Annotated in this window: 103 protein-coding genes and 3 pseudogenes (2 of these 106 running past the window's edge); 36 read left to right on the top strand and 70 right to left on the bottom strand. The window is 52.9% G+C overall.

Going from position 1 to position 115343, the window contains the following annotated elements:
- The 4 genes and pseudogenes from alkB to GFB57_RS12165 all read right to left on the bottom strand — a co-directional run.
- Window positions 1-612: pseudogene (gene alkB, locus GFB57_RS12180) on the bottom strand (DNA oxidative demethylase AlkB); it reaches 79 nt to the left of the window's first position.
- The gene (gene ada, locus GFB57_RS12175) at window positions 612-1676 is read right to left on the bottom strand and encodes a bifunctional DNA-binding transcriptional regulator/O6-methylguanine-DNA methyltransferase Ada (RefSeq protein WP_003027584.1); all 1065 of its coding nucleotides are present in this window, start codon (window positions 1674-1676) and stop codon (window positions 612-614) included. The pseudogene alkB and the gene ada overlap by 1 nt, the downstream one beginning before the upstream one ends.
- Before the next feature lie 79 nt (window positions 1677-1755).
- The gene (gene apbE / locus GFB57_RS12170) at window positions 1756-2808 is read right to left on the bottom strand and encodes an FAD:protein FMN transferase ApbE (protein WP_003027586.1); all 1053 of its coding nucleotides are present in this window, start codon (window positions 2806-2808) and stop codon (window positions 1756-1758) included.
- Window positions 2809-2923: 115 nt separating this feature from the next.
- A complete protein-coding gene (locus tag GFB57_RS12165; RefSeq protein ID WP_003027588.1) occupies window positions 2924-4039 on the bottom strand; it encodes a porin OmpC in 1116 nt (371 codons plus the stop codon).
- Between the two features lie 738 nt (window positions 4040-4777).
- Between GFB57_RS12165 and rcsD the strand changes: the two genes are divergently transcribed.
- Entirely contained in the window at window positions 4778-7447 is a 2670-nt protein-coding gene (gene rcsD, locus GFB57_RS12160) for a phosphotransferase RcsD (RefSeq protein WP_003027590.1), read from the top strand.
- 16 nt (window positions 7448-7463) lie between these two features.
- Window positions 7464-8114 (top strand): response regulator transcription factor RcsB, encoded by a 651-nt coding sequence (gene rcsB / locus GFB57_RS12155; RefSeq protein ID WP_003027592.1) that lies wholly within the window; start codon window positions 7464-7466, stop codon window positions 8112-8114.
- Window positions 8115-8226: 112 nt separating this feature from the next.
- Here the strand turns inward: rcsB and rcsC are convergent, their stop codons facing one another.
- Both rcsC and gyrA read right to left on the bottom strand, forming a co-directional pair.
- The gene (gene rcsC / locus GFB57_RS12150; RefSeq protein ID WP_003027595.1) at window positions 8227-11073 is read right to left on the bottom strand and encodes a two-component system sensor histidine kinase RcsC; all 2847 of its coding nucleotides are present in this window, start codon (window positions 11071-11073) and stop codon (window positions 8227-8229) included.
- Window positions 11074-11194: 121 nt separating this feature from the next.
- The gene (gene gyrA, locus GFB57_RS12145; protein WP_003027598.1) at window positions 11195-13831 is read right to left on the bottom strand and encodes a DNA topoisomerase (ATP-hydrolyzing) subunit A; all 2637 of its coding nucleotides are present in this window, start codon (window positions 13829-13831) and stop codon (window positions 11195-11197) included.
- 158 nt (window positions 13832-13989) lie between these two features.
- On the opposite strand from gyrA, the gene ubiG reads away from it, so the two are divergent.
- From ubiG to GFB57_RS12120, 5 genes and pseudogenes are all read left to right on the top strand, one after another.
- Window positions 13990-14718: a bifunctional 2-polyprenyl-6-hydroxyphenol methylase/3-demethylubiquinol 3-O-methyltransferase UbiG gene (gene ubiG / locus GFB57_RS12140; RefSeq protein ID WP_003027601.1), complete on the top strand. Its 729-nt coding sequence runs from the start codon at window positions 13990-13992 to the stop codon at window positions 14716-14718.
- 488 nt (window positions 14719-15206) lie between these two features.
- Window positions 15207-17492, top strand: a complete 2286-nt coding sequence (gene nrdA / locus GFB57_RS12135; RefSeq protein WP_003027604.1) for a class 1a ribonucleoside-diphosphate reductase subunit alpha — start codon at window positions 15207-15209, stop codon at window positions 17490-17492.
- Between the two features lie 110 nt (window positions 17493-17602).
- Window positions 17603-18733, top strand: coding sequence for a class Ia ribonucleoside-diphosphate reductase subunit beta (gene nrdB, locus GFB57_RS12130; RefSeq protein ID WP_003027605.1), 1131 nt, complete (start codon window positions 17603-17605; stop codon window positions 18731-18733).
- On the top strand, window positions 18733-18987 hold the full coding sequence (yfaE, locus tag GFB57_RS12125; protein WP_003027609.1) for a ferredoxin-like diferric-tyrosyl radical cofactor maintenance protein YfaE: 255 nt from the start codon (window positions 18733-18735) through the stop codon (window positions 18985-18987). The genes nrdB and yfaE overlap by 1 nt, the downstream gene beginning before the upstream one ends.
- Window positions 18988-19008: 21 nt before the next feature.
- Window positions 19009-19098 (top strand): annotated as a pseudogene (locus GFB57_RS12120) (hypothetical protein); the annotation flags it as partial.
- Between the two features lie 62 nt (window positions 19099-19160).
- On the opposite strand, the gene glpQ reads toward GFB57_RS12120, so the two are convergent.
- Both glpQ and glpT read right to left on the bottom strand, forming a co-directional pair.
- Window positions 19161-20228, bottom strand: coding sequence for a glycerophosphodiester phosphodiesterase (gene glpQ, locus GFB57_RS12115; protein ID WP_003027612.1), 1068 nt, complete (start codon window positions 20226-20228; stop codon window positions 19161-19163).
- A gap of 3 nt (window positions 20229-20231) precedes the next feature.
- Window positions 20232-21595, bottom strand: a pseudogene (gene glpT, locus GFB57_RS12110) (glycerol-3-phosphate transporter).
- A 270-nt stretch (window positions 21596-21865) separates the two neighbouring features.
- Between glpT and glpA the strand changes: the two are divergent.
- From glpA to GFB57_RS12090, 4 genes are all read left to right on the top strand, one after another.
- Window positions 21866-23494 (top strand): anaerobic glycerol-3-phosphate dehydrogenase subunit A, encoded by a 1629-nt coding sequence (gene glpA / locus GFB57_RS12105; protein ID WP_003027617.1) that lies wholly within the window; start codon window positions 21866-21868, stop codon window positions 23492-23494.
- On the top strand, window positions 23484-24743 hold the full coding sequence (glpB, locus tag GFB57_RS12100) for a glycerol-3-phosphate dehydrogenase subunit GlpB (protein WP_290366796.1): 1260 nt from the start codon (window positions 23484-23486) through the stop codon (window positions 24741-24743). The genes glpA and glpB overlap by 11 nt, the downstream gene beginning before the upstream one ends.
- Entirely contained in the window at window positions 24740-25930 is a 1191-nt protein-coding gene (gene glpC, locus GFB57_RS12095; protein ID WP_003027620.1) for an anaerobic glycerol-3-phosphate dehydrogenase subunit GlpC, read from the top strand. The genes glpB and glpC overlap by 4 nt, the downstream gene beginning before the upstream one ends.
- 183 nt (window positions 25931-26113) lie before the next feature.
- Entirely contained in the window at window positions 26114-27064 is a 951-nt protein-coding gene (locus tag GFB57_RS12090) for an Rpn family recombination-promoting nuclease/putative transposase (protein WP_003027622.1), read from the top strand.
- Between the two features lie 43 nt (window positions 27065-27107).
- On the opposite strand, the gene yfaU is transcribed toward GFB57_RS12090, so the two are convergent.
- From yfaU to GFB57_RS12060, 6 genes are all read right to left on the bottom strand, one after another.
- Complete coding sequence (gene yfaU, locus GFB57_RS12085) at window positions 27108-27911, bottom strand: 2-keto-3-deoxy-L-rhamnonate aldolase (RefSeq protein WP_003027625.1); 804 nt, start codon at window positions 27909-27911, stop codon at window positions 27108-27110.
- 14 nt (window positions 27912-27925) lie between these two features.
- Window positions 27926-29215 carry an MFS transporter gene (locus tag GFB57_RS12080; RefSeq protein ID WP_003027628.1) on the bottom strand — a complete coding sequence of 430 codons (1290 nt, stop codon included), beginning with the start codon at window positions 29213-29215 and terminating at the stop codon, window positions 27926-27928.
- Window positions 29216-29271: 56 nt separating this feature from the next.
- Window positions 29272-30477 (bottom strand): L-rhamnonate dehydratase, encoded by a 1206-nt coding sequence (rhmD, locus tag GFB57_RS12075; protein WP_003027631.1) that lies wholly within the window; start codon window positions 30475-30477, stop codon window positions 29272-29274.
- A 13-nt stretch (window positions 30478-30490) separates the two neighbouring features.
- Entirely contained in the window at window positions 30491-31273 is a 783-nt protein-coding gene (locus tag GFB57_RS12070) for an IclR family transcriptional regulator (protein WP_003027633.1), read from the bottom strand.
- Between the two features lie 218 nt (window positions 31274-31491).
- Complete coding sequence (locus GFB57_RS12065) at window positions 31492-32694, bottom strand: nicotinamide mononucleotide deamidase-related protein YfaY (RefSeq protein WP_003027637.1); 1203 nt, start codon at window positions 32692-32694, stop codon at window positions 31492-31494.
- A 79-nt stretch (window positions 32695-32773) separates the two neighbouring features.
- Window positions 32774-33316 carry a YfaZ family protein gene (locus GFB57_RS12060; RefSeq protein WP_003027640.1) on the bottom strand — a complete coding sequence of 181 codons (543 nt, stop codon included), beginning with the start codon at window positions 33314-33316 and terminating at the stop codon, window positions 32774-32776.
- A gap of 316 nt (window positions 33317-33632) precedes the next feature.
- Here GFB57_RS12060 and nudI point away from each other — a divergent pair, with 316 nt between their 5' ends.
- From nudI to arnF, 8 genes are all read left to right on the top strand, one after another.
- Window positions 33633-34058, top strand: coding sequence for a nucleoside triphosphatase NudI (gene nudI / locus GFB57_RS12055; RefSeq protein ID WP_003027643.1), 426 nt, complete (start codon window positions 33633-33635; stop codon window positions 34056-34058).
- A gap of 284 nt (window positions 34059-34342) precedes the next feature.
- On the top strand, window positions 34343-35482 hold the full coding sequence (arnB, locus tag GFB57_RS12050) for a UDP-4-amino-4-deoxy-L-arabinose aminotransferase (RefSeq protein ID WP_003027645.1): 1140 nt from the start codon (window positions 34343-34345) through the stop codon (window positions 35480-35482).
- Window positions 35483-35484: 2 nt separating this feature from the next.
- A complete protein-coding gene (gene arnC / locus GFB57_RS12045; RefSeq protein WP_003027648.1) occupies window positions 35485-36468 on the top strand; it encodes an undecaprenyl-phosphate 4-deoxy-4-formamido-L-arabinose transferase in 984 nt (327 codons plus the stop codon).
- A complete protein-coding gene (arnA, locus tag GFB57_RS12040) occupies window positions 36465-38447 on the top strand; it encodes a bifunctional UDP-4-amino-4-deoxy-L-arabinose formyltransferase/UDP-glucuronic acid oxidase ArnA (RefSeq protein ID WP_003027650.1) in 1983 nt (660 codons plus the stop codon). Before arnC ends, arnA begins: the two co-directional genes overlap by 4 nt.
- A complete protein-coding gene (gene arnD / locus GFB57_RS12035) occupies window positions 38444-39346 on the top strand; it encodes a 4-deoxy-4-formamido-L-arabinose-phosphoundecaprenol deformylase (protein WP_003027653.1) in 903 nt (300 codons plus the stop codon). The genes arnA and arnD overlap by 4 nt, the downstream gene beginning before the upstream one ends.
- Window positions 39343-41001: a lipid IV(A) 4-amino-4-deoxy-L-arabinosyltransferase gene (gene arnT, locus GFB57_RS12030; protein ID WP_003027656.1), complete on the top strand. Its 1659-nt coding sequence runs from the start codon at window positions 39343-39345 to the stop codon at window positions 40999-41001. The genes arnD and arnT overlap by 4 nt, the downstream gene beginning before the upstream one ends.
- On the top strand, window positions 40998-41333 hold the full coding sequence (gene arnE / locus GFB57_RS12025) for a 4-amino-4-deoxy-L-arabinose-phosphoundecaprenol flippase subunit ArnE (protein WP_003027661.1): 336 nt from the start codon (window positions 40998-41000) through the stop codon (window positions 41331-41333). The genes arnT and arnE overlap by 4 nt, the downstream gene beginning before the upstream one ends.
- On the top strand, window positions 41333-41719 hold the full coding sequence (gene arnF, locus GFB57_RS12020; RefSeq protein ID WP_003027663.1) for a 4-amino-4-deoxy-L-arabinose-phosphoundecaprenol flippase subunit ArnF: 387 nt from the start codon (window positions 41333-41335) through the stop codon (window positions 41717-41719). The genes arnE and arnF overlap by 1 nt, the downstream gene beginning before the upstream one ends.
- A gap of 2 nt (window positions 41720-41721) precedes the next feature.
- Here the strand turns inward: arnF and pmrD are convergent, their stop codons facing one another.
- The 9 genes from pmrD to GFB57_RS11975 all read right to left on the bottom strand — a co-directional run bounded on the left by pmrD (window position 41722) and on the right by GFB57_RS11975 (window position 50079).
- Entirely contained in the window at window positions 41722-41985 is a 264-nt protein-coding gene (gene pmrD, locus GFB57_RS12015; RefSeq protein ID WP_003027665.1) for a signal transduction protein PmrD, read from the bottom strand.
- A 95-nt stretch (window positions 41986-42080) separates the two neighbouring features.
- Entirely contained in the window at window positions 42081-43505 is a 1425-nt protein-coding gene (gene menE / locus GFB57_RS12010) for an o-succinylbenzoate--CoA ligase (protein WP_003027667.1), read from the bottom strand.
- Window positions 43502-44464: an o-succinylbenzoate synthase gene (gene menC / locus GFB57_RS12005; RefSeq protein WP_003027669.1), complete on the bottom strand. Its 963-nt coding sequence runs from the start codon at window positions 44462-44464 to the stop codon at window positions 43502-43504. The genes menE and menC overlap by 4 nt, the downstream gene beginning before the upstream one ends.
- Window positions 44464-45321, bottom strand: coding sequence for a 1,4-dihydroxy-2-naphthoyl-CoA synthase (gene menB / locus GFB57_RS12000; protein WP_003027671.1), 858 nt, complete (start codon window positions 45319-45321; stop codon window positions 44464-44466). The genes menC and menB overlap by 1 nt, the downstream gene beginning before the upstream one ends.
- A gap of 14 nt (window positions 45322-45335) precedes the next feature.
- Window positions 45336-46094: a 2-succinyl-6-hydroxy-2,4-cyclohexadiene-1-carboxylate synthase gene (menH, locus tag GFB57_RS11995; protein WP_003027673.1), complete on the bottom strand. Its 759-nt coding sequence runs from the start codon at window positions 46092-46094 to the stop codon at window positions 45336-45338.
- Window positions 46091-47761 (bottom strand): 2-succinyl-5-enolpyruvyl-6-hydroxy-3-cyclohexene-1-carboxylic-acid synthase, encoded by a 1671-nt coding sequence (gene menD / locus GFB57_RS11990; RefSeq protein WP_003027675.1) that lies wholly within the window; start codon window positions 47759-47761, stop codon window positions 46091-46093. Before menD ends, menH begins: the two co-directional genes overlap by 4 nt.
- 84 nt (window positions 47762-47845) lie before the next feature.
- A complete protein-coding gene (gene menF / locus GFB57_RS11985; protein ID WP_003027680.1) occupies window positions 47846-49144 on the bottom strand; it encodes an isochorismate synthase MenF in 1299 nt (432 codons plus the stop codon).
- Between the two features lie 104 nt (window positions 49145-49248).
- Window positions 49249-49554 carry a stress response protein ElaB gene (gene elaB, locus GFB57_RS11980; RefSeq protein ID WP_003027683.1) on the bottom strand — a complete coding sequence of 102 codons (306 nt, stop codon included), beginning with the start codon at window positions 49552-49554 and terminating at the stop codon, window positions 49249-49251.
- Window positions 49555-49617: 63 nt separating this feature from the next.
- The gene (locus GFB57_RS11975; RefSeq protein ID WP_003027684.1) at window positions 49618-50079 is read right to left on the bottom strand and encodes a GNAT family N-acetyltransferase; all 462 of its coding nucleotides are present in this window, start codon (window positions 50077-50079) and stop codon (window positions 49618-49620) included.
- 67 nt (window positions 50080-50146) lie between these two features.
- Here GFB57_RS11975 and rbn point away from each other — a divergent pair, with 67 nt between their 5' ends.
- Entirely contained in the window at window positions 50147-51064 is a 918-nt protein-coding gene (gene rbn, locus GFB57_RS11970; protein ID WP_003027686.1) for a ribonuclease BN, read from the top strand.
- Window positions 51065-51128: 64 nt separating this feature from the next.
- Window positions 51129-52133, top strand: coding sequence for a chemotaxis protein (locus tag GFB57_RS11965; RefSeq protein WP_003027687.1), 1005 nt, complete (start codon window positions 51129-51131; stop codon window positions 52131-52133).
- 59 nt (window positions 52134-52192) lie between these two features.
- Here GFB57_RS11965 and nuoN read toward each other — a convergent pair whose 3' ends face one another.
- From nuoN to lrhA, 14 genes are all read right to left on the bottom strand, one after another.
- On the bottom strand, window positions 52193-53650 hold the full coding sequence (gene nuoN, locus GFB57_RS11960; protein ID WP_003027689.1) for an NADH-quinone oxidoreductase subunit NuoN: 1458 nt from the start codon (window positions 53648-53650) through the stop codon (window positions 52193-52195).
- 6 nt (window positions 53651-53656) lie between these two features.
- A complete protein-coding gene (gene nuoM, locus GFB57_RS11955; protein ID WP_003027692.1) occupies window positions 53657-55186 on the bottom strand; it encodes an NADH-quinone oxidoreductase subunit M in 1530 nt (509 codons plus the stop codon).
- Between the two features lie 183 nt (window positions 55187-55369).
- On the bottom strand, window positions 55370-57211 hold the full coding sequence (gene nuoL, locus GFB57_RS11950) for an NADH-quinone oxidoreductase subunit L (protein WP_003027695.1): 1842 nt from the start codon (window positions 57209-57211) through the stop codon (window positions 55370-55372).
- On the bottom strand, window positions 57208-57510 hold the full coding sequence (nuoK, locus tag GFB57_RS11945) for an NADH-quinone oxidoreductase subunit NuoK (RefSeq protein WP_000612644.1): 303 nt from the start codon (window positions 57508-57510) through the stop codon (window positions 57208-57210). Before nuoK ends, nuoL begins: the two co-directional genes overlap by 4 nt.
- Window positions 57507-58061 (bottom strand): NADH-quinone oxidoreductase subunit J, encoded by a 555-nt coding sequence (nuoJ, locus tag GFB57_RS11940; protein WP_003028059.1) that lies wholly within the window; start codon window positions 58059-58061, stop codon window positions 57507-57509. The genes nuoK and nuoJ overlap by 4 nt, the downstream gene beginning before the upstream one ends.
- Before the next feature lie 11 nt (window positions 58062-58072).
- On the bottom strand, window positions 58073-58615 hold the full coding sequence (gene nuoI / locus GFB57_RS11935; RefSeq protein ID WP_003028062.1) for an NADH-quinone oxidoreductase subunit NuoI: 543 nt from the start codon (window positions 58613-58615) through the stop codon (window positions 58073-58075).
- A 14-nt stretch (window positions 58616-58629) separates the two neighbouring features.
- Window positions 58630-59607 (bottom strand): NADH-quinone oxidoreductase subunit NuoH, encoded by a 978-nt coding sequence (gene nuoH, locus GFB57_RS11930; protein WP_003028063.1) that lies wholly within the window; start codon window positions 59605-59607, stop codon window positions 58630-58632.
- A complete protein-coding gene (gene nuoG, locus GFB57_RS11925; protein ID WP_003028064.1) occupies window positions 59604-62330 on the bottom strand; it encodes an NADH-quinone oxidoreductase subunit NuoG in 2727 nt (908 codons plus the stop codon). The genes nuoH and nuoG overlap by 4 nt, the downstream gene beginning before the upstream one ends.
- A gap of 80 nt (window positions 62331-62410) precedes the next feature.
- Window positions 62411-63748 (bottom strand): NADH-quinone oxidoreductase subunit NuoF, encoded by a 1338-nt coding sequence (gene nuoF / locus GFB57_RS11920; RefSeq protein WP_003028067.1) that lies wholly within the window; start codon window positions 63746-63748, stop codon window positions 62411-62413.
- Window positions 63745-64245 carry an NADH-quinone oxidoreductase subunit NuoE gene (gene nuoE / locus GFB57_RS11915; protein WP_003028069.1) on the bottom strand — a complete coding sequence of 167 codons (501 nt, stop codon included), beginning with the start codon at window positions 64243-64245 and terminating at the stop codon, window positions 63745-63747. Before nuoE ends, nuoF begins: the two co-directional genes overlap by 4 nt.
- 2 nt (window positions 64246-64247) lie before the next feature.
- Window positions 64248-66050, bottom strand: a complete 1803-nt coding sequence (gene nuoC, locus GFB57_RS11910; protein WP_003028072.1) for an NADH-quinone oxidoreductase subunit C/D — start codon at window positions 66048-66050, stop codon at window positions 64248-64250.
- Between the two features lie 85 nt (window positions 66051-66135).
- Entirely contained in the window at window positions 66136-66798 is a 663-nt protein-coding gene (gene nuoB, locus GFB57_RS11905) for an NADH-quinone oxidoreductase subunit NuoB (RefSeq protein WP_003028075.1), read from the bottom strand.
- A 15-nt stretch (window positions 66799-66813) separates the two neighbouring features.
- Entirely contained in the window at window positions 66814-67257 is a 444-nt protein-coding gene (gene nuoA, locus GFB57_RS11900; protein WP_003028077.1) for an NADH-quinone oxidoreductase subunit NuoA, read from the bottom strand.
- A gap of 627 nt (window positions 67258-67884) precedes the next feature.
- Window positions 67885-68823 (bottom strand): transcriptional regulator LrhA, encoded by a 939-nt coding sequence (gene lrhA / locus GFB57_RS11895; RefSeq protein WP_290366795.1) that lies wholly within the window; start codon window positions 68821-68823, stop codon window positions 67885-67887.
- Between the two features lie 927 nt (window positions 68824-69750).
- Between lrhA and alaA the strand changes: the two genes are divergently transcribed.
- Both alaA and yfbR read left to right on the top strand, forming a co-directional pair.
- A complete protein-coding gene (gene alaA, locus GFB57_RS11890; protein ID WP_003028082.1) occupies window positions 69751-70968 on the top strand; it encodes an alanine transaminase AlaA in 1218 nt (405 codons plus the stop codon).
- Window positions 70969-71051: 83 nt separating this feature from the next.
- Window positions 71052-71651, top strand: coding sequence for a 5'-deoxynucleotidase (gene yfbR / locus GFB57_RS11885; protein ID WP_003028083.1), 600 nt, complete (start codon window positions 71052-71054; stop codon window positions 71649-71651).
- 100 nt (window positions 71652-71751) lie between these two features.
- Here the strand turns inward: yfbR and GFB57_RS11880 are convergent, their stop codons facing one another.
- The 4 genes from GFB57_RS11880 to yfbV form a co-directional block, all read right to left on the bottom strand.
- Window positions 71752-73584, bottom strand: a complete 1833-nt coding sequence (locus GFB57_RS11880; protein ID WP_003028084.1) for an SLC13 family permease — start codon at window positions 73582-73584, stop codon at window positions 71752-71754.
- 77 nt (window positions 73585-73661) lie between these two features.
- Entirely contained in the window at window positions 73662-74339 is a 678-nt protein-coding gene (locus GFB57_RS11875; RefSeq protein WP_085952518.1) for a sugar phosphatase, read from the bottom strand.
- Window positions 74332-74826, bottom strand: a complete 495-nt coding sequence (locus GFB57_RS11870) for a YfbU family protein (protein ID WP_003028086.1) — start codon at window positions 74824-74826, stop codon at window positions 74332-74334. Before GFB57_RS11870 ends, GFB57_RS11875 begins: the two co-directional genes overlap by 8 nt.
- Window positions 74827-74909: 83 nt before the next feature.
- A complete protein-coding gene (gene yfbV, locus GFB57_RS11865) occupies window positions 74910-75365 on the bottom strand; it encodes a terminus macrodomain insulation protein YfbV (RefSeq protein ID WP_003028087.1) in 456 nt (151 codons plus the stop codon).
- Window positions 75366-75704: 339 nt separating this feature from the next.
- On the opposite strand from yfbV, the gene ackA reads away from it, so the two are divergent.
- The 3 genes from ackA to yfcC all read left to right on the top strand — a co-directional run bounded on the left by ackA (window position 75705) and on the right by yfcC (window position 80847).
- Window positions 75705-76907: an acetate kinase gene (gene ackA, locus GFB57_RS11860; protein WP_003028092.1), complete on the top strand. Its 1203-nt coding sequence runs from the start codon at window positions 75705-75707 to the stop codon at window positions 76905-76907.
- Window positions 76908-76983: 76 nt separating this feature from the next.
- On the top strand, window positions 76984-79128 hold the full coding sequence (pta, locus tag GFB57_RS11855) for a phosphate acetyltransferase (protein ID WP_003028094.1): 2145 nt from the start codon (window positions 76984-76986) through the stop codon (window positions 79126-79128).
- A gap of 198 nt (window positions 79129-79326) precedes the next feature.
- A complete protein-coding gene (gene yfcC / locus GFB57_RS11850) occupies window positions 79327-80847 on the top strand; it encodes a putative basic amino acid antiporter YfcC (protein ID WP_003028096.1) in 1521 nt (506 codons plus the stop codon).
- 56 nt (window positions 80848-80903) lie between these two features.
- On the opposite strand, the gene yfcD is transcribed toward yfcC, so the two are convergent.
- The 3 genes from yfcD to yfcF are packed head-to-tail and all read right to left on the bottom strand — an operon-like array spanning window position 80904 to window position 82766.
- A complete protein-coding gene (gene yfcD, locus GFB57_RS11845) occupies window positions 80904-81458 on the bottom strand; it encodes an NUDIX hydrolase YfcD (RefSeq protein ID WP_086550217.1) in 555 nt (184 codons plus the stop codon).
- A gap of 56 nt (window positions 81459-81514) precedes the next feature.
- Window positions 81515-82066 carry a phosphodiesterase gene (yfcE, locus tag GFB57_RS11840; RefSeq protein ID WP_003028100.1) on the bottom strand — a complete coding sequence of 184 codons (552 nt, stop codon included), beginning with the start codon at window positions 82064-82066 and terminating at the stop codon, window positions 81515-81517.
- 55 nt (window positions 82067-82121) lie between these two features.
- Window positions 82122-82766, bottom strand: a complete 645-nt coding sequence (gene yfcF / locus GFB57_RS11835) for a glutathione transferase (protein WP_003028103.1) — start codon at window positions 82764-82766, stop codon at window positions 82122-82124.
- A 134-nt stretch (window positions 82767-82900) separates the two neighbouring features.
- Here yfcF and yfcG point away from each other — a divergent pair, with 134 nt between their 5' ends.
- The 4 genes from yfcG (at window position 82901) to GFB57_RS11815 (ending at window position 85454) form a co-directional block, all read left to right on the top strand.
- The gene (gene yfcG / locus GFB57_RS11830) at window positions 82901-83536 is read left to right on the top strand and encodes a GSH-dependent disulfide bond oxidoreductase (protein ID WP_003028104.1); all 636 of its coding nucleotides are present in this window, start codon (window positions 82901-82903) and stop codon (window positions 83534-83536) included.
- Window positions 83537-83590: 54 nt separating this feature from the next.
- Window positions 83591-83953, top strand: a complete 363-nt coding sequence (folX, locus tag GFB57_RS11825) for a dihydroneopterin triphosphate 2'-epimerase (RefSeq protein ID WP_003028107.1) — start codon at window positions 83591-83593, stop codon at window positions 83951-83953.
- A gap of 20 nt (window positions 83954-83973) precedes the next feature.
- Window positions 83974-84867 (top strand): TIGR01777 family oxidoreductase, encoded by an 894-nt coding sequence (locus GFB57_RS11820; RefSeq protein WP_003028110.1) that lies wholly within the window; start codon window positions 83974-83976, stop codon window positions 84865-84867.
- 71 nt (window positions 84868-84938) lie between these two features.
- On the top strand, window positions 84939-85454 hold the full coding sequence (locus GFB57_RS11815; RefSeq protein ID WP_071524476.1) for a GNAT family N-acetyltransferase: 516 nt from the start codon (window positions 84939-84941) through the stop codon (window positions 85452-85454).
- A gap of 33 nt (window positions 85455-85487) precedes the next feature.
- Here the strand turns inward: GFB57_RS11815 and hisP are convergent, their stop codons facing one another.
- The 15 genes from hisP to pdxB all read right to left on the bottom strand — a co-directional run bounded on the left by hisP (window position 85488) and on the right by pdxB (window position 99769).
- Complete coding sequence (hisP, locus tag GFB57_RS11810) at window positions 85488-86261, bottom strand: histidine ABC transporter ATP-binding protein HisP (protein ID WP_003028114.1); 774 nt, start codon at window positions 86259-86261, stop codon at window positions 85488-85490.
- A 13-nt stretch (window positions 86262-86274) separates the two neighbouring features.
- Window positions 86275-86982: a histidine ABC transporter permease HisM gene (gene hisM, locus GFB57_RS11805; protein WP_003028116.1), complete on the bottom strand. Its 708-nt coding sequence runs from the start codon at window positions 86980-86982 to the stop codon at window positions 86275-86277.
- A complete protein-coding gene (locus tag GFB57_RS11800; protein WP_003028118.1) occupies window positions 86979-87665 on the bottom strand; it encodes a histidine ABC transporter permease HisQ in 687 nt (228 codons plus the stop codon). The genes hisM and GFB57_RS11800 overlap by 4 nt, the downstream gene beginning before the upstream one ends.
- A gap of 186 nt (window positions 87666-87851) precedes the next feature.
- The gene (hisJ, locus tag GFB57_RS11795; protein WP_003028120.1) at window positions 87852-88634 is read right to left on the bottom strand and encodes a histidine ABC transporter substrate-binding protein HisJ; all 783 of its coding nucleotides are present in this window, start codon (window positions 88632-88634) and stop codon (window positions 87852-87854) included.
- A gap of 247 nt (window positions 88635-88881) precedes the next feature.
- Window positions 88882-89664: a lysine/arginine/ornithine ABC transporter substrate-binding protein ArgT gene (argT, locus tag GFB57_RS11790; RefSeq protein WP_003028123.1), complete on the bottom strand. Its 783-nt coding sequence runs from the start codon at window positions 89662-89664 to the stop codon at window positions 88882-88884.
- A gap of 287 nt (window positions 89665-89951) precedes the next feature.
- Window positions 89952-90521, bottom strand: a complete 570-nt coding sequence (locus GFB57_RS11785) for a UbiX family flavin prenyltransferase (protein WP_003028125.1) — start codon at window positions 90519-90521, stop codon at window positions 89952-89954.
- A gap of 96 nt (window positions 90522-90617) precedes the next feature.
- Complete coding sequence (purF, locus tag GFB57_RS11780; RefSeq protein ID WP_003028127.1) at window positions 90618-92135, bottom strand: amidophosphoribosyltransferase; 1518 nt, start codon at window positions 92133-92135, stop codon at window positions 90618-90620.
- Between the two features lie 33 nt (window positions 92136-92168).
- Complete coding sequence (gene cvpA, locus GFB57_RS11775) at window positions 92169-92657, bottom strand: colicin V production protein (RefSeq protein WP_003028129.1); 489 nt, start codon at window positions 92655-92657, stop codon at window positions 92169-92171.
- Window positions 92658-92877: 220 nt separating this feature from the next.
- Entirely contained in the window at window positions 92878-93540 is a 663-nt protein-coding gene (dedD, locus tag GFB57_RS11770; RefSeq protein WP_003028133.1) for a cell division protein DedD, read from the bottom strand.
- Window positions 93530-94798 (bottom strand): bifunctional tetrahydrofolate synthase/dihydrofolate synthase, encoded by a 1269-nt coding sequence (folC, locus tag GFB57_RS11765; protein WP_003028135.1) that lies wholly within the window; start codon window positions 94796-94798, stop codon window positions 93530-93532. Before folC ends, dedD begins: the two co-directional genes overlap by 11 nt.
- Before the next feature lie 192 nt (window positions 94799-94990).
- Window positions 94991-95905, bottom strand: coding sequence for an acetyl-CoA carboxylase, carboxyltransferase subunit beta (gene accD / locus GFB57_RS11760; RefSeq protein ID WP_219372040.1), 915 nt, complete (start codon window positions 95903-95905; stop codon window positions 94991-94993).
- Between the two features lie 149 nt (window positions 95906-96054).
- Complete coding sequence (locus GFB57_RS11755) at window positions 96055-96714, bottom strand: DedA family protein (protein WP_003028140.1); 660 nt, start codon at window positions 96712-96714, stop codon at window positions 96055-96057.
- Between the two features lie 24 nt (window positions 96715-96738).
- Window positions 96739-97551, bottom strand: coding sequence for a tRNA pseudouridine(38-40) synthase TruA (truA, locus tag GFB57_RS11750; protein WP_003028142.1), 813 nt, complete (start codon window positions 97549-97551; stop codon window positions 96739-96741).
- A complete protein-coding gene (locus tag GFB57_RS11745; RefSeq protein ID WP_003028144.1) occupies window positions 97551-98564 on the bottom strand; it encodes an aspartate-semialdehyde dehydrogenase in 1014 nt (337 codons plus the stop codon). Before GFB57_RS11745 ends, truA begins: the two co-directional genes overlap by 1 nt.
- A gap of 68 nt (window positions 98565-98632) precedes the next feature.
- A complete protein-coding gene (gene pdxB, locus GFB57_RS11740; RefSeq protein WP_003028146.1) occupies window positions 98633-99769 on the bottom strand; it encodes a 4-phosphoerythronate dehydrogenase PdxB in 1137 nt (378 codons plus the stop codon).
- A gap of 108 nt (window positions 99770-99877) precedes the next feature.
- Here pdxB and flk point away from each other — a divergent pair, with 108 nt between their 5' ends.
- The gene (flk, locus tag GFB57_RS11735) at window positions 99878-100879 is read left to right on the top strand and encodes a flagella biosynthesis regulator Flk (protein ID WP_003028147.1); all 1002 of its coding nucleotides are present in this window, start codon (window positions 99878-99880) and stop codon (window positions 100877-100879) included.
- Here flk and GFB57_RS11730 read toward each other — a convergent pair.
- On the bottom strand, window positions 100876-102054 hold the full coding sequence (locus GFB57_RS11730) for an MFS transporter (RefSeq protein WP_003028149.1): 1179 nt from the start codon (window positions 102052-102054) through the stop codon (window positions 100876-100878). The genes flk and GFB57_RS11730 overlap by 4 nt on opposite strands.
- 179 nt (window positions 102055-102233) lie before the next feature.
- Window positions 102234-102608, bottom strand: coding sequence for a hypothetical protein (locus GFB57_RS11725; protein WP_003028151.1), 375 nt, complete (start codon window positions 102606-102608; stop codon window positions 102234-102236).
- A gap of 171 nt (window positions 102609-102779) precedes the next feature.
- Between GFB57_RS11725 and GFB57_RS11720 the strand changes: the two genes are divergently transcribed.
- The 3 genes from GFB57_RS11720 to GFB57_RS11710 all read left to right on the top strand — a co-directional run bounded on the left by GFB57_RS11720 (window position 102780) and on the right by GFB57_RS11710 (window position 104074).
- Window positions 102780-103037: a helix-turn-helix domain-containing protein gene (locus GFB57_RS11720; RefSeq protein WP_003028153.1), complete on the top strand. Its 258-nt coding sequence runs from the start codon at window positions 102780-102782 to the stop codon at window positions 103035-103037.
- Between the two features lie 150 nt (window positions 103038-103187).
- Window positions 103188-103556: an NlpC/P60 family protein gene (locus GFB57_RS11715; RefSeq protein WP_003028155.1), complete on the top strand. Its 369-nt coding sequence runs from the start codon at window positions 103188-103190 to the stop codon at window positions 103554-103556.
- The gene (locus tag GFB57_RS11710) at window positions 103556-104074 is read left to right on the top strand and encodes a YbjP/YqhG family protein (RefSeq protein WP_003028158.1); all 519 of its coding nucleotides are present in this window, start codon (window positions 103556-103558) and stop codon (window positions 104072-104074) included. Before GFB57_RS11715 ends, GFB57_RS11710 begins: the two co-directional genes overlap by 1 nt.
- A 50-nt stretch (window positions 104075-104124) precedes the next feature.
- Here GFB57_RS11710 and fabB read toward each other — a convergent pair whose 3' ends face one another.
- Window positions 104125-105339, bottom strand: coding sequence for a beta-ketoacyl-ACP synthase I (gene fabB, locus GFB57_RS11705; protein WP_003028160.1), 1215 nt, complete (start codon window positions 105337-105339; stop codon window positions 104125-104127).
- Between the two features lie 159 nt (window positions 105340-105498).
- Here fabB and mnmC point away from each other — a divergent pair, with 159 nt between their 5' ends.
- Complete coding sequence (mnmC, locus tag GFB57_RS11700; RefSeq protein ID WP_048231550.1) at window positions 105499-107499, top strand: bifunctional tRNA (5-methylaminomethyl-2-thiouridine)(34)-methyltransferase MnmD/FAD-dependent 5-carboxymethylaminomethyl-2-thiouridine(34) oxidoreductase MnmC; 2001 nt, start codon at window positions 105499-105501, stop codon at window positions 107497-107499.
- A 114-nt stretch (window positions 107500-107613) separates the two neighbouring features.
- Here mnmC and GFB57_RS11695 read toward each other — a convergent pair whose 3' ends face one another.
- Genes GFB57_RS11695 through prmB form a run of 6 tightly spaced genes read right to left on the bottom strand, consistent with a single transcriptional unit; the run spans window position 107614 to window position 112164 of the window.
- Entirely contained in the window at window positions 107614-107889 is a 276-nt protein-coding gene (locus GFB57_RS11695) for a YfcL family protein (RefSeq protein WP_003028163.1), read from the bottom strand.
- 32 nt (window positions 107890-107921) lie between these two features.
- A complete protein-coding gene (locus GFB57_RS11690; protein WP_003028165.1) occupies window positions 107922-108470 on the bottom strand; it encodes an elongation factor P hydroxylase in 549 nt (182 codons plus the stop codon).
- On the bottom strand, window positions 108470-109279 hold the full coding sequence (locus GFB57_RS11685; protein ID WP_003028167.1) for a sulfite exporter TauE/SafE family protein: 810 nt from the start codon (window positions 109277-109279) through the stop codon (window positions 108470-108472). The genes GFB57_RS11690 and GFB57_RS11685 overlap by 1 nt, the downstream gene beginning before the upstream one ends.
- Complete coding sequence (mepA, locus tag GFB57_RS11680) at window positions 109279-110103, bottom strand: penicillin-insensitive murein endopeptidase (protein WP_003028168.1); 825 nt, start codon at window positions 110101-110103, stop codon at window positions 109279-109281. Before mepA ends, GFB57_RS11685 begins: the two co-directional genes overlap by 1 nt.
- 3 nt (window positions 110104-110106) lie before the next feature.
- Window positions 110107-111192, bottom strand: coding sequence for a chorismate synthase (aroC, locus tag GFB57_RS11675; protein ID WP_003028170.1), 1086 nt, complete (start codon window positions 111190-111192; stop codon window positions 110107-110109).
- A gap of 39 nt (window positions 111193-111231) precedes the next feature.
- Window positions 111232-112164 (bottom strand): 50S ribosomal protein L3 N(5)-glutamine methyltransferase, encoded by a 933-nt coding sequence (prmB, locus tag GFB57_RS11670; protein WP_003028173.1) that lies wholly within the window; start codon window positions 112162-112164, stop codon window positions 111232-111234.
- A 166-nt stretch (window positions 112165-112330) separates the two neighbouring features.
- Here prmB and smrB point away from each other — a divergent pair, with 166 nt between their 5' ends.
- On the top strand, window positions 112331-112882 hold the full coding sequence (gene smrB, locus GFB57_RS11665; protein ID WP_003028176.1) for an endonuclease SmrB: 552 nt from the start codon (window positions 112331-112333) through the stop codon (window positions 112880-112882).
- Between the two features lie 80 nt (window positions 112883-112962).
- On the opposite strand, the gene sixA is transcribed toward smrB, so the two are convergent.
- A complete protein-coding gene (gene sixA, locus GFB57_RS11660) occupies window positions 112963-113448 on the bottom strand; it encodes a phosphohistidine phosphatase SixA (RefSeq protein ID WP_003028179.1) in 486 nt (161 codons plus the stop codon).
- Between the two features lie 208 nt (window positions 113449-113656).
- On the bottom strand, window positions 113657-115343 hold the 3' portion of the coding sequence (fadJ, locus tag GFB57_RS11655) for a fatty acid oxidation complex subunit alpha FadJ (RefSeq protein WP_003028181.1). It continues 461 nt past the right edge of the window; the window shows 1687 of its 2148 coding nt (coding positions 462-2148); its start codon lies off the right edge, out of view — the gene reads right to left on this strand; its stop codon occupies window positions 113657-113659.

Genomic DNA, 115343 nt, shown 5'->3' with positions numbered 1-115343 from the left:
ACGACAGTCTCCGGTCAACGGATGATACCCCGTTTTAAGCGGCTGGATCCCATGATAAAACAGCCGCGAATTACCGCCCCACACCACGACATCGCCATGCTCCAGCAGCAAACGCTTTAAAGGGTCATTACGGCGCAATCCGCCAAATTGAAAGATGGCCGGTAGCCCCAGCGATACAGAGACAATCGGCGCCCGCAGGTCGGGCTCGTCTTTATCCTGATGTAAGGACAGTTTTGCCCCTGGCGTGTAGCGGTTAATCAGGCAGGCATCGGGTTGAAAATCAGCATAGCCCGCCACCGTCGCCGCCTGTTGACACAGGTCAGCAAATGCATCCGGCAGCGGCGGCCAGTGCACGCCGGTGAGTGGATCAAACGGAGAATAAAGATAGCCATGCTGATCCGTCGTCCAGCCCAGATGGCCGCAGTTGGTCATTGCCACCGACATCGTATAGCCGCCGGGCGTTACCATCTGACGAAACGGCGACTGTCTGGCGACAGCCGCTATCGCCTGCAGTAAAGTGGGTGCAGAGTCAAAAGCGAAACGTCGCAGAATAACCGCACCTGAAGCCAGCGGCTCCTGCCAGGGTTTAGCATCCGCAAAAAGATCGAGCATTATGTTTCCTCACCAGTAGTTTCCCGTTGCAGTAACTGCGTCTTGCGCGCAATACCCCATCGGTAGCCCGAAAGTGCGCCATCACCACGGATCACCCGGTGACACGGTATAACAATCGCCAGTTTGTTGGCCCCACAGGCACTGGCCACCGCGCGTACCGCCTTCGGTTTGCCGATGGCGCTGGCCAGCTGTTGGTAGCTCATTGTTTCGCCGCACGGAATTGCGCGCAGCGCCTGCCACACCTGCTGCTGAAATGCGGTGCCCCGGATATCCAGGGGTAGCGATAGCGACGCGTCACGCGAGTTGATCGCGGCGATCACTTCGCGCACGCGCTGCTGAAAATCGGCATCTGCAGGAACATCCTGCGCGGCGGGAAACAGCTCATGCAGATCCGCAACTAACGTGGCGTCATCATCACCAAGTAAGATCGCACAGATACCCCGCTCGCTTTCTGCCACCAGACAACGACCCAGAGCGCAATCTGCGAGGGTATAGCGTACAAAAACGTTGTCGCCACCTTTACGAAATTGCTTTGCGGTCATGCCTAATGTCTGATCCGCTTTGCGGTAATAGCTGCTGCTGTCGGGGAATCCGGCGTTGAGAATCGCCTGCGTAACCGGAACACCTTTCGCCAGAGCATCGCGCAGACGGCGGGCACGCCAGGACTGCTGCCACGCTTTCGGGGTCATGCCTGTCGTAGCTTTGAACAAGCGATGTAAGTGATACGGGCTCATTGCCACCTGTTGTGCCAGCTCGTCCAGCGTAAGAGGTGACTCTTGCTCCAACAACTGGCAGGCGCGGGCAATTTTGTCCAGTCGATGCTGTTGCGCGCTGTCTTTATCCGGCTGGCAGCGCTTACAGGGGCGAAACCCGGCAGCCTGCGCCTGCTGAGCATCAGAGAAAAAGCGGACATTTTTGCGCAGCGCATGTTTTGCCCGACAGGACGGACGGCAGAAAATACCGGTGGTCTGGACGGCAAAAACAAAATGACCGTCGGCGTCGGCGTCACGGGCCAAAACGGACTGCCAACGGTCATCGTCAGTGATGCGTAAACGATTTTTCATTTCGGACTCCTTTGTTAAGCATAGCGCTTAGCGTCAGTGTGTCCCCACAGGCGGATACAAAAACCTGCAATCTTGCTTTTTAATTTTTTTCGCTGACCAGAAAGCTTTTGAACTGCGGCGACATCCAGGTTTTAAACCCCTCGCCCTCTTTCATAATCATATAGACCGCAAGCCCTTCACGACGCACAACTTCTTTGGCCTTTTCCGGGCCGAGCACCATCAATCCTGTATCCCAGCCATCGGCCTCCAGCGCCGTTGGGGCAATCACCGTTACGGACACCAGGTTGTGTTCAATCGGACGACCGGTTTGCGGATCGATAACATGGGAAAGACGCTTGCCATCCAGCTCATAATAGTTACGGTAGCTGCCGGAGGTGCTAATGCCATGCCCGTTAATGTCTACAATCGCCTGCACCGCGTTTTCACGATCGGTCGGTTTCTGAATTGCGACTCGCCACGGATGCCCTTCAGCATTCATACCGCGGCTGTTTAGCGCACCACCAACGGAAACCAGATAACGGGCGATCCCTTCCTGCTCCATTAATCGAGCCAAATGATCGGCGGCGTACCCTTCGCCAACGGTAGAGAGATCCACATACAGATCCGGCAAGTCTTTTTGCAGGTAGTTCTGATGCGCTTCATTCACGACCTTCAGATGTGAAAGTCCGGTTTGCGCTTTTGCAGCGTCAATTTGCCCTTGGGTGGGAATATGCAACGGTTGCTGATCCGGGCCAAAGCCCCACAGGTTGACTAACGGCCCCACGGTGATATCCATAGCCCCATCGGTTTTTGCACCAATGCGTAGCGCCGAGGTCACGATATCCGCCATGGCGTCGCTAACCGGCCATGGTGACAAACTATTCGATAAGTTAAAGCGCATCAATGCAGAGTCATTTTTATAGGTGGAGAGCAGTTGATCATCGGCATCAAGCTGAGTCTGGATCTTCACCTGTAGTTCTGCGGCGCGTTTTGCATCGACGCCCACGACACTGACCCGCCAGAAAGTGCCCATGGTTTTACCTTCCAGAACGGTGGCTGGCGTTGTGGTCTGAGCAGGTTTCGGGGCTTCATCGCACCCGACAAAAAAAATCGTCACCGCCAGCAGCGCTGCGCGATAAAATTTCATTTCCATACGTAATTATCCTCATGCGAACGCGCGCAAGAGTACACCAAAAATCGTTGTTTGTACGGCGGAAAAACAGCATTAAAAAAGGCCCCGCAGGGCCTTTGATAACAATAAATGTAGATTAGAACTGGTAAACCAGACCCAGCGCTACGATATCATCGGTACCGATACCTGCGTCACGGGTGAACTGATTGTCATCCAGCAGGTTGATTTTGTAATCAACATAGGTGGACATGTTTTTGTTGAAGTAGTAAGTCGCGCCAACATCAACATATTTCACGATGTCTTCGTCGCCATAGCCACGGCCCAGGTCTTTACCTTTAGACTGCAGGTAAGCCACGGACGGACGCAGACCGAAGTCGAACTGGTACTGAGCAACCGCTTCGAAGTTCTGTGCTTTGTTAGCCCAACCCAGGGAGCCTGCACGCGTTGCGTTGTAGGTCTGAGTGTACTGAGTTGCAAAGTAGAAATTGTTCGCGTCGTATTTAATACCACCGGTATAGGTTTCAGCACGGTCGCCGGTACCGAAGTTCAAACGGTTCTGTTCGTCGGTACGTTTGGAACTGGTGACTGCAGTACCCAGAGAGAAGCCTTCGCCGATATCATAAGTGATAGATCCGCCAACGCCGTCGCCATTCTGACGCAGTGCTTCACGACCGTTGTTGGTCACGCCAGTGAAAGTTCTGCCGGTATCGTCTTCGCCACTCACGCTACCGTTTTTACCCTGGTACTGAATGGCAAAGTTCAGGCCATCAACCAAACCGAAGAAGTCGGTGTTACGGTAGGTCGCGAAGCCGTTACCACGCTGCTGCATGAAGTTGTCAGAACCGTAGGTGTCGCCGCCGAATTCCGGCAGAACGTCGGTCCAGGACGTTACATCGTAAACTACGCCGTAGTTACGACCGTAGTCGAATGAACCCACGTCTGCGAATTTCAGACCCGCAAACGCCACACGGGTCCAGGCGTTGTTTTCATTTTCTGCGGAGTTACCCTGAATCTGGTATTCCCACTGGCCGTAACCGGTCAGTTGGTCATTAACCTGAGTTTCGCCTTTGAAGCCGATACGCATATAGGTTTGGTCACCGTCAGCGCTTTTGTCATCGGAGAAATAGTGCAGACCGTCGACTTTGCCGTACAGGTCTAATTTGTTGCCGTCTTTGTTATAAATTTCAGCCGCATTCGCTGCGCCTGCTACCAGCAGTGCTGGTACCAGGAGGGACAGTACTTTAACTTTCATGTTATTAACCCTCTGTTATATGCCTTTATTGCTTTTTTATGCCACTGCATACTGATTAAGGTCATTAACCAGTCGGCAACTTCATTCTCCGCAAAAACACAGAATAATCCAACACGAATATGATACTAAAACTTTTAAGGTGTTTCATTTATCCGCATAGATGTTTCAAAATATTAATACAAGGGAACTTTTTTAAAATCAAAAAATAGGCAAAATAAGCACAAATAATCAAGAATCATATTAATAATATTTAAAATCAACAAATTACACGAAAAAATCTTATAGCACTGAATGACAAAAAAAAATCTTCACTCGCAACTAAAATAGACCCGCTATCATCATTAACTTTATTTATTACCGTCATTCATTTATGAATGTCTGTTTACCCCTATTTCAACCGAATGCTCAGCGTTCGGTTTTTTTTTACCCTTCTTTACACAAAACTTACCGTTCTGTGCTACCGATGCAAAACTATAACGACTATTAATTATCTCATAGCACTGCGCTCAGATATAAGCCTGACAAATAATTGATTGTTATTTAATGCTAAATGTATACTTTCCGTACGAATATTTGTACCCGCCGTTATCCACTGTACACCTTTGCACCGTCACAGGTGCAACCAAATGAGGCGTAAAAAATGCAACCTCTGCCGCGCGGTGTAAGTGTGGTAATTCATACATTACCCTTTATACTGCCCCTTCATCTTTCGCGTCGTTTAACAGGTCATAAACACGAATGAGTCAGTCTGACACAACGGTTTCCACCCGATTCTCCCTGTTGCCAGGAAGTATTACCCGTTTCTTCTTATTACTGATCGTTGTGCTGTTGGTGATGATGGGTGTTATGGTCCAGAGCGCCGTCAACACCTGGTTAAAAGATAAGAGCTATCAGATCGTCGATATTACCCATGCCATTCATAAAAGGGTCGATACCTGGCGATACGTGACCTGGCAAATCTATGACAATATTGCCGCCTCAACCAGTTCGCCGGGTGCAGAAGGGCTGCAGGAAACACGTCTGAAACAAGATGTCTATTATCTTGAGAAGCCACGCAGAAAGACCGAGGCGCTGATTTTCGGCTCGCATGACAGTTCTACATTGGAAATGACCCAGCGCATTTCAACATATCTGGATACGTTGTGGGGCGCAGAGAATGTCCCATGGTCAATGTATTACCTGAATGGTCAGGACAACAGCCTGATCCTAATCTCGACGTTACCGCTGAAAGATCTTACCTCCGGTTTTAAAGAATCGACGATTGGGAATATTGTCGATTCCCGGCGCGCTGAGATGCTGCAACAGGCTAATGCGCTAGATGAACGTGAAAGCTTCTCTTCACTGCGCCGTCTGGCCTGGCAGAACGGGCATTACTTCACGCTACGCACGACCTTTAATCAGCCAGGACATCTGGCAACGGTTGTCGCCTTTGACCTGCCGATTAATGACTTGATCCCGCCCGGTATGCCGCTGGACAGTTTCTATCTGGAACCTGATGCCACCTCAACGACCGAGCACCTGAATGAAAAAGAGTCGCCTGACAGCGTCAGCATTAATTTCAACAACAGTAAAATTGAGATCTCTTCGGCGCTAAACTCAACGGATATGCGGCTGGTATGGCAGGTTCCGTTTGGCTCATTGCTGCTCGACACATTGCAAAGCATTCTGCTACCGCTTTTGCTGAACATTGCGTTGCTGGCCCTGGCGCTATTTGGCTATACCACTTTTCGCCACCTCCCAGTCCGTTCCACCCAAGTGGCGCCAAACCTTGCGGCAAATAATGAACTGCGCGTTCTTCGCGCAATCAACGAAGAGATTGTTTCCCTTCTGCCGCTGGGATTACTGGTACACGATCAGGAAGCAAATCGTACGGTTATCAGCAACAAAATTGCCGATCACCTGCTGCCGCATTTAAATCTGCAAAACATTACCAACATGGCAGAGCAGCATCAGGGAATCATTCAAGCCACCATCAATAATGAACTGTATGAAATCAGACTGTTTCGCAGCCAGATCTCCCCGAGAACGCAGATCTTTATCATTCGTGACCAGGACCGCGAAGTGCTGGTCAATAAGAAGCTGAAACAAGCGCAGCGGCTGTATGAGAAAAATCAGCAGGCCCGCGCGGCCTTTATGCAGAATATTGGCAGCGCGCTGAAAGACCCCGCGAAAACGTTGGCTGCCAATGCCGCCGCGCTCAATACACCGGACAGCCAGAAACTGGCAAATCAGGCCGACGTTCTGGTGCGAATGGTGGACGAAATCCAGCTAGCCAACCTGCTGGAGAACGATGCCTGGAAAGGTGAATCCACACTGTTTTCCGTGCAGGCATTAATTGACGACGTAGTTCCGGAGGTTCTGCCAGCCATTAAGCGTAAGGGGCTGCAGCTACTGATTAAAAATCATCTTAGCGTCCATGATGAACGCCGTGGCGATCGCGATGCCTTGCGCCGTATTTTGCTGCTGTTGATCCAATATGCGGTAACCACCACGCAGATTGGTAAAATCACGCTGGAAGTAGACCAGGATGAGTCAGAGGCTGAACGCCTGACCTTCCGCATTCTGGATACCGGGCAAGGCGTCACATTGAATGAAGTTGATAATCTCCATTTCCCGTTCATCAATGACACGCAGGGCGATCGGTATGGCAAAGCCAACCCTCTGACGTTCTGGTTGTGCGATCAGTTAGCCCGTAAGCTTGGCGGACACCTGAATATCAAAGCGCGGGAAGAACTTGGAACACGTTATATCGTCCATGTTAAAATGCCGCTGCACGATCAACATGCTGATAGTGAAGAACGCCTGTTGGATGACGTCTGCGTAATGGTTGATGTCACCTCAAATGACGTACGTAGCATTGTATTACGTCAGCTGGAAAACTGGGGGGCAACCTGTATCACGCCCGATGAACGGTTGAATAGTCAAGAATATGATCTCTTTTTAACGGATAATCCGTCTAATCTTACTGCTTCAGGCCTACTTTTAAGCGATGATGAGTCTGGCGTGCGGAAAATTGGCCCTGGCCAACTGCGCGTCAACTTTAATATGAGCAATGCTATGCAGGAAGCAGTCCTTGAGCTGATTGAAGAGCAACTGGCGCAAGAAGGGTTCCAGGAACTCCCCCTCGGCGGAGATGAAAACGCCGAACTTCATGCCAGTGGTTACTACGCTCTCTTTGTAGACACAGTACCGGATGATGTTAAGAGGTTGTATACTGAGGCGGCTATCAGCGATTTCGCTGCGTTAGCCCAAACGGCCCATCGCCTGAAAGGCGTGTTTGCCATGCTTAATCTGGTACCCGGCAAGCAGTTATGTGAAGCGCTGGAACATCTTATTCAAGAGAAAGATGCTCCAGGTATAGAAAAATACATCAGCGACATTGACGTTTACGTCAAGAGCTTGCTGTAGCAAGGTAGCCCAATACATGAACACTATGAACGTAATTATTGCCGATGACCACCCGATTGTACTGTTCGGTATTCGTAAATCACTTGAGCAAATCGAGTGGGTAAATGTTGTCGGCGAATTTGAAGACTCCACTGCACTGATCAACAATTTGCCTAAGTTGGATGCGCATGTGTTGATTACCGACCTCTCCATGCCGGGAGATAAATACGGTGATGGGATCACGTTAATTAAATATATCAAGCGTCATTTCCCGAGCCTGTCGATTATCGTTCTGACCATGAACAACAATCCGGCTATTCTGAGCGCGGTACTGGATCTCGATATTGAAGGGATCGTACTGAAGCAAGGTGCGCCAACCGATCTGCCGAAAGCGCTTGCCGCACTGCAGAAAGGTAAGAAATTCACCCCGGAAAGCGTGTCTCGTCTGCTGGAAAAAATCAGCGCCAGCGGCTATGGCGACAAACGTCTGTCACCGAAAGAGAGTGAAGTTCTGCGTCTGTTTGCCGAAGGTTTTCTGGTTACTGAAATCGCGAAAAAACTCAACCGTAGTATTAAAACCATCAGCAGCCAGAAAAAGTCGGCAATGATGAAACTCGGTGTGGAAAACGATATCGCCCTGTTGAATTACCTCTCTTCCGTAACGCTGAGTCCCTCAGACAAAGAGTAATTCTTTTAACACCAAAGTGCCTGATGGCACGCCGTTTATCAGGCCTACGAATGACACTGGGTGGTGCGTGTTCCGTAGGCCGGATAAGGCAAGCGCCGCCATCCGGCATCTGTTATTCCCGCGCCTTCCTCACCCTTTCCGCATAGACCGTCAGCGTTTGCTTCAATACATCCAACGTCACTGGCTTAGACAGACAGCTATCCATACCTGATTCCAGGCAACGCTGCTTCTCTTCGGCCAGCGCGTTGGCCGTCACGCCGACAACCGGCAGCGTTAACCCTAACTGGCGGATACGCTGGGTCAGGCGATAACCATCCATGTTTGGCATGTTGACGTCACTCAGCACAATGTCGATATGATTTTTGCTGAGCACATTGAGCGCATCCACACCGTCATTCGCGGTTTTACACTGATATCCCAACGATCCCAATTGATCGGCCAGTAAGCGCCGGTTTATAGGGTGATCGTCAACAACCAGGATCATCATGTCATCGTTCGTCGCACCGGCTTTATCCGGGGTTGGCAACGCCGTGGAGAGCTCTTCACTCCCCAACTCTACACTGTAGATATGTGCCAACAGCGCAGGCAGTTCGTGCGGTGACGCCACGCTGTGTACCCATTCTCCAGGCTCTCTTTCCAGCGGAATGCCAATATGTCGGCGGCAGAAAATCACCGCTGCTCGCCCCTGCCAGGCCTGTTCCAGCACATCGTCGGCCACCAACAGGTCATCCGCATCGGGCTGTTGTCCCTCATATCGCAGCACCGTCATCCCATTGCGCGTCAGGCTGGATTCGAGAAAATGGTACAGTGACGCATTACGTACTGCCAGCCAGCAACGCGTGCCAGCCAATCCTTCAACACCCTTTTTCAGCGGATACTGTGCGCCATAAAGCGGAATACGCAGCGTAAACTGGCTCCCCATTCCCGGCTCGGAATCGACGGAAATATCCCCATCCATCATGCTGATCAGTTTTTCACAGATCGCCAAACCAAGTCCCGTTCCCTGGAAATTACGCTGTACGCCAGTCCCCACCTGGAAGAAAGGATCGAACAACCGAACCACCTCTTTGGCAGGGATCCCTACACCGGTATCACGCACTCGAATGCTCAGGTAGTCGCCGCTGCACTGCACGTGCAACACAATACAACCGGTATCGGTAAACTTGATTGCGTTACTCAGTAGATTAGAAATCACCTGTTGTAAACGCATCGGATCGCCATTCAGCGCCACAGGCACATCCGGATCGATAAAGCAGTACAACCCCAACTGCTTGCGGACCACCAGCGGCAAATAGTTAGCCGTAATATGGTTCATGACTTCACGCGGTGAAAACTCTCGCGGTTCAATCTTCAGCTGTTCAGATTCAATCTTTGAGAAGTCGAGAATATCGCTGATAATTTTCAGCAGCAGGCTGGAAGAGTTATTCATCGCCGTTACCAGACGATCCACCCCACTCGGTAACTCTTTGGTTTGCAACAAATCAAGGTTACCGATAATGCCATACAGCGGTGTACGTAGCTCATGGCTCACCGTCGCAAGGAACATCGATTTTGACTGGCTAGCCTGTTCCGCCGCCTGTGCCATCTCCTGCAACGACTCTTCCATTTTAACGCGCGCACTGACATCAACAAGGACACAAATTGCCACGTTTTCATTACGATAGCGCGAGTGCACAAAGCTGATTTGCAGATTGGTATTGTTGCTGGTCAGCACATCAACAAAATTGACCTGTTGGCCGCAAATAATTTGCGTTAACCGCTGACGGTCTTCATGCGTCAGCATGTTCAGATAGGTGTGCGCCAGTTCGTTACTCAGGATATTAATGCCATCCATGGTGCGCAGAATACAAATACCTACCGGCGCAGAAGCCACGATTTTACGGTTAAACTGCTCATGTTCTTCCAGCCGCTGAGCATCACTTTCCGCTGGAATAAAAATACGCCGTTCATACATGCGCGTGAGCATAAACAATGCCGCCCCGACCAGCACGTTCAGCAATATAGCGTTCAGGATCATCATGCGGATCCGCTCCAGCACCAGGTCGACAGGAACGGAGTACACGATGCTCAGGGAGGACGGAGGCAGATTTTTCTTCAATACCAGCTCGCGGAAACCCGGCGTGTAACCAAACCAGGAGCGCTCCTGCATCCAGTGGGGCTCAGCCTTAATATTCCCTTCAGGGCCGGTGAGAGAAATTAGCGCATGGCCATTTTCGTCGAGGATGGTCACGCCCATCGGTAAACTGCCCGGCGTGAAGAAATTCTCCATGCGAATAGGCTGCTCTACGCCCAACAGCGCCTGGAGACGATTGGCGAGGTAAACCGGCGTCAGTGCATAGAAATACCCTACTCCCGGACGCGGCCCCTGGCTAATCCAGAACAAGTTGTTGCCGTTTTCTTCTTGCGTTGCATTGCGATACTTAATAATGCGCTCATGCAGAGCCTTCAGGGCCTCGTCTCGTTCGACGGGCATATCACGCAAACCGAAATTGGCCATACAGAGGTTGTCGCTGCCGATCAGGAACACTCGATTTAAATCATAAGCGGCGGAAAAGTTGTCGCGCCAGTAGCGCATAAACCATGCCAGTGATTCCAGAGAACCTCGCCAGGCGTTGCCCATTACGGAACAGTCGGAGTCGGCAAACAGCGGCTCAAAATTAGGCACGACGGTTTTATCATCTCGCGCCCGCAGCGACATCACGCCGTTTTCCGCCGTTAAGCGATTTTCGGCAATATATTTCAGCTCTTTAATCACATCAGAGGTGCGCTGAATGTAACGTTGGGCCTGATCGGAGCTGAGATTAAGCTCCTGATGGATTTCAGACTCTCGCTGGTGCAGCGCATTCACAATGTAGAACACGGAGGCAAACGCAATCAGACACCAGATAACGAGCGCCAACGCTCTGAACAGGTAGCGTGAGACTTTTAGGGTTGAATGAACGGAAGCAAGGTATTTCAAAGGGGCGAAGCTCCGCCTCAGGGCATTAATAGAGTGTGGTTAAGGTAGCGATAAATGTCTTTTGTCGCAATGCCATTAAAAAAAGGGCCGGAGTTCTCCGGCCCTTCTTATTACGTTTTAATTACTCTTCAGCGTCATCCGCTGCATCATCATCGCTTTCCGCTTCAGGCGCGATATCCTCGTCACCTTCAGCTGCACTTCCGTCGATGGAGTCGAGCTCTTCATCATCAACCGGTTCAGCAACGCGTTGCAGACCCACAACGTTTTCGTCTTCCGCAGTACGGATAAGGATAACACCCTGGGTATTACGCCCTACCACGCTGATTTCCGACACGCGAGTACGTACCAGCGTACCTGCATCGGTGATCATCATGATCTGGTCGGTATCTTCAACCTGTACTGCGCCAACAACGGAGCCATTACGCTCGGTGACTTTGATGGAGATAACACCCTGCGTACCACGAGACTTGGTTGGGTATTCGCTTTCCGCTGTACGCTTACCGTAACCGTTCTGCGTGACGGTCAGGATTGCCCCTTCACCGCGTGGAACGATCAGGGAAACAACGGAGTCTTCACCTGCCAGTTTGATCCCGCGAACACCGGTCGCCGTACGACCCATCGCGCGAACTGCGTTCTCTTTAAAACGCACCACTTTACCGGCAGCAGAGAACAGCATAACTTCGTCATTACCGGACGTCAGATCAACGCCAATCAGTTCGTCGCCTTCGTTCAGGTTGACGGCGATAATACCGGCAGAACGCGGACGGCTGAATTCGGTCAATGCCGTTTTCTTCACGGTACCGCTGGCGGTTGCCATGAAGACGTTGACGCCCTCTTCGTACTCGCGTACCGGCAGAATTGCGGTGATACGTTCGTTCGCTTCCAGCGGTAGCAGGTTAACGATTGGACGTCCACGCGCACCACGGCTCGCTTCCGGCAGTTGATAAACCTTCATCCAGTACAGACGACCACGGCTGGAGAAGCAGAGGATCGTGTCATGGGTGTTGGCCACCAGCAGGCGGTCGATAAAGTCTTCTTCTTTAATGCGTGCTGCAGATTTGCCTTTACCGCCACGACGCTGCGCTTCGTAATCGGTTAACGGCTGATATTTCACGTAGCCCTGATGAGACAAGGTCACGACAACATCTTCCTGGTTAATCAGATCTTCGATGTTGATGTCAGCGCTGTTCGCGGTAATTTCGGTCCGACGCGCGTCGCCGAACTGTTCACGAATCAGCTCCATCTCTTCACGGATAACTTCCATCAGACGATCTGCGCTGCCCAGAATGTGCAGCAGTTCAGCGATCTGTTCCAGCAGCTCTTTGTATTCGTCGAGCAGTTTTTCGTGCTCAAGGCCGGTCAGTTTCTGCAAACGCAGATCCAGAATAGCCTGAGCCTGCTGTTCAGTCAGGTAGTACTGACCGTCACGCACGCCAAATTCCGGCTCCAGCCATTCAGGACGCGCGGCGTCATCACCAGCACGTTCCAGCATGGCGGAAACGTTGCCCAGTTCCCACGAACGCGCAACCAGCGCGGCTTTCGCTTCTGCCGGGGTCGGCGCACGGCGGATCAGTTCGATGATCGGATCGATGTTCGCCAGCGCAATCGCCAGCGCTTCAAGGATGTGCGCACGGTCGCGGGCTTTACGCAGTTCAAAGATAGTACGACGAGTTACGACTTCACGGCGGTGACGTACGAACGCGGCAATAATATCTTTCAGGTTCATGATCTTCGGCTGGCCATGGTGCAATGCAACCATGTTGATACCGAAGGAAACCTGCAATTGGGTCTGGGAGTAAAGGTTGTTCAGAACCACTTCCCCGACCGCATCGCGTTTCACTTCAATCACGATGCGCATACCGTCTTTGTCAGACTCGTCACGCAGCGCGCTGATGCCTTCTACGCGTTTGTCTTTTACCAGTTCGGCGATTTTCTCGATCAGGCGCGCTTTGTTTACCTGATACGGAATTTCGTGGACGATGATGGTTTCACGACCCGTTTTGGCATCCGCTTCGACTTCCGCGCGTGCGCGAATGTACACTTTGCCACGGCCGGTACGGTAGGCTTCTTCGATACCACGACGACCGTTGATGATCGCTGCAGTCGGGAAGTCCGGACCCGGAATATGTTCCATCAGCCCTTCAATGCTGATGTCTTCATCGTCAATATATGCCAGACAGCCGTTGATCACTTCAGTCAGGTTGTGCGGCGGAATGTTGGTCGCCATACCTACCGCGATACCGGACGAACCGTTCACCAGCAGGTTAGGAATTTTGGTCGGCATGACGTCAGGAATTTGTTCGGTGCCGTCGTAGTTATCGACGAAATCAACCGTTTCTTTTTCCAGGTCAGCCATCAGCTCATGGGCGATTTTCGACATACGGATTTCCGTATAACGCATCGCCGCTGCGGAGTCGCCATCGACAGAACCAAAGTTACCCTGACCATCTACCAGCATGTAACGCAAGGAGAATGGCTGCGCCATACGAACAATGGTGTCGTAAACGGCGGTATCACCATGAGGGTGGTATTTACCGATTACGTCACCAACGACACGGGCAGATTTTTTATAGGCTTTATTCCAGTCGTTGCCCAATACGTTCATGGCGTAAAGTACGCGACGGTGAACCGGCTTCAGGCCATCTCGGACGTCTGGCAGCGCACGGCCAACAATGACCGACATCGCATAATCCAGATAGGAGCTCTTCAGCTCTTCCTCAATGTTGACCGGTGTAATTTCTCTCGCAAGGTCGCTCATCTAACCGCTATCCCTCTACTGTATCCCGGATTCAAAGGTCGCAAATTATAACACATACGTGAAGATTCAGGTAAATGGATTCCCCCTGACAGAGGCTTTATTCATCCCGTCAGGCTGATATACTCATTTGCATCGCAAATTTAGGAGTAGAAGCCCCAATGAATGCCGAAAAACCCCCGGTTACTCACAACGTTGACCATGAAGAAATTGCCAAGTTTGAAGCAGTCGCGTCACGCTGGTGGGATCTTGAGGGTGAATTTAAGCCACTGCACCGTATTAACCCGCTGCGTCTGGGCTACATTACTGAACGCTCAGGCGGCCTGTTTGGTAAAAAGGTTCTCGATGTCGGCTGCGGCGGCGGCATTCTGGCGGAAAGCATGGCGCGCGAAGGCGCAACCGTCACCGGGCTGGACATGGGCTTTGAACCGTTACAGGTCGCAAAACTGCATGCGCTGGAGAGCGGCATCCAGGTGGAGTACGTACAAGAAACTGTCGAAGAACATGCGGATAAGCATGCGCATCAGTATGACGTTGTGACCTGCATGGAAATGCTGGAGCACGTACCAGATCCGCAGTCGGTGGTCAGGGCCTGCGCCAGACTGGTTAAACCGGGCGGCGAAGTCTTTTTTTCCACGCTTAACCGCAACGGCAAATCCTGGCTGATGGCGGTGGTCGGAGCGGAATATATTCTGCGGATGGTGCCGAAAGGCACGCATGATGTGAAAAAATTCATTAAGCCCGCTGAACTGTTAGAGTGGGTTGACCAGACCGTGTTGAAAGAGCGTCATATGACCGGCCTGCACTACAATCCCATCACCAACACCTTCAAACTCGGTCCGGGCGTTGATGTGAACTATATGGTGCATACCACCGCCAAAAGCGAATAAACCAGCGCTCATGGCCTTATGACGCTGAATTGTAGGCCGGATAAAGCGCGCCAGCGCCGCCATCCGGCATGACTCCGGGCTTTAACGCCTGATGGCGCTTCGCTTATCAGGCCTGCGTTATTACGCATCGCCTACTAATCCTGAGTAGTACCGGTACAGCAATTTTTGCGCCAGATCATAAGAACTTTCCTTACCTTAGATGAAGAAATCAGCACTCGATCAAAATTTCTATTTTTTTTCTCAATTATTGACATCCCCGCCAGGCCTTATAAGACGCGCACTTAGCGATTCTCACCCTTTTGCAACCTCAATTTAACCTCAAAATCAACTCTTGTGCTGAAAAGAATCCCTACTAGAATACTCACCATATAGCGTCTATTTTATCAAACAACCCCTACATATAGTATTTATCCACAGACTTAGTCACAACATGACTCTGTGGATAATATGGGGGATATTTTTTCTTTCACGGACAGGTAAAAAACCACATGAATCAGAGTCTGCTGGTGACAAAGCGTGATGGTAGTACAGAGCGCATCAATCTCGACAAAATCCACCGAGTTCTGGATTGGGCGGCAGAAGGACTGAATAACGTATCGATCTCTCAGGTCGAGCTGCGCTCCCACATTCAGTTTTATGACGGTATCAAGACCTCCGATATCCATGAAACAATCATCAAAGCTGCCGCCGACCTGATCTCCCGCGAAGCGCCGGATTATCAGTATCTGGCCGCCCGTCTGGCGATTTTCCATCTGCGCAAAAAAGCCTACGGCGAGTTTGAACCGCCAAAACTGTTTGACCATGTCGTGAAAATGGTTGAAATGGGCAAATACGACAATCATCTGCTGGAAGACTACACGGAAGAAGAGTTCAAGCAGATGGACTCGTTCATCGTACACGATCGTGATATGACCTTCTCCTACGCTGCGGTGAAGCAGTTAGAAGGCAAATATCTGGTGCAAAACCGTGTTACCGGTGAGATCTATGAAAGCGCACAGTTCCTCTACATTCTGGTAGCAGCCTGCCTGTTTTCTAACTATCCGCGTGAAACACGTCTGCAATATGTGAAACGTTTCTACGACGCTGTTTCTACATTCAAAATCTCGCTGCCGACGCCGATTATGTCCGGCGTGCGTACCCCAACGCGTCAGTTCAGCTCCTGTGTTCTGATCGAGTGCGGCGACAGCCTTGACTCCATCAACGCAACCTCCAGCGCGATTGTGAAATACGTTTCTCAGCGTGCCGGTATCGGCATTAACGCCGGTCGCATCCGTGCGCTGGGTAGCCCGATTCGCGGCGGTGAAGCGTTCCACACTGGCTGTATTCCGTTCTACAAGCATTTCCAGACTGCGGTGAAATCCTGCTCTCAGGGTGGCGTACGCGGCGGTGCAGCCACGCTGTTCTACCCAATGTGGCACCTGGAAGTTGAAAGCCTGCTGGTCCTGAAAAACAACCGTGGCGTCGAAGGCAACCGCGTTCGTCACATGGACTACGGCGTACAGATCAACAAACTGATGTACACCCGTTTGCTGAAAGGCGGCGACATCACCCTCTTTAGCCCGTCCGACGTCCCGGGTCTGTATGACGCGTTCTTCGCCGATCAGGATGAGTTCGAACGTCTGTACACCCAATATGAAAACGACGACAGCATCCGCAAACAGCGCGTGAAAGCGGTTGAGCTGTTCTCACTGATGATGCAGGAACGTGCCTCTACTGGTCGTATCTATATTCAGAACGTTGACCACTGCAACACCCATAGCCCGTTTGATCCGGTTGTCGCGCCGGTACGCCAGTCCAACCTGTGCCTGGAAATCGCCCTGCCGACCAAACCGCTGACCGACGTTAACGATGAAAACGGCGAAATTGCGCTGTGTACGCTGTCCGCATTTAACCTGGGCGCTATCGAAAGTCTGGACGAACTGGAAGAGCTGGCCGTACTGGCGGTACGTGCGTTGGATGCGCTGCTCGATTACCAGGATTATCCGATTCCGGCCGCCAAACGCGGTGCGATGGGGCGTCGTACGCTGGGTATTGGCGTTATCAACTATGCCTACTGGCTGGCGAAAAACGGTAAACGCTACTCTGACGGCAGCGCTAATAACCTGACTCACAAAACCTTTGAAGCGATTCAGTATTACCTGCTGAAAGCGTCTAACGAGCTGGCGAAAGAGCAAGGCGCATGCCCGTGGTTTAACGAAACCACCTATGCGAAAGGCATTCTGCCGATCGATACCTATAAAAAAGACCTGGATGCTATCGTCAGCGAATCCCTGCATTACAACTGGGAAAGCCTGCGCGAATCAATTAAAACTCACGGTCTGCGTAACTCCACGCTCTCCGCTCTGATGCCGTCCGAGACCTCTTCGCAGATCTCCAACGCCACCAACGGTATTGAACCACCACGCGGTTACGTGAGCATCAAAGCATCGAAAGATGGAATTCTGCGTCAGGTCGTGCCGGACTACGAACACCTGCACGACGCATATGAACTGCTGTGGGAAATGCCGAACAACGACGGCTACCTGCAGCTGGTAGGTATCATGCAGAAATTTATCGATCAGTCGATTTCTGCCAACACCAACTACGATCCGTCGCGCTTCCCGTCCGGAAAAGTACCGATGCAGCAGTTGCTGAAAGACCTGCTCACCGCCTACAAATTTGGTGTCAAAACGCTGTATTATCAGAACACCCGTGACGGTGCGGAAGACTCTCAGGACGATCTGGTACCGTCCATTCAGGACGATGGCTGCGAAAGCGGCGCATGTAAGATTTAATCTTTTGCCGGGTGGCGTAGCGCTTACCCGGCCTACAAATTAATTCGCGGTATTGTAGGCCGGATAAGCAAAGCGCATCCGGCAGTACATTCCAGACAGGATTCACATCAATGGCATACACCACTTTTTCACAGACGAAAAATGATCAGCTTCTGGAACCGATGTTCTTCGGCCAGCCGGTGAACGTCGCCCGCTACGATCAGCAAAAATATGACATCTTTGAAAAACTGATCGAAAAGCAGCTCTCTTTCTTCTGGCGTCCGGAAGAGGTCGATGTTTCTCGCGATCGTATCGATTTCCAGGCATTGCCGGAACATGAAAAACATATCTTCATCAGCAACCTGAAGTATCAGACGCTGCTGGACTCCATTCAGGGACGTAGTCCAAACGTCGCGCTGCTGCCGTTAATCTCGATCCCTGAACTGGAAACCTGGGTGGAAACTTGGGCGTTTTCTGAAACAATCCATTCCCGCTCCTACACTCATATTATTCGCAATATCGTTAACGATCCGGCGGTGGTGTTTGACGATATCGTCACTAATGAGCAAATCCAGAAACGCGCAGAAGGTATTTCCAGCTACTACGACGAATTGATCGAGATGACCAGCTACTGGCATTTGCTCGGTGAAGGTACGCATACCGTTAATGGCAAAACGGTTGTCGTAAACCTGCGTGAGCTGAAGAAGAAGCTGTATCTGTGCCTGATGAGCGTCAACGCGCTGGAAGCGATCCGCTTTTATGTCAGCTTCGCCTGCTCCTTCGCATTCGCCGAACGTGAACTGATGGAAGGCAACGCGAAAATTATTCGTCTGATCGCCCGCGACGAAGCCCTGCATCTGACCGGTACTCAGCATATGCTGAACCTTCTGCGCAGCGGTGTAGACGATCCGGAGATGGCGGAAATTGCCGAAGAGTGCAAACAAGAATGTTACGACCTGTTCGTACAGGCCGCGCTGCAGGAAAAAGAGTGGGCGGACTATCTGTTCCGTGATGGCTCAATGATTGGCCTGAACAAAGACATTCTGTGCCAGTACGTTGAGTACATCACCAACATCCGTATGCAGGCTGTCGGACTCGATCTGCCTTTCCAGACCCGCTCTAACCCGATCCCGTGGATCAACACCTGGCTGGTGTCTGATAACGTCCAGGTCGCACCGCAGGAAGTGGAAGTCAGCTCTTATCTGGTCGGCCAGATCGATTCGGAAGTTGATACCGACGACCTGAGTAACTTCCAGCTCTGATGGGCCGCGTGACTTTGCGCATCTCTGGCACACAACTGCTGTGCCAGGATGAACATCCTTCCCTACTTGCCGCACTCGAGTCGCACGATGTTGAAGTCGAATATCAGTGTCGTGAAGGCTACTGCGGCTCCTGTCGTACCCGCCTGGTGGCAGGACAGGTTGACTGGATTGCCGAACCTCTGGCCTTCATTCAGCCCGGTGAAATTTTGCCCTGTTGTTGCCGGGCAAAAGGCGATATTGAAATAGAGCTGTAACGCAAGGCGGGATAAAAATTGTTACTGGCAAAAGAGCCGCCGATGAACGGCAGCCCTTTATTTCTCCTGCAGGCATGTAGGAAAACGTTAACAGCAGACGGCCTTATCTAGCAGTTAATAACGTTTCGTCCAATAAGGCCTGTGACCGGAGGTGCATCACAGGCCTTATGCCATTACTCTTTATTCAGGAATTTCACTGCTTTGTCGGGGAAGTCGGTGAACAGCCCGTCAACACCCGCTTTGTTATAAAGAATGTCATACAGCTGGTTTACGTCAGTGGTGTAATCCGGCAGTTGATCGGCGCGAACGGTATAAGGATGCACCACCATCTTATTCTGATGTGCGTCCTGCACCATGCCAGTTAACGAGATATTGCCCTTCTTCGACTTCTCATCAATCAGCATGTGGTAGTCCGGCCCAATGCCGTCCGCATACTGCGCAACCTGCTTCATGGCACCCGGTTTAAACATCCAGTCGTAGTTGTAATTAACCCAACTGCCGTCTGGCTTTTTCTCCTGAGTTTCATTCCAGTCAGTGTACGCAATCAACTGTACCAGATTGAGATCCATCCCCATCTTCGGTTCCAGTTCATTCTTAATGCGCTTTAACTCTGCGACATCAAAACACTGCAGATAGACCTTATCGTTCTTGTCGGTGTACCCGTACTTTTTCAGTACTTCCAGCGTTTTAGCCGCAATGTCCTTCCCTTCCTGATGATGGAACCACGGCGCTTTCATTTCCGGGTAAATGCCGATGTTTTTACCGGTTGAATGATTTAATCCCTGAACGAACTCAATCTCTTCTTCGAAAGTGTGCACACGGAAATCAGATTTACCCATCGGGAAACGCCCCGGGTAGGTCTGGACCTTTTTGCCATTTTCGATATCAAAGCCTTCGGTAAATTTCAGCGACTTAATCTCATCCAGCGTAAAGTCGATAGCATAGTAACGCCCATCTTTACGCGCACGATCCGGGAAACGCTCGGCAACATCGGTGACGCGGTCAAGATAGTGGTCATGCAGGACGACCAGATGGTCGTCCTTAGTCATCACCAAATCCTGTTCCAGGTAATCCGCTCCCTGAGCATAGGCCATCGCTTTCGCAGGTAACGTATGCTCCGGTAGATAACCGCTGGCGCCACGGTGCGCAATCACGATTTTATCTGCGGCAAGCGCCGCGCTGCTCACAACCATACCTGCCAGCATCAGCGCCACGCTGAGACTTTTCAATGTGGTTTTCATCTATTAGCCCCCGTTACGCTTGAGCTGCATCTCTTCGTGATGGCGTTTTTCGCCAATCATGACGACTACCAGCAGAATAACCGCCAGCACGCTACCGCCAATCATCACCATAAAGCCGCCGTCCCAACCGAAGAAATCAACGGTGTAGCCGACAATGGCGCTCGCAGCCACAGAACCGCCGAGATAACCGAACAGACCAGTAAAGCCAGCCGCCGTACCTGCCGCTTTTTTCGGTGCCAGTTCCAGCGCATGCAGACCAATCAACATGACCGGGCCGTAGATCAGGAAGCCGATGATAATCATACAAGCCATATCTACGTTCGGGTTGCCTGCCGGGTTCATCCAGTAAACGATGGTCGCAATCGTCACCAGCGTCATAAAGAACACGCCGGTCGCGCCACGGTTTCCACGGAAGACTTTATCCGACATCCAGCCACACAGCAGCGTGCCCGGAATACCCGCATATTCATACAGGAAGTAGGCCCAGGATGATTTATCCAGTGCAAAATGCTTCACTTCTTTCAGGTAAGTCGGCGACCAGTCCAGGATGCCGTAGCGCAGCAGATAAACAAACACGTTGGCGATAGCGATGTACCACAACAGTTTGTTCGGCAGTACGTACTGCATGAAGATCTGCTTCGCAGTCAGCTCTTCTTCCGCTTTCTCGTTGTAATCGTCCGGATAATCGTTCTTGTACTCTTCGATTGGCGGCAGACCACAGGACTGCGGAGTGTCACGCATCAGAGCAAAAGCAAACAGCGCGACGACGATCGCACCGAAAGCAGGCATGTACAGCGCCGCTTTCCAGTCATTGAACCAGGCCATACCCAGCAGGAATAACAGAGGAGGCAGACCGCCACCCACGTTATGCGCACAGTTCCAAACGGAAACGATGCCGCCACGCTCTTTCTGCGACCACCAGTGCACCATGGTACGACCACACGGCGGCCATCCCATCCCATCCCCTGGAACCATCCGCAGAGGAACAGCAGCACAAACATTACCGCGATGCTCGATGTCGCCCACGGCACAAAGCCCATGAACAGCATCACTGCGGCAGCCAGAATCAAACCGGCTGGCAGGAAAACGCGCGGATTCGAGCGATCCGAAACGGACCCCATGATGAATTTCGAAAATCCGTAAGCAATGGAGATACCGGACAACGCAAAACCCAGATCGCCACGCGAGAACCCCTGCTCAACCAGATACGGCATCGCAAGGGCAAAGTTCTTACGTACCAGATAGTACGCGGCATAACCAAAGAAAATCCCCAGAAAAATCTGCCAACGTAATCGACGATATGTCGGGTCGATCTCCGCTGCAGGTAAACGCGCCGTGTGTGACGCTGGTTTAAAAATGCTCAACATAGTGTAGCCTCCGTGGCCGTCTTTCATTCGAAGTAAACACTGCAGTTCGTCATTACTACCCTACCGCTCCCAGTGTGGCCGCGATGTTAAGGAAAGATACATAACAAAAATGTGAAACGCAGCACATATTGTTACAGATTTATGACAAATGTTCATAAAGGCGCACGAAATCACGTTTCATTTTCGAATAATGAGCGATTATGCGCGAAATCAAACAATCCATGTTTTTTATGTGGCTAAATGATAAAAAACGAACTGTGAGGAAAAACAATGAAAATTCGCGACTCGCAAACAAGTGACGTGATTATCATTGGTGGAGGAGCAACAGGTGCAGGGATCGCACGCGATTGTGCGCTGCGCGGGTTGCGCGTCATCTTAGTGGAACGCCACGATATCGCCACAGGTGCGACCGGGCGCAACCACGGCCTGCTGCACAGCGGTGCACGCTACGCCGTCACCGATGCTGAATCTGCCCGTGAGTGCATCAGCGAAAACCAAATTCTGAAACGTATCGCCCGCCATTGCGTTGAGCCAACGGACGGTCTGTTTATTACCCTGCCGGAGGATGAGCTCTCCTTTCAGGCGACCTTTATTCGCGCCTGTGAAGAGGCAGGGATTCGCGCAGAAGCGATTGACCCTCAGCAAGCACGTATTATCGAACCTTCCGTGAATCCACAGCTGATTGGTGCGGTAAAAGTGCCGGACGGCACGGTTGATCCTTTCCGCTTAACCGCCGCCAACATGCTGGATGCGCGTGAGCATGGCGCGGTTATCTTAACGGCGCATGAAGTCACGGGACTTATCCGTGAAGGAGCAACAGTTTGCGGCGTTAATGTGCGCAATCATCTGACGGGCGAAATGCAGTCCCTGCATGCACCGGTTGTGGTGAACGCCGCCGGGATCTGGGGTCAACGCATTGCGGAATATGCCGATCTGAGCATCCGTATGTTCCCGGCCAAAGGTTCGTTGCTGATTATGGATCATCGGATTAACCAGCATGTCATCAACCGCTGCCGTAAACCGTCTGACGCCGATATTCTGGTGCCAGGCGATACCATCTCATTGATCGGTACCACCTCGCAGCACATTGATTACGATGATATCGATAGCAACCGCGTCACCGCAGAAGAAGTTGACATTCTGCTGCGTGAAGGCGAGAAACTGGCGCCGATTATGGCGAAAACGCGCATTTTACGCGCCTACTCCGGCGTGCGTCCGCTGGTAGCCAGCGACGACGATCCCACCGGGCGTAACGTCAGCCGTGGAATTGTCCTGTTCGATCACGCCCAGCGTGACGGACTGGAAGGGTTTATCACCATTACCGGCGGCAAACTGATGACCTACCGCCTGATGGCGGAGTGGGCTACCGATGCCGTTTGCCGTAAGCTGGGCAATACCCAGCCTTGCACAACCGCAGACACCGCGTTGCCTGGCTCACAGGAATCTACCGAGCATACGCTTAAACGCGTTATTTCGTTACCTGCGCCGCTACGCGGTTCGGCAGTCTATCGCCATGGGGATCGTACCCCAGCGTGGCTGAGCGAAGGCCGTCAACATCGCAGCCTGGTCTGTGAATGCGAAGCGGTCACCGCAGGCGAAGTGCAATACGCCGTCGAGAATTTAACCGTCAACAGTCTGCTCGATTTGCGTCGCCGTACCCGCGTCGGAATGGGGACCTGCCAGGGCGAATTGTGTGCCTGTCGCGCCGCAGGTTTGCTGCAACGTTTTAATGTCACTACCGCAGCACAATCCATTACTCAGCTTTCCGACTTCCTCAACGAACGCTGGAAAGGTGTGCAGCCTATTGCCTGGGGAGATGCACTGCGCGAAAGCGAATTCACTCGCTGGGTTTATCAAGGGTTGTGTGGTCTGGAAAAGGAGCACCAGGATGAAATTTGATACCGTCATTATCGGCGGCGGCCTCGCTGGACTGCTATGTGGCCTGCAACTGCAAAAAAGCGGACTGCGCTGCACGATTGTTACCCGCGGCCAAAGCGCCCTGCATTTTTCCTCCGGCTCACTGGATTTGCTCAGCAGCTTACCCGATGGTCAACCGGTGACGGATATAGAAGCGGGTTTGAATGCACTGCACACTCAGGCACCCGCACATCCGTATAGCACCATCGGAACGCAGAACGTTCTGGAACTGGCCCAGCAGGCGCAAAATTTACTGGAAGAATGCGGAGCGCATTTGCAAGGCAACGTGCATCAGGCACATCAACGTGTTACCCCGCTGGGCACCCTGCGCTCAACCTGGTTAAGCTCCCCGGAAGTGCCGGTCTGGCCGCTGTCCGCGCAGCGTATATGCGTTGTAGGGATTAGCGGGTTACTGGATTTTCAGGCGCATCTCGCCGCGGCGTCATTACGCCAACGTAATCTCAGCGTCGAGACGGCAGAAATCGAACTGCCGGAACTGGATGTCCTGCGTGATAACCCAACCGAGTTTCGCGCCGTTAATATTGCGCGCCTGCTGGATAACGAAGATAAATGGTCGCTGCTCTATGACGCATTGCTGCCAATGGCAAAAATCTGCGACATGATAATCATGCCGGCCTGCTTTGGTCTGGCAGATGAGCGGCTCTGGCAGTGGCTTAACGAGCGCCTCCCCTGCTCGCTGACACTGTTACCGACCCTACCTCCTTCGGTACTGGGCATGCGTTTACACAACAAATTGCAGCGCCAGTTTGTGCGCCAGGGCGGTGTGTGGATGCCGGGTGATGAAGTGAAGAAAATCACCTGTCAGGACGGCGTGGTCAGCGAAATCTGGACCCGAAATCATGCCGATATCCCGTTGCGGCCACGTTTCGCCGTGCTCGCCAGCGGCAGTTTTTTCAGCAGCGGGCTGGTCGCCACGCGTGAGGCAATCCACGAACCAATCCTGGGACTGGATGTACAGCAAACAGCTACCCGCGCCGAGTGGTATCAGCGTGATGTTTTCGATCCACAACCGTGGCAACTGTTTGGCGTCACAACCGATGCCACATTGCGCCCATCACTGGCGGGAAAAACGATAGAGAACATGTACGCCATCGGTTCCGTCCTCGGCGGATTCGACCCTATCGCCCAGGGTTGCGGAGGCGGCGTGTGCGCAGTCAGCGCCTTACATGCCGCACATCATATTGCGAAACGTGCAGGAGGACAGCAATGAGCGACACACGTTTTGAAAGTTGTATCAAATGTACGGTGTGCACCACCGCCTGCCCGGTAAGCCGCGTCAACCCGAGCTACCCGGGCCCTAAGCAGGCCGGCCCGGACGGTGAACGTCTGCGCCTGAAAGATGGCGCACTATATGACGATGCGCTGAAATACTGCATCAACTGTAAGCGCTGCGAAGTGGCCTGTCCGTCAGACGTGAAAATCGGCGATATCATCCAGCGCGCGCGCGCCAAATACGACACGACGCGCCCATCGCTGCGTAACTTCGTCTTAAGCCATACCGATTTAATGGGTAGCGTTTCCACCCCCTTCGCCCCAATAGTGAATACCGCCACCTCACTAAAACCGGTACGTCAGTTGCTGGATTACGCGCTAAAAATCGATCATCGCCGTACGCTGCCGAAGTACTCCTTTGGCACCTTCCGCCGCTGGTATCGCAGCATTGCCGCACAGCAGGCGCAGTATCAGGATCAGGTCGCCTTTTTCCACGGCTGTTTTGTGAATTACAACCATCCCCAGCTTGGCAAAGACCTGATCAAGGTGTTGAATGCGATGGGAACCGGCGTGCAACTGCTGAGTAAAGAGAAATGCTGTGGCGTGCCGCTGATTGCTAACGGATTTACAGATAAAGCGCGTAAGCAGGCGGTCAGCAACGTGGCCTCACTCCGGGAAGCGATTGATGGCAAAGGCATTCCGGTGATCGCCACCTCATCAACCTGTACCTTTGCGCTACGTGATGAATATCCAGAAGTGCTGGATGTCGACAACTCAGGCCTGCGAGAACACATTGAACTGGCAACCCGCTGGCTGTGGCGCAAGCTGGATGAAGGTAAAACGCTGCCGCTGAAAACGCTGCCGCTGAAGGTGGTCTATCACACGCCATGCCATATGGAGAAAATGGGCTGGACGCTCTACACGCTGGAGCTACTGCGACAAATTCCGGGGCTGGAGCTGACGGTGCTGGATTCTCAGTGTTGTGGGATTGCCGGGACTTACGGCTTTAAAAAGGAAAACTACCCGACTTCACAGTCTATTGGCGCACCGTTATTCCGCCAAATTGAAGAAAGCGGCGCAGATATCGTCGTCACCGACTGCGAAACCTGTAAATGGCAGATTGAGATGTCTACCAGTAAGCGTTGCGAACATCCTATCACCCTGCTTGCCAAAGCGTTGGGGTAACTCAGTTGCCCGGTGGTGTTTGCTACCGGGCATTTTTGCGCATCCAGTTCCGCTTATTTGAATACGTTGCAGTCGGGCGTATTTATCTCTGATTCACCCACGCAAAAAATCAATTTCTCATATGCAGCGCTTGTTAAAAGTAGATACCGTCACGCCATATTCTCTTTCTGGTGACGGACTACCATGGCTAAACCCACTACATCCACACCGCATGATGCGGTTTTTAAAAAGATCATTTCTTATCCTGAGATGGCCCGGGATTTTCTGGAGATTCACCTCCCCGCCACATTACGTGAGATATGCAATTTGCAAACGCTGAAGCTGGAGTCCACCAGTTTTATCGAACAGGATCTCCGCGCGTACTACTCCGACGTATTGTGGTCGCTAAAAACCCACGAAGGTGACGGCTATATCTATTGTGTCATCGAACATCAGAGTACAGCCGTGCAGCACATGGCATTCCGCCTGATGCGCTATGCCACCGCTGCGATGCAGCATCATCTTGATGCCGGGAATAAAACGCTGCCGCTGGTGATCCCAATGTTGTTTTATCACGGTCAACAAAGCCCCTATCCCTGGTCACTCAACTGGCTGGATGAATTTGACAATCCACAGCTGGCACGACAGCTTTATTCAGAAGCCTTTCCGCTGGTCGATATTACCGTGATACCTGACGATGAAATCGTGCAACATCGGCGTGTTGCGCTGCTTGAGTTGATGCAAAAACATATCCGCGATCGTGATTTGATGGGATTAGTGGACCGACTGGTCTCGTTATTAGTTACAAGCACCGCTAATGACAGCCAGCTACAAACGCTATTAAATTACCTGCTACGGTACGGCGACGTTTCTCACGTCAACGAATTTATCCATAAAGTTGCCGAACGTTCCCCTCATAACAAGGAGAGGCTGATGACAATCGCAGAGAGGCTCAGACAAGAAGGTCACCACGATGGGCTGCAACAAGGGTTACAACAAGGATTAGAACAAGGATTAGAACAAGGAGTACAAAAAGGTACGCAAGAAGAAGCAACACGGATTGCTCGCATGATGCTGGAACATGGTATTGATCGTGAAATCGTACTGGGCATTACCGGTTTTTCTGCTGACGACGGGGCGGCTAGCAACCATTAGCACAGATCTCAGGCCCGATAGCCTTATACCATCGGGCCTGATATTAGTAACTGCTTTTTAACGTTTGTGCTGATTTCTCCGGCTTAAACATTGCCAACCGGCGATCCAGCGCTTCGGTATAAAGCATGGTATCGACGCCTACAGCGACAAAATTCGCGCCCCACTGCAAACATTTTTGCGCCATTGCCGGGTCGACGGCGAGGAAACCGGCGGCTTTTCCGGCTGCGCGGATACGGCGAATGCTTTGCTCGATGATCTCTTGTACTTCCGGGTGTCCGGTGTTATCCGGATAGCCCAGTGATGCAGAAAGATCCGCCGGGCCGATAAAGACACCGTCAATACCTTCAACGTCCAGAATCGCATCCAGATTATCCAGTGCGGCTTTACTCTCGACCTGCACAAGCAGGCACAGTGATTCATTGGCCCGTTCCATATAATTGTCGATACGTCCCCAGCGCGCCGCCCGCGCCACGCTGGCACCAACGCCACGCTCCCCGAGTGGTGGATAACGAGTCGCAGAAACCACCTGACGCGCCTGCTCCGCACTGTCGACCATAGGAATCAGCAACGTCTGCGCACCAATATCCAACACTTGCTTGATCAACGCTTTACTGCCCTCAACGGGACGGACTACCGGCTGACTGGCATAAGGCGCAATCGCCTGGAGCTGGTGGTAGAGATCCTGCACCGTATTCGGCGCATGTTCACCATCAATCAACAGCCAGTCGTAGCCCGACGTCGCGGCAATCTCTGCCATGTAGGAGGTGGTCGAACTGAGCCACAGGCCAACCTGGACTTCCCCTTTCCGCAATCCTTCTTTGAAGGGGTTTGATAACAATGCGTTCATAACGATCCTTACAATTAATGATGCACAGCGCCTGCTTGTGAAACCGAACGGTTCACACTCAGCGTAAAGATGATAAGCGAGCCAATCATCGCGACGCCCGCCAGAACCAGCAGACCTGCCGCATCGCTGGCAAACAACGTTTCTGCTTTGACGCGCAGAATGGGGGCAATAAAGCCGCCTACGGCACCAAACAGGTTGACGAAGCCGATCCCCGCCGCCAGAGCAGTCCCGGAAAGAAGCTGCGTTGGCATCGTCCAGAACACCGGCTGTACGGCGATGAAACCAACCGCAGCGACGCAAAGCGCCACGATCGCCAGTACCGGTGAAACCAGCCCGGACAAGCCAATGCCAATCCCGGCCGCCAGCAGTGTCAGCGCAGCAACGTTACGTCGATCGCCAGTGCGATCGGAATAACGCGGAATAAGCCAGGTGCCAAACAACGCCGCTACCCACGGTATCGCCGTCACGACTGAAGCCGTAAAGCCGACCTTTGTTCCCAGCAATGCGGCAACCTGAGTGGGCAGGAAGAAGATCAAGCCATACACCGCGACCTGAATCGTCAGATAGATGATCGCCAGTTGCCAGACGCGGCCATTACGCAACGCGTCCGACAGGCGCGAAGTGACCTTTTTCTCCTCTTCACTCGCCAGTTGGCTAATGAGTGCAGCCTTTTCCTCGGCGCTAAGGAAACGCGCTTGCTGTGGCGTGTCGTCAAGCCAGAAGAAGGTAAAAACGCCTGCACCTACCGCCAGTAAACCTTCGATAACGAACATCCAGAACCACCCCGGATGTCCCATAAAACCGTGCATCTCCAACAGTGCACCTGAAAGCGGCGATCCCAGGGTTAATGCCAGCGGCGCCCCCATGTAGAATAGCCCCATGATGCTGGCGCGATTACGCTGGGGGAACCACTGCGACGTCAGGTATATCATACCGGGGAAGAACCCTGCTTCTGCCGCACCCAGCAGAGTACGGATGACCAGAAACTTTGCTTCTGTGTCCGCCCATGCCATCGCCGCGGAGAGAAATCCCCATAGTAACGTGGTGGTGCCAATCCAGGTTCTGGCGCCAAATTTACGCATCAACAAGTTGGCAGGAACGCCCAGAAAGGCGTAAACCACAAAGAAAATCCCCGCCCCCAACGCATAAGCCTCATTGCTCAGGCCGGTATCAATCTGATAGGTCTCTTTGGCAAAACCGATGTTCGAGCGGTCAAGAAACGCCAGCACATACAGCGCCAGCATAAAGGGAATCAAACGGGCGCGGTTTTTCTTCACCACACCGTCAAGTAACGTGGTACTCATCGCAAGATCCTCAAAGAAATGAGGGCGTTGCCGTGGCAATGGCAACGCACAGGTCATTAGTGGCTATAAGGGCGCTTCAGATTGCAGTCGCGGTTAAGTTCGACGCCAAATCCCGGTTTGTCGAGCACCGACTTATGAATGCGGCCATTGACGGGTACGGGTTCGTCCAGAAGGATCGGATCAAACTGTGGGCGCATCGTTGAGCAATCCGGGCTGGTCATCAAAAACTCACTGAACGGGGTGTTGGTGAACGTGATCACCGCATGATGCGAGTAGACCGATGAGCCATGCGGCACCACCAGCTGTCCGCGTGATTTCGCAATAGCGGCAATTTCTACTAACGTGGTTAACCCACCGCACCAGCCTACATCCGGCTGCATTATGTCGATGCCGGTTTCAGATAGGGTGCGGAAAGATTGTAGCGTTCCATGGTGTTCACCGCTGGTGACCATCATCCCTGCAGGGGCGTTGCGTTTCAGTTCGCGATAGCCTTCATACTGCTGCGGTGGCAGACACTCTTCGATCCACTTCAGATTATACGGCGCGCAGGCATGAGCCAGTTTGGTGGCATAGTTCACATCCTGACTCATCCAACAGTCGAGCATCAGCCAAAAATCAGGGCCACATTTTTCGCGCATATCAGCGACCATTGCTGCATCTTTGCGGATCCCGGCATCCCCATCGTGCGGCCCCCAGTGAGTTGGCATTTTGCCGCCAATAAAGCCCATCTCCTTTGCCAGATCCGGACGCGCGCCCGTCGCGTAGAATTGAATTTCGTCTCGTACCGCGCCACCCAACAACTTGTAGACCGGTAACCCCACCACTTTGCCGAACAGATCCCACAGCGCCAGATCTACGCACGAGATGGTGTTCATCACCAGACCGCCAGATCCGGAGTAATACATTGTTGCGCCGAGCATCTGGTCATGAATGAGTTTGATATCGCTAACGCATTTCCCTTCGATAAAACGATTGAGATGCTTTTCTACAATAAAGCAACCCATCTCCCCTGCCGTCGACACGGCAAAACCGGTCTGCCCGTTCTCAGCTTCTACCTCAACAATCAGCGTTCCTAACACGTTGATACCAAAAGACTGACGCGATTGCTCGTATTCATGATATTTACTCATTGGCGTGGCGATATGATCGTCAATCCAGTGGTTAGCGCCCTGATCGTGATAGTCACCACCGCCAGCGCCTTTTTCCGCCGTGGCACCACCGGTAAACCAGGCGCGGACGTGTTTAATTTTAGGTAGGGTCATGATGTTCTCCTTTTTATGAAGCAAGTGAGTCGAAGGGACTTTTCCATCCCAGCAGGCGTGAAATATCTTTGGCGCAGGAAATCGCTTTACCAGCCAGATAATCACGGTTCTCTTCGTTAATTTGCAGACGCGTGCCAACCACTGAAATCGCGGCGGTCAGCTCATTGCTAGCGTTAAAAACTGGCGCAGCGACGCAGCGAACATCGGGATAATCTTCGCCATTATCAAAGCTCCATCCACGCTGACGAATACGCTCAAGCTCGTCCTTCAACTGCTGTGGTTTGGTGATAGTGGTCGGCGTTGCCTGTTCCCATATCAGTTGTTCAATAATGGCTTTACGTACGGCGGCAGGTTGCCAGGCCAGCAGACATTTGCCGATACCCGAGCGATAGAGCGAAAGACTTTTCCCTTCGTGGGAGCGCACGCTGATAGTCGATGACGACTCTACTTTCAGGATGTAATACGCGCTTTCGTGGTCGATGATCCCCAGATGGCAAAGCAGTCCGGTCTCATCCATCAGTTGTGTCAACCGTGGACGGGCCAGTTCACGTAAATCCATCTTGCTCAGGGCATGTCCCGACAGTTCAACCAGCTTGGTCCACAGGCAGTAATTCTCCTGATGATCAATGCTGATGAAGCGTTGACGTTTCAGTTCGTTCAGTAATAGATACGCGGTACTTTTTGGAATACCCAGCGTTTCTATGATGATAGCGGCACTGCATGGGCCGATACGCGCAATGAGATTGAGTATTTCAATCGCCCTGGTGAGCGCGGGAACTTTACTTGATTCCAACATACTGGACTCCAGTCTGAGATACTGGAATCAGTGTGGTGAGTTAAGGTGGTTAAAATTGTGAAGTGCATCAAATCCTCCCGCTCTTCCAGTAGGCTGGAGAAAAAACGAGTGCAATTGTGAACTAACGCACAGATTTTTTTACAGGGAGTACAATAGGTTGGACTGAAAATGGGAAGGCCAGCATGCCTTCCCGTTACGAGAAGTAGAGAGAGAATAAATCAGGCAGGTAGCATCAGAGATTCCACTACGTCGATCCAGCCGTGCTCACTGGCAATATCCTGTCCGTTAAGCCAACGGCGCAGCATATTTAGCGCCATCATTGCGCACACTTCCTGACGAATCGACAAGCTGTAGCGATTAGCGTTCAGCCGAACGCGCAAACCATATGTCCCATTGGGGGTGGCCAGTGCAAAGTTAATATGTTCGTTTTCGAAAGCTGATATCGCCAAAGCCAGCCCGGCATAATGTTTGCTACGTCGCTCGGTTACCCAATGCGCCGTTTGCGCCAGCGTTTCTTCCTGGGGCGGAACAACTTCGCTCGCCAACAACGGAGCATTAGCGCGAGAAAGCTGCAACGCGACCAGACCACCGGTAAATTGTTCGCTCAGCGTCAGGCTGTATTGCCGTTCCTGTAACGTGCGGGCAATTTGTGCGGGCAAGCCTTCCGTACCTTCGAAAATCATATTCTGTCCGGCAACTCGCTTAACTTCTGGCCACAGCGCCAACATCGCTTCACGTTGGGAATCCGGCCCGGTCAGCTTCAGCTCAATAATCGGCATTGAGGAGCGATATCCCATTGTTACGCCCGGTGGCAAAGTCAGCGGATCCAGGCTTTGTGCCAGCTCACTTTCAGAACGGCCAAAGGTGGTTAATCGCAGGCATAACGGGGGCTGAGCCAAAGAGAAACGCTCACGCAAACGCGGCAGGATCTCATGCTCAACCATGACTTTAAATTCTGACGGTACACCCGGTGTAAAGAACATCAGGCAGCGGTTAAGCTTCAGGGCGAACCCGCACGCGGTACCCACCGGATTATTGATAAACTCAGCGCTGGCCGGAAGTTCAGCCTGTTTGCGGTTGCTCGGCGCCATCACGCGGCCACGATCGCGGAAATATCGCTCCATCTCGGTCAGCCATGCTTCATGCAGCACCAGCCCTTCGCCTTTTGCCGTTGCCGCTGCCAGCGCGCTCAAATCATCGCTGGTTGGCCCCAAACCGCCATTAACGATCAGTATATCGGCGTGTTCGCTACGCTCACGCAAAACGGCGACTAAATCGTTAAGATTGTCACCTACCGTGTTGCGGCGTGTTAGCGGTAAACCCTGATTAAAGAAAAAATCGGCCAGCCAGGCGGCATTGGTGTCGACGATTTGTCCGTGCAACACTTCATCCCCGGTGGATAGCATCTCCACGTTTAACATCGTGTTCTCCTGCTTTTATGATGAAAACACTATAACGCATGGAGGGGGGAAGGCGCGACTGAACGCCGCGCCAGAAATGTTAGAAGCTGGCGTTAACCCCAACGTACGGGCCATCAGCAATTGCGTTATCACGGTTACCATCTTTACCTGCCAGGTTCAGGTAACGATAACCGGCTTCGATGCTCAGCGGACGCATAATGGTCAAACGCGCACCGGCATTTGCTTCTTCATAGCTGTCGATACCGCTGGAAAGCGAATCAGGAGAGTAATAGTACTCACCAAACAGACGAATGCTGTCGCCGATCGGCCACTGTAAACCACCACCGACAGCCGCAGCATAACCTTCATCGCCATCGTTTGGATTGGTATAAACACCTTTACCACCAACGGTCGCCAACAGTGGACCCAGCGGGATATTCAGCCCCAGGCCCAGCCCAGCAACATCGCCGTCGTCATCATTATGCATCCAGTTGCCGCTGACGGCCAGACCAGTGGTCTCAGTACCCATACCGAATCCAAGGTTGGTGTAGTCTTCGCCAGCCTGACCATTGATGCTAATCGCGTTTGCCGAAGCGGAAACAAACAGCATTCCGGCAAAACCCAACAGTAAACTTTTTTTCATTTTCTATCCTTTCCTGCAAGAATCAAAACATAGCCCCAAAACCGGTGAATTGTACTGTCAGATGACGAGGAATCAATGAGCTAAAAAAGCGATGCAAGACCATATTGTAACTAAATACTACTTAATGAGATTAGATAAGGTTAAATTTTTGTATGTAATCTATCGTTTGCATCCCTGAACGCCATTTTCAACAACAATCAATTTTTCCTCGCCCGTACGGACTTAATCGTCGATGAAGCGTTTTTTCTCCAGCCAGCAAAAGGTAAGATAGACGGATGATGGAATTCTTAATACCCGCCCTGGAAGGACTTGACCTATGCGCCAAAGAACAATTGTTTGCCCATTAATTCAAAACGATGGCTGCTATTTACTCTGCAAAATGGCTGACGACCGCGGTGTGTTTCCCGGTCAGTGGGCGCTGTCTGGCGGTGGCGTTGAGCCGGGTGAGCGCATCGAAGAAGCTTTGCGCCGGGAAGTGAGAGAGGAGCTGGGCGAGCAGCTGGTGTTATCAGAAATTACGCCATGGACTTTCAGTGACGATATTCGTACTAAAACGTACGCGGATGGCAGCCAGGAAGAGATTTATATGATTTATCTCATCTTCGATTGTGTGGCAGCTAATCGTGAAGTGAACATTAACGAAGAGTTCCAGGCGTTCGCCTGGGTTAAAGCGGAAGATCTTGGCACCTACGACTTAAATATCGCCACACGTAAAACGTTAACCTTGAAAGGGTTACTGTAAGTCCCCCGAGTTTAAACGTAATATAAACAATGATCACATTAGCGGTATTGCTCTCAGCATTCAGCAACAGAGAACAATACCGCCATAATGACTAAAAACTATTTATATTCAAACAAATAAACCACTCCCCACTGTCTTTGTTATTATCTCCCAAACCTTAAACCCTTAAGGATAAATTAACCTTCGGCCATTAACCTTTGTAGCCTGATGAAATAATTAACGACGCCCCTGTTTAGTCCTAAAAATAAAACTTCGGTAGCGTTAAATGGCTTGAAGGAATAATGATGTCTGACTTTTTGCCTTTCTCTCGCCCGGCAATGGGTGCTGAAGAGCTTGCCGCTGTAAAAGCGGTGCTGGACTCTGGATGGATAACCACTGGCCCGAAGAACCAACAGTTGGAAGAAGCCTTCTGCCAGCTCACAGGAAATCAACACGCCGTCGCCGTCTGCTCTGCCACGGCAGGTATGCACATCACACTGATGGCGTTGGGCATAGGTGCAGGCGATGAGGTCATTACGCCGTCGATGACGTGGGTTTCTACCCTCAACATGATTGTCCTGCTGGGTGCGACGCCAGTCATGGTCGACGTCGACCGCGATACACTTATGGTCACACCTGAGCAAATTGAAGCCGCCATTACCCCACGAACCAAAGCCATTGTTCCAGTACATTACGCAGGCGCCCCCGCCGATCTTGACGCGATTTATGCCATTGGCGAGCGTTATGGCATCCCGGTAATAGAAGATGCGGCCCATGCCGTAGGGACATTGTATAAGGGCCGTCATGTCGGGGCGCGCGGTACGGCAATCTTCTCGTTTCACGCCATCAAAAATATCACCTGCGCAGAAGGTGGACTGATTGTTACCGACGACAGCCAGCTTGCCCAGCGGCTTCGCAGCCTGAAGTTTCACGGTCTGGGCGTTGATGCTTTTGATCGACAAACCTATGGCCGGGCACCGCAGGCCGAAGTGCTTGCGCCAGGATACAAATACAACCTGACGGATATCAATGCCGCTATTGCGTTGGTACAGCTTAATAAGCTGGAGCAACTGAATTCACGCCGGGCGCAAATTGCCCAGCAATATCAGCAGGCGCTGGCTGATACGCCATTTCAACCGCTGGACCTGCCCCGGTGGCCGCACGTTCATGCCTGGCACTTATTCATCATTCGTGTTGACGAAACCCGCTGCGGGCTGAGCAGAGATGCCCTGATGGAAGCGCTGAAGACTAAAGATATCGGCACCGGTCTGCATTTTCGTGCAGCCCATACGCAAAAATATTATCGCGAACGCTTCACTACCCTTTCGCTCCCAAATACTGAATGGAACAGCGCGCGCATCTGCTCGCTGCCGTTATTCCCAGACATGACCGAAGCGGATACCCAGCGGGTCATTACGGCACTTCGCGAGATTGCAGGACAATAATCATGTTTGAAGCAGCACCAATCAAAAAAGTCTCGGTGGTCATTCCCGTTTTTAATGAACAGGAAAGCCTGCCAGAGTTAATCAGACGCACCAGCGCCGCCTGCGAGAAATTGGGTAAAGACTATGAAATTCTGCTAATCGACGACGGTAGCAGTGACAATTCCGCTCAGTTGATGATGAATGCCTCCCAGGCACCAAACAGCCATATTGTTTCTATTTTGCTGAATCGCAATTACGGACAGCACTCGGCGATTATGGCCGGTTTCAGCCATGTCACTGGCGACTTGATCATCACACTGGATGCCGATTTGCAGAACCCGCCGGAGGAGATCCCTCGGTTGGTCGCCACAGCAGATGAGGGGTTTGATGTGGTGGGCACGGTGCGCCAGAACCGGCAGGACAGCGTATTTCGTAAGACCGCCTCACGAATGATCAACCATCTGATCCAACGAACCACCGGTAAAGCAATGGGCGACTACGGCTGCATGCTACGCGCCTATCGCCGTCACATCGTCGATGCCATGCTGCATTGCCAGGAGCGCAGCACCTTTATCCCTATTCTGGCCAACATTTTTGCCCGTCGCGCTACGGAGATCCCGGTACATCATGCAGAGCGCGAATTTGGTGACTCCAAATACAGCTTCATGCGTCTGATCAACCTGATGTATGACCTGGTGACTTGCCTTACCACAACACCGCTTCGCATGCTGAGTCTGTTGGGCAGCGTGATCGCCGCCACGGGCTTTACCTTATCAGTCTTGCTTGTTGTTCTGCGCCTGACGCTCGGCCCACAGTGGGCAGCGGAAGGGGTATTCATGCTGTTTGCCGTCCTGTTTACCTTTATCGGCGCACAGTTTATTGGCATGGGTTTACTCGGCGAATATATCGGTCGCATCTATAACGATGTCCGCGCCCGCCCCCGCTATTTTGTTCAACACGTTATCCGCCCACAAACCACGCAGTCAACCGAGGAAAACCGCGCATGAAAGCCGTCGTATTTGCCTATCACGATATGGGATGTCAGGGTGTCCAGGCCTTGTTGGATGCAGGTTATGAAATCGCTGCCATTTTTACGCATACCGACAATCCGGGTGAAAAAGCGTTTTTTGGATCTGTTTCCCGCCTCGCGGCCAGCGCCGGTATTCCGGTTTACGCCCCGGACGAGGTTAATCATCCCCTGTGGATTGAGCGCATTAGCCAACTGGCACCCGATGTTATCTTCTCGTTCTACTATCGCCATTTACTGAGTGATGAGATCCTCAGCCTTGCCCCTAAGGGTGCATTTAATCTGCACGGCTCGCTGCTCCCGAAATACCGTGGCCGCGCGCCGCTGAACTGGGTACTGGTCAATGGTGAAACCGAAACCGGCGTCACGCTTCACCGGATGGTCAAACGCGCGGATGCGGGCGCCATTGTCGCCCAGCAGCGGGTTGCTATTTCGCCCGATGATGTGGCGTTAACGCTGCACCATAAGTTGTGCCAGGCTGCGCGTCAGTTACTGGAAGAGGCGCTGCCCGCGATTAAAACGGGAGATTATGCAGAACACCCCCAACAGGAAGCAGAGGCGACCTGTTTTGGTCGCCGTACGCCGGAAGATAGCTTCCTCGACTGGAACAAACCAGCTGCAGAGTTGCATAACCAGGTACGCGCCGTCAGCGATCCATGGCCGGGCGCATTTAGCTATGTTGGCACGCAAAAATTCACCGTCTGGTCGTCACGTGTTTGCAAAAATGACCGCACAGCCCAGCCAGGAACCGTCATCTCCGTTTCTCCTTTGCTGATCGCCTGCGCTGATGGCGCACTGGAGATTATTACCGGGCAAGCTGGCGATGGTATTGCCATGCAGGGGTCACAGCTGGCGCAGGTTCTGGGCCTGGTACCAGGTTCTCGCCTGAACAGCCAGTCAGTTACTACCGCTAAACGCCGTACTCGCGTGCTGATCCTTGGCGTCAATGGCTTCATTGGTAACCATCTGACCGAACGCCTGTTGCAAGAAGACAATTACGAAGTGTATGGACTCGACATTGGCAGCGACGCCATTAGTCGTTTTCTGCAGCATCCACGATTCCATTTCGTCGAAGGCGATATCAGCATTCACTCCGAATGGATTGAATATCATGTGAAAAAATGCGACGTCGTGCTGCCGCTGGTAGCGATCGCCACGCCAATCGAATATACCCGCAACCCGCTGCGCGTGTTTGAGCTCGATTTTGAAGAGAACCTGAAAATCATTCGCTACTGCGTGAAATACCGTAAGCGCATCATTTTCCCGTCAACCTCCGAAGTCTACGGCATGTGTACCGACAAAGTTTTTGATGAAGACAGCTCGAACCTGATCGTCGGTCCGGTGAATAAACCACGCTGGATCTACTCCGTTTCCAAGCAGTTGCTGGACCGCGTAATCTGGGCATACGGCGAAAAAGAGGGATTGCGCTTCACCCTGTTCCGTCCGTTTAACTGGATGGGACCGCGTCTGGACAGCCTTAACGCCGCGCGTATCGGCAGCTCACGCGCCATTACTCAATTGATCCTCAATCTGGTGGAAGGTTCACCTATTAAGCTGATTGAAGGCGGTAAGCAAAAACGCTGCTTTACCGACATTCGCGATGGTATCGAAGCCCTGTACCGCATCATTGAAAACGAAGGCGGACGCTGCGACGGTGAGATTATCAACATCGGTAACCCGGAGAATGAAGCCAGTATTCAGGAACTGGCAGAAATGCTGCTTACCTGTTTTGAAAAACATCCATTGCGTAACCACTTCCCGCCGTTTGCCGGTTTCCGTGACGTCGAAAGCAGTAGCTACTATGGTAAAGGTTATCAGGACGTTGAGCATCGTAAGCCCAACATTCGTAATGCAAAACGCTGCCTGAACTGGGAGCCCACCATTGAGATGCAGGAAACGGTAGAAGAGACGCTGGACTTCTTCTTACGCAGTGTGGATATCACGGAACACACATCATGACCAAAGTAGGCTTGCGCATTGATGTCGATACTTTCCGGGGGACGCGCGAAGGTGTGCCCCGCCTGTTGGAGACATTGAACCGGCATAACGTTCGGGCAAGTTTTTTCTTTAGCGTTGGACCTGACAACATGGGGCGCCATCTCTGGCGTCTTGTGAAGCCACAATTTCTGTGGAAGATGCTGCGTTCAAACGCAGCATCGCTCTACGGATGGGATATATTGCTCGCGGGAACCGCGTGGCCGGGAAAAGAGATTGGCCAGGCCAATGCGGCGATCATTGCGCAAACCGCCCTGATTCATGAAACCGGTTTGCATGCCTGGGATCACCATGCCTGGCAAGCGCGAAGCGGAAACTGGAATGATAAACAGCTGATTGATGATATTTCACGAGGCATTACCGCCCTTGAAGCCATCATCGGACAACCGGTTACCTGTTCTGCGGTTGCCGGATGGCGTGCCGACAACCGCGTCGTCGAGGCAAAAGAAACGTTCCATTTACGCTATAACAGCGACTGTCGGGGAACGTCGTTATTTCGTCCTGTACTGGCGTCCGGGAAAACAGGTACGCCGCAAATTCCCGTCACGTTACCAACATGGGATGAAGTGGTTGGTCAGGAGGTCCAGGCGGTGGACTTCAACGCTTATATTCTCTCCCACATCCAGATGAGCAGAGGAACACCGGTGTACACCATTCATGCGGAAGTTGAAGGCATCGCCTTTCATCAGAATTTTGACGAGCTGCTTACTCGCGCCGCCGACATGGGGATGACATTTTGCCCGCTTGGCGAGCTGTTACCAGACGATATCAGCACGCTGCCAACAGGACAGATCGTGCGGGGAAAAATACCGGGCAGAGAGGGATGGCTCGGCTGCCAACAACCGGTGAGTGCGACACAATGAAACCTGCTGCCCGCTACACTCTGGCCTGTATCGCGTTTATTGCGCTGTATTTTATTCTCCCTATCAACAGTCGCCTGCTCTGGCAGCCTGATGAAACGCGCTATGCCGAAATCAGTCGGGAAATGCTGACGTCCGGCGACTGGATCGTGCCGCACTTTTTAGGACTCCGTTACTTCGAAAAACCGATTGCCGGATATTGGTTAAACAGCATCGGACAATGGCTATTTGGTGCTAATAATTTTGGCGTCAGAGCGGGGGCTATTTTTGCCACCTTGCTGACGGCGCTACTGGTAGCCTGGCTTGCCATGCGGTTATGGCAGGATAAGCGTACCGCCGTACTCTCTTCTGCTATCTTTTTAACGTTCTTTTCAGTTTACAGCATCGGTACCTACGCGGTACTTGATCCCATAATTGCGCTTTGGCTGATGGCGGGCATGTGCTGTTTTTGGGAAGGCATGCAGGCCACCACCAGAACGCGCAAAATCATCGCTTTTTTGCTGTTAGGGTTAACCTGCGGCATGGGCGTGATGACCAAGGGCTTCCTTGCGCTTGCCGTTCCTGTGCTCAGCGTACTGCCGTGGGTTTTCGCACAAAAACGCTGGAAAGATCTCATACTCTACGGTCTGCTGGCGGTTATCGGCTGCGTCGTGATTGTGCTACCGTGGGGAATAGCGATTGCCCGGCGTGAGCCGGATTTCTGGCATTACTTCTTCTGGGTTGAACATATTCAACGCTTCGCACAGGATGATGCCCAACACAAGGCTCCCATCTGGTACTACATTCCGGTATTCGTGGCTGGCGCATTACCATGGCTCGGGCTGCTCCCCGGCGCACTGCGTACGGGCTGGCGTGAGCGGGATGTTCCGCGCAGCGCGCTGTACCTGTTAAGCTGGATTGTCATGCCAATCCTGTTTTTCAGCATCGCCAAAGGAAAACTGCCGACCTATATTCTTTCTTGCTTCGCCCCGCTGGCGATATTAACGGCGCGTTTCGGCCTGCAGGCCGCGGAAAAAGGCTCCGCCGCACTGCGTGTGAATGGCTGGATCAACGTGCTGTTCGGCGTGACCGGCATTGTCGCCACATTTATTGTTTCCACATTGGGTCCGTTAAAGACGCCGGTCTGGTCGCATATCGAAACGTATAAGGTGTTTTGCGCGTGGGGCATTTTTATCACCTGGGCACTGTTCGGCTGGTATACGCTAAATAACCGCGAGAAGAACTGGAAATTCGCCGCGCTGTGTCCGCTGGGACTCGCGCTGTTGTTTGGTTTCTCAGTCCCTGACCGGGTGATGGAGTCTAAACAGCCGCAGTTTTTTGTCGAGATGACTAAAGAGTCGCTGGAGTCGAGCCGTTACATTCTCACCGACAACGTTGGCGTTGCCGCAGGGCTGGCCTGGAGCCTGAAGCGTGACGACATCATGATGTACGGCCAAACGGGCGAGTTAAAATATGGCCTCAACTACCCGGATGCTCAGGGGCGTTTTGTTAGTCGGGAAGACTTTGCCGACTGGTTAGCGCAACATCGTCAGCAAGGAAATATTACGCTCGTGCTCACGATTGATAAGGATGAAGATATTAATCAACTCGCTATCCCTCCCGCTGATTACATTGATAATCAGGGGCGACTGGTCCTGATTCAGTATCGGCCAAAATGATCTGGATAGCCTTAGTTCTCGCCAGCCTGCTCAGCGTCTGCGGCCAGCTATGCCAGAAGCAGGCGACCCGACCGGTGTCCGTTCGTGCGCGAAAACGCCACGTCACGCAATGGATTGGGCTTGCTCTGGCAAGCCTCGGTCTGGCCATGCTGCTATGGCTGGCGGTACTGCAGAACATTCCTGTCGGCATCGCCTACCCCATGCTGAGTCTTAACTTTGTATGGGTGACGCTGGCCGCGTGGAAAATCTGGCGCGAACCCGTCACTACACGCCACTGGCTGGGAGTTGGGCTGATCATTACCGGCATCTTTATTCTTGGGAGCGCAGTGTAATGGGCATCTTTTGGGGATTATGTAGCGTTATTATCACCTCCGCAGCCCAGTTGAGCCTCGGCTTCGCAATGGATAATCTGCCGCCAATGATGCAGCCGCTGGCGTTCATCTCCGCCGTATTCTCTCTCAGTATTGGAGCGTTTGCTTTATCTGCCGGGCTGGCAGGCTATTTGCTGTCGGTTATATGCTGGCATAAAGCCCTGCACCAGCTCGCGCTGAGCAAAGCTTATGCCCTGCTCAGCCTGAGCTATGTGCTGGTTTGGGTTGCATCAATGATTCTGCCCGGCTGGCAGGGAACATTTTCAGTAAAGGCGCTGGTTGGGGTACTGTGCATCATGGCGGGTTTAATGACGATTTTTCTGCCTGCAGACAAGCACCGGCGCTGAGCTCATTTATCTGCCGACAGTCGTAACAGGCGCTCCCATTCGTCACATATGTACTGTCTGGCATCGATTATTTTAATCACGCGGGATGCATCACGATTAACACAATACTGCGCATCTTTCAGCGGTGAAAGAAGATCGCCAGGTTTAACCCGCTCGAAAGATTGCGCCTCAGCGAGCATCTTAAGCGAACCACCACTATCGCAAAGTACGATATAGAGCCTCCCTGCTTTCTTGTGACAGCGAGACTTCTTCACATGCCATTCCATAGCGCACCTTTTGTTAATAAATTTCACAATAGGTTACACTTTAGCAGATAAACAAAAGGACAATAGCTGCGGAATGACAAAAATGAAAAATGTAATTAATGCTTTCTTAATGTTAATGATGAAGCACTTACCCAATCCGACAACGCACGACGCGAGATTTTAATCCCTCCGGCTTTAAGCTCGGGTGGCAATGTCAACCAACATACCGGTTGCTGAAAGCGGGCCAGCTTATCTTTTACCCACTCTGCCAGATTAGTTTCTCCAGCATTAGCGTCATACTCAACGACCGCCACCGGGCGATGGCCAAATTCTTTGTCTTCTATCGGCACAATAAAGGCCTGCAGAACATGTGGGTGTGCGGCAATCACGCGTTCCACCTCTTCCGGCTGTATGCCTTCCCCGCCGCTAAAGAACAGATTGTCCATACGACCGACAATGGTTAACTTGCCGTCCTTCAACACGCCGCGATCGCGGGTTGCAAACCAGCCTTCCGCGTTCACTAAAGGCATAAGCTGTCCGTTACGCCAGTAACCTTGCGCCATGCTGGCGGCTCGTAGCCAAACTTCGTCATTAACGATCCTGACTTCCCGCCCTGGTAAAGCAGAGCCCACATCCGCCAGGCCATCTGCCTCTTTCGCACAAACCGTAGAAGCAAACTCCGTCAATCCGTAACCGCACCAGCAACGAATCCCCTGTTCACGCGCCTGTTCCGTCAACTCAACAGGAATTGCCGCACCGCCCAGCAGCACCGCTTTTAGCGTGACTGGTGTGTTATTAACAAGTAAGCGCCACAGTTGCGTGGGCACCAGTGAAGCGTGAGTGCATCCAGCCAGCATTTGATCCAGCGGCTGTTTGTCGCGCACGGTCATTCGCGCTCCGGCGAACAACCATCGCCACAAAATGCCCTGCCCGGAAACATGAAACAGCGGCAATGAGAGCAGCCAGTCATCCTCAGCACCAAACGGCATTAATGACAGTACGCCCTGCGCGCTTGCCAGATGCGCCTGACAGGTATGCACCGCCGCCTTTGGTAATCCGGTAGAACCTGAGGTTAACGTCATCGTGCTCAAACGCTCGGGCAACCATGCGGTGGCGTGATCGCCTGGCAACGACTGCATCTGTAACGGACTGAGTTCCGGGAGTGCGATAGCAGCCTCCAGATCCAGCGCAAAACGTAGCGTTAAGTCCGGGACCAGCGCATCAAGCAGCGACTGAGGCAACTGTGGGTTCACAGGTAAAACCCGCGCCCCACACTGCAGCAGCGCGAGCCAGGCCAGCAAAGCGCGCGGATGATTCCAGGCGCGAAGCAGGACGCCATCGCCTTCTTCCACGCCCTGAGCGGCAAAACCGCAGGCCAGATGGTCGATGCGCGCGCAGAGCTCGCTCCAGCTTAATGCCTCATCGTTGAGGCGTAAGGCTGGCGCCTTCGCACGAACCTGTCGCCAGTGACGCCACGGCCAGTCACTGGGTTGTATCAGGCCCGATAAGCTCACGCTATCGGGCATTTCCTGCTTGATCATAGCAGACGTTCCAGCGCATCAACGTCGATACACGGCAATGCGCTACCCGGCCAGGTGCGTACCTGCTGGCACTGCATCAGGCTCAGGGTATCCAGACCTGGGATGGTTTGCGGCGTCAACCAGGCAGCAATTCGCGCCAGCTGGGTTAAGCCCAGACTCGACTCGATTGACGAACTGATAACGGCAGTAAGACCAAGCGCATGCGCCGCTGCCACCTGTTCACGGACTTTATCGAGACTGCCGGTCAGCGTAGGTTTGATAACCACAGCCTTGACGCCCTCTTCGGCTTCGAAGGTGAAATCCGCTTCACGCAGACTTTCATCCCAGGCGATGGCAATGCCGGTTTCACGCGCGAAGGCACGAGAATCATCACGGGTTTTGCACGGTTCTTCGAGGAAGGCAATGCGTCCGCGGTACTCCGGATTAACGTATTTCGCGAACTGCTGAGCTTTCAACGGCGTCCAGGCCCGGTTGGCGTCAAGTCGCAAATGCAGCTCCGGGATCGCCTCAAGTAACAGATTGGCTACCATGCCGTCGCGAACCGCTTCATACAGACCGACCTTAATCTTCGCCACTTTTTCGCCCGGCATGTCCGCCAGTTGCAGTACCAGATCGTCAGGATCGCCCGTACACAGCGGTGCAGCACGATAGTCTGCGTCCTGTGGCAATACGCCAGCCAGTTCGGCCAGCGCACAGCTTACGCCAAAGGCGACCGAAGGCAGTTGCGGTAAGGAGGCATCCCCTTGCAGCCAGCCTTTCACCCAGGCCAGCAACTCGGTTTGCGCTTCTTCCCAGCTTTCCTGACTGAAGCCCGGCAGCGGGGAGATTTCTCCCCACCCTTCACGCTCACCGTCACGAAGACATACGTATAACCCGTCACGCGTTTTTAACCGCCTGTCGCGCAGAATCACCCCCGCGTCCATGGGGATCTGCCAACGGTATACCTGCGCGCTACGCATTACGGATTCCGTTTGAATTTGCTGAAATCAGGCTGACGTTTCTGGTTAAAGGCGTTACGGCCTTCCTGACCTTCTTCCGTCATGTAGAACAGCATAGTGGCGTTACCTGCCAGCTCCTGCAGACCTGCCTGACCATCACAGTCGGCGTTCAGTGCAGCTTTCAGGCAGCGCAGCGCCATTGGGCTGTTTTGCAACATTTCGCGACACCAGCGTACTGTCTCTTTTTCCAGATCCGCCAGCGGAACCACGGTGTTGACCAGCCCCATATCCAGCGCCTGTTTCGCATCGTACTGACGACACAGGAACCAGATTTCACGCGCTTTTTTCTGACCGACGATGCGCGCCATATAGGAAGCGCCCCAACCGCCGTCGAAGGAACCGACTTTAGGACCGGTCTGACCGAAGATGGCGTTTTCAGCCGCAATGGTCAGGTCACACATCATGTGCAGCACATGACCGCCGCCAATGGAGAAACCTGCAACCATCGCCACGACCGGTTTCGGACAGGTACGAATCTGACGCTGGAAGTCCAGCACGTTCAGGTGATGCACACCGGAGTCATCCTGGTATCCGCCGTAGTCGCCACGTACCTTCTGATCGCCGCCTGCGCAGAACGCTTTGTCGCCAGCACCGGTCAGAATAATTACGCCGATGTTGTCATCATAGCGGGCATCCGCCAGCGCCTGGATCATCTCTTTCACAGTGACCGGACGGAAGGCATTGCGTACCTGCGGACGATTAATGGTGATTTTTGCGATACCGTCGGTGGATTTCTCGTAAAGAATGTCGGTATAGCCTTCAGAGCAATCGTGCCATTCTACTGGTGCGTAAAGCATTGTTTCATCAGGATAGATCATAAAATGTCCTATAGTCAGCGACGCAGAATCTGAGCCAGACAGTCCACTACACCCGCGGGGTTGTCCCGATGCGCGTTGTGTCCGGCATTACGAATCACATGGTTTGGTACTGATATTTCCGCCGCCAGAGCGCGGAATTTATCGTCACGTTCACCACATAAATAATAAAACGGAAATGTGCACGTCGTGAGTTGCGCACGTAAATCAGGTTGTACGGCAAGCGAGGTGGCCTCCAGCATTGCCGCCAGCGTTTGCCCATTATTCTGGCTACGCAGAGCGACCAGCGCCTCTCTTTGTACCGTGTTCAGCGAGGAAAAAACGGGCTGTTGATACCAGTCATTAAACACCTCACGTAGCGGCTCTGCGCGAAAACGCGCAGCCCAGCGGCCATCCGAGAGACGACGCTGAACGCGCGCCTCTTCGCCTTGCAAGCCTGGATGTCCACCTTCAACCACCAGACCACAAAGCCCTGGCATCTCCTGACAGGCCGCCATCATCGCGACTCTGCCACCAAGAGAGTATCCCACCAGCCAGTAGTTGTGTATGTTGTAACTAAGTAGAGTATTACGCAGCAAAACGTTTACGTCATCGAATCCGCTCACGCTGATGTCAGCAGAGCCACCGTGTCCCGGCAGATCGATGTATAGCCGCGAATAATCCTGAAACGCTTCGCCGACCGTCTGCCATTCCCGACAATCGCCAGAGAAACCGTGCAGGAAAACCAGCCAGGGAAATCCCGTCTGGCCCTCTTTCGCCTGCGCATGCAGGATCATAGATGACTTACCTTCGCCAGCAGTTGCTGCAAGGTTTGCGCCCCGTCAGTTTCATTCACCACCAGCTCAATCACCGTGGCCGCAGGAGTACGCCAGGCGTTAGTCAACGCGCTCTCCAGTTGCTCCCAGTTTTCCGGGCGCTGGTATTTAAGGTTAAACATGGCGGCAGCATGCTCGAAATGTACGTTCTGCGGCATCAGATAGAACCGTTCGCGTTCGCTGGCTGGCGTCGGCAGCAGAGAAAAAATCTGTCCGCCGTTATTGTTGACCACTATCAGGACAAACGGTGCAGAAACCTGGCGCAATAACGCCAGCGCATTCAGGTCATACAATGCAGATAAATCGCCAACAATCGCCAGCGTCGATTTCGCGCTGGCACGCTGTACACCTGCTGCCGTTGACAGCAGGCCGTCAATACCGCTCGCGCCACGGTTGCTATAGACCGGGTAACCAGCCGGAAGCTGCGACAGCGCATCAATCAGGCGTACCACCAGACTGTTACCCACGAACAGCTGCCCCTGCTCCGGCAAGTATTCACGAATACGGTGGGCTAATTGCGCTTCACCAAACGCCTCACGACGGGCTTCTACCGCCTGCCAGGCCAGTTGCGCCAGACGAGGGATTTCCACGTGCCAGGGCTGACGTTTCTCCGCCGGATGCAGCTCCAGCCAGTCGCCAACTTTCGCCACCAGCCTGCGGCCACGATGGTGAGCCGGATCGAGGCGGCCTTCGATATTATCGACAATCCAGTATTCCTGCGGATCGCAGCTGGCCTGCCATTGCAGGAGTCGTTTTCCGGTCAGGCTGCTGCCAAGCTGCACCACAATCTGCGCCTGCTGTAACTCAGCTACCGCTTTCGCATTTCCCAGCCACAGGTCGGCGCACGGCAGCGGTTGTCCGGTTTGCGACAGAACATCACCAATCAGCGGCCAGCCTAACGTCTGCGCCCACTGCGCAACCTTCTTACCTTCTTCAGCGCTCATGCGGCCCGCAATGACTACGCCGCGTTTTTGTCGCCAGAAAAACCAGTCGCGCTGTTTGTCGCTTTCCAGCCGACGCGCTTCTCGCAGCCAGGGTTTATCGTCCTGCCACCAGTCGCCGAGGCGCTGCTGCCAGGCAATCCCCGTTTCGTCCATATCGCCATACAGCGGTTCCGCAAACGGGCAATTGATATGAACCGCCCCGCTATGCAGGGTTGCTAACGCATTATCAATAGTGGACACCAGCCAGCTTGCCGGAATGTCCTGAGTCGGACGCGGTAAAGAGAGCGTTTGCGATGGATGCGAGGCAAACATTCCGGCCTGACGAATCGCCTGGTTCGCACCACAGTCGATAAGCTCTGGCGGTCGGTCTGCCGTAAGTAAAATTAGTTTTTCACCGGTCAGGCCCGCTTCAATCAACGCGGGATATAAATTCGCCACCGCGGTACCGGACGTCACAATCACGGCGACAGGCTGACGGCTAACTTTTGCCAGACCTAAGGCCAGATGCCCAAGACCACGCTCGTCAAAATGGGTGTGATGGATGAATGCGGGGTTTTCCGCTGCCGCCAGCGTCAACGGTGTAGAACGAGAGCCAGGGGCAATGCAGACATGCCTGACGCCGTGGCGAGTGAGTGCTTCCAGAATGACCGCCGCCCAGCGTCGGTTAAATGCGCTTACTGACATGAGATTGTCCGGTATCAATATTGCGACACAGTATAAAGAATCGAATAAATGGATTTTTGATATGAGTCGGTAATGTGTGACTCATTAGGCTTCCATCTGTAATAAAGTACGTAAACCCGCCGCTTTGTTGTCTATTTCTTGCCATTCCTGCTCAGGATCTGAACCACGTACGATCCCTGCCCCGGCATACAGGCGCACCACGTTTGCGCTAATTTTCGCCGAACGTAGTGACACGCAAAACTCACTTTGGCGCCGTGAAAGATAACCCGCAGAACCGGCATACCACTCACGTTCAAAGGGTTCATTTTGTTGGATGAATTCACGCGCCAGCTCTCGCGGAATACCGGCGACAGCCGCCGTGGGCTGGAGTTGCATCAGGCAAAGCGTATCGTCGGCCTGATTCAGTTCCGTCCAGATGCAACGGCGCAGGTGCTGCACTTTACGCAGCCTGAGCACCTGTGGCGGCAGCACGTCGAGAGTTTGCGTACAGCCTTGCAGGCGCTGGCAAATATCTTCAACCACCAGCATATTCTCACGCTGGTTTTTATCATCTTTCATTAGCCATTCACCCAACTGCCAGGCCCGATGATCCTCTGGATGATTGGCCACGGTTCCGGCCAGCGCCTCGGTGCGCAGCGCCGTGTCTCGCCGCCGATACAGACGCTCAGGGGAAGAGCCAAGAAAAGCGGAGTCGGCAGAGAATGCCATAAAGAAATGGTAGCAGTTCAGGTTTAAGCGACGGCTGGATGCCATCACGGCCGCGGCATTAACCGGCTGAGAAAACTGTAAGTCGGTCGCCCGCGCCAGCACGACCTTATCGAGGTCTTCTCCTGCGATCGTTTGGGTGGCGAGTTTTATCAGATTTGTCCAGCCCGCTTTATCTGGCCAGTTCTGTTCTCCCGTCAAACTGAGACGCAACGCGGGTAGCGGCTTAACATTGGCGAGCGATGAGATAAACGCCACCGCCTGCGCGGCGTCGTCACGTAACGATACGTCGCTGTAGAGATGTAAGCGTAAGCTCGCCACTCCGGCGCAACGTCGCCACTCCAGCCGCGGCAGCAGCAAATTGCCACGCTGTGGCTCAAAGGCATTCAGGCCCCAGATGCGCAGGTCGGGATGATTATCATGCTGGTGTAAAAATTGCTGGGCCGATTCCAGCGAGGAAAATGCGGCGACGGCCCCTAATACGGCGGCCTCTTCGTCGCCGTTACGCTGCTGCCAGTAAAACTGGGGCCAGACGGGTTGACTGGCCAGCCATCCTAAAGCGTCAAACGCATCATTCAGTGGGAAAGGTATATCGTAAATACGAATTCCAGGTGCTGCTGGCATCTCTTGCGATAAATGACGCATCAGACTTTCCAGCGCAGTAGTGATTGAATGCACGCGGACCTCTCCCTGTTAAAAACCTCACATTATACGGGGTACTGAGCAGAAAAAGCAGTACCCCCAGTTAGGGAGTACGTACAAATGCGATGACAGAACGGAATTTATCGCCGTGCTAACAATAATCCCATCACTAAACCGACTGTGGCGCCAACGCCAATCCCGCGCCAGGGTTTTTCGTGCACATAATCATCCGCCCGACAAACAGCTTTTTTCGCACGGTAATAGTAGCTGTCAGAAGCATGGCTGACGCGATTTCTCACCTCTTCTAACGCCCGTTCTGCCCGCGCTTTTAACTCAAGGTATTTTTGATCTGCTGGGTCGCCAGAAGAACGCAGCACCTCTTCCAGCGTTTCACTTAATAATTCCAGATCATCATCGATACGTGATTCATAAGAATGAAAAGACATTATATTCTCCCTTTCAATTGACGTACCCGCTAACTATAGACAACCTGGACTATTTGCGCCTGTTTACGCCTGATGTGCTTCCCGCGCCATTCCGACGTGTGGAATACCGTCTTCGTCATAGATATCCGTTACCGGAACAAAGCCAAAGCGCGCATAGAACGATTGCAGATGCGCCTGCGCGCCCAGATATAACGCCTTGTGTGGCCAGTGTTGCGCGCAGGATGCCAGCGTCTGGGCCATCAGCTGTTGCCCCAGTTTTTCACCGCGCAGCGCTTCGCTTACAATCACCCGACCAATCACCACCGGCTCCAGCTCGTCATCGCTTTTCAGAATCCTCGCATACGCCACCAGCTCATCGTTATGCCAGCCCAGAATATGGCGATTCTCTCCAACCAGGTCATCGCCATCCACATCCTGGTACGGACACTGTTGCTCAACTACAAACACCGCGCATCGCAACTGAAGTAGTGCGTACAGTTGTTGGGTACTCAGCTTTGCATGGTGGAGATCTTGCCAGTGAATCATTGTCTGCCCCTATGTTGTGATAACCTGAACACCCTGCCTTATTGATGGCGAAAAGTGTAACGCGAAGATGGAATTACTATTTTTAGGCACGTCAGCGGGAGTCCCCACTCGCTCACGCAATGTAACGGCAATTTTACTGAATCTGCAACACCCGACTCAGGCGGGGCTGTGGCTTTTTGATTGTGGTGAAGGGACGCAGCATCAGATGCTCACCACCCCTTTCAATCCAGGAAAACTCGATCGTATTTTTATCAGCCATCTGCACGGCGATCACCTGTTTGGTTTACCGGGACTACTGTGCAGTCGCTCAATGGCCGGCAATGTCCAGCCTCTGACGCTTTACGGGCCAAAAGGGTTGCGAGAGTTTACCGAAACCGCATTACGTCTGAGCGGCTCCTGGACCGATTATCCGATGGAAATTGTGGAAATCACCGCAGGTGAGATTGTCGATGACGGCCTGCGTAAAGTCACGGCGTACCCGCTGGCGCATCCGCTGGAGTGCTACGGTTTTCGCATTCAAGAGCATGACAAACCCGGTGCGCTTGACGCTAACGCCCTGAAGGCGGCAGGTGTTAAAGCGGGCCCGTGGTTTCAGGATTTGAAAGCCGGGAAAACTATCGTGCTGGAGGATGGACGTACGATCCACGGCGCCGACTTCCTCGCCCCGGCCACCAGGGGAAAATCAGTCGCTATTTTCGGTGACACAGGACCCTGCGCGTCCGCCATTGAACTGGCTCGAGGTGTAGATGTCATGGTACACGAAACCACGCTGGATGCCTCAATGGTGGAGAAAGCGAACAGTCGCGGGCACAGCTCAACCCGACAAGCCGCACAGCTGGCGCTGGATGCCGGAGTGGGACGCCTGATCATGACCCACGTTAGCTCACGCTATGATGAAAAAGGCTGTCAGCGTTTGCTTGAAGAGTGCAAAGCGATTTTTCCAGACACGGAACTGGCTCACGATTTCGCCATTTTCAGCGTTTAACGCTTTATTTTTCCGCCTCAGTGCCGATAACAGTGGAAAGGCTGGCTTTCACACTGAGGACAGGATGAACAATTTCCAGAAAGATATTGATGACAGGACAAACCTAACCCTGTCTAACCGTTTTGAACTACTGCTATTTCGCCTCGGCAAATCTGTTGAGGAGCAGAAATCAGAGCTATTTGGCATCAACGTATTCAAGCTGCGTGAAATCGTGCCGATGCCGACCTTTACGCGTCCGGCTGGTATGAAGGCCCCGCTGCTGGGTATGGTTAATATTCGCGATCAGGTGATCCCGGTGATTGACCTGCCCGCCGTCGCGGGCTGTAAACCAGAGACCGGACTCAACATCCTGTTGATCACAGAATATGCCCGCAGCGTCCAGGCGTTTGCGGTGGAGTCAGTGGAAAACATTATGCGCCTGGACTGGCAACAGGTGCATACCGCCGAGAAAGCCGTCAATGGTCGCTATATCACCAGTATCGCTTGCCTGGACGACAACAAAGAGACCAACAACCTGGCGCTGGTGCTCGACGTTGAGCAGATCTTGTATGACATCGTACCGGCGAACCACGACCTGCGCGCAAACGATCTGAAAACCAATAAATTCAACATCACGCCGGGTGCGGTGGCGATTGTGGCAGATGATTCAAAAGTGGCCCGCGCAATGCTGGAAAAAGGGCTTAACGCCATGGAAATCCCGCATCTGATGCATGTAACGGGCCAGGATGCGTGGGAAAAAATACAGCAGCTTTCCGCAGAAGCACTGGCGGAGGGCAAGCCTATTAGCGAGAAGATCGCCCTGGTACTCACCGATCTCGAAATGCCGGAGATGGACGGTTTTACGCTTACCCGCAAAATAAAAACCGACGAACGCCTGAAGAAGATCCCGGTCGTTATCCACTCTTCGCTTTCCGGTAGTGCGAACGAAGATCATGTTCGCCGAGTAAAAGCGGATGGCTACGTGGCCAAATTCGAAGTCAATGAGCTTTCTTCAGTGATCCAGGAAGTGATGGATCGCACAGCAAAAGGCATCAGCGGTCCGCTGGTGAGCCGTCAGCTATTGAACTGACCGTATTTCACGCATAAAAAAACCCGCCGAGGCGGGTTTTTTCGTTACTGCATGTAGCCTTACATCAGCGGAGTCGCTAACTGCACAATGCTGATCAGCGGTTGCGGGTAAATACCCAGCACCAGTACCAGCAGGGCAGAAATCAGCACCACGATACCGCCCGCGCTGTACTGCCAGTTGGATGGCGCATCGCGGTTCAGCTGTTGCGGTGCGCTCAGGTACAGGCTCACGGCAACACGCAGGTAGTAGTACAAACCAATCGCCGAACCGACCACCACAGCGGCAACCAGCCACCACAGGTTAGCCTGCACACCGACTGCCAGTACGTAGAACTTACCGATAAAGCCCAGCGTCATCGGGATACCGGCCAGAGACAGCATCATTACCGTCATCACTGCCGCGAGGATCGGACGATGCCAGAACAGACCACGGTAGGAGAACAGAGAGTCCGCATCCGGGCCACGGTACGGGCTGGACATCAGGCTGACCACACCGAACGCGCCGAGGCTGCTGAACAGGTAACCGGCCAGGTAAACGCCAACCGCTTCCATCGACATCTCGCCGCTCTGCAGAGCAATCAGCGCCACCAGCAGGTAGCCGAGATGAGAGATAGAAGAGTAACCGAGCAGACGTTTAATATTGGTCTGGCTCAGCGCCATCAGGTTACCGAAGATGATGGAAGCAAAGGCAATCACGCCCAGTACAATACGTACCGCTTCGCTATCCCCTACCGGTGCGTACAGGAACAGACGCATCACCACGCCGAAGATAGCGATTTTGCTCGCCGTCGCCAGGAAGGTGGAAACCGGAGCCGGAGCGCCCTGGTAAACGTCTGGCGTCCACAGGTGGAACGGAACCAGCGAAAGTTTAAAGCCGAGGCCAACAATCATCAGACCGAAGCCCGCCAGCAGCAGCGGTTCGTGCAGCATGCCGTCGCCGAGGCTCTTACCGAGCGCAACAAACGACAGATTGCCAGACTGCGCGTACACCAGCGCCATACCGAACAGCAGGAAGGAAGACGCTGCGGCAGACAGAATGGTGTATTTGATACTGGCTTCCAGCGAACGTTTCTGACGGAACGCATAGCCAACCAGACCAAACAGCGGCAGAGAGATCAGCTCAATACCAAGGAACAGCGCCGCCAGATGGTTAGCGTTAGCCAGCAGAATACCGCCGAGTGCGGCAATCAGCACCAACAGGTAGAACTCTTCCCGGTTGTCGTCGTAGCCTTCCAGCCACGGGTAAGCAAAGGTACAGGTGGCAAGACTCGCCAGCAGCACCAGTCCGGTGTAGAGCATGGCGAAACCGTCAACCCGCATCAGCGGGGTGACGTCCATGGCGCCCGCCTGGCCAACAAACCAGAGCGAAACCAGCGCGGCGTTAAGCCCAATAACCGATAACGTGGCATTGAGGAAGTGATTGCGTCGCCACGCAATGGAGAGCATCACAACCACCACCGTCAAGCCGACGATCAGCAGCGGTAGCAGCGCAATCAGGTGTTGTGGAGTTATTGTCATGGCGATTTACGGCCTTGTAGTAGTAACGGAATTAACAAACCACTGCTGGATGTTGCTCATCGCAGAATGCGAGGTATCCAGAATCGGCTGCGGATAGAAGCCAAGCAGTACCAGAAGCACGACCAGCAACAGGATGATAAACAGCTCACGCAGCGACATCCCTGGCAGTTCAACACTGGCAATCTGGCTCTTCGCTTTACCGAAGTAAGCGCGATGCAACATCGCCAGCGAGTAAACAGAGGCAAACACCAGACCAAAGGTCGAGATCACGGTAATGACCGGAACCACCTGGTAGCTGCCAAACAGAATCATAAATTCACCAACGAAGTTACCTGTACCCGGCATACCCAGAGTACACACGGCGAAGAACATTGACAGCGCAGGCAACCATTTCATTTTGCCCCACAGGCCGCCCATCATACGCATATCACGCGTGTGCAGACGTTCGTACAGCTGACCACACAGAATGAACAGACCGGCTGCGGACAGACCGTGCGCAATCATCTGGATAACAGCACCCTGGTACGCCAGCTGGCTGCCGGTGTAGATAGCAATCAGTACGAAGCCCATGTGCGATACGGAGGTGTAAGCGATCAGGCGTTTGATATCGTACTGATTAAAGGCCATCCACGCGCCGTAGAAGATACCGATAACGCCCAGCCACATTGCGATAGGTGCAAACTCCGCCGACGCGTTCGGGAACAGCGGCAGAGAGAAGCGCAACAGACCGTAAGCCGCGGTTTTCAGCAAGATCCCTGCCAGGTCAACGGAACCTGCCGTCGGCGCCTGGGAGTGTGCATCCGGCAACCAGCCGTGCAGCGGAACCACCGGCATTTTCACCGCGAAGGCGATGAAGAAGCCCAGCATCAGCAGATATTCCACACCGTGGGACATCGGGGTATTCAGCAACTCTTCATAGTTGAAGGTCCACACACCGGTCGCTTTATAGTGCACAAACACCAGCGCCAGGATGGCAATCAACATCACCAGACCACTCGCCTGGGTATAAATGAAGAACTTGGTCGCCGCCGTGATACGCGTTTTACCGTCAGAGGCTTTATGCCCCCACAACGCGATCAGGAAGTACATCGGCACCAGCATCATTTCCCAGAAGAAGAAGAACAGGAACATGTCGATGGCAAGGAACACGCCGATCACGCCGCCTAAGATCCACATCAGGTTCAGATGGAAGAAGCCCTGGTATTTTTCGATTTCATTCCAGGAGCAAAGTACCGCCAGAACACCGAGCAGACCGGTCAGCACTACCATCAGCAGCGACAGACCGTCGATAGCCAGATGAATAGAGATGCCAAAACGTGGGATCCACGGCAGGACAAACTCAGACTGCCACTGCGGAATGCCAGCGGATTGCGTCAGTGAATAGCCGCCCTGCAACCACAGTTGCAGGCCAAGCGCCAGCGTCAATCCCATGGTAATCAGCGCGATCCAGCGCGGCACCTTCACGCCAAAGCGTTCGGTCTGCCAGCACAGGAAGCCACCAATAAAGGGAATTAATATTAGCCAGGGTAGTAACATGGCGATCTTTATTCCTTGTTAAAGTCCCATCAGGACCTGATTTTCAACGAATTCTCAAACAGAAAATTCACTTCGGATTGCGGCTTTTTTTGCCCGGCGGCGCGAACGCTTACCGGGCCTACAGATTCCCGTAGGTCGGATAAGCGCGAGCGCCATCCGACATCAACCCCACAATCCTCAAACTCAACGCAGTACCATCAACAGTGCCAGCACAACGACGGCGCCGATGCTCATTGATGCGACATACCAGCGCAGATAACCGTTCTCGCTCAACAACAGGCCTTTACCTGCAAAGCGGGAAAGGATCGCCGGAATGTTCATCATTGAGTTGAGCGGATCGCGTTTCAGCAACCAGGCAACACCCAGGAACGGCTTGACGAACACTTTGTCATACAGCCAGTCGAAGCCCCAGGCGTTATACCACCAGGTACCCAGCAGGCGGCCCGGCGCACTGTTGGCAATCGATGTCACAAGCTGGCGTTTACCCAGCCACAGCCATGCTGCGATCAGGATGCCCGCAATCGCTACGATACCGGAGGTAATTTCCAGCGTCATGACGCGACCATGCTCAAGCTCGGTCGTCGCAGGCAGTACACCCTGCAGCGGCGGCACAATCAGCGCGCCAACGAAGGTGGACAGGATCATCAGCACAATCAGCGGCAGATGATGGGTAATCCCCTTCCCTGCATGAGCGTGAATTTGTTCTTTACCGTGGAACACGATGAAAATCATACGGAAGGTATACAGAGAGGTCATGAACGCACCGACCAGACCTGCAACCATCAGATTAATATGACCATTCGCCATTGCACCGGCCAGAATCTCATCCTTACTGAAGAAGCCAGCGGTAATCAGCGGCAGAGCCGACAGCGCCGCGCCACCGATCAGGAAGCAGAGATACACCAGCGGAATTGACTTACGCAGTCCGCCCATCTTGAAGATGTTCTGTTCGTGGTGGCAAGCCAGGATAACCGAGCCGGATGCCAGGAACAGCAGCGCTTTAAAGAAGGCGTGCGTCATCAGGTGGAAAATCGCCGCATCCCACGCCTGTACACCGAGAGCCAGGAACATATAACCAATCTGGCTCATGGTGGAGTACGCAAGAACGCGTTTGATGTCGGTCTGTACCAGCGCAGCAAAACCCGCCAGCACCAGAGTGATGGCACCGATAATCCCCACCAGGTGCAGAATTTCTGGGGTCATCAGGAACAGGCCGTGCGTACGTGCAATCAGGTAGACACCGGCGGTAACCATCGTCGCAGCGTGGATAAGCGCAGAGACAGGCGTCGGGCCGGCCATCGCATCAGCAAGCCATGTTTGCAACGGCAACTGCGCAGATTTACCGACCGCACCGCCCAGCAGCATCAGGGTTGCCCACATCAGCATGTTGTTACCATCTGCAAAGTGCGCAGGCGCCAGTTCCACCATTTCGCGGAAGTTCAGCGTGCCCAGCTCGTTGTAGAGGATGAACAGCGCGAACGCCAGGAATACGTCACCAACACGGGTTACCACGAAGGCTTTCATTGCCGCAGCGCCATTCTTCGGATCGGTATAGTAGAAACCAATCAGCAGATAGGAGCACAGGCCCACGCCTTCCCAGCCGAGGTACATCAGCAGCAGGTTATCCGCCAGCACCAGAACCACCATGCTGGCGATAAACAGGTTGGTGTAGGCGAAGAAACGAGAATAGCCCTCTTCTCCGCGCATATACCAGGAGGCGAACATGTGGATCAGGAAACCAACGCCGGTCACCACGGAGAGCATGGTCAGCGACAGGCCGTCCAGCACCAGGTTAAAACCGATGTTGAAGTCGCCGACTGACATCCAGGTCCACAGCGGCTGGCTGTAAGCCTGCTGGCCATTGGCAAAGAAATCAACGCCAACAAACGCAGTCACCAGCGCGGCCAGACCAATCGACCCGACACCCACGGTAGCGGACAGATTTTCTGACCAACGACCACGGGAAAACGCCAGTAATACAAAGCCAATAAATGGCAGAATAATGGTTAAGGCAAGCATGTTCATCCACGCATCTCACTTACTGAATCGATGTTCAGGTTCTGGCGACGGCGATGAAGTTGCAGCAACAGCGCAAGTCCAATGCTCGCTTCCGCAGCCGCAAGGCTGATGGCGAGAATGTACATCACCTGACCATCGGTCTGGCCCCAGTAGCTTCCGGCGACCACAAAGGCCAGCGCGGAGGCGTTAATCATGATTTCCAGCCCGATCAGCATAAACAGCAGATTGCGGCGGATAACCAGACCGGTCAAACCCAGGACGAATAAAATCGCAGCGAGGATCAGTCCATGTTGTAAGGGGATCATGCGTGCTCCTCCGTTTTTCTTTTCGCGCGGTCATCAGTGCGATTGCTCAGCACTTCACCTGAACGCTCTTCGCGCCCCACGTGGAAGGCCACAACCAGGCCCGCCAGCAGCAGCATCGAAGCCAGTTCGACCGCCAGTACATACGGTCCGAACAGGGAAATACCGACTGCTTTCGCGCTAATTGGCGTCCCGTCGATGCCCTGATCGTTTACGCCCAGAATGGCGTAAACAATGACCACCAGCATGATGGCCGACAGAATCGCCGGACCAATCCACACCTGAGGTTTCAGCCACTGGCGTTCCTGTTCAATTTCAGAACCACCGAGGTTGAGCATCATTACCACGAATACGAACAGCACCATGATAGCGCCCGCGTAGACGATAATTTCCAGTGCACCGGCGAAGTAAGCGCCTAACGAGAAGAACACCCCGGAAATCGCCAGCAGCGAAATAATCAGATACAGCAGTGCGTGTACCGGATTGGTGTGGGTGATCACCCGCAAGGTTGCGAGAATGGCTATCAGGCCACAGATATAAAAAGCGAACTCCATTGCCCCTCTCCTTACGGTAACAGGCTCTTGACGTCGATAGGCTTAGCTTCGTTCTCTGCTTCGCCCTTATCTTTGCCGTCGATTGCCATACCTGCCATCCGGTAGAAGTTATATTCCGGGTATTTGCCCGGACCGGAGATCAGCAGATCCTCTTTCTCGTAAACCAGGTCCTGGCGCTTGTACTCACCCAGCTCGAAATCTGGAGTCAGCTGAATAGCCGTTGTCGGACAGGCTTCTTCGCACAGGCCGCAGAAAATGCAGCGTGAGAAGTTAATGCGGAAAAACTCCGGATACCAGCGGCCATCTTTGGTCTCTGCTTTTTGCAAAGAGATACAGCCTACCGGACACGCTACCGCGCACAGGTTACAGGCAACGCAGCGCTCTTCACCGTCTGGATCACGAGTCAGAACGATACGACCACGAAAACGGGGCGGTAGATAGACCGGCTCTTCCGGGTACATCTGCGTTTCGCGTTTCGCGAACGCATGCAGGCCGATCATCCAGATACTGCGTACCTGGGTGCCGAAACCTACGAACAATTCTTTTAAGGTCATGGTCTTTGTGTCCCTTATTGCGCCTGCCAGAGAATGACAGCCGCCGTTACCAGCAAGTTGACGAGCGTCAGCGGCAGACAGACTTTCCAGCCGAAGGACATTACCTGGTCATAACGAGGACGTGGTAACGACGCACGAATCAAAATGAACATCATCATGAAGAACGCGGTTTTCAGCGCGAACCAGACGAATGGTGGTAAGAACGGGCCATGCCAGCCACCGAAGAACAGGGTAACCATCAGTGCAGAAATGGTGACGATACCGATGTACTCACCCACGAAGAACAGACCGAATTTCATACCGGAATATTCAATGTGGTAACCGTCGGCCAGTTCCTGCTCGGCTTCTGGCTGGTCAAACGGGTGACGGTGACACACCGCCACGCCCGCGATGGCAAAGGTGACAAAACCAAAGAACTGCGGAATAACGTTCCAGATATCAGCCTGGTTGTTGACGATGTCGGTCATGTTAAATGAACCGGCCTGCGCCACCACGCCCATCAGGGAAAGTCCGAGGAACACTTCGTAGCTCAGGGTCTGCGCAGACGCACGCATCGCACCGAGCAGGGAGTATTTGTTGTTACTGGACCAACCGGCGAACAGCACCGCGTATACCGCGAGGCCCGCCATCATCAGGAAGAACAGGATCCCGATGTTCAGGTCAGCAACCACCCAGTTCGGACTCACCGGCACGATGGCGAAAGCCAGCAGCAGCGAGGTGAAGGCGATCATCGGTGCCAGGGTAAAGATGACGCGATCCGAGAATTTCGGGATCCAGTCTTCTTTAAAGAACATCTTGATCATGTCCGCAACCAGCTGGAGCGAACCGCCCCAGCCAACACGGTTCGGTCCGTAACGGTTCTGGAACAGACCCAGCAGACGACGTTCGCCAAAGCTCATGAATGCCCCGCAGGTGACCACCACCAGCAGGATCACCACCGCTTTGAGAATGCTCAGCAGGATCTCAATCAGATCGGGTGTAATCCAACTCATTGTTGTGCCTCCTGCAGATCCTCAAGACGCGCACCTGCCAGAACCGGCGCGATGCCAGGCATGCCCATCGGTAAACCAACCTGCCCTGCCGTTAATCCTTCAGCGATTTCAACCGGCAGCGTAACCGTGTTGCCATCGTAGCTGAAAGAAACGCGCGTACCGGCATTAACACCCAACTTCGCGGCATCAGCCGGGTTGAGTTTGATGTACGGCTGCGGCATACGGGTCTGGAAGACCGGCGCACGCTGGGACATTTCATCACTACCAAACAGGTGATAGTAAGGCGCAATACGCCACTGACCTTCCTGAGCCTGGAAGCTCGCCGGAACGGTTGTGAAGTACTCCATATTCCCCGCAGAAGCTTCGATCAGGCGCACGCCCGGATCGCCATGACGCAGTTTACCGCCCACTTCATCCTGGAACTTGTTCCACGCCTGTGGGGAGTTCCAACCCGGAGCCCAGGCAAACGGAATTTGTGAACGCGGTGCAGACGGCTGGTTGTTCCCTTCCATAGAGAAAGCGAACATGGTGTCTCTGTCCTGCGGTTGACGCGGTTCGTGTACGCTGATGTTAGCGCGCATTGCGGTACGCCCACTGTAGCGGTGCGGTTCACGCGCCAGCTTCTGTCCACGGATACGGAAGCTTGCGTCCGGCGCGGCATCTTTAATGCCCGCCAACTGCGGCAACTTCTCAACGACCGCGTCAATAACGTGGTCGAGCTGCGTCCAGTCCACTTCACGGCTCTGCACGGTGCTGTGCAGCGAGTGCAGCCAGCGCCAGCTTTCCAGCATTACGGTGTTGCTGTCGTAGTAGGATGGGTCATAAACCTGGAAGAAACGCTGGGCGCGGCCTTCGTTGTTAATCACCGTACCATCGCTTTCGGCGAAGCTTGCAGCGGAAAGCACCAGATGGGCGTTTTCCATAATTGCCGTACGCTGATGGTCAACGACCAGTACCAGCGGCGCTTTCGCCAGCGCGGCATCAACGCGAGCGGCTGAAGCATGGCGATGCAGGTCATTTTCCAGCACCACAACAGCGTCAGCGCGGCCTGTTTCCAGCTCGGTCAGCGCATCGTCAAGGGAACCACCGCCAATCATGCCGAGGCCCATGCTGTTAACCGAGCGAGCAATCATGGTGATGCCAACGTCTGCGCCACGGCCTTTCAGCGCCTTCGCCACGTTGGCAGCCGCCTGAATCACTTCGGCGCTACCGGCGTTGGTGCCGGAAATAATCAGTGGTTTCTTCGCCCCGGCTAGTGCCTGAACGATAACGTCAATTTTGTTCTGCAGGTCACGGTCGATACCGTCAACCGCCGGCGCGTTGTTATCCAGCGCGTGGGCGATAGCGAAACCTAAACGCGCCTGATCTTCAACCGGTGCACGATAGGTCCAAGCGGCGATATCGTCCAGACGGGTGTTATCGACGTTGGTAACGAATAGCGGATGCTTAGCACGCTGGCCGATATTTAGGATTGCTGCGATCTGCCAGTCAGCCACTTTCTGTGCCGCCGCCATTTCACGCGCTTTACCTTTCACCGCCTGACGCACCGCCAGCGCAACGCGTGCGCCGGTCTGGGTGACATCTTCGCCCAGCACCAGAACCGCATCATAAGATTCGATTTCGCGCAGAGCCGGAGTATGAATCCCGCCGTCACGCAGTACGCTCAACGCCAGTTGCAGACGATCCAGTTCGCCCTGAGCGATACCGGTATAGAAGTTATCCGCACCGACCAGTTCACGCAGCGCGAAGTTACTTTCAACGCTGGCGCGCGGGGAGCCGATACCAATCACTTTCTTCGACTGACGCAGAATATCTGCCGCGCCCTGCATCGCCTGCTCGGCGTTCAGCGTGATCAGGTCATCGCCACGACGCTGTACCGGCTGACGCGGACGGTCTTTCAGGTTCACGTAACCATAGCCGAAACGACCACGGTCGCAGAGGAAGTAGTGGTTAACGGTACCGTTATAACGGTTTTCGATACGACGCAGTTCACCGTAGCGCTCGCCCGGGCTGGTGTTACAGCCGATGGAACACTGCTGGCAGATGCTCGGCGCAAACTGCATGTCCCATTTACGGTTATAACGCTCGGAGTGCGTTTTATCGGTGAAGACGCCGGTTGGACAAATTTCGACCAGGTTGCCAGAGAATTCGCTTTCGAGCGTACCGTCTTCCGGACGACCGAAGTAGACGTTGTCATGTGCGCCATACACGCCCAGATCCGCACCATCGGCGTAATCTTTGTAGTAACGTACACAGCGATAGCAGGCGATGCAGCGGTTCATTTCGTGAGAGATGAACGGCCCCAGGTCCTGGTTACGGTGAGTACGCTTCGTGAAGCGGTAGCGACGGAAGCTGTGACCGGTCATGACGGTCATATCCTGCAGGTGGCAGTTGCCGCCCTCTTCACAGACCGGACAGTCGTGCGGGTGGTTAGTCATCAACCACTCCACGACGCTTTCGCGGAACTGCTTCGCTTCTTCGTCATCAATAGAAATAAAGGTGCCTTCGGTGGCCGGTGTCATACAAGACATCACCAGGCGACCACGCGTGTCTTCCGCGTTCTGATATTGCTTCACCGCACACTGGCGGCAAGCACCGACGCTTCCCAGCGCCGGGTGCCAGCAAAAGTACGGAATATCAAGGCCAAGAGACAGACAAGCTTCCAGCAGGTTGTCCGCTCCGTTGACCTCATATTCTTTGCCGTCTACATGAATCGTAGCCATAGTCAGCATGCTTCCAGTTGGCTCGGTCGTAACCGAGCGTTAATCGAATTTCTTATCGCGACACAGGGCTAACCCTGTGATCACCAGCGCTCTTTCAGCAGGTTCGGCTGAATACCACCAATAGCGTGGGTATTGCTGAAGGTCTGCTTGATGCCAGCTTCGAATTCTTCGCGGAAATATTTAATGGCGCTCTGCAGCGGTTCCACTGCACCCGGTGCGTGTGCACAGAAGGTTTTACCCGGGCCGAGGAAACGACACAGTTGCTCAAGTGTCTCGATATCCCCAGGCTGGCCTTCGCCACGCTCAAGCGCGCGCAGAATTTTCACACTCCACGGCAGACCATCACGGCACGGCGTACACCAGCCACAGGACTCGCGGGCAAAGAACTCTTCGAGGTTACGCACCAGAGGAACCATGCCAATCTCGTGATCGACAGCCATTGCCAGCGCGGTGCCCAGACGGCTACCTGCTTTACCAATGCTTTCGAATTCCATCGGCAGATCGAGGTGTGCTTCGGTCAGGAAGTCAGTCCCCGCGCCACCAGGTTGCCAGGCTTTGAACTTCAGGCCATCGCGCATGCCGCCCGCGTAATCTTCGAGGATCTCACGCGCGGTAGTACCGAAAGGCAGTTCCCATAGGCCAGGGTTCTTCACACGACCGGAGAAGCCCATCAGCTTGGTGCCCGCGTCTTTGCTCTTCGAAATGTTCTGGTACCACTCCACGCCGTTCGCAAGGATAGCCGGTACGTTACACAGGGTTTCGACGTTGTTTACGCAGGTCGGCTTACCCCATGCGCCAGAGCTTGCCGGGAACGGCGGCTTGGAGCGTGGGTTAGCACGGCGACCTTCGAGGGAGTTGATCAGCGCGGTTTCTTCACCGCAGATGTAACGCCCTGCCCCAGTGTGGACAAACAGTTCGAAGTCGAAACTGGTGCCCATAATGTTTTTGCCAAGCAGACCGGCTTCGGTCGCTTCGGCGATCGCGCGACGCAGATGCACGGCTGCTTCGATATATTCACCGCGCAGGAAGATATAACCACGGTACGCTTTCAGCGCAAACGCGGAAATCAGCATGCCTTCCACCAGCAGGTGCGGCAGCTGTTCCATCAGCAGACGGTCTTTATAGGTGCCCGGCTCCATTTCATCGGCGTTACACAGCAGGTAACGGATGTTCATGGATTCGTCTTTCGGCATCAGGCTCCACTTCAGACCGGTGGAAAAGCCCGCGCCGCCGCGCCCTTTCAGGCCAGCGTCTTTTACCTGATTAACGATTTCGTCCGGTGACAGCCCGGTCAGGGCCTTACGCGCACCTTCGTAGCCGTTCTTGCTACGGTATTCGTCCAGCCAGACCGGCTGTTTGTCATCACGCAGACGCCAGGTCAGCGGATGGGTTTCGGGAGTACGGATAATGTCTTTCATTTATACCGCTCCAGCAGTTCGGGAATGCCTTCCGGGGTCAGATGAGCGTGAGTATCCTCATCGATCATCATGTTTGGCCCTTTGTCGCAGTTCCCCAGGCAACAGGTCGGCAGCAGCGTAAAGCGACCATCAAAAGTCGTCTGCCCCGGCTTGATGTTGAGTTTTTTCTCAAGCGCGGCCTGGATCCCCTGGTAGCCGTTGATATGGCACACCACGCTGTCGCAATAGCGGATCACGTGGCGACCTACCGGCTGGCGGAAGATCTGGCTATAAAACGTAGCAACACCTTCTACGTCGCTTGCCGGAATACCCAGCACATCAGCGATCGCATAGATCGCCCCATCCGGCACCCAGCCACGCTGTTTCTGAACGATTTTCAGCGCTTCAATGGACGCCGCACGCGGGTCTTCGTAGTGGTGCTTCTCGTGCTCAATCGCTTCACGCTCAGCCGCACTCAGCTCAAAAGCCTCGGTTTGTGGTTGTTGATTCTCGTGCATAATTAGCGGTCCACATCTGACATAACAAAATCGATACTACCCAGATGGACGATCAGGTCGGACACCAGGCTGCCACGTACCGCTACCGGGATCTGCTGCAGGTGCGCATAGCTCGGGGTACGGATACGGGTACGGTAACTCATGGTGCTGCCATCGCTGGTCAGGTAGTAACTGTTGATACCCTTGGTCGCTTCTACCATCTGGAAGGACTCGTTTGCCGGCATAACCGGACCCCACGAAACCTGCAGGAAGTGGGTGATAAGGGTTTCGATATGTTGCAGCGTGCGCTCTTTCGGTGGCGGCGTCGTCAGCGGGTGATCCGCTTTGAACGGGCCTTCCGGCATGTTATTGAGGCACTGCTCAAGGATGCGCAGACTCTGGCGCAGCTCTTCAACTTTCAGCATCACGCGGGTATAGCAGTCGGACACACCGCCGCCAACCGGGACCTCAAAGTCAAAGTTTTCATAGCCAGAGTACGGACGCGCTTTACGCACGTCGAAATCAATACCGGTCGCACGCAGCGCAGCACCGGTACAACCCCAGTCCAGCGCTTCTTTCTTACCGTAAGCGGCAACACCCTGCGAACGGCCTTTCAGGATGGTGTTACGCAGCGCGGCTTTCTCGTAAGAATCCAGACGTTTTGGCATCCAGTCGAGGAAATCACGCAGCAGTTTGTCCCAACCGCGCGGCAGATCGTGTGCCACACCGCCGATACGGAACCAGGCCGGGTGCATACGGAAACCGGTGATCGCTTCCACGACGTCGTAGATTTTCTGACGGTCGGTAAAGGCGAAGAATACCGGGGTCATCGCGCCGACGTCCTGAATGAACGTGGAGATGTACAGCAGATGACTGTTGATACGGAACAGTTCAGATAGCATGACGCGAATCACGTTGACGCGATCCGGCGTGGTGATGCCTGCCAGTTTCTCAACCGCCAGTACGTAAGGCATTTCGTTAACGCAGCCGCCGAGGTACTCGATACGGTCGGTGTACGGAATGTAGCTGTGCCAGGACTGACGTTCGCCCATCTTTTCAGCGCCACGGTGGTGGTAGCCGATGTCAGGTACGCAGTCGACGATTTCTTCGCCATCAAGCTGCAGCACAATACGGAACGCACCGTGGGAAGACGGGTGGTTAGGACCGAGGTTGAGGAACATGAAGTCCTCATTTTCGGTGCTACGCTTCATGCCCCAATCTTCTGGTTTGAAGGTCAGCGCTTCCATTTCCAGATCCTGTTTGGCTTTAGTCAGCTCAAACGGGTCGAATTCAGTCGCACGCGCCGGGTAGTCTTTACGCAGCGGATGGCCTTCCCAGGTATGCGGCATCAGCAGACGCGTCAGGTGCGGGTGACCTTCGATGTCGATGCCAAACATTTCCCAGGTTTCACGCTCATACCAGTTGGCGTTCGGGAACAGTTTGGTGAAAGTCGGTACGCGCAGATCGTTTTCAGACAAAGCCACCTTGAGCATGATATCGCGATTGCGTTCAATGGAGATCAGGTGATAGAAAACGGAAAAATCCGCGGCGGGTAACCCTTCGCGGTGCGTACGCAGACGTTCGTCCATGCCGTGTAAGTCAAACAGCATGACGTAAGGTTTCGGCAGTCTCTTTAAGAAATCGCCAACTTCCAGTAATTGTTCACGCTTGACCCAAACAACGGGTACCCCGGTGCGAGTCGCCTGAACGGTAAAGGCATCCGGCCCAAAACGGTTGCGCAGTTCGCCAATGACCGGGTCATCAAGGTGATCCCGTGTTTGCCATGCGGCGTCTTGCGCGGTTAAGTCGGTCATATTGTTCACCATTGCAAATGGTCCGTGGTGGTCGGCAGTGCTTCGCGCTATTTATGTAGTGATAAGCGAAGGAAGTGCTGCTGCCGACAGGCGCAAATTAAATCTCGTCTGGTGTACGAAGATTCGTTACAGCAATACGTTCGCCGCGTTTACGCTCGCGTTCTGACTGCATATTGGCGCGATAAACGCCCTGATCGCCAACCACCCAGGAGAGCGGACGGCGTTCTTTGCCAATGGAATCTTGCAGCAACATCAGAGCCTGCATATACGCTTCTGGGCGCGGCGGACATCCCGGGATGTACACATCGACCGGAATAAATTTATCAACGCCCTGCACCACAGAATAGATGTCGTACATCCCGCCGGAGTTGGCGCATGCGCCCATGGAAATAACCCATTTCGGTTCCAGCATCTGATCGTAGAGGCGCTGAATAACTGGCGCCATTTTGGTAAAGCAGGTTCCGGCTACGACCATCAGGTCAGCCTGACGCGGCGATGCACGCAGTACTTCCGCACCAAAACGGGCCACATCGTGCACGGCGGTAAACGAGGTCACCATCTCAACGTAGCAGCAGGAAAGGCCAAAGTTATATGGCCAAATTGAGTTTTTACGGCCCCAGTTAACCATGTCATGCAGTTTGCCCATGAACACGTTTTTGTTAACTTCTTGTTCCAGGGGGTCGGTTACGATCTCCTGTTTTTGCAGGGGGTAACGGTCGTTCTCACCGTTAGGATCTATGCGGGTGAGCGTATAATCCATCTTAATGCCTCGCGGTTAGCGTTGACGATTAGCGATACTGTTCGTTTCCGGGTTCATACGCTCGCGGCGTGAACGCGCGGGCGTCCAGTCCAGCGCGCCAATACGCACCAGATAAACCAGACCTGCCAGTAACACAAAAATAAAAATTGCAGCTTCCACAAAGCCAATCCAACCGCTTTCACGGATAGAAGTTGACCATGCGAACAGATACAGCGCTTCAACGTCGAAGATAACGAAGAACATGGCTACCAGATAAAACTTGGCAGACAGGCGCAGGCGGGCGGTGCCGACCGAGTCGATACCTGATTCAAACGGCACGTTTTTAGATCTCGCGCGTGCGCGACCCCCTAAAAACCAGCCGCCGACGAGCATCAGGCAACACAGGCCAATGGCAACGATAAGAAAGATAGCGAATGCCCAGTGATGAGCGATGATTTCAGTGGATGTTGACATACTCATTGCTTACTCATCAAAAGTAGCGCCAAATTCTCTGCTCTTTTCGGCAGATGAACGCCACATCGATTCATGGGGAGGAATAAAAAAAACCTTACAATCACTGTGAAAAATCATTTTATACAGCTAATTGATGGGGTTTTTTACTCCTTTCTATAACCTTTTGTCAATTTTAACAAAAGTTTCCTCACATTATTTTACACTAATCCAACTTCATTAACATAAAGTGCTCTTTAGACCCATTTCGATTGCATCATCGGTCATTTTTAATGTTGTTGAATCGTGTCCGTAGTGAAGTAAAAAAGATAATACACGTCTATTTTGACAGGAATTCACCCAGATGCCTCCCCCTAAATGGGAGTATTTTCTTGATCTGTGACACGCTTTTGTTAATTCACCATAAAAAACAGCAACAATTTCTCTAGTTTTTTAACATGGAAACATTTAGCAACGCGGCTGATTATTTTTCACCCTATTGTCAGTCTGTTTTTTTACCTGCTGATTTTGTTAAGTTTTAGTATATGAATGAACAGAAAGCAGTAATATTTGCATAAAAAAAGAGCCGCTGGATGTTTTTTCATCATCAGTGGCCCTTTTTTACACTTACATTTTTAAACGTTTTTCTGTGACGCTTTACTCAAAGTCGCCTTCAACAATCAGCGAGTCATCTCCCCCTTCAGGGGTAAACTGATTGTATTGCCAAGGATTTTGATATGTCTGCATCGACTTAAAGATAGCCTGAGCTAATTCATTTTGCGTGGCCGGATCGCTGCACAACAGATACTCGGTATCAGGCAGAGGTGGTAATCCGTCCGCCGCACCCAGTACGCGTAAATCCGGGCTCATCATTTCTACAGGACGCGCAGTAACGCCAAGCCCTGCTTTTACCGCCGCGCGGACCGCAGGTAATGTTGAAGCGACATAAGCCAGACGCCACGGGATCTGTGCGGCATTCAACGTCGCCAGCACGATATCGCGAAACGGGCTGGGATCGTCCAGCAGAACTAACGGCACGGGTTCGCCTTTTTGCAGGATATATTCGGCTGCGCAATACCAGTGCGTCGGTGAAGTCCGCAAATTCAGGCATTCAAAATCGTCAGGGCGATTCGTGGTTACCACTAAATCCACTTCTTGCGACTTAAGCATCTCCACCATGTAAGCATTGCGTTTCACTCTTACATCAAGGGCAAGTTTCGGATAAACCGAACTAATGCGGTTAAGCAGAAATGGGAGTATGGTGTCGGCGGATTCATCAGAAGCACCGATAGTTAACACCCCCTGAAGATTGTTAAACATCAATGATGAGCATGCCTCATCATTAAATCGCAGTATTTTCCTGGCATAACCCAACAGTTGGATACCATGTTCGGTCAGCAGTTTGTTGCGTCCATGACGCGCGAACAACTCTTTCCCCACAAGTTGCTCAAGGCGCTGCATTTGCTGACTTACCGCAGACTGAGTTCGACATACTGCAGCTGCCGCAGCCGCGAAGGTATTTAGGTCGGCAACAGCAACAAAGGTTCTCAGCAGATCGAGGTCGAGGTTAATTATCGCACGATTTGCATTTATCATAGTTTTTCACTTACTCGCGGGTCATACCGGGTTAATGCTGTGCATTCAGAATCAAACAACTCCATTTGTAATGTGCCTCCCTTCAGTTTCGCTTAGTGTAACCAAGTGAAAATAAGGATGTATTTGGTTTAACAAACGAAACAATGCTCTTTCTGAGCTATTTTAAAACCCGTGATATTCATCGGAATATAGCAACGAGAAAGAGCCGTATTTTTAGCTGCCGGATGATTCTGACTAATGGAAAACATGTAAATTTTGTAAATTTAAAAAATAGTTAACGAACAATAATTTACACATTAAAAACTAACTTTTCAGTATGTTATGAACAACCAACAAACATTTGAATTATCGTAAAACTCGTACTACACACCATTTCATAGGAGTTATCTTAACCTAAAACCACTATATTTATAAGTGTTATTGCGAATAATTCCGGGCGAATTGGTGTTATGTCAGTGCAACGGTTTTCGTATTATTAGTCCACTCAATTTGATGTCGTTTAAATAATAAATAATAATTAATTAAGAATCTCTCAATTCATTAATTATGCTTAACAATGGATTCACACCGCATCACGTCGGGATCAGACCGATAACAGAATTCGTGGATGAAACCTCAGTATTTTCGAATCCCGCCGTATCGCACAGATATCGGCTACATTTTGTTTTATAGGGCTAACTTTTTTCGACCAGACAAATCACCATACCAAAGCCAACAAAGCAAAACATAAATCATAAAAAACACAACAATCCAGATTATTGCACTGTAATAATTGCATAATTTAGTTATTAAAAGTTAATTGTCGTCCTCCTGCTTTCCAAAATCTTCTACTAAAGACCCTTCAAAACTCACCGTCGTGGGAGTACATTGTGCTGGGCTGACTTCCACGGCAGGGAGTGGCATTCACAGCTAAAAAGGTCAACGTTCATGTCCCCCATTGAAAAATCCAGCAAATTAGAAAACGTCTGTTATGACATTCGCGGCCCGGTTCTGAAGGAAGCAAAGCGCCTGGAAGAAGAAGGCAACAAAGTTCTGAAACTGAACATCGGCAACCCTGCGCCTTTCGGGTTTGAAGCACCAGATGAAATTTTAGTGGATGTGATCCGCAATTTGCCAACTGCGCAAGGATATTGCGATTCCAAAGGCCTTTATTCAGCCCGCAAAGCAATCATGCAGCATTACCAGGCCCGCGGGATGCGCGATGTAACCGTAGAAGATATCTATATCGGTAACGGCGTATCCGAATTGATTGTGCAGGCCATGCAGGCATTGCTGAACAGTGGGGACGAAATGCTGGTTCCTGCACCTGATTATCCACTGTGGACGGCGGCGGTTTCGCTCTCTGGTGGTAATGCCGTGCACTACCTGTGTGATGAATCATCAGACTGGTTCCCGGACCTGGATGATATCCGCGCCAAAATTACGCCGCGTACGCGTGGGATCGTCATCATCAACCCCAACAACCCAACCGGCGCTGTTTATTCTAAAGAGCTGCTGATGGAGATTGTTGAGATTGCTCGCCAGAACAACCTCATCATCTTTGCAGATGAGATTTACGACAAAATTCTCTACGATGACGCCGAGCACCACTCGATAGCGGCAATGGCCCCGGATCTGCTGACTATTACCTTTAACGGCCTGTCAAAAACCTATCGTGTTGCCGGTTTCCGTCAGGGCTGGATGGTACTGAACGGACCGAAGAAACATGCCAAAGGGTATATCGAAGGCCTTGAGATGCTGGCTTCTATGCGCCTGTGTGCGAACGTCCCTGCACAACATGCCATTCAGACCGCGCTGGGCGGATATCAGAGCATCAGCGAATTCATCATGCCTGGCGGACGTCTGTATGAGCAACGTAACCGCGCCTGGGAACTGCTCAATGATATTCCTGGCGTCTCTTGCGTAAAACCGCGCGGTGCACTGTATATGTTCCCGAAAATTGACGCCAAGCGCTTCAATATTCATGACGACCAGAAGATGGTGCTCGACTTCCTGTTGCAGGAAAAAGTACTGCTGGTCCAGGGGACGGCATTCAACTGGCCGTGGCCGGATCATTTCCGCATCGTTACGCTGCCGCGAATTGATGATATCGAAATGTCGTTGAGTAAATTTGAGCGTTTCCTGTCAGGGTATCGCCAGCTGTAACCACGCAAAGTGCTACCGGGTTTGCATCCGGTAGCACTCTCTGCGCAAAATACCGTTACTGAAGTCACTGAGTAAGGGTCGTTATGAAGCAGAGCCACTTTTTTGCCCACCTCTCCCGTCTGAAACTCATTAACCGCTGGCCGCTGATGCGCAACGTGCGCACCGAAAACGTGTCCGAACACAGTCTGCAGGTTGCTATGGTTGCTCATGCGCTGGCCGCGATCAAAAACCGTAAATTTGGTGGTCAGGTAAATGCTGAGCGTATTGCCCTGCTGGCGATGTATCACGATGCGTCAGAGGTGTTAACCGGCGATCTCCCTACCCCAGTGAAATATTTCAACTCGCAGATTGCTCAGGAATATAAAGCGATAGAGAAAATTGCCCAGCAAAAACTGGTCGATATGGTTCCCGATGAGTTACGCGATATTTTTGCACCGCTCATTGATGAACATGCCTTAAGTGAAGAAGAAAGATCGATTGTTAAACAGGCCGATGCCCTGTGCGCGTATCTGAAGTGCCTGGAAGAACTCTCCGCCGGTAACAACGAATTTCTGCTGGCGAAAACACGTCTGGAAAAAACGCTGGAGTCACGACGCAGCGAAGAGATGGACTACTTTATGGACGTGTTTGTCCCAAGCTTTCACCTTTCATTAGATGAAATCAGCCAGGATTCACCGCTTTAAACGATTTTGCCGGATGCGTCTAACGCCTTATCCGGCCTACAGGTAACGTGATATCCGTAGGCCTGATAAGCGCAGCGCCATCAGGCGTTTACTGCGGCGGTCAAAACGGGAACAGCATCGGGATCATCACCACGCACACTGCCATGACAATCACCGTAAACGGTACGCCAATCTTCACGAAGTCGCTAAAGCTGTAGTTACCCGGCCCGAGCACCAGTGTGTTTACCGGTGAAGACACTGGCGTCATAAAGGCTGCGGAAGCCGCCATCGCAATCACCATCGCAAACGGATACGGCGAAACGCCCATCGACTTTGCCGCCGCCAGCGCAATCGGCGCCATCAGTACCGCCGTCGCGGTGTTAGAGATAAATAACCCAATGGTCGCGCACAGCACGAACAGGCAGCCCAGCATCATATACGGGCCGTACCCACCACCAACGTCCATTAGCCCTTTCACCACCAGATCGACGCCGCCCGTTTTCTGTAATGCCAGCGCAAAAGGCATCATCCCGACAATCAAAATAATGCTTGGCCAGTGAATGGCTTTGTAGGCGCTTTCGGCATCGATGCAGCGGAATTTTCCCATCAGCAAACAAGCGATAATCGCGGCAACCGTATTAGGGATTTCATCTGTGAGCATTAACGCGACCATCAGTACCAGACAGAAAATCGCATGCGGCGCCTGGCTGTGCGCCGGAGAAGCTTCACTGACTTCCACAGGCATATTTAGCACCACAAAATCGCGCCCTTTTTGTCCAAGCAGCGTGATCAGCTTCCAGTTGCCCACCACTAAAATGATATCGCCCATCAACAGCGGCTCATCAACCACCGCCCCGGCCAGCGCCGTACCATCGCGCTTCAGCCCAACGACATTCAGCCCGTAACGCGTACGAAAAGCGATTTCCCGTACCGTTTTGCCGATCAATTCCGACTCAGGGATCAGAGAGATTTCGGCCATGCCCACATCAAGCGCCTGCTCGGAGAAGTATTCTCCACGCAGCACCATCGGTTCCAACAGTTGCTCAGCGCAAAATTCACGCAGGTCGACATCGGCCGCAGACATATCAATCAGCAATACGTCACGAGCACGAAACTCAGAAACCCCGTTTACGTCAACGATCACGCGACGAAAACGACGCCAGCGCTCCACGCCAATCACGTTTGCCCCGTAGCGCTCACGCAGTTTCAGGTCGTCCAGACGCTGGCCTATCATAGGAGAACCCGGGCGAATCGCCAGGCGACGCGCGCGCCCGGTCAGGCGATATTCTTTAATCAGATCGCGAAAGGTCCGGCGCTTCCAGCCGTCGCCCGGCTGCCCGGAGTCTTCACCCTTCAGCATAAAACGCATCACCAGCATATAAATTATGCCAAGTACCAACACCACCAATCCCAGTGGGGTTACGCTAAAAAAGCTAAAACCATTAAGTCCTTCACGTAACAGTTCACTGTTGACGACCAGGTTTGGCGGCGTTGCCACCAGCGTCATCATGCCGCTTATCAAGCCGGCAAAACTTAGCGGCATCATCAGGCGTGAAGGGGAAATTTCCATGCGCATGGAAACACTTAAGACAACCGGAATAAAGATGGCGACCACACCGGTCGAACTCATGAATGCACCGAGACCAGCTACGGTTATCATCAGCAACACCAGCATTTTGACTTCACTGCTACCGGCGACCTTCACCAGCCAGGCGCCCATTACTGTCGCCACACCGGTACGCACGAGGCCGTCACCGATAATGAATAAAGCCGCTATCAAAATAACGTTAGGATCGCTGAACCCTGAAAAAGCCTCTGTGATGCTCAATGTTCCACTCAGAACAAAGGCAATAATGACCAGCAAAGCGATCGCGTCCATACGCACTCTGCCAGTTGCAAACAAGACGACGGCAATCGCCAGCAATGAGAGAACCCATATCAATTCACCGTTCACAACATATCCTTGTTAAATGAGAGGGATGGACTGATTCTGCCATAAAAAAGCCCCAACAATCTGGGGCTAAATCATGATCAGGTATTTCTTATAACGACCACATTTCCGTTGGGTTGTTTGGTCACAGAAATATGTTCCAGACTGGTCAGCGAAAAATCAACCTCGTCCAGACGCGGCGTATCAGTTGGCGCGTTGACCGCGATGACATGACACCCAGCTGCCAGTCCTGAAAGCACCCCGGCGGGGGCATCTTCCACCACGGCACATTCCTGCGGCGCCAGGCCCAGAAGCTGAGCGCCTAACAGATACGCGTCTGGCTCTGGTTTCCCTCTTTTTACCCGCTCGGCGGTGACAAACACTTCAGGAGCAGGAAGCCCAGCAACACGATGGCGCGCCCGTGCGACCGGCATAGAGCCTGAGGTCACAATCGCCCATGGAATACCCGCTTTATTGAGATGGTTGAGTAAATCAACAGCCCCAGGCAGCGCAGTGATCCCGGCGGTTTCTGTCGCTTCGATCTGCTCCAGACGGGTAAACTCCGCGGCGATCTCTGCCTCAGATTTGCCCACCATAAAGTGTCGCAGGGAGGTAATGGCCTGCTTGCCATGAATAAAGCCGAGCACCTCGGCGTGATCGAGGCCAAAACGATCGGCCCAGTTGCACCACGCACGCTCTACTGCGGGTAAGGAATCGACCAGCGTTCCATCCAGATCAAACAGAAAACCTTTGCACTGCACGCTCGCCCCCTCAGGCATTAATGATTTGGTTAATTTCATTCGCGCTCAGGTGATACTGGCGCGGGCAAGAGTGCCAGACATTCAACATACGCTGATATTTTTCCCACATCGGGGTCTGGGCGTTGAAGCCATGCGTACCCGCATCAAAGTGGGTATAGCGACCTTCCACATTCACCATAAAGCGAACGTATCCGAGGAAACGGGCTTCCGTTGCGGCGTCAAAACCGAGGAAAGTCACGCGGCGCTCATCAATAGCCTGTGCATCCTTAAGATTAGTCCAGGACACATGTAATGCGTGATACATCTCCATAATATCGATAATCGTACGACAGGTTTCTTCCGTCAGTTCACCAAACTCACGATCCAGCTCACGCATCTGCAAGCCGTAACCGCGTTCAATAATCGTTTGCAAACGACGATAACGCTCGGCGTTAGTTGGGTCGAGCATAGTCATCATTTTGTACTGATTCGACAAAATCAGACGTTGAGCGTTGGTCATTTCCATTTGGGACTCCTGTATCACTACTACTGCGATGAAAAAAAAGAAGGCATCTTGTGCCTTCTTTTATATGCGTAATCAGGGGTCAATTACAAATCATCAAGGAAAGTTTTATCCAGTTGTTTGAAGGCGCGCTTAAGCGTGTCAGCCAGCGCCTGGTAATCCGGCTTTCCTTCTACCGGAGAGAGCGCCTGTCCGGCTTCTTGCAATTTACCCCGAACTTCGTAGAACCAGTTGAGTATTGAAGGCGGCAGCGGCGTTACGGAACGTTTACCCAGCCACCACATGCCCTGCATCGGCAGGCTGAGCGCAAACAGCGCGGTCGCCACGGCCGGTCCCAACTGTCCCCCTAGCGCAATTTGCCAGCATAAGGTGAAGACGGCGATAGGCGGCATAAAACGGATTGCGTAACGTGTCATACGGATCACACGGTTCTCTACAAACACGGGCGCGAGGCGCTTTTCCATTGGCCACGTCTTCGCGTAGTGCTGCCCCCGGCGAAACAAGCTAAAAAAATTGACGGAACGATTATCCGGTGTCGACATGGCGGTTACCTCAACTTCACATATAAAAATTAAAAAAATTGTGCAAAACAACAACTACAAGGGACATCGTTCAAAACATTTTGTCTTTGATACCCACATTCAGGTATCCTGTGCCGGCCTGTAAGGCCTTTAGTCCAAAATCATTGAGTCGTCAAATTGACACATAGTATGCCATTGGCTGAAAAATACGCAAAATGACATAGACTCAAAGGTATTTATTCCATCGTGCCCAAAAAGACCATGGCGCATGATGTTAATCATAAACGTCGGTGTCATCATGCGCTACGCTCTATGACTCCCTGACGTTTTTTTAGCCACGTATCATAAATAGGTACTTCCATGTCGAGTAAGTTAGTACTGGTTCTGAACTGCGGTAGCTCCTCACTGAAATTTGCCATCATCGATGCAGTAAACGGTGAAGAATACCTTTCTGGTTTAGCCGAATGTTTCCATCTCCCAGAAGCACGTATCAAATGGAAAATGGATGGCGGTAAACAAGAAGCGGCTTTAGGTGCAGGCGCCGCTCACAGTGAAGCGCTGAATTTTATCGTTAATACTATTCTGGCACAAAAACCAGAACTGTCTGCTCAGCTGACTGCGATTGGTCACCGTGTTGTTCACGGCGGCGAAAAATACACCGGCTCTGTAGTTATCGACGATTCCGTTATTCAGGGTATCAAAGATGCAGCCTCTTTTGCACCGCTGCACAACCCTGCACACCTGATCGGTATCGCTGAAGCGCTGAAATCCTTCCCGAATCTGAAAGACAAAAACGTGGCCGTATTCGACACCGCGTTCCATCAGACTATGCCGGAAGAATCTTACCTCTACGCCCTGCCGTACAGCCTGTACAAAGAACATGGCGTTCGTCGTTACGGCGCGCACGGTACCAGCCACTTCTTCGTTACTCAGGAAGCGGCTAAAGTGCTGAACAAACCGGTTGATGAGCTGAACATCATCACTTGCCACCTGGGCAACGGCGGTTCTGTATCTGCTATCCGTAACGGTAAATGTGTTGATACCTCCATGGGTCTGACCCCACTGGAAGGTCTGGTGATGGGTACGCGTTCCGGTGACATTGACCCGGCGATCATCTTCCACCTGCACGACACCCTGGGCATGAGCGTTGACCAGATCAACAAAATGCTGACCAAAGAGTCCGGCCTGCTGGGTCTGACCGAAGTCACCAGCGACTGCCGCTATGTTGAAGATAACTACGCGACTAAAGAAGACGCTAAACGTGCAATGGACGTTTACTGCCACCGTCTGGCGAAATACATCGGTTCTTACACTGCGCTGATGGATGGTCGTCTGGATGCCGTTGTCTTCACCGGTGGTATCGGTGAAAACGCCGCGATGGTTCGTGAACTGTCTCTGGGCAAACTGGGCGTTCTTGGCTTTGAAGTAGACCACGAACGTAACCTGGCCGCACGTTTCGGCAAATCTGGTTTCATCAACAAAGAAGGTACCCGTCCTGCGGTGGTTATCCCAACCAACGAAGAACTGGTTATCGCGCAAGACGCGAGCCGTCTGACCGCCTGATTTCACACCGCCAGCCTAGCTGGCGGTGCTGTTTTGTAACCCGCCTGAAACGGGCGGTAACGAAAGAGGATAAACCGTGTCCCGTATTATTATGCTGATCCCTACCGGAACCAGCGTCGGTCTGACCAGCGTCAGCCTTGGCGTGATCCGCGCAATGGAACGCAAAGGCGTTCGTCTGAGCGTCTTCAAGCCGATCGCTCAACCGCGTGCCGGTGGCGATGCGCCAGACCAGACTACCAGCATCGTCCGTGCTAACTCTTCTCTGCCAGCCGCTGAGCCGCTGAAGATGAGCCACGTTGAATCTCTGCTGTCCAGCAATCAGAAAGATGTGCTGATGGAAGAGATCATCGCGAACTACCACGCGAACACTAAAGACGCTGAAGTTGTCCTGGTTGAAGGCCTGGTCCCAACCCGTAAACATCAGTTCGCGCAGTCTCTGAACTACGAAATCGCGAAAACGCTGAATGCAGAAATCGTCTTCGTTATGTCTCAGGGCACCGATACCCCGGAACAACTGAACGAGCGTATTGAACTGACTCGCAGCAGCTTCGGTGGCGCGAAAAACACCAACATCACCGGCGTAATCGTTAACAAACTGAACGCACCGGTTGATGAGCAGGGCCGTACTCGCCCGGATCTGTCCGAGATTTTCGACGACTCTTCCAAAGCGAAAGTGATCAAAGTTGATCCGGCTAAACTGCAAGAATCCAGCCCGCTGCCGGTTCTGGGCGCGGTGCCATGGAGCTTCGATCTGATCGCTACCCGTGCAATCGATATGGCGCGTCACCTGAACGCCACCATCGTAAACGAAGGCGATATCAATACCCGTCGCGTGAAGTCTGTGACTTTCTGCGCACGCAGCATTCCGCACATGCTGGAACACTTCCGCGCAGGTTCCCTGCTGGTGACTTCCGCTGACCGTCCGGACGTGCTGGTTGCTGCATGCCTGGCAGCGATGAACGGCGTAGAAATTGGCGCCCTGCTGCTGACCGGCGGCTACGAAATGGACGCGCGCATTACCAAACTGTGCGAACGTGCATTCGAAACCGGCCTGCCGGTATTCATGGTAAACACCAACACCTGGCAGACCTCTCTGAGCCTGCAGAGCTTCAACCTGGAAGTTCCGGTTGACGATCACGAGCGTATCGAAAAAGTTCAGGAATACGTTGCTAACTTCATCAACGCTGACTGGATTGAATCTCTGACCGCAACGTCTGAGCGCAGCCGTCGTCTGTCTCCACCAGCGTTCCGTTATCAGTTGACCGAGCTGGCACGTAAAGCGGGCAAACGCGTTGTTCTGCCGGAAGGCGACGAACCGCGTACCGTTAAAGCGGCAGCCATCTGTGCTGAACGTGGTATCGCAACCTGCGTACTGCTGGGTAACCCGGATGAGATCACCCGCGTTGCGGCCTCTCAGGGCGTTGAACTTGGCGCTGGCGTAGAAATCGTTGATCCAGATGTGGTTCGCGAAAGCTACGTTGCTCGTCTGGTCGAACTGCGTAAGAACAAAGGCATGACCGAAACCGTTGCCCGCGAACAGCTGGAAGACAACGTCGTTCTCGGTACCCTGATGCTGGAACAGGACGACGTTGACGGTCTGGTTTCCGGTGCCGTTCACACTACTGCGAACACCATTCGTCCACCGCTGCAGCTGATCAAAACTGCACCGGGTAGTTCCCTGGTGTCTTCTGTGTTCTTCATGCTGCTGCCGGATCAGGTTTACGTTTACGGCGACTGCGCGATCAACCCGGATCCAACCGCAGAACAGCTGGCAGAAATCGCTATTCAGTCCGCTGAATCCGCGATTGCCTTCGGTATCGAACCGCGCGTTGCGATGCTCTCCTACTCCACCGGTACCTCTGGTGCAGGTAGCGACGTAGAGAAAGTTCGTGAAGCGACTCGTCTGGCGCAGGAAAAACGTCCTGATCTGATGATCGACGGCCCGCTGCAGTACGACGCCGCCGTTATGGCTGACGTTGCGAAATCCAAAGCGCCGAACTCTCCGGTTGCAGGTCGAGCTACCGTGTTCATCTTCCCGGATCTGAACACCGGTAACACCACCTACAAAGCGGTACAGCGTTCTGCCGACCTGATCTCCATCGGGCCGATGCTGCAGGGTATGCGCAAGCCGGTGAACGACCTGTCTCGTGGCGCGCTGGTAGACGATATCGTCTATACCATTGCACTGACCGCGATCCAGTCTTCCCAGCAGCAGCAGTAATCTGCCGAGTGTGCCGGATCTCTTATCCGGCAACACATCTACTTATCAAACCGGAAATAGCTGATATTTCCGGTTTTTTTATGCCTGTTTCCCCTTTGGCATAATCTGAAATATTTGCCTGAATGCGCTGCATCAATGAATAACTATTCTTCTGTTCGCATACTTACCCTCTTTGCGTTGCAACAGGGATAGTCTTTCATGTCAGCAGTAACAGAATCACAGCCAGCCAGAAAATGGGCCATGCCCGATACGCTGGTGATTATTTTTTTCGTCGCCATTTTAACCAGCCTGGCAACCTGGGTTGTTCCCGTCGGGATGTTCGACAGCCAGGAAGTGCAATATCAGGTTGATGGACAAACCAAAACCCGTAAGGTGGTTGACCCCCATTCCTTTCGTATTCTGACCAATGAAGCTGGTGAAGAGCAGTATCACCCGGTTAAGTTCTTTACCACCGGAGATGAGCGCCCAGGCCTGATGAATTTTCCGTTCGAAGGCTTAACCTCCGGCTCGAAATTCGGCACTGCGGTCGGCATCATTATGTTTATGCTGGTCATTGGCGGCGCATTTGGCATCGTTATGCGTACCGGCACCATTGATAACGGCATCCTGGCGCTCATCCGCCATACGCGGGGCAACGAGGTCCTCTTTATCCCAGTGCTGTTTATTCTCTTCTCCTTAGGCGGCGCGGTGTTTGGCATGGGGGAAGAGGCGGTTGCCTTTGCCATTATCATCGCGCCGCTGATGGTGCGCTTGGGTTACGACAGTATCACCACCGTTCTGGTTACCTATATCGCGACTCAGATTGGTTTCGCCAGCTCATGGATGAACCCATTTTGCGTGGTGGTCGCGCAAGGCATTGCGGGGGTGCCAGTGCTCTCTGGTTCCGGTCTGCGCATCGTGGTCTGGATGGTCGCTACGCTAATAGGACTAACCTTCACGCTGGCCTATGCGGCACGCATCAAAAAGAATCCGCTTTTGTCCCGGGTACATGAATCCGACCGCTTCTTTCGCGAGCAGCAGGACGAGGTCGTGGAACGACGCTTCACGCTCGGTGACTGGCTGGTACTGATGGTGCTGACGGGCGTGATCGTGTGGGTCATTTGGGGCGTTATCGTCCACGCATGGTTTATTCCTGAGATTGCCAGCCAGTTCTTCACGATGGGCCTGGTAATTGGCATTATCGGCGTCGTGTTTCGGCTCAACGGCATGACGGTCAACATCATGGCCTCCTCATTCACTGAGGGAGCACGAATGATGATTGCCCCTGCCCTGCTGGTTGGTTTTGCCAAAGGCATTTTACTGCTGGTCGGTAATGGAGAGGCGGGTGAAGCCAGCGTGTTAAACACTCTGCTGCACAGTATTGCCAATGGCATCAGCGGACTGGATAACGCCATCGCGGCGTGGTTTATGCTGTTGTTCCAGGCGGTGTTTAATTTCTTCGTCACCTCCGGCTCTGGTCAGGCAGCGTTGACCATGCCGCTGTTAGCGCCGCTGGGCGATCTGGTTGGCGTCAACCGTCAGGTTACCGTGCTGGCCTTCCAGTTTGGCGACGGATTCAGCCATATTATCTATCCGACGTCGGCATCTCTGATGGCTACGTTAGGTGTTTGTCGGGTGGATTTTCGTAACTGGCTGAAGGTAGGTGCTACGCTGTTGGGGCTGCTGTTTATTATGTCCAGCGTGGTGGTGATTGGTGCGCAGATAATGGGTTACCATTAAAAAGCGCACGTCCGGCCTACTCGATTTCTCGACGCAGTAGGCCGGATGAACAGAGGTTACTCAGCTTCTTCCTGCTTTTCGGCATTCGCCCCTTCATTCTTGGCGTTGCGGGTCATCCACAGCGCCAGGGCTTTCAGGGAGTCCGGTGTAAATTCGTCGCAGCGCGCGGTAATTTCTTCCGGCGTCAGCCAGCAAACTTCACTGACCTCTTCTTCCTGAAGCGCAAACGGTCCGTGGGAAACGCAGCTAAACAACCCGCCCCATACGCGACAGTTCTGGTCTTCAAAGTAAAACTGACCATGCTCGGCAAACGGCACGCCCGCAATCCCCAGTTCCTCTTCTGCTTCACGGCGCGCTGATTCCAGCATCTGCTCGTCAGCCTGAACAACACCGCCTGCGGTGGCATCCAGCATACCGGGCAAAAAATCTTTTGTCTCAGTGCGACGTTGAACCAGAATTTTGCCCATACCATCATGCACAACGATATACGTTGCACGATGGCGTAAGCGTTGCGCCCGCATTTGTTCCCGGCTGGACTGTGCAATGACTTCGTTGTCTTCATTCACAATATCAACCCATTCAGTACTTGCCAAACGACGCTGTTCCACCATCAGGAAACCTTCTTTTTTCTGGCGCTCTTACGGCGCGTTTATGTTTGTGGGGTAAATTACGGATTAATCTCGACCTGTGCAATAACACTTTGATCATTGAGTGCCATTACGCTGAGAACATTATCATCCAGAATCCCGTAACTTGCCGCAAAGCCCCCTTTAGGGATGCTTACCGAGCCGGGATTGAAATGATAGATATCCTCGCGCCGCTCAGCAAGCGGCAGATGAGTATGCCCATAAACCAGAACATCGCCCGCATTGAGCGCCGGCATATTTTGCGGGCCAAAAAGATGTCCGTGCGTCAAAAAGAGTCGCTGGTTTTCTGTCAGAATTTGCTGCCACGGCGCAGTCATCGGAAAATGCAGGAGCATCTGATCCACTTCGCTGTCGCAATTACCACGCACCGCAATAATTCGCGATGCCTGTTCATTCAGCCGTTCTGCAACCTGCGCAGGTGCATAGCCTTCTGGAAGCGCATTACGCGGCCCGTGGTTTAAAACATCACCCAATATCACCAGCCATTGCGCACCGCTTGCAGCAAACCGTTCGAGTACGCGTTCCGTGGCTGGCAACGAACCATGAATGTCCGATGCGAACATCAGTTTCATCACTCACTCCTCGCTGAAAAGTACCTTGTAATGATACTGGATTACGGCCCGTTTTTCAGCAGGAACGCTTCGCGGAAAGCGCGATAAAACGCTGTACTGAAGCGCGCTGCCACTGGAAGGTGGCGTATTCCGCAAGCGCTTCCGGAACCTCATCGCCATTCAGGACCAGACGATTAAGCATTAGCGCTAAATCACAGTCAGCGATACACCATTCACCAAATAAATTCTGCTTACCGTGGCTCAGTAAACTGCCGGCAGTAGCGAACAATTTTTCCGCACTGGTTTTTCCCGCTTCGCTTAACGGTCCTTTCTTCACGCCAGCAAAAACCACATCTGTTGAGCGTTCTTCACGGATAGGCATTAAATCGCTGCGGATCCACGCCTGAACCTGGCGCGCCCGCGCGCGTTTTTGCACATCGTGCGGATAGATACGCTCCCACTGTGGCGGCGCAAAGCTCTCTTCCAGGAATTCCGTAATCGCTGATGATTCGCTCAGTTCAAAACCATCGATCTCAAGAACCGGTACGCGGCGCGTCAAGGCGTAACCTTGCCATGAAGGTTGCAAATGTTCTCCACTGTTGAGATCAACGGTTTTCAGCGTAAAAGGCAGCCCTTTCTCTTGCAGAGCGACATAAACAGACAGCACGTAAGGGGAGAAAAAATTGGCATCTGACCACAGCGTAATTGCAGGTTTGCTCATAATGTCCTCTGAAGTGTATTAGCTTGCCTTCAAAATATAGAGTCTTTCTCTCGCTGTCACTTGATGAAAACTCAAGCACGCCAACAGGCTCTATACTTGTTATGACCCGGTTCATGACAAAACGGATGCTGAAAATGATCGATCTCTATTACACGCCATCGCCAAACGGTCACAAAATCACGTTGTTTCTTGAAGAGGCGCAGCTGCAATACCGTCTGATTCATGTCGATATCAGCAAAGGTAGCCAGTTTCACCCCGATTTTCTGCAGATCTCACCGAACAATAAAATCCCGGCCATTATCGATCATGCCCCGGTGGACGGCGGAAGGCCCATCAGCTTGTTTGAGTCCGGAGAAATTTTACTCTATCTGGCGGAAAAGAGCGGTAAGCTGCTCAGCGGTGAATTACGCGAACGCCACACCACGCTGCAGTGGCTGTTCTGGCAGGTCAGCGGTCTGGGTCCTATGCTGGGGCAGAATCATCATTTCAGTCATTACGCTCCGCAAACGATCCCTTACGCCATTGAAAGATACCAGGTTGAAACCCAGCGCCTGTACAACGTGATGAATAAACGTCTGGAATCGTCTCCCTGGCTGGGAGGCGATCACTACAGCATTGCCGACATTGCCTGCTGGCCGTGGATTCACGCCCATCAGCGTCAGCGCATCGACCTCGACAACTATCCGGCGGTCAATAACTGGCATGAACGCATTCGTACGCGTCCCGCGACTGAACGCGCCATGCAGCACGCACAAAGCGAGAAGCGATGACGCAATTCGGTTCTCGTGTATCATGCAAAGGTTCATACATGGAGGAAACCTGCAATGTCACAACCTGACGCTATTATTCGTATAAAAAACCTTCGTCTGCGCACTTTTATCGGCATCAAAGAAGAGGAGATCCTTAACCGCCAGGATATCGTCATCAACATTGCCATTCACTATCCGGCAGACAAAGCCCGTACCAGCGAAGATATCAACGACGCGCTGAATTATCGCACAATAACCAAGAGCATCATTGCCCACGTGGAGGGTAACCGCTTCTCATTGTTAGAAAAATTAACTCAAGATGTGCTCGATATCGCACGCGAACATCACTGGGTCACTTATGCTGAAGTGGAGATAGATAAACTTCACGCATTGCGTTACGCCGACTCAGTTTCTATGACGCTGAGCTGGCAGCGCTAAAACGTAACCCGGGAGGCGACATGCAGATTCTGATTACCGGCGGTACTGGCCTGATTGGACGTCATCTGATCCCCTGCCTGCTGGAACTGGGGCATCAGATAATTGTAGTGACACGTACCCCTGATAAGGCTCGTCAGATTCTCGACTCTCGGGTCACGTTATGGAAAGGACTGGAAGAGCGGCAACATCTCAATGACATTGATGCCGTGATTAACCTTGCCGGAGAACCTATTGCCGATAAACGCTGGAGCGCACAGCAAAAGGAACGCCTGTGCCAGAGCCGTTGGGGCATTACGCAGAAACTGGTCGATTTAATCAATGCCAGCGAGACGCCGCCCTCAGTGTTAATCTCCGGTTCCGCTACCGGTTACTACGGCGATTTGGGCGAAGTTGTGGTTACGGAAGAAGAGCCACCGCATAACGAATTTACCCATAAGCTGTGCGCCCGCTGGGAGCAAATTGCCAGCACTGCGCAAAGCGACAAAACCCGCGTGTGTATGCTGCGTACCGGCGTGGTACTAGCCTCTGCTGGCGGTATTCTGGCGAAAATGGTCCCGCCGTTTCGTCTTGGCTTAGGCGGCCCAATCGGTAACGGACGACAGTATATGGCCTGGATCCATGTTGATGATATGGTCAACGGAATTATCTGGCTGCTGAATAATGATCTACGCGGTCCCTTCAATATGGTTTCGCCATACCCGGTGCACAATGAGCAGTTTGCTCACGCGCTGGGACACGCTCTAAACCGCCCTGCCATTCTGCGCATTCCCGCCACCGCTATGCGGCTGCTGATGGGCGAGTCTTCGGTGCTGGTCCTCGGCGGGCAGCGAGCATTGCCCAAACGCCTGGAAGCGTCCGGTTTTGCATTTCGCTGGTACGATTTAGAAGAAGCGTTGGCGGATGTGATCCGATAATCCCGTAGCTCTATTCACGGTCGCTGTTGTGGTGGTAAGGTTATAGGCCAGATTTCCGCAATGGCGACGTTATGGCGATAATTTCGACTCCCCGACTTACTCTCTCCTTATTTAAATTTTCTGACTGGTCATTTTTCCAGAGATTACGTGAATGCCCGGAAGTCATGCGCTATATGGGTGATATTGCCCCAGCGAAAGACACGCGTCTGTTATTCGCCAGACGTCTGGCTGCACAGCATACTTTTGTCATCCGCGAGCATAACAAATCAACGCCTCTCGGTGATATTGGTCTGCAAATCAGCCATTTATATCCACACGAGGCCGACCTCGGCTACGCCATTTTGCCAGAAGCTCAGGGGAAAGGGATTGCCAGCGAAGCCGTGACGGCAGTGTGCCAGTACGCTTTCGAGCGCACGGCCGTCACGGCGATAAACGCTTACGCACTCGCGGAGAATAAGGGTTCTGTTCGTATTCTGGAAAAAACGGGGTTTGTGCGTACGCAGGTACTGGAAAAGGCGTATGAGATTGATGGCATCGCCTACGACGACTGGGTGTTTCGGCTGGAGCGCGACGCGCTAAAATTGTAAGCCCGGAAAACGTAACGCCTCCGGGCAGGTGATTTACTTCAACGAACCTTTGAGGAACTGCTGCAAACGTGGACTTTGCGGATTACCGAATACCTGCTCCGGGTCGCCCTCTTCCTCAATTTTCCCCTGATGCAGGAAAATCACGTGCGTGGAAACATGACGGGCAAACCCCATTTCGTGAGTCACCACCACCATGGTTTTCCCCTCTTCGGCCAGCTGTTGCATAATGCGCAGCACTTCACCCACCAGCTCAGGATCTAGTGCCGACGTGGGTTCATCAAAGAGCAACACTTCCGGCTCCATCGCCAGCGCACGGGCTATGGAAACACGCTGCTGCTGACCACCGGACAGATGCACCGGATATTTGCCCTGCGCGCGCTCATCAATGCCCACTTTAGCCAGATACTTCACCGCACGGTCGCGGGCTTCCTGTTTGCTCAGCCCCAACACCTGGATCGGCGCTTCCATGACGTTTTCCAGCACCGTCATGTGGCTCCACAGATTAAAGTGCTGAAAGACCATCGTCAGACGCGTGCGCAGCAGGCGCAGCTGGTTTTTATCCGCAACCTTGAGCTGACCGTCTTTGTCGCGCACCAGACCAATATTCTGACCACTGACTACAATCGACCCAGCGCTTGGTTTCTCAAGAAAGTTAATGCAGCGCAGGAAGGTACTTTTACCGGAACCTGATGAGCCAATAATACTGATAACATCACCCGCGTTGGCCTGCAGCGACACCCCTTTCAGCACTTCATGTTCGCCGTAGTGCTTATGTAAATCGATAACGTTTAATTTATTTTCAGACATCGTGTTACTCGAATCATTTAGAGGATACATGCTGCAACCAGCGTTTTTCCGCTTTACGGAACAGACTGATCAGGACATACGAAATAATCAAATACAGTACAGCGGCAATACCGAAGGCGGTAAACGGCTGATACGTTGCCGAGTTGATATCGCGGGCGATTTTCAACAGGTCTGGTACCGTTGCGGTAAACGCCAGCGCCGTGGAGTGCAGCATTAAAATGACTTCATTGCTGTAAGCCGGCAACGCAATACGCAGCGCGGAAGGTAAAATAATGCATCGATACAGTTTGAATGACGAGAAACCGTATGCGCGAGCAGCCTCAATCTCACCGTGAGGCACAGAACGGATAGCCCCGGCGAAAATCTCAGTGGTATAGGCGCAGGTATTCAGCGTCAACGCCAGCACGGTGCAATTCAGCCCGCTGCGGAAAAACGCGTTGAGGAAGTCCGTGCCTTTGACGATCTCCAGCGTATACATCCCGGAATAAAACACCAGTAGCTGAACGTACAGCGGCGTGCCACGAAAAATATAGGTGAACAGCCAGATAGGAAACTGGATAAATTTATTACTGGAAACGCGGCCAATAGCCAAAAAGAGCGCAAGTATTCCGCCCATCACTACTGACGAAATCAAAAGCCACAGGGTGATAGCGACGCCAGTGTAGCGATATCCGTCGGTCCACAGCAGGGACTTCCAGTATTCCTGAATAATCTCGATCACAGGTCAGCCCTCTTTACACCCACGGAATAGCGGCGCTCAAGGTACAGCAGCACACCATTAGAAACAGTGGTAAACACCAGATAGATGACCCCGCACACGACGGCAAAATAGAACGGCTCCCAGGTACTCTTCCCGGCAAGCTGGGTCGCTTTCACCACGTCTTCCAGGCCGAGCAGCGACACCAGTGCCGTAGCCTTAAGAATAACCTGCCAGTTATTACCGATTCCCGGTAAGGCATAACGCATCATCGCCGGGAACATAATGCGACGAAATATTTGTGAGCTGGTAAAGCCAAACGCCGTCGCGGCTTCAATATGGCCTTTTGGTACAGCCATAAACGCACCGCGAAAAGTTTCGGTAAAGTAGGCACCGTAGATAAATCCAAGGGTGATAATGCCCGCAACCATCGGATCGATATCAATCTGGCCGATACCGATGGCATCGGTAATGGTATTCAGCGCGATTTGTAATCCGTAGAAGATGAGCAGCATTAAGACCAGATCGGGCACGCCGCGGATTAGCGTTGTGTACCCTTCGAAAATAAGCCCCATTGCCCGGCTTTGCGACAGCTTTGCTGCTGCGCCGACAAGACCTATCAGAACCGCCAGTACCACCGAGCTGAGTGCCAGCTCCAGCGTAACAATTGCGCCCTGTAAAATTACACCTGAAAAGCCATACAACATGCTGCCTGTCCTGTCGTGTGTGGTGGAGTAGTAAGCCTCTTTTGATTTCAGACTAACCGTTAAATGCCGGATGGCGGCTTTGCCTTATCCGGCCTACGAAATCACCGTAGGCCTGATAAGCGCAGCGCCATCAGGCATAAATTCAACGCGTCAAAAATCTACGGGCTTTATCAGCACCTGCGGTAATTAACCGCCGTAAACATCAAAATCGAAGTACTTTTTCGCCAGCTTCTCGTAAGTACCGTCAGCTCGCATTTCGGCAAAGGCTTTGTTCAGCGCTTCGCGCAGCTCGTTATCGTCTTTGCGCAGCCCCATACCGGTACCCACGCCGAACAACTTCTCGTCTTTCACAGACGGACCGCCGAATTTGTAATCTTTACCGACTGGCTGTTTCAGGAAGCCTTCGCTGGCCGCGACTTCATCCTGGAACGCGGCGTCAATACGCCCGGCAGTCAGGTCAGAATAGATATTGTCCTGCCCCTGATAAGAGACAATCTCAATACCTTTTGGCGCCCAGTGTTCGTTGCCGAACGTTTCCTGGGTGGTGCCCTGCAGCACACCAACACGTTTACCTTTCAGCGACTCAATGGTCGGCTGAATAGCTGAATCTTTAGCGACAACCAGACGCGAGTCGGCTGCATAAAGCTTGTCAGTAAAAGCGATTTCCTGCTGACGTTTTTCAGTAATGGAAAGCGAGGACATGATGGCATCGATTTTCTTCGCTTTTAGCGAAGGGATCAGCGCGTCCAGCGGGTTTTCCACGAAGGTACATTGCGTATTAATACGTTTGCACAGCTCTTTAGCCAGATCGATATCAAAACCGACTAATTCACCCTGGGCATTTTTCGATTCGAACGGCGCATAAGTAGGATCGGTACCGATACGAATTTTTTGCGGAATGGCTGCAAATGCTGCGGTAGCACTGGAGAAAGCCAGAACCAGAGAAAGAGACAACACCAGTTTTTTCATAACTATCCTCAACAGACTGTCTTTTATAGGGGATCTTTACAGGACCAGGTGCAGTTATCGTGCCATTAATCAGGCCGACAAGGCAAAGCATTCTACCCTGCCGGCGGTATTTATTTGCATGAAAAGCGCTTAAGTATGCACCCATGCTTATTAAGTCAGCTATAAAAGCACCAAAACAGTGCACTGAATGTATTATGCACCGTAATGGTTACCCGCAATGGTGCAGTCAATTCCCCACGCCGCTGTATTAATCGCCGTAGACATTAAAATTAAAATATTTGCTCGCCATTTTGTCGTAGGTGCCGTCTTTGCGCAGTTCACCCAGCGCTTTATCAAAAGCGGCTTTCAGCTCGGTGTCATCTTTGCGCAAACCAATCCCGGTTCCGTCGCCAAAGTATTTTTTATCTTTCACCGAAGGACCTGCAAAGTCGTAGTCCTTACCGGCAGGTTGCTTCAGGAAGCCTTCGCTGGCCGCGACCTCATCCTGCAACGCTGCGTCGAGACGGCCCGCCGTCAGATCAGAATAGATAAGATCCTGGTTCGCATAGGCCACCACATCCACGCCTTTACTACGCCAGTTGTCATTGGCATAGGCTTCCTGAGTAGAGCCTTGCAACACGCCAACGTGTTTACCCTTGAGGGAGTCCAGAGTCGGTTTAATTGGGGAACCTTTCGCGGCGATCAGCCGTGAGTCTGCTGCGTAAAGTTTGTCTGAGAATGCAATCTCTTGCTGACGCTTCTCGGTGATAGAAAGCGAGGAGATAATGGCATCAATTTTTTTCGCTTTCAGCGACGGGATCAGCGCATCAAAGTCGCTGGCAACCCAGGTACATTTGATCTGCATGCGCTTACACATCTCATTTCCCAGATCGATATCAAAGCCGACGAAGTCGCCTTTGGCATCTTTAGAGGAAAAAGGTGCATACGTTGTATCTGTACCAATACGAACCGTCTGCGGAAGTGCTGCGTAGCTGGCCGCGGTGGCGGAGAGTCCTACCAACAAAGACAAAGCAAGAACCGTCTTCTTCATACATAACCCTCAAGTGGCGTAATTTTATTATGTTTTACGTTGTGTTGTGTGTTTGCAGACTTTTTCATGCAGGTCTTATGCCATTTTCGCGTCGATGAGGATATTCGACGTTAAATATGTTAATAAAACGTTGCAATAATGTCCTGATTTTGAAGATAGCAGGTCTGACGGTTGAACCGCAGCGTTTCGTTGAGTTTTAACGAATTAAATGTTGAGGATATGATCGCGGTTACAAAATTGCCCTGAAACAGGGCAACGGATATTTCTTTGCACGCTGATGGAACGGCTTACGCCCCTTGCCAGCGGGTGAACAGGTCCTGCGGAAGGGTAATATCAAACTGGTCAAGCACGCGATTAACCGTTTGATTAATCACATCATCGAGCGTTTGTGGACGATGATAGAACGCCGGGACTGGTGGCATAATCACTGCGCCAATTTCTGCCGCCTGAGTCATGAGGCGCAGATGCCCCAGATGCAGCGGCGTTTCGCGTACACACAGCACCAGCGGACGACGTTCTTTCAACACCACATCTGCCGCACGGGTAAGCAACCCATCGGTGTAACTGTGGACAATGCCGGAAAGGGTTTTGATTGAACACGGCAGGATGACCATGCCGGCGGTCTGAAAAGAGCCGGAGGAGATACTGGCGGCGATATCGCGCGTATCATGATTCACATTTGCCAGCGCCTGCACGTCGCGCACTGAGAGGTCCGTTTCCAGTGCCAGCGTCTGCCGGGCAGCGGCACTCATCACCAGATGGGTTTCCACATCGGTAACGTCACGCAAAACCTGCAGCAGGCGCACGCCGTAAATTGCCCCGCTTGCGCCAGAAATACCAATGATGAGTCGTTTCATGTGTAATAGCCCTTACTTGCTCAGGGCCGACTTTGCAGGAAATTACGGTGAGTTGCAAGCAAGGGTGCAGGTTGCGCCCTTGCTTGCGAGCAAACATTAACCTTCGTTGTGCATTTCAAGGTTTTCCGCTTCGTTCTGACGCAACACCGCTTTGGCATCATCATTACGCAGGGAGTCGAGGAAATCGAGATATTGCTGGTCGACGTCTTTGGTGACGTACACACCGTTAAACACTGAACATTCAAACTGCTGAATATCCGGATTCTCAGCACGGACAGCTTCAATCAGATCGTTCAGGTCCTGGAAGATCAGACCATCTGCGCCGATTATCTGGCGAATCTCGTCCACTTCACGACCATGCGCAATCAGCTCCGTCGCCGTAGGCATATCGATGCCATAAACGTTCGGGAAGCGAATTTCCGGGGCGGCAGAGGCCAGATACACCTTCTTCGCTCCGGCTTCACGCGCCATCTCGATAATCTGTTCTGAAGTGGTCCCGCGCACGATGGAATCATCCACCAGCAGCACGTTTTTATCACGGAATTCCGCACGGTTAGCGTTCAGCTTACGGCGCACTGATTTACGGCGCAGCTGCTGGCCCGGCATGATAAAGGTACGTCCCACATAGCGGTTTTTCACAAACCCCTGACGGTACGGCTTACCGAGAATACGGGCAATTTCCAGCGCGATATCGCAGGAGGTTTCCGGGATTGGGATGACTACGTCGATGTCCAGATCTTCCCACTCACGGGCAATTTTTTCGCCAAGCTTAGTCCCCATATTCACACGGGCGCTGTAGACAGAAATCTTGTCGATAAAGGAGTCAGGACGAGCGAAGTAAACGTATTCAAACAGACACGGATTGCTCACCGGGTTATCAGCACACTGACGGGTAAACAGCTGGCCTTTTTCGGTGATATACACCGCTTCGCCAGGGGCTACGTCGCGCAGGAATTCAAAGCCCAACGTGTCCAGCGCTACGCTCTCAGACGCCACCATGTACTCGGTACGGCCATCGCCAATATCGCGTTTGCCCATTACCAGCGGACGGATACCGTTAGGGTCGCGGAAGGCAACCATACCGTGACCGATAATCATCGCCACGCAGGCATAGGCGCCGCGAATCTGGCGGTTGGTTGCCGCAATGGCAGCAAAAATATTGTCGGCCTCCAGCGGGTAATGGCGGAAGTTATCCAGCTCGCTGGCGAAAATATTCAGCAGAATTTCAGAATCTGAAGTGGTATTGATGTGGCGGCGCTTTTCTTCAAACAGCTTTTTACGCAACTCATGCGCGTTGGTCAGGTTGCCATTATGGGCAAGCGTGATGCCATACGGTGAGTTGACGTAAAAAGGTTGAGCTTCGGAGGCGCTGGAGCTGCCAGCCGTTGGGTAACGCACATGACCGATGCCCATATTGCCCTGCAAACGCTGCATATGGCGCGCTTCAAAAATATCGCTCACCATTCCGTTTGCTTTACGCAAGCGGAAGCAGTTGTTGGCATCAATGGTGATGATGCCCGCAGCATCCTGACCACGATGCTGGAGCACCGTTAACGCGTCATAAATCGACTGGTTTACCGGCATAACACCGGCGATACCGACAATACCGCACATACGTCTTTTCCTCGTTCAGCAACGACCCAAAGTTTATACTTTGGGCAAGAAACTTGACGAGCTTTGCAGATAGTCAAAGAACCATCTGATGATGAAACTGAACTGCGGAATCAGCTGCGACTTACCCCAGTCTTCACTTTTCGACAGACCGGTAAAGGTATCGAGAAAGAACAGTATGGCGGCAACGATCAACGCTCCACGCAAAGCACCGAAGCAGATCCCCAACACCCTGTCGGTACCCGACAGTCCTGTTTTCTCTACCAGTTGGCCTATCACAAAGTTAACGATAGCGCCGACGATAAGTGTCGCGATGAACAGTATCGCGATAGCAATCCCATTTCGAACCAGTTCGTCTTCAAAGCCCGTAAACCAGACAGACAGGTAAGTGTAGTAATGGCTGGCGACAAAGAAAGCACAACCCCAAGTCACCAACGATAATGCTTCACGAACAAAGCCACGGATCAGGCTAACCAGACAGGAAAAACCAATCACCGCGATAATGGCGTAATCAATCCAGACCATATGTGTCCCACGATTTTACGCCCTGTCGTCCTGTTCGGGGCGCATTCTAACAGAAAAAGAAAACGTTTGCGTAGGGATTTCCTTTCCACGCGTAAATAAAAATGGCGCTGAAAAAATCTTCAACGCCATACCGTTTTATGCCTCTTCGGGCACTACCGGATAGCGGTAAAAACACCGTATCCGGCCTGAATCAGAGCTGCGCCGTAAACAGCGCAATCCCTTAATTAGGGGTGTACCCCATCACGACGCCACTCAGACCAGAGATCTTCTGCAGCTCGCCCAGCGAGTTCTTTAGCTTATCTTTGGAGGCGTCCGGCCCTACGAGAATGCGGGTTATTTTACCCTGCACCGGCGTTGACGGAGAAGTATATACCCGGAAGCCCGCGCCACGAAGTTTACCCACGATCTCATTGACCTTATCCGCATTTTTCAGCGCACCAAGCTGTACAACGTACGCTTTACCAGTCGGCGCTGGCGGTTCCTCAACAGCCGGTTTCGGCGCTGGGGCCGGCGCAGGCGTCGGAGCGACGGCAACAGGCTGCGGTTTCGGTTTAGGTTTCGGTGGTTCCACAGGCGCAGGGACAGGATCTAATTCCGCGCTGTTTGCCGTCGTCAAACGTGATGGATCCAACGATGGCGCGGCAGCATCACCCGCACGCACCTCTTCTGCCGCCCCTTCCGGCGGCTGAGTCGGCAGCGCCTGCGTCGCTGCAGGCATCATGTCTGGTTCATCGCGATCACCGGGTTTAGGCACCAGTGGGATCGCTGCAAATTCATCCTGATAATGCTTTTTCTGCCCGTCAAGCAGCCCGGGAAGCACAATTACCCCGAGCGCGACTAGCACAATTGTGCCGACTAATCGATTCTGAAACTTACTCGCCACCGCTTCTCCCCACGTCTATTACTTCCATGACATGTGCGACAGTGTGAAAGGATCCACACACCAACACGGTATCTTCTGGCTTCGCCTCAGCAAGTGCTGCAGACCATGCCTGCGCCACGCTGTCATAAGCGTTGCCTTTGCCCAGGTGCTCCAGCAGTTGTTCTGCCGTTGCGCCACGCGGCCCTTCCAGGGGCGCACAGTACCAGACGTCAACCACGCTTTTTAACCAGGCTAACGTACCGGCAATATCTTTATCATGTAGCATACCGATAACCGCAAGTACACGCCCGCTTTTCACTAACTTTTTCAGACGTCCGGTCAGATACTCTGCCGCATGCGGATTATGGGCAACATCGAAAATCACTCGCGGCGACTCGCTCACAATCTGGAAGCGCCCCGGTAAAATCGCGCGTTCGATGCCGTCACGAATCGCCTGCTCGCTAACGTTCAGCCCGCTTGCGCGCAGCGCGGCTAGTGCGGTAGCAGCATTAGGTTGTGGCACCTGCGGCAACGGCAAATGCGCCAACGTTCCATGAACATCCGTAAACGACCAGTCGTTCTCAGTGACCGCATAGCGCCAGTCCACGCCGCAGCGTTGCAAAATCGCCCCGCACTCTTGCGCGACATCCGCGATGGTGTAAGGCATTTCAGGTTCGCCGACGATAGCCGGTTTCTCTGCACGGAAAATGCCCGCCTTCTCACGACCAATACTTTCGCGATCCGGGCCCAGCCAGTCAGTATGGTCAAGCGCAATACTGGTGACTACAGCGACATCGGCATCGACGATATTGGTGGCGTCAAGGCGGCCGCCTAATCCCACTTCCAGAATAACGACATCCAGTTGGGCCTGTTTAAACAGCCAGAGTGCCGATAACGTACCGTATTCAAAGTAAGTCAGGGAAATATCACCACGAGCGTCTTCAATCTCAGCAAACGAGGCGGTATGGGCTGATTCCGGCAGTTCCCCCCCCTGCACGCGTACGCGTTCCGTGTAACGCACCAGATGAGGCGAACTGTACACCCCAACTTTATAGCCTGCCGCAGTCAGCACAGACTCCAGCGTACGACAGGTCGTGCCTTTTCCGTTGGTTCCTGCCACCGTAAACACAAATGGCGCGGGTTTCAATACACCCAGTTTGCGCGCTACCTGGCTTACGCGTTCAAGGCCAAGATCGATGGTTTTACTGTGCAGGTTTTCCAGATAAGAAAGCCACGACGCCAGGGGCGACGCGGCTTGAGGAATACGTTTATTGTCCATGATGCCTGTAATTTTATTACGTAGATTAAAGCAAAAGGCAGCGCCAGTTGGCCCTGCCCTTTTTTACTCGTCGACTTTCAAGCTGCAGGTGTGTTGGCTGCTCTCGCTCACCCGAATCACTTGCCCGTGCAAGCTCATCGGGGTTCACTCTCTTGCCGTCTTCCTGCAACTCGAAATCCATAGAGTAAGTTATCAGGCTTCTGATTCCTGATCGGGTACCGGAGATACCACCTCGCCTTCACGCGGCTCATCCGGATTCGGCGCAGGAAGATTCATCAGCTTCGCCAGGATGCTTGCCAGTTTCAGGCGCATTTCCGGACGGCGGACGATCATATCGATAGCGCCTTTTTCAAACAGGAACTCGCTGCGCTGGAATCCCGGCGGCAGTTTCTCACGTACGGTTTGCTCGATAACACGCGGACCCGCGAAGCCAATCAGTGCTTTCGGCTCTGCAATGTTGAGATCGCCCAGCATCGCGAAGCTTGCGGAAACACCACCCATTGTTGGGTCGGTCAGCACAGAAATATACGGTAAACCGCGTTCCTGCATTTTCGCCAGCGCAGCAGAGGTTTTTGCCATCTGCATCAGAGACATCAGCGCTTCCTGCATACGCGCCCCGCCAGAAGCGGAGAAGCAGATCAGCGGACAGTTGTCTTCCAGTGCCTGCTCAACGGCACGGACAAAACGCGCACCGACCACAGAGCCCATGGAGCCGCCCATAAACGCGAACTCGAATGCCGCAGCAACGACCGGCATACCATGCAGCGTGCCTTTCATCACCACCAGCGCATCTTTCTCGCCGGTTTCTTTCTGCGCAGAAGCCAGTCTGTCTTTGTATTTTTTAGAGTCACGAAACTTCAGCACGTCTTTCGGCTCAAGCTCGCTACCCAGTTCCACAAGAGAACCTTCATCTAACAGGCTATGCAGGCGATTGCGCGCCGACATGCGCATATGATGGTCACACTTCGGACAGACCTCAAGATTACGTTCCAGCTCAGCACGGTATAAAACCTGACCGCAGCTATCACACTTGGTCCACACCCCTTCAGGAATGCTTGCCTTGCGGGTGGGAGTAATGTTGCTTTTAATTCGTTCAATCCAGCTCATTGGTGACCTTTCTGCCTGAACCCTAGTCAGCTTTGTTATAAGGGGAGCATAATGCCATTTTTGCCCCTAACAGACCATGAATGTTGCACATTAAAACATAACAGCCCGAAACTTTGGATAAAAAAGTGGTCGAACCGCTGAGTTACTTTCTATTTTGCAGCCCGTGACGCAGCACGCTTATGGCGAATTACTTCAATCACCCCCGGCAATACGGAAAGGACGATAATCGCCACAATCAGTAATTTCAGGTTTTCCTGGACGATCGGCAGATCGCCGAACAGGTAGCCTGCGTAGGTGAACAACAATACCCACAGCAATGCACCTACGACGTTATACATCGCAAAGTGACGGTAGGACATATGTCCCATACCGGCAACAAACGGCGCAAATGTGCGCACAATAGGCACGAAACGCGCCAGGATAATCGTCTTACCGCCATGACGCTCGTAGAACGCATGGGTTTTATCCAGGTAGCTGCGGCGGAAAATTTTGGAGTTCGGGTTACTGAAAAGTTTTTCCCCGAACAATCGGCCAATCGTGTAGTTCACTGCATCGCCCACAATCGCCGCCACAATCATCAGTGCCACCATCAGATGAACATTGAGATCATTGGTCGGCAGCGCAGAAAGCGCACCAGCAACAAACAGCAGCGAGTCCCCTGGCAGGAATGGTGTCACCACCAGCCCGGTTTCGCAGAACAGGATCAGAAACAGAATCGCGTATACCCAGATACCGTATTCCGCGACCAGCTCCGCCAGGTGCACATCAATGTGCAGGATAAAATCAATAAGAAAGTAAATCAGGTCCATAGTTATGCCTTTATACGACTCAAATTAGTCCGCCAGAAATAGCGGGCCCATAGGCGGTTTTGGCAGGTCGAACCGGTCCGGGTAATCTACTGCAACCAGATACAGTCCTTCCGCTTTCGCCGTTGCCGCTGCCAGCGTTCTGTCCTTTGCCGCTAACAGTTCTGCTATCCAGCTCTCCGGCTGGTTGTTGGCGCCAACTTCCATCAGGCTGCCGACAATATTCCTGACCATATGATGTACAAAGGCATTCGCTTTAATATCCACCACCACATATGCACCGAAACGTTCGACGTTAATGTGCATCACGTTACGCCACGGTGTGCGCGACTGGCACTGTACCGCACGGAACGAGGTAAAATCATTTTCGCCAATCAGACACTGGGCTGCACGATGCATACGCTCAGCGTCCAGCGGTTCATAATAATGGGTTACCCCTTTACCCAAAACCGCAGGGCGCAACCGATGATTGTAGATGATGTAGCGATAACGGCGAGCCGTAGCGCTAAATCTGGCATGAAAATCATCAGGTACAGCTTTCACCCAGCGCACGGCGATGTCACCAGGTAAATTCGCATTTACCCCCAGTGTCCAGGCCGCATCTTTACGCTGGGCAGTGGTTTCAAAATGCACGACCTGCCCAGTGCCATGAACGCCCGCATCCGTGCGACCTGCACAAAAAACATTAATGCGTTCATTCGCCACCTGAGAAAGCGCTTTTTCCAGTTTTTCCTGAACGCTACGCACTTCGTTCTGGCGCTGCCAGCCATAATATTTGCTGCCGTCATACTCAATGCCCAGCGCAATTTTATGGGTTGACGGCTGTTGCTGGTCAGACATTAGTACAGGTACTCCTGCACCAGTTTTTCCGCAATTTTCACCGCCATTAACGCGCCGCCAAAGCGTACGTTGTCTGCCACAGACCAGAACTGAACTTGCTCCGGCATACCGTAATCGTTATGCACGCAGCCAATAGAAAGGTGCGGCGTGCCCGATGCATCGCCAACCTGGGTCGGGAAGTCGGTTTCTTCCGACAACACCACGTCTTCACCGCGCGAAAACGCGTCGCGTGCTTCTTCCGCCGCCAACGGGCGCAGAGCCTCAAAATTCACCATCTGCGCGTGGCCATAAAACACCGGGGACTGCACGATGCTGGCTGAGATAAGCAGACCGTCATCCTGCATAATTTTGCGCACTTCATCAACAATACGACGCTCTTCACGCACGCTGCCTTCGCGATCGGGCAGCAGCGGCAGCATATTGAACGCCAGCTGACGACCAAAGAAATCATCTTCGTCAATCGGGATGCCGTTAAGCAATTTCGCGCTTTGTCCTGCCAGTGCGTCTACGGCTTTTTTGCCGTGAGCGGAAGCCGAAATAATATTGGTCACCGTAATCCGTGACAGCCCGCCGTCATCAATCAATGGTTTCAGCGCAGACAGCAACTGGCTTGTCAGGCTGTTTGGTACCGCAATCACATTGCGGTTACGGTAATCCGCCAGCACGAACGGGTTAACGTCCGGAACCACCAGCGGAACGTCTGGTTCAAGCGCGAACAGACCGCTGCTGTCAATCACCAGGCAACCCGCATTTGTTGCTTCTTCTACCCATGCGGCGGTGGCTTCAGTGCCCGCAACAAAAAATGCCAACTGTGCCTGCGTCCAGTCAAAGTCTGCAACGTCCTGCACTATGACCGATTTACCGTTAAAACGCAGATGCTCACCGGCGCTTTCATTACGCGCCAGCGCATAAATTTCACCGACCGGGAACTGGCGTTCAGCCAGCGTATCGAGCAGGGCTTCGCCTACGGCGCCCGTTGCGCCCAGAATGGCAATATTCCAGCCTTCAGACATGGTGATTTACTCCAAGAAATACGTAAGCGTCCCTGTCGCATTATTCGACAGGGAGCATTAAGAAGACATTAATGTGCCGGATGATGAACAGCGTTAAAACCCAGCTTACACAATAAGGCAGCAGCCGTTGCGTCGTCACACATCACATATAAAGACGACCATTCACGACGCTCAAGGTAATTTTTACGCAGTTTATCAAACTCACCCGGAATTCCAGCGACTTTACGCAGCGGCGCATCATCGCGGCGCACATCATACACTAAATGCGCCAGCCTTTTCAGCGTTGGCTGATCTAACGGGCCATGCAGGGTGATACGACCAAATTCCGGCGCGGGTAACAGGGTACTGAGCGCAACGTGCTGCTCGTGACCAATAAACTTACTATAGGCCTCAAAGACCTGCGTGGTGCCACGCGCTTTTCCTTCGAGGGTATACCCGGCAATGTGCGCCGTGCCGATATCGGCTTTCTCCAGCAACGCCACATTGAGATCCGGCTCTCCTTCCCAGACATCCAGCACAACGCTCAGCGACTGACCGGCATTCAACCGGTTCAGCAATGCTGTATTGTCGATGACCGGCCCACGGCAGGCGTTGATCAGAATAGTGCCCGGCTTCAGTCGGCTAATCAGCGCATCATCCGCCATGTGCAGCGTTTTGTAGGGTCCGTCTTTAAACAGTGGCGTATGGAAAGTCAGCACATCGGCTTGCTCTACCAGTTCGTCCAGCGAGCGGAAATCGCCCTCGTCACCGCGATCGGCTCGCGGTGGATCGCACAGCAGCGTGCGGATCCCCAGCGCGTCCAGACGCGCCTGCAAACGCCCACCCACGTTGCCCACACCCACAATGCCTACGGTGCGATCGCGTAACGCAAACCCATCACGCTCCGCCAGCATCAGCAACGCTGAAAAAACATATTCTACGACCGCTATCGCGTTACAACCGGGCGCGGCGGAAAAACCGATCCCAGCCTGCGCAAGCCAGGCGTCATCCACATGGTCTGTGCCAGCGGTTGCCGTACCGACAAATTTAACCGGTTTGCCTCCAAGCAGTGATTCATTTACTTTCGTCACCGAGCGCACCATTAAAGCATCCGCATCATCCAGTTCAGCAACGGGAATCGGACGACCGGGAACCGCTTTGACCTCCCCCAAACGACTGAACAGTTCGCGGGCATAGGGCATATTTTCATCAACGAGGATTTTCACGTCTTTCGCACCTGTTTGAGAACGAGAGTTAACCGGGCAAGTGTGCCATAATCTCGCCGCCAGGCATACTGCGAGACCTGGTCAGCACAGATTTAAGGAACAGAGATGATGCAGCCCATTTCAGGTACGCCCGCACGCCCTCCCGGTGAAGGCCCAAATGCCCCTTCCGCTGCGGGTGAACAACCGTTATCCACGCAACAACGTACTGTGTTGGAACGACTAATTACCCGTTTGATTTCACTCACCCAGCAGCAAAGTGCTGAGGTGTGGGCCGGAATGAAGCACGATCTGGGCGTCAAAAGTGATACTCCGCTGCAGTCACGTCACTTTCCAGCCGCTGAGCAAAACCTTAACCAACGGCTGGGAGTTGCTCAGCAAAATCATGTTAATCGTCAGGTGCTTTCGCAGCTCACTGAATTACTGAGCCAGGGAAATAATCGCCAGGCGGTGAGTGATTTTATCCGTCAGCAGTATGGGCAAACGGCGCTCAGCCAGCTCACGCCTGAGCAGTTGAAAAACGTGCTCACGCTGCTGCAACAAGGGCAGCTGTCGATACCGCAGCCGCAGCAGCGCCCGGCAACCGATCGCCCGTTGCTCCCCGCAGAGCACAATACGCTGAACCAGTTAGTTACCAAACTGGCGGCGGCCACGGGAGAATCCGGGAAGATGATCTGGCAGTCGATGCTGGAGTTGTCTGGCGTAAAAAGCGGTGAGCTGATCCCTGCCAAACAGTTTACGCACCTGGTCACCTGGCTGCAGGCGCGCCAGACGCTCAGCCTGCAAAGCGCCCCGACGCTACAAACGCTCCAGGCTGCGCTGAAGCTGCCATTAGAGCCGAATGAGCTGACAGCAATAAAAGAGTACGCGCAGCAGACGTATCAGATCCAACCACAATCGATTCTGACCACGGTGCAGGTGCAGGACTTGCTCAATCAAATTTTCCTGCGTCGCGTGGAACGAGAACGCGAGCTCAGCGATCCGCGTCATCTGCAGCCCATTTACAGCCCGTTCGCGCCGATGATTGAAACGGTTAAGTCTCTGTCGGCACGACCGGGACTGTTGTTTGTTGCATTGATGATTGCGTTAGCCATTTTCTGGCTGGTCGCTTAACCTTTACGCAGCGTAAGCAACGTTACAATAATCCCCACCACGGCGGATATCGCCCCGGCAAGGAACACTGAGGGATAACCGTACGCGGTGGCCAGCACCCCGGCGACCGGCCCGCTTATGCCGTAGGAGATATCCTGAAATGCGGCGTACCCGCCCAGCGCCGTACCGCGAACCTGCGCGGGTACTCGCTTCACCACCTCGACGCCCAAGGCCGGGAAGATAAGCGAACACCCGGCCCCGGTTAATGCCGCTCCAAGCAGTGCAACCCAGGCTGTTGGGGCCTGCCACAGCAGAATCAGTCCTGCGGTTTCCACCAGCAAAGAGACAACGGCAACCTTCACGCCGCCGAACCGGTCCGGCATCCAGCCAAACAGAATGCGCATCAGCACAAACGCCCCGCCAAACGCGGTCAGGGTGAACCCCGCCATCGTCCAGCCGTTGCTGACAAAATAGAGTGAAATAAATGTACCGATCACCGCAAAGCCAACGCCCTGCAGCGCCAGGCCCAGGCCCGGTTTCCAGATAAGCCCTACCACGCTCCATAACGAAGGACGCTCTCCTGCATGTGCAGGCACTTTACGTACGGTGCCATTGAATACCCATGCCAGCAGCGGTAATACCATCGTGGTTCCCGCCAGCGCCGCGAAGCCAAAGTGGCTGTGGATCAGAAGTCCCAGCGGCGCACCGGCGGCCAGCGCGCCGTAAATCGCCATTCCGTTCCATGACATCACCTTACCGGAGCGTGTTGGGCCGACCAGCCCCAGCCCCCAGGTCAACGTTCCGGTGAGCAGTTGGCTTTCGCCAAAACCGAGGATCAAACGACCGACGATTAGCAACGCAAATTTTACGGGAACAGAAACGGGCAATAGCGCGGCTAACAGCCACGCCGCACCCGCCAGCCCACAGGCAAACATCCCCTGTAGCGCCGAGCGTTTGGCACCATATTGATCGGCTAACCGCCCGGCGTAGCCGCGTGTTAATACCGTCGCCAGAAACTGTACGCCGACGGCGATGCCGACCATGGTATTGCCATAGCCCAGTTCCTGGTGCACAAACAGAGGAATGACGGGCAAAGGTAAACCGACCGTCATATAGGTCAGGAAAACCGCAAAAGCGATGCGAAACAGCGAAAAGTTCGCCGAAGGTGTTTTTTCTTGTTGGGTTACAGCTGTCATGCGTTACTCCAAAATGCAGAGTAAGGCGAGGAATGCCCACGCCCCCTCTACCTGACTATCAGGATTAAGGTGCGTTGGATAACGTTAAACGCTTACGCATTATCAAGAGGATAATGTTGAAGCTGGAGTCTGCCTGCGAGTGCCCCCGACTGTCAACTGTGAAAGCACAGGTGCGTATATCAAAATGCTGACTTCTCTACAAACAAAAAGGGAAATACCGCATCAATGCCTTTCGCTCTGAACTTCCCGGTTACCTGCTCACGTTGATGCGGCGTCAGGAGTCGGAACATCATATCCCAAATCTCTTTAGGTTCGGCTTCCTGCGCGATATTGCGGTCTGGTGCTACTGTGTTCTCATTTTCATTCAGATACGAGCGTACATACAGCGGAAACACTGAAATATGAAATTCCTCGGCCTTAGACTTCGCGCGCTTACGTTTGACACCCGCTTTTCCTTCACTGTAGGTATTTAAGCGCAAGCGTACAGCGGGTGCGCTTCTCGGAAACCCTGGCAATTCAAGACACTCCTTCACCGTGAACCACTCTTTTACCATCAGTTTCTTTCCTTTCTGCTGATGAAATAAAAATATTTTTTCTTTTCCGCGAAATTTCAAATTAATTCTGGCAATATTCCTACGATAAAAAGAAAGTAACGTTCTTTTGTCTTTCTAATTTATAACCTGAAAAATATCGGTGCCGATAACACATCTTCTTAGGATTACAGAATGGAACACAAAAGCCAAGACTGGCATCGTGCAGATATTAAAAGTGCACTGGAAAAAAGAGGTATTACGCTCAGAGAGCTTTCGCGTTCAGCGGGGTTATCTCCCGACTCTTTACGCAATGTATTTACCCGCAGTTGGCCTCGGGCGGAGCTGATCATCGCGCAGGCGCTTGAAACTACGCCGGACGTAATTTGGCCATCACGCTATCTCTCTAAATCAGAGAAACAAACCCCCAAAAAAAATAACCATCAATTATAAATAAATTAATAAAAATTCATTCAACCAATTAATTTATATTAAAGGCTAATGTATTAAAGATATTAATAGCATTATTGGTCATTTTTATCAGTTTGAATCCTGTTAAAGAAATACACGTTGTTATTACATAATCAATTAACAGGAACATCGATGAGCTGGAATAAAACAACAGCAGTTAATCACGCTAAATCACACGCGGGGTCACATTCTCAAGGACGCTGTGCGGAATTTACCCGCAAAGCCATTCAGTCAGGAGGTATCTCCCTTGGGAATACCTACCATGCTAAAGATTATGGACCACTGTTAAAAAACGCAGGATTCAGTCCCATCGGCACATTTGAACAACCCCGAGCAGGAGATGTCGTCGTCATTCAACCTTATGAGGGAGGAAACCCAAGCGGACATATGGCGATATTTGACGGTCAGGCGTGGTACTCCGATTTTAGACAACGTGACATGTGGGCCGGACCGGGCTATCGGGCGGCAAAACCGTCATTTACTATTTACAGGAAACCATAATGAAATCGCTCTCGCTGGTTGCTCTGGTTTTGTTACTTTGCGGCTGCTCTGCGGCGCGCCACGACAGCTCCCGGGATGTAAAACTATTCTATCTCGCATGGATGTCCGCTTACACACAAGAGCGGGATACATCCGCACTCATGCAACGCTATGTGGCGAAAGACGTTATCAATCGTCTGGCTCTGATTGACAGCCTTTACGAGCAGGAAATACTGAATTCGGACTACTTTATGTACGTACAGGATTACGACCCAAAATGGATCCCACTGTTACGGGTCAAATCAGCGCAATCCTTTCTCGGTGGCGAAAAGATGGAAGTACAATTAGGTGGGCCGACAGGAGAGGCGCCTATGCAGTTGGAAGTCTATACGCGTTGGGAGGACGGTCACTGGAAAATTTACCGAGTGCGGGATCTGGGTAATCAATTTGAACAGCCAATTTACAGCGCCAGCGATATCGCACACGCCAAAGAATGGTCTCTGGAAATCGCACCGGAGTACGAAAAGTTGAATAAATAAAAAAGGGAGCCATCAGGCTCCCCCTCTTGCATAATCTTTCAGTCTTACGCTTACAGCTTACGCATAACCAGCGTAGCGTTGGTGCCGCCAAAACCGAAGCTGTTGGACATCACGGTAGTCAGCGCCTGCTCGGTCGGTTTGGTCACGATGTTCAGACCCGCCGCCTGCTCGTCCAGCTCTTCAATGTTGATGCTTGGCGCGATAAAGCCGTGTTCCAGCATCAGCAGAGAGTAGATAGCTTCCTGCACGCCAGCCGCGCCCAGTGAGTGACCGGTCATCGCTTTGGTTGCGGAGATTGCCGGGCTGTTGTCGCCAAACACTTCACGGATTGCGCCCAACTCTTTCACATCGCCTACCGGAGTAGAAGTACCGTGGGAGTTCAGGTAGTCGATCGGCGTGTCTACGCCGTGCATCGCCATCTGCATGCAACGTACTGCGCCTTCGCCAGACGGAGCAACCATGTCTGCGCCATCGGACGTTGCGCCGTAACCGACGATTTCCGCATAGATGTGCGCGCCACGTGCCAGCGCGTGTTCCAGCTCTTCAACCACGACCATACCGCCGCCGCCTGCAATAACGAAACCGTCACGGTTTGCGTCATAGGTACGGGAAGCTTTCGACGGATCGTCATTATATTTGGTAGACAGCGCGCCCATGGCGTCGAATTCACACGCCATTTCCCAGCACAGCTCTTCGCCGCCGCCAGCGAAAACGATGTCCTGTTTGCCCAGCTGAATTTGCTCTACCGCGTTACCGATACAGTGCGCGGATGTCGCACAGGCAGAGCTGATAGAGTAGTTTACGCCGTGGATTTTGAACGGCGTTGCGAGGCAGGCAGAAACGCCGGACGCCATCGCTTTGGTGACCACATACGGGCCAACCGCTTTCAGACCACGCGGGCTACGCATTGCGTCAGCACCGAACACCTGAAAACGCGGGGAGCCGCCGCCGGAACCTGCAATCAGGCCAACGCGCGGGTTGTTCTGGTAATCTTCTGCTGCAAGGCCGGCATCAGCCACTGCCTGTTCCATAGAAAGGAATGCATAGATGGATGCGTCGCTCATAAAGCGCACTACTTTGCGGTCAATGAGGCCAGTGGTATCCAGTTTTACGTTGCCCCAAACGTGGCTACGCATGCCGGAGTCCTTCAGCTCCTGAGAGAAAGTGATCCCTGAACGTCCTTCACGCAGAGATGCCAGGACTTCCTGCTGGTTATTACCGATGCTGGAAACGATGCCCAAGCCAGTAATCACTGCACGTTTCATTCAATACCTCTGTAAGTCGCACTATTTTAAAGTTTCGAGTGGCACAATAGCGTACACTTGTACGCCGAACAAGTCCGATCAGCCATTTAATGTGGAAATTTGCGCAGCCAGGCACTCATCGCTAAGATCGGGGCACAGCCTGCCAGACGAGTAACTTACGTGAAACAATACGCTATACAACCTGCCAACCTTGAATTCAACGCTGAGGGTACACCTGTTTCCCGAGATTTTGACGATGTCTATTTTTCTAATGATAACGGGCTGGAAGAGACACGTTACGTCTTTCTCGGCGGGAATCATCTCGCCCAGCGATTCCCTGCGCATTCACGTCCCCTCTTCGTGGTGGCAGAAAGCGGGTTTGGCACCGGACTTAACTTCCTGACACTCTGGCAGGCATTTGCCGAATTCCGCGATACCCACCCTGACGCTACCCTGGAAAGATTACATTTCATCAGTTTTGAAAAATTTCCGCTGGCGCGTGAAGATCTGACCTTAGCCCATCAGCACTGGCCAGAACTTGCCCCGTGGGCCACGGCGCTACAAGAGCAATGGCCGCTGCCGCTGGCGGGATGCCATCGCCTGCTCCTTGATGAAGGACGCGTCACGCTGGATCTGTGGTTTGGTGATATTAATGAACTGACCAGCAAGCTGGATGACTCCCTGAATCAAAAAGTGGATGCCTGGTTTCTGGACGGTTTCGCGCCGGCAAAAAATCCGGATATGTGGACGCCAACGCTGTTTAACGCAATGGCCCGTCTGGCTCGCCCCGGCGGCACGCTGGCGACCTTCACCTCAGCAGGCTTTGTGCGTCGGGGATTGCAGGAAGCCGGATTTACGATGCAAAAATGCAAAGGCTTTGGTCGCAAACGAGAAATGCTTTGTGGCGTAATGGATAAGACGCTGGCGCTCCCCTCCTCGGCACCCTGGTTTGCACGTACCGGAACAGATAAACGCGAAGCCGCCATTATTGGCGGGGGGATTGCCAGCGCATTGCTGTCGTTGGCGTTACTACGCCGCGGCTGGCAGGTCACGCTCTATTGCGCCGACGACAACCCAGCCGGGGGTGCATCCGGCAATCGCCAGGGCGCTCTTTATCCGCTACTGAGCAAGCATGACGCGGCCATTAATCTCTTTTTCCCCACCGCGTTTACTTTCGCCCGCCGGCTGTATGACGCCCTCCCCGTTGAGTTCGCGCATGACTGGTGCGGCGTGACGCAACTGGCGTGGGATGAGAAAAGCCAGCAAAAAATCGACCAAATGTTGTCCCTTGAATTGCCCGATGCGCTCGCCGTCGGGGTTGACGCAGAGCAGGTTTTACAAACGACAGGCGTAAAAACCGGATGCGGCGGGATTCAGTACCCCGCCGGAGGATGGCTATGTCCGGCACAGTTAACCGCCGCCGTATTCGACTATGCCGCAACGCTGGGATTACGCACCCGGTATCAACATACGCTGGCCTCACTGTCTCGACAGACAGAAAACTGGAAATTGGCGTTTGCCAGTGGAGCAACCGCCACTCACGCTGCGGTAGTTCTGGCTAACGGGCATCGCATTAACAGCGTTGAACAAACGCAGTCGCTACCGGTGTACTCCGTAGGCGGTCAGGTGAGTCACATTCCTGCTACGCCTTCGCTTTCAGCGCTGCGTCAGGTGCTGTGCTATGACGGCTACCTCACGCCGCACAACCCGCAAAACCAGCAGCACTGCATTGGTGCCAGCTATCATCGCGGAAGTGAAGAAACGGTGTATCGCGCTGACGATCAGCAGCAAAACCGTCAGCGCTTAATAGATTGTTTCCCGAATGCCGCGTGGGCAAAAGAAGTAGACGTTAGTGGCAATGCCGCCCGTTGTGGAGTGCGCTGCGCCACGCGCGATCACATGCCAATGGTCGGCAACGTCGCGGATTATGACGCCACGCTCAGCCAGTATGCCACTCTTGCCGAAGACAGAGAGCACGCCGTAAACGCCCCGGTTTATTCCGATTTATTTATGTTGGGTGCGCTGGGCTCGCGCGGGCTGTGTACTGCCCCGCTATGTGCAGAAATTCTGGCATCGCAAATGAGCGATGAACCTATCCCTATGGATGCCAGCACGCTGGCTGCGCTGAATCCGAATCGTCTGTGGGTAAGGAAGTTATTGAAGGGTAAAGCGGTGAAATAAGATACCATCTCATCATTGCCTGATGGCGCTACGCTTATCAGGCCAACAATCCCCGTCCACGTAGGCCGGATAAGACGCCTTCGCGTCGCCATCCGGCACAATCCACTGCAATTATTATTGCGTTGCCTTTTGAAATAAAGTGTCCCACATCTCTTTCACTAACGCCTGGTCACGCGGCGAGAGTTCGCCAGCGCTGATGGCTTTTTCCAGGCTGCTGGTCACATTGGCGTACAATGCCTCAGCGGAATGGTCCTCGCCAGCATCCAGCTCAGCCACAGCCAGCGTCAGGTGCCCACGCAAATAACCACTGGCAAACAACTCATCATCGCTGGCGTGCTCTACCATATCGTCGATTAATGCCAGAATGCGTGATTCAAACTCCGCGATCATCTTCTTTCCTCATTGTAAACGTGGCAGCGGCTTCAGTTGAGCGCTTCGGGCCACGGGAATTGTTCCGCCGTAAGTTCAGGCGTGTGATAATAATTCTGTAACGCGTTAATAAAACGCGCCGGACGTTCAGGGATCCCCTTTTCCAGGTACTCCATTACCTGAGCATGAACACGGCGCTGGAATACCACGCGGTCCGGTTCAAAGTCCCCTTCGAGGTTGTCGCAACTGACGTTAAACGGGTACCCCGCCGCCATGCAAAATAACCAGTCAAACGCCTGCGGCTTCACTTCCACATCTTCAAACTGGCATTGTGTCTTCGCGTCGCGTCCGTCCGGGCAGTACCAGTAACCAAAATCGACCAGCTCACGACGGGCTTTACCGGCGATGCACCAGTGTGAAATTTCGTGTAAAGCACTGGCGTAATAACCATGCGCAAAAACGATACGGTGATACGGTAATTCCGCATCCGCAGGAAGATAGATCGGTTCGTCGTCGCCTTTAAGCAGACGGGTATTAAATTCATCGGCAAAGCAGCCGTTAAAAATCTCAATTAACTGTTCGTAGTGATGCGTATTATTCATTAGTTCATCCCCAGCCAGTGGAGAATCTCCTGTCCATGATTATCATAAAGTAGCTTGGCGCTCATCACGGCGGAGACAATAACGATCATTGGCCGAATGAGTTTTTGTCCTTTGCTGAGCACCAGTCGAGAGCCCATCCGTGCGCCAATAAACTGGCCAATGAGCATCACAAAACCTGTCGCCCAAATCACTTTGCCGCCGAGGGCAAACAACAACAACCCACCGATATTCGATGTGGCATTTAATACTTTGGCGTGGGCCGTCGATTTCGCTAGGTTGTATCCGCACAGCATGACAAAGGCCAGCGCGTAGAACGACCCTGCCGCCGGACCAAAAAAGCCATCGTAAAAACCGACGCAGCCTCCCGCCACCAGCGCGAAAGGTAAACCGTGCAATCGACGCTGTCGGTCCTCTTCCCCCACTTTCGGCATCAACAGAAAGTAAAGGCCAATACAGATAACCAGAACCGGCAGGATCTGGCGCAGAACATCTGACTGCACGTGCTGAACCAATAGCGCCCCGCTCATTGATCCGACAAACGTCATGAAGATATTGAGCTTCTGATCCGCCAGATTAACCACGCCACGACGAATAAAATAGAGGGAGGAAGAGATAGATCCCCCGCAGGCCTGCAACTTATTGGTCGCCAGCGCTTGCGCAGGTGGCATCCCGGCCGCCATCAATGCCGGGATGGTGAGTAGACCACCGCCTCCGGCCAGAGAATCAATAAAACCTGCCAGCATCGCCACAAAAAACAGCACACCTAGCAGCAGTGGCGACACCATAAACAGAGAGGCAAAATGATCCATTAGAGTACATGCTCGTCCAGTAGCGCCTGGCAGGAAGGCGGCAACGGCGGCGGTGTCTTCTTCTCAGGCTTGGTGGTTCCAGGTTTTGGAGGTTCGAACCAGCTTTGCAGCTCCGCGCCACAGCCGTCACCCGGTGGCGGTAACGGTTGATCTTCGCACTCAAGGCTGTCGGCAGGGCAACGTAACCGCACGTGCATATGCGCACGATGCTGGAACCATGGCCGCACTTTACGCAACCAGTCCCTGTCGGTCCCTGCATCCAGACAAAGTTGTTGCTTAATCGCCGGATTCACGAAAATACGCGTTACTTCATTATCTTTTGCAGCCAGCCTTACCAGGCTAAAAATCTCCGGTTTCCACAGTGATGGCACAACACGTTTGCCGTCCTGTGAGACCAGATCTAACGCCTGCGGCCGCAGCAGTTGCGACTGGGTCCAGCGCGTTTTCGGCAGTTGCAGGAAAATATCAACATCCAGTCCTGTCTGGTGGCTGGCGTGACCGCCATTGAATCGCCCACCGGCCGGCATACCCATATCGCCGATTAACACCGTGCCCAGCCCCTGACTATTAGCCTGATTACTCAGACGCTGGATAAACCTCACCAGATCCGGATGGCCAAAGTAACGACGCTGATCGGTGCGCATCACCTGATAATGTTCTGACTGTACAGGCAGCGTATCTGCGCCAACAATACAGCCATTGGAAAACGCGCCGATAGACTGCGCGCTGCCCGCAACCGGATGGGTAATTTTCTGCCAGGGCGTCGCCGCCAGACAGGCGGTACTGGCAAACAGAGCCAGCGCCGCAAGTGCCGTTTTTTTCATCTCTTACCAGCGTGGAATATCGGTCTTCACGTCCGCATTTTGCGCCCGCTGACGCAGCAGGTGATCCATCAATACGATCGCCAGCATCGCCTCGGCGATCGGTACGGCGCGGATCCCAACGCACGGATCGTGACGACCTTTAGTGATCATTTCGACTTCTTCACCAAAGCGGTTAATGGTGCGCCCTGGAACGGTAATACTGGACGTCGGTTTCAGCGCCATATGAGCAATGATTTGTTGCCCGCTGCTGATCCCACCCAGAATGCCGCCCGCATGGTTACTCTGGAAACCTTCTTTGGTGATTTCATCTCGGTTCTGGCTGCCACGCAGCGCAACAACGTCAAATCCGTCGCCAATCTCAACGCCCTTAACGGCGTTAATGCTCATCAGCGCATGGGCGATGTCGGCATCCAGGCGGTCGAATACAGGTTCGCCAAGACCCGCAGGCACACCGCTTGCAACAACGGTCACCTTCGCCCCGATGGAGTCGCCCTCTTTCTTCAGCCCGCGCATCAGTTCGTCCAGCGCTTCGAGTTTATCCGGGTCCGGACAAAAGAACGGGTTAAGTTCCACCTGGGACCAGTCTTTGATCTCCAAAGGAATATCACCCATCTGCGTCAGGCAACCACGAATCTCAACGCCGAACTTTTCCGCCAGATATTTTTTGGCAATCGCTCCGGCCGCCACGCGCATCGCTGTTTCACGTGCGGACGAACGTCCGCCACCACGGTAGTCGCGCAGGCCATATTTTTGCTCATAGGTATAGTCGGCGTGTCCTGGACGAAAAACGTCCTTAATCGCGCCGTAATCCTGTGAACGCTGATCGGTATTTTCGATCAGCAGGCCAATGCTGGTGCCAGTGGTAACGCCCTCGAACACCCCGGAGAGGATTTTCACCTGATCCGGCTCACGACGCTGCGTAGTGTAGCGCGATGTGCCTGGACGCCGTCTGTCGAGATCGTGCTGCAGGTCAGCTTCTGTCAGAGAAATGCCCGGCGGAACACCATCGACAATACAACCGAGCGCCAGCCCGTGTGATTCGCCGAAAGTGGTTACGCGAAAGAGTTGCCCAATTGTGTTTCCTGCCATCACGGCTCCGTTATGAGTGTTGTGTATTTGCGCGTGTAATTAGTCTTTATAAATGCTGAAGTGCTCACGAGCAGCAACTAACTGCTCTTTGGTCAGCATGAATACGCCGTCACCGCCGTTGTCGAACTCCAGCCAAGTGAACGGTACATCCGGATATTGCTCTATCAGATGTACCATGCTGTTTCCGACTTCACAAATCAGAATACCGTTATCTGACAGGTAGTCTGGGGCGTTCCCCAGAATGCGGCGGGTAAGTTTCAACCCATCACTGCCGGACGCCAGACCCAGCTCAGGTTCGTGACGATATTCGTTTGGCAGATCGGACATATCTTCCGCATCGACATACGGCGGGTTGGTCACAATCAGGTCATACTGGACTTTCAGCAGATCGCGGAATAGATCGGAACGGATCGGCGTGACGTGATGGATCAGGCCGTGTTCTTCAATATTGTGTTCGGTCACCGCCAGTGCGTCAGTGGAGATATCCACCGCATCAACTTCGGCTTCCGGGAAGGCATACGCGCAGGCAATGGCAATACAACCGCTGCCGGTACACATATCGAGGATATGCTGCGGCTGCTCATTAATAAGACCCGCAAAGCGGTTATTAATAAGCTCGCCAATCGGTGAACGCGGAACCAGCACGCGCTCATCAACATAAAACTCATGCCCGCAGAACCAGGCTTTGTTGGTCAGATAAGCAACCGGAATGCGCTCGTTGACGCGGCGAATCACGCGTTCAACAATACGATGACGCTCGCTGGAGGTCAGACGCGCTGTACGCATGTCTTCCGGAATATCCAACGGCAAATAAAGTGACGGCAGCACCAGTTGTACGGCCTCGTCCCATGGGTTATCCGTGCCATGGCCATACCAGATGTTCGCCGCGCTAAAACGGCTGACCGCCCAACGCAACATGTCCTGAATGGTATGCAGTTCACTCACTGCTTCATCGACGAAAATTTTATCCACGTATTCCTCCAGGGCATGCTCGTATTAATTTCGGCGGCTAGTTTGCCACGAAGACGGCGATAAATCAGCATTCACACAGGGCCTGAGCGCGAAAATTGCGTTTTAAGCGATCGGATGCCCGCCGAGTCGGGTTAAACTAATGGAAAATAAAAGTTGAGACTCTCGAATGAAAAAGAAAACATCGCTCAGCGAGGAGGATCAGACGCTGTTTCGCCAGCTGATGACCGGCACGCGTAAAATTAAACAGGACACCATTGTTCACCGACCTCCACGTAAAAAAATTGCCGAGGTTCCGGTTAAAAGACTGCTACAGGAGCAAGCTGATGCCAGCCACTATTTCTCGGATGAGTTTCAGCCGCTGCTGAATACGGACGGTCCGGTAAGATACCTGCGTGCCGACGTCAGCCATTTCGAACTGAAGAAAATGCGCCGTGGCGATTACTCTCCGGAGCTGTTTCTCGATCTGCATGGGCTGACCCAGCAGCAGGCCAAACAAGAGTTAGGCGCGCTGATTGCCGCCTGTCGTCGTGAGCATGTATTTTGCGCCTGCGTGATCCATGGCCACGGAAAACATATTCTGAAACAGCAAACGCCGCTTTGGCTGGCCCAGCATCCGCACGTGATGGCTTTTCATCAGGCACCGAAAGAGTACGGTGGCGACGCCGCGCTGCTGGTGCTAATTGAAGTAGAAGAGTGGCTACCGCCCGAACTTCCGTGATGCAGAAAAACAGAAAGAGCCGCGTTTGCGGCTCTTTGCATTTTCGGATGACGGCTGCGCCTTATCCGATACCAACCTTTTTAAATCGCTTTTGCCATTTTCAGGTTACACGGGCTCATCTGCCAGTTAAAAGTACCCTTCCCGCTCTCATCAAGCGTTACGCTGGCAATCGCTGATGTGGTAAACATCGGCGGTGTTTCACCTGGGCAAAGCTCAGACACCAGATACCCCACTAAAGGCAAGTGAGAGATAACCAGTGCCGTGGCGATACCTTCATTGGCCAGAGCCTGTAAATAGGCACTGACCAGACCGACATCGCCGCAAGGAGTCAACTCCGGCAAAACATCCACACCGGTTGGCAGGTTCATACATTCCCCCACCACATCCAGCGTTTGTTCGGCTCGTAGGAACGGGCTCACCAGAACACGTTCGATATCCACTTTTTGACCTTTCAGCCAGTTCGCCATCAGGCGAGATTCGTCACAACCACAGGAGGTTAAGGGACGAACCGAATCACTGGCGGCATCGAGGGCCGCGTCGCCGTGACGCATGATAAAAACTTGCATATTGCACCGCTTTTGTTAACCAGAATCACCAATACCTTTATTCACAGCCCCTATTGGCTGTGATAACGATATGGTGGCCGGCATTGTGCCTTATCCATTCACCGAATGAAACGCTGTTTTTTACCTCAACGGCGTAAGTATAGTCAATCTCTGTTTACATTTTGAGCGCGAGCCATACATTCAGTGCGGATTCATCCTACCTTTGACCTCATGAATTCAGGTCAGTTTCCCCAATATTCCAGAATCTTTCACTGTGTGCCGCCATCTGCAATAACTGTTCACACGGCGCAAACCGCGAGCCGTATTGCGTGGTCAGCCGTTGCAGAGTCGCAACCACTTCTCCCGCGCCGAGTGAATCCATATACCGGAACGGGCCGCCGAGGAATGGCGGAAAACCAATACCAAATACAGCGCCGATGTCGCCATCACGTGCGCTACGGACTATCTTCTCGTCGAAACAACGAGCTGCTTCATTGAGCATTAACATGACGCACCGCTCTGCTACCTGCGCAGCGGTAAGTCGGCCCTGACCCTGAACGCCAATAAGCGTATAAATTGCAGGGTCGACCTGTTTTTTGCTTTTACGCCCTTTCACACCATAAAGATAGAAACCCCGACCATTTTTTCTACCTTTGCGATCGTCATTCAAAATTGAAGCAACAACATTTGCAGGCGCGCTAAAACGTTCTCCATATGCAGCCTCAAGCACTGGTATAATTTTAGTGCCCGTATCAATTCCGACCTCATCCAAAAGTTGGATTGGCCCAACTGGAAAACCAAACTTAACCAGCGCGGCGTCTATGGTTTCGACCCGCTCGCCCTCGGTCAACATACGAATCGCTTCGTTAATGTAAGGCGCTAAAATGCGGTTAACGTAAAAGCCGGCCTTATCTCTGACCACTATCGGTGTTTTGCCCTGTTTTTTCGCTAACTTAACGGTAGTTGCAATCGTCTGCTCGGAGGTCGTGGCATGTGGGATCACTTCGACCAACGGCATTTTTTCCACCGGACTAAAAAAGTGTAAACCAATCACTTGTTCAGGCCTGGTAGCATTCGCAGCAATATCGCCAATGGGCAAAGATGAGGTGTTAGAAGCAAAAACGGTATGAGGTGCGCAATTTTGCTCAACTTCTGCCACCATCCGTTGTTTTAGCGACAAATCTTCAAACACGGCTTCAATAATCAAATCGCGATGCGAAAAGCCACGGTAGTCGATCGATCCCGAAATCAGCGCCAGTTGTTTATCGCGTTCGCTGGCTTTGATATGACGGCGACGAACCTTCGTTTCAAGCTGATCCCAGCTATACTTCAGCGCATGGTTGATTCCCTTAGCGTTTATATCTTTGATGCGCACAGGCAAGCCGCCTTTACAGGCCGTCACATAAGCAATACCGCCCCCCATCAGACCGCCGCCCAAAATGCCAACGCTGTCCAGCGGGCCGGGCTTCGCATCACTTCCCGGATCCTTTTTCACGTCGGTGTTGGCAAAAAAGATGTGCCGTAGCGCCTGAGACTGGGATGTCATCGCCAACTCACCAAACGCGCGGGCCTCTGCGTCGTAACCACTACTGCTGCCTTGCGCTAGCCCGGTTTCGATGACCTCAAGGATACGTTCTGTTGCAGGGTAGTTACCTTGCGTTTTTTGCGCCGTCTTTTTACTGGCCATGCGGAACAACAGCGCCCGCCCCAGCGGCCCCGCCAACACTCGCTCTCTCACGGGCAGTGTTCGTTGCGCAGAACTGTCCTTTTTAGCCAGTTCAACGGCCGCTTCCAGCAAAATGGAATGCGGTACAACCTCATCCACTAAACCAACTTTCAGCGCCTGTTTTGCGCGTAATTGTTTTCCGGTGAGGATCATATCCAGTGCGGTACTGACGCCAATCAGGCGCGGCAGC

Source organism: Citrobacter sp. S39, assembly GCF_009495675.1.
Classification (GTDB): domain Bacteria; phylum Pseudomonadota; class Gammaproteobacteria; order Enterobacterales; family Enterobacteriaceae; genus Citrobacter; species Citrobacter freundii.
Note: the sequence above shows the minus strand (reverse complement) of the source record. Positions and strands in the feature narration are given on the sequence as shown.

Coding starts and splice junctions, on each gene's coding strand:
- argT (WP_003028123.1), bottom strand. CDS start 89,664: ATGAAGAAGACGGTTCTTGCTTTGTCTTTGTTGGTAGGACTCTCCGCC.
- alaA (WP_003028082.1), top strand. CDS start 69,751: ATGTCCCCCATTGAAAAATCCAGCAAATTAGAAAACGTCTGTTATGAC.
- glpB (WP_290366796.1), top strand. CDS start 23,484: ATGAAATTTGATACCGTCATTATCGGCGGCGGCCTCGCTGGACTGCTA.
- purF (WP_003028127.1), bottom strand. CDS start 92,135: ATGTGCGGTATTGTCGGTATCGCCGGTGTTATGCCGGTAAACCAGTCG.
- GFB57_RS11715 (WP_003028155.1), top strand. CDS start 103,188: ATGAGCTGGAATAAAACAACAGCAGTTAATCACGCTAAATCACACGCG.
- GFB57_RS11730 (WP_003028149.1), bottom strand. CDS start 102,054: ATGACAGCTGTAACCCAACAAGAAAAAACACCTTCGGCGAACTTTTCG.
- GFB57_RS11820 (WP_003028110.1), top strand. CDS start 83,974: ATGCAGATTCTGATTACCGGCGGTACTGGCCTGATTGGACGTCATCTG.
- fabB (WP_003028160.1), bottom strand. CDS start 105,339: ATGAAACGTGCAGTGATTACTGGCTTGGGCATCGTTTCCAGCATCGGT.
- GFB57_RS11745 (WP_003028144.1), bottom strand. CDS start 98,564: ATGTCTGAAGGCTGGAATATTGCCATTCTGGGCGCAACGGGCGCCGTA.
- arnC (WP_003027648.1), top strand. CDS start 35,485: ATGTTTGAAGCAGCACCAATCAAAAAAGTCTCGGTGGTCATTCCCGTT.
- mepA (WP_003028168.1), bottom strand. CDS start 110,103: ATGAAAAAAACGGCACTTGCGGCGCTGGCTCTGTTTGCCAGTACCGCC.
- folC (WP_003028135.1), bottom strand. CDS start 94,798: ATGGACAATAAACGTATTCCTCAAGCCGCGTCGCCCCTGGCGTCGTGG.
- menC (WP_003027669.1), bottom strand. CDS start 44,464: ATGCGTAGCGCGCAGGTATACCGTTGGCAGATCCCCATGGACGCGGGG.
- smrB (WP_003028176.1), top strand. CDS start 112,331: ATGAAAAAGAAAACATCGCTCAGCGAGGAGGATCAGACGCTGTTTCGC.
- yfcD (WP_086550217.1), bottom strand. CDS start 81,458: ATGGTGGAACAGCGTCGTTTGGCAAGTACTGAATGGGTTGATATTGTG.
- nuoC (WP_003028072.1), bottom strand. CDS start 66,050: ATGGTGAACAATATGACCGACTTAACCGCGCAAGACGCCGCATGGCAA.
- arnT (WP_003027656.1), top strand. CDS start 39,343: ATGAAACCTGCTGCCCGCTACACTCTGGCCTGTATCGCGTTTATTGCG.
- gyrA (WP_003027598.1), bottom strand. CDS start 13,831: ATGAGCGACCTTGCGAGAGAAATTACACCGGTCAACATTGAGGAAGAG.
- nuoH (WP_003028063.1), bottom strand. CDS start 59,607: ATGAGTTGGATTACACCCGATCTGATTGAGATCCTGCTGAGCATTCTC.
- yfaU (WP_003027625.1), bottom strand. CDS start 27,911: ATGAACGCATTGTTATCAAACCCCTTCAAAGAAGGATTGCGGAAAGGG.
- cvpA (WP_003028129.1), bottom strand. CDS start 92,657: ATGGTCTGGATTGATTACGCCATTATCGCGGTGATTGGTTTTTCCTGT.
- glpC (WP_003027620.1), top strand. CDS start 24,740: ATGAGCGACACACGTTTTGAAAGTTGTATCAAATGTACGGTGTGCACC.
- rbn (WP_003027686.1), top strand. CDS start 50,147: ATGGAATTACTATTTTTAGGCACGTCAGCGGGAGTCCCCACTCGCTCA.
- nrdA (WP_003027604.1), top strand. CDS start 15,207: ATGAATCAGAGTCTGCTGGTGACAAAGCGTGATGGTAGTACAGAGCGC.
- elaB (WP_003027683.1), bottom strand. CDS start 49,554: ATGTCTTTTCATTCTTATGAATCACGTATCGATGATGATCTGGAATTA.
- yfaE (WP_003027609.1), top strand. CDS start 18,733: ATGGGCCGCGTGACTTTGCGCATCTCTGGCACACAACTGCTGTGCCAG.
- GFB57_RS11815 (WP_071524476.1), top strand. CDS start 84,939: ATGGCGATAATTTCGACTCCCCGACTTACTCTCTCCTTATTTAAATTT.
- GFB57_RS11690 (WP_003028165.1), bottom strand. CDS start 108,470: ATGAATAATACGCATCACTACGAACAGTTAATTGAGATTTTTAACGGC.
- GFB57_RS11685 (WP_003028167.1), bottom strand. CDS start 109,279: ATGGATCATTTTGCCTCTCTGTTTATGGTGTCGCCACTGCTGCTAGGT.
- yfbV (WP_003028087.1), bottom strand. CDS start 75,365: ATGTCGACACCGGATAATCGTTCCGTCAATTTTTTTAGCTTGTTTCGC.
- nuoN (WP_003027689.1), bottom strand. CDS start 53,650: ATGACAATAACTCCACAACACCTGATTGCGCTGCTACCGCTGCTGATC.
- yfbR (WP_003028083.1), top strand. CDS start 71,052: ATGAAGCAGAGCCACTTTTTTGCCCACCTCTCCCGTCTGAAACTCATT.
- yfcG (WP_003028104.1), top strand. CDS start 82,901: ATGATCGATCTCTATTACACGCCATCGCCAAACGGTCACAAAATCACG.
- nuoL (WP_003027695.1), bottom strand. CDS start 57,211: ATGAACATGCTTGCCTTAACCATTATTCTGCCATTTATTGGCTTTGTA.
- menH (WP_003027673.1), bottom strand. CDS start 46,094: ATGATCCTGCATGCGCAGGCGAAAGAGGGCCAGACGGGATTTCCCTGG.
- GFB57_RS12065 (WP_003027637.1), bottom strand. CDS start 32,694: ATGTTAAACGTGGAGATGCTATCCACCGGGGATGAAGTGTTGCACGGA.
- GFB57_RS12070 (WP_003027633.1), bottom strand. CDS start 31,273: ATGTTGGAATCAAGTAAAGTTCCCGCGCTCACCAGGGCGATTGAAATA.
- GFB57_RS11710 (WP_003028158.1), top strand. CDS start 103,556: ATGAAATCGCTCTCGCTGGTTGCTCTGGTTTTGTTACTTTGCGGCTGC.
- nuoI (WP_003028062.1), bottom strand. CDS start 58,615: ATGACCTTAAAAGAATTGTTCGTAGGTTTCGGCACCCAGGTACGCAGT.
- aroC (WP_003028170.1), bottom strand. CDS start 111,192: ATGGCAGGAAACACAATTGGGCAACTCTTTCGCGTAACCACTTTCGGC.
- GFB57_RS12080 (WP_003027628.1), bottom strand. CDS start 29,215: ATGAGTACCACGTTACTTGACGGTGTGGTGAAGAAAAACCGCGCCCGT.
- rcsB (WP_003027592.1), top strand. CDS start 7,464: ATGAACACTATGAACGTAATTATTGCCGATGACCACCCGATTGTACTG.
- nuoG (WP_003028064.1), bottom strand. CDS start 62,330: ATGGCTACGATTCATGTAGACGGCAAAGAATATGAGGTCAACGGAGCG.
- nrdB (WP_003027605.1), top strand. CDS start 17,603: ATGGCATACACCACTTTTTCACAGACGAAAAATGATCAGCTTCTGGAA.
- rhmD (WP_003027631.1), bottom strand. CDS start 30,477: ATGACCCTACCTAAAATTAAACACGTCCGCGCCTGGTTTACCGGTGGT.
- arnE (WP_003027661.1), top strand. CDS start 40,998: ATGATCTGGATAGCCTTAGTTCTCGCCAGCCTGCTCAGCGTCTGCGGC.
- GFB57_RS12060 (WP_003027640.1), bottom strand. CDS start 33,316: ATGAAAAAAAGTTTACTGTTGGGTTTTGCCGGAATGCTGTTTGTTTCC.
- yfcE (WP_003028100.1), bottom strand. CDS start 82,066: ATGAAACTGATGTTCGCATCGGACATTCATGGTTCGTTGCCAGCCACG.
- lrhA (WP_290366795.1), bottom strand. CDS start 68,823: ATGATAAATGCAAATCGTGCGATAATTAACCTCGACCTCGATCTGCTG.
- nudI (WP_003027643.1), top strand. CDS start 33,633: ATGCGCCAAAGAACAATTGTTTGCCCATTAATTCAAAACGATGGCTGC.
- yfcF (WP_003028103.1), bottom strand. CDS start 82,766: ATGAGCAAACCTGCAATTACGCTGTGGTCAGATGCCAATTTTTTCTCC.
- nuoJ (WP_003028059.1), bottom strand. CDS start 58,061: ATGGAGTTCGCTTTTTATATCTGTGGCCTGATAGCCATTCTCGCAACC.
- menE (WP_003027667.1), bottom strand. CDS start 43,505: ATGATCAAGCAGGAAATGCCCGATAGCGTGAGCTTATCGGGCCTGATA.
- apbE (WP_003027586.1), bottom strand. CDS start 2,808: ATGGAAATGAAATTTTATCGCGCAGCGCTGCTGGCGGTGACGATTTTT.
- arnD (WP_003027653.1), top strand. CDS start 38,444: ATGACCAAAGTAGGCTTGCGCATTGATGTCGATACTTTCCGGGGGACG.
- nuoM (WP_003027692.1), bottom strand. CDS start 55,186: ATGTTACTACCCTGGCTAATATTAATTCCCTTTATTGGTGGCTTCCTG.
- arnA (WP_003027650.1), top strand. CDS start 36,465: ATGAAAGCCGTCGTATTTGCCTATCACGATATGGGATGTCAGGGTGTC.
- accD (WP_219372040.1), bottom strand. CDS start 95,905: ATGAGCTGGATTGAACGAATTAAAAGCAACATTACTCCCACCCGCAAG.
- yfcC (WP_003028096.1), top strand. CDS start 79,327: ATGTCAGCAGTAACAGAATCACAGCCAGCCAGAAAATGGGCCATGCCC.
- flk (WP_003028147.1), top strand. CDS start 99,878: ATGCAGCCCATTTCAGGTACGCCCGCACGCCCTCCCGGTGAAGGCCCA.
- menD (WP_003027675.1), bottom strand. CDS start 47,761: ATGTCAGTAAGCGCATTTAACCGACGCTGGGCGGCGGTCATTCTGGAA.
- GFB57_RS11695 (WP_003028163.1), bottom strand. CDS start 107,889: ATGATCGCGGAGTTTGAATCACGCATTCTGGCATTAATCGACGATATG.
- menB (WP_003027671.1), bottom strand. CDS start 45,321: ATGATCTATCCTGATGAAACAATGCTTTACGCACCAGTAGAATGGCAC.
- arnF (WP_003027663.1), top strand. CDS start 41,333: ATGGGCATCTTTTGGGGATTATGTAGCGTTATTATCACCTCCGCAGCC.
- GFB57_RS11875 (WP_085952518.1), bottom strand. CDS start 74,339: ATGCCTGAGGGGGCGAGCGTGCAGTGCAAAGGTTTTCTGTTTGATCTG.
- ackA (WP_003028092.1), top strand. CDS start 75,705: ATGTCGAGTAAGTTAGTACTGGTTCTGAACTGCGGTAGCTCCTCACTG.
- sixA (WP_003028179.1), bottom strand. CDS start 113,448: ATGCAAGTTTTTATCATGCGTCACGGCGACGCGGCCCTCGATGCCGCC.
- hisP (WP_003028114.1), bottom strand. CDS start 86,261: ATGTCTGAAAATAAATTAAACGTTATCGATTTACATAAGCACTACGGC.
- GFB57_RS11755 (WP_003028140.1), bottom strand. CDS start 96,714: ATGGACCTGATTTACTTTCTTATTGATTTTATCCTGCACATTGATGTG.
- nuoF (WP_003028067.1), bottom strand. CDS start 63,748: ATGAAAGACATTATCCGTACTCCCGAAACCCATCCGCTGACCTGGCGT.
- truA (WP_003028142.1), bottom strand. CDS start 97,551: ATGTCTGACCAGCAACAGCCGTCAACCCATAAAATTGCGCTGGGCATT.
- GFB57_RS11965 (WP_003027687.1), top strand. CDS start 51,129: ATGAACAATTTCCAGAAAGATATTGATGACAGGACAAACCTAACCCTG.
- nuoA (WP_003028077.1), bottom strand. CDS start 67,257: ATGAGTATGTCAACATCCACTGAAATCATCGCTCATCACTGGGCATTC.
- GFB57_RS12090 (WP_003027622.1), top strand. CDS start 26,114: ATGGCTAAACCCACTACATCCACACCGCATGATGCGGTTTTTAAAAAG.
- GFB57_RS11785 (WP_003028125.1), bottom strand. CDS start 90,521: ATGAAACGACTCATCATTGGTATTTCTGGCGCAAGCGGGGCAATTTAC.
- hisJ (WP_003028120.1), bottom strand. CDS start 88,634: ATGAAAAAACTGGTGTTGTCTCTTTCTCTGGTTCTGGCTTTCTCCAGT.
- ada (WP_003027584.1), bottom strand. CDS start 1,676: ATGAAAAATCGTTTACGCATCACTGACGATGACCGTTGGCAGTCCGTT.
- GFB57_RS11800 (WP_003028118.1), bottom strand. CDS start 87,665: ATGTTGTATGGCTTTTCAGGTGTAATTTTACAGGGCGCAATTGTTACG.
- GFB57_RS12165 (WP_003027588.1), bottom strand. CDS start 4,039: ATGAAAGTTAAAGTACTGTCCCTCCTGGTACCAGCACTGCTGGTAGCA.
- arnB (WP_003027645.1), top strand. CDS start 34,343: ATGTCTGACTTTTTGCCTTTCTCTCGCCCGGCAATGGGTGCTGAAGAG.
- GFB57_RS11975 (WP_003027684.1), bottom strand. CDS start 50,079: ATGATTCACTGGCAAGATCTCCACCATGCAAAGCTGAGTACCCAACAA.
- GFB57_RS11720 (WP_003028153.1), top strand. CDS start 102,780: ATGGAACACAAAAGCCAAGACTGGCATCGTGCAGATATTAAAAGTGCA.
- ubiG (WP_003027601.1), top strand. CDS start 13,990: ATGAATGCCGAAAAACCCCCGGTTACTCACAACGTTGACCATGAAGAA.
- pmrD (WP_003027665.1), bottom strand. CDS start 41,985: ATGGAATGGCATGTGAAGAAGTCTCGCTGTCACAAGAAAGCAGGGAGG.
- GFB57_RS11870 (WP_003028086.1), bottom strand. CDS start 74,826: ATGGAAATGACCAACGCTCAACGTCTGATTTTGTCGAATCAGTACAAA.
- nuoE (WP_003028069.1), bottom strand. CDS start 64,245: ATGCACGAGAATCAACAACCACAAACCGAGGCTTTTGAGCTGAGTGCG.
- GFB57_RS11725 (WP_003028151.1), bottom strand. CDS start 102,608: ATGGTAAAAGAGTGGTTCACGGTGAAGGAGTGTCTTGAATTGCCAGGG.
- rcsD (WP_003027590.1), top strand. CDS start 4,778: ATGAGTCAGTCTGACACAACGGTTTCCACCCGATTCTCCCTGTTGCCA.
- glpQ (WP_003027612.1), bottom strand. CDS start 20,228: ATGAAAACCACATTGAAAAGTCTCAGCGTGGCGCTGATGCTGGCAGGT.
- folX (WP_003028107.1), top strand. CDS start 83,591: ATGTCACAACCTGACGCTATTATTCGTATAAAAAACCTTCGTCTGCGC.
- nuoK (WP_000612644.1), bottom strand. CDS start 57,510: ATGATCCCCTTACAACATGGACTGATCCTCGCTGCGATTTTATTCGTC.
- nuoB (WP_003028075.1), bottom strand. CDS start 66,798: ATGGATTATACGCTCACCCGCATAGATCCTAACGGTGAGAACGACCGT.
- glpA (WP_003027617.1), top strand. CDS start 21,866: ATGAAAATTCGCGACTCGCAAACAAGTGACGTGATTATCATTGGTGGA.